At 60.6% G+C, this 109,685-nt stretch carries 113 protein-coding genes and 2 tRNA genes (2 of these 115 cut by a window edge); 57 read left to right on the forward strand and 58 right to left on the reverse strand.

Going from position 1 to position 109,685, the window contains the following annotated elements:
* The 3 genes from V6S97_RS11830 to V6S97_RS11840 form a co-directional block, all read left to right on the forward strand.
* Positions 1–802: the 3' portion of a hybrid-cluster NAD(P)-dependent oxidoreductase gene (locus V6S97_RS11830; protein WP_035212538.1), read on the forward strand. Its footprint begins 281 nt before the window's first position; the window shows 802 of its 1,083 coding nt (coding positions 282–1,083); its start codon lies off the left edge, out of view; its stop codon occupies positions 800–802.
* Between the two features lie 183 nt (positions 803–985).
* Positions 986–1,453, forward strand: a complete 468-nt coding sequence (locus V6S97_RS11835; protein ID WP_003503095.1) for a BA14K family protein — start codon at positions 986–988, stop codon at positions 1,451–1,453.
* A gap of 225 nt (positions 1,454–1,678) precedes the next feature.
* Positions 1,679–2,197, forward strand: coding sequence for a BA14K family protein (locus V6S97_RS11840; protein WP_003503093.1), 519 nt, complete (start codon positions 1,679–1,681; stop codon positions 2,195–2,197).
* A 58-nt stretch (positions 2,198–2,255) separates the two neighbouring features.
* Here V6S97_RS11840 and V6S97_RS11845 read toward each other — a convergent pair whose 3' ends face one another.
* Entirely contained in the window at positions 2,256–3,251 is a 996-nt protein-coding gene (locus V6S97_RS11845; RefSeq protein ID WP_035212536.1) for a transporter, read from the reverse strand.
* A 222-nt stretch (positions 3,252–3,473) separates the two neighbouring features.
* Between V6S97_RS11845 and V6S97_RS11850 the strand changes: the two genes are divergently transcribed.
* The 3 genes from V6S97_RS11850 to V6S97_RS11860 all read left to right on the forward strand — a co-directional run bounded on the left by V6S97_RS11850 (position 3,474) and on the right by V6S97_RS11860 (position 6,434).
* On the forward strand, positions 3,474–5,258 hold the full coding sequence (locus tag V6S97_RS11850; RefSeq protein WP_003503089.1) for an acyl-CoA dehydrogenase: 1,785 nt from the start codon (positions 3,474–3,476) through the stop codon (positions 5,256–5,258).
* Between the two features lie 10 nt (positions 5,259–5,268).
* The gene (locus V6S97_RS11855; protein ID WP_003503088.1) at positions 5,269–6,027 is read left to right on the forward strand and encodes a crotonase/enoyl-CoA hydratase family protein; all 759 of its coding nucleotides are present in this window, start codon (positions 5,269–5,271) and stop codon (positions 6,025–6,027) included.
* An 89-nt stretch (positions 6,028–6,116) separates the two neighbouring features.
* On the forward strand, positions 6,117–6,434 hold the full coding sequence (locus tag V6S97_RS11860; RefSeq protein ID WP_003503086.1) for a hypothetical protein: 318 nt from the start codon (positions 6,117–6,119) through the stop codon (positions 6,432–6,434).
* Positions 6,435–6,554: 120 nt separating this feature from the next.
* Here V6S97_RS11860 and V6S97_RS11865 read toward each other — a convergent pair whose 3' ends face one another.
* Together V6S97_RS11865 and V6S97_RS11870 are read right to left on the reverse strand one after the other, a co-directional pair.
* Positions 6,555–7,805, reverse strand: a complete 1,251-nt coding sequence (locus tag V6S97_RS11865) for a class I SAM-dependent RNA methyltransferase (protein WP_003503079.1) — start codon at positions 7,803–7,805, stop codon at positions 6,555–6,557.
* Positions 7,802–8,554, reverse strand: a complete 753-nt coding sequence (locus V6S97_RS11870; RefSeq protein WP_003503077.1) for a TlyA family RNA methyltransferase — start codon at positions 8,552–8,554, stop codon at positions 7,802–7,804. Before V6S97_RS11870 ends, V6S97_RS11865 begins: the two co-directional genes overlap by 4 nt.
* A gap of 273 nt (positions 8,555–8,827) precedes the next feature.
* Here V6S97_RS11870 and V6S97_RS11875 point away from each other — a divergent pair, with 273 nt between their 5' ends.
* Positions 8,828–10,849: a methyl-accepting chemotaxis protein gene (locus V6S97_RS11875; RefSeq protein WP_003503074.1), complete on the forward strand. Its 2,022-nt coding sequence runs from the start codon at positions 8,828–8,830 to the stop codon at positions 10,847–10,849.
* 82 nt (positions 10,850–10,931) lie between these two features.
* Here V6S97_RS11875 and V6S97_RS11880 read toward each other — a convergent pair whose 3' ends face one another.
* Positions 10,932–11,894: a nucleoside recognition domain-containing protein gene (locus tag V6S97_RS11880; RefSeq protein ID WP_003503073.1), complete on the reverse strand. Its 963-nt coding sequence runs from the start codon at positions 11,892–11,894 to the stop codon at positions 10,932–10,934.
* A 120-nt stretch (positions 11,895–12,014) separates the two neighbouring features.
* Here V6S97_RS11880 and V6S97_RS11885 point away from each other — a divergent pair, with 120 nt between their 5' ends.
* Both V6S97_RS11885 and V6S97_RS11890 read left to right on the forward strand, forming a co-directional pair.
* Positions 12,015–12,467, forward strand: coding sequence for an Lrp/AsnC family transcriptional regulator (locus V6S97_RS11885; protein ID WP_003503071.1), 453 nt, complete (start codon positions 12,015–12,017; stop codon positions 12,465–12,467).
* 90 nt (positions 12,468–12,557) lie between these two features.
* The gene (locus V6S97_RS11890; RefSeq protein ID WP_003503069.1) at positions 12,558–12,941 is read left to right on the forward strand and encodes an ACT domain-containing protein; all 384 of its coding nucleotides are present in this window, start codon (positions 12,558–12,560) and stop codon (positions 12,939–12,941) included.
* On the opposite strand, the gene V6S97_RS11895 is transcribed toward V6S97_RS11890, so the two are convergent.
* Both V6S97_RS11895 and V6S97_RS11900 read right to left on the reverse strand, forming a co-directional pair.
* Positions 12,938–13,252 carry a putative quinol monooxygenase gene (locus V6S97_RS11895; protein WP_003503068.1) on the reverse strand — a complete coding sequence of 105 codons (315 nt, stop codon included), beginning with the start codon at positions 13,250–13,252 and terminating at the stop codon, positions 12,938–12,940. The two genes, V6S97_RS11890 and V6S97_RS11895, sit on opposite strands and share 4 nt — an antisense overlap.
* A 3-nt stretch (positions 13,253–13,255) precedes the next feature.
* Positions 13,256–14,047 carry a helix-turn-helix domain-containing protein gene (locus tag V6S97_RS11900; RefSeq protein WP_003503066.1) on the reverse strand — a complete coding sequence of 264 codons (792 nt, stop codon included), beginning with the start codon at positions 14,045–14,047 and terminating at the stop codon, positions 13,256–13,258.
* Positions 14,048–14,154: 107 nt separating this feature from the next.
* On the opposite strand from V6S97_RS11900, the gene V6S97_RS11905 reads away from it, so the two are divergent.
* Positions 14,155–14,517 (forward strand): nuclear transport factor 2 family protein, encoded by a 363-nt coding sequence (locus V6S97_RS11905; RefSeq protein WP_003503064.1) that lies wholly within the window; start codon positions 14,155–14,157, stop codon positions 14,515–14,517.
* A 42-nt stretch (positions 14,518–14,559) separates the two neighbouring features.
* Here V6S97_RS11905 and dxs read toward each other — a convergent pair whose 3' ends face one another.
* From dxs to V6S97_RS11940, 7 genes are all read right to left on the reverse strand, one after another.
* Entirely contained in the window at positions 14,560–16,479 is a 1,920-nt protein-coding gene (dxs, locus tag V6S97_RS11910; RefSeq protein ID WP_003503063.1) for a 1-deoxy-D-xylulose-5-phosphate synthase, read from the reverse strand.
* Between the two features lie 99 nt (positions 16,480–16,578).
* A complete protein-coding gene (locus tag V6S97_RS11915) occupies positions 16,579–17,502 on the reverse strand; it encodes a pirin family protein (RefSeq protein WP_003503061.1) in 924 nt (307 codons plus the stop codon).
* A 101-nt stretch (positions 17,503–17,603) separates the two neighbouring features.
* The gene (locus V6S97_RS11920; protein WP_003503059.1) at positions 17,604–17,858 is read right to left on the reverse strand and encodes an exodeoxyribonuclease VII small subunit; all 255 of its coding nucleotides are present in this window, start codon (positions 17,856–17,858) and stop codon (positions 17,604–17,606) included.
* A gap of 2 nt (positions 17,859–17,860) precedes the next feature.
* A complete protein-coding gene (locus V6S97_RS11925) occupies positions 17,861–18,796 on the reverse strand; it encodes a histone deacetylase family protein (protein ID WP_080865922.1) in 936 nt (311 codons plus the stop codon).
* A 25-nt stretch (positions 18,797–18,821) separates the two neighbouring features.
* Entirely contained in the window at positions 18,822–19,385 is a 564-nt protein-coding gene (locus tag V6S97_RS11930) for a biotin transporter BioY (protein ID WP_003503057.1), read from the reverse strand.
* A gap of 5 nt (positions 19,386–19,390) precedes the next feature.
* Positions 19,391–20,023, reverse strand: coding sequence for an energy-coupling factor transporter transmembrane component T family protein (locus V6S97_RS11935; RefSeq protein WP_099085604.1), 633 nt, complete (start codon positions 20,021–20,023; stop codon positions 19,391–19,393).
* Positions 20,020–20,700: an energy-coupling factor ABC transporter ATP-binding protein gene (locus V6S97_RS11940; protein ID WP_080865927.1), complete on the reverse strand. Its 681-nt coding sequence runs from the start codon at positions 20,698–20,700 to the stop codon at positions 20,020–20,022. Before V6S97_RS11940 ends, V6S97_RS11935 begins: the two co-directional genes overlap by 4 nt.
* 113 nt (positions 20,701–20,813) lie before the next feature.
* On the opposite strand from V6S97_RS11940, the gene V6S97_RS11945 reads away from it, so the two are divergent.
* Positions 20,814–22,010 carry a winged helix-turn-helix domain-containing protein gene (locus tag V6S97_RS11945; RefSeq protein ID WP_060722987.1) on the forward strand — a complete coding sequence of 399 codons (1,197 nt, stop codon included), beginning with the start codon at positions 20,814–20,816 and terminating at the stop codon, positions 22,008–22,010.
* A gap of 246 nt (positions 22,011–22,256) precedes the next feature.
* Here the strand turns inward: V6S97_RS11945 and ribB are convergent, their stop codons facing one another.
* Genes ribB through V6S97_RS11960 form a run of 3 tightly spaced genes read right to left on the reverse strand, consistent with a single transcriptional unit; the run spans position 22,257 to position 24,831 of the window.
* Entirely contained in the window at positions 22,257–23,357 is a 1,101-nt protein-coding gene (ribB, locus tag V6S97_RS11950) for a 3,4-dihydroxy-2-butanone-4-phosphate synthase (protein ID WP_065694894.1), read from the reverse strand.
* Positions 23,358–23,368: 11 nt separating this feature from the next.
* Positions 23,369–24,466: a chorismate synthase gene (gene aroC / locus V6S97_RS11955; RefSeq protein ID WP_003509173.1), complete on the reverse strand. Its 1,098-nt coding sequence runs from the start codon at positions 24,464–24,466 to the stop codon at positions 23,369–23,371.
* A gap of 5 nt (positions 24,467–24,471) precedes the next feature.
* Complete coding sequence (locus V6S97_RS11960; RefSeq protein ID WP_162266764.1) at positions 24,472–24,831, reverse strand: hypothetical protein; 360 nt, start codon at positions 24,829–24,831, stop codon at positions 24,472–24,474.
* Between the two features lie 83 nt (positions 24,832–24,914).
* Here V6S97_RS11960 and V6S97_RS11965 point away from each other — a divergent pair, with 83 nt between their 5' ends.
* Complete coding sequence (locus V6S97_RS11965; protein ID WP_003509170.1) at positions 24,915–25,175, forward strand: DUF1344 domain-containing protein; 261 nt, start codon at positions 24,915–24,917, stop codon at positions 25,173–25,175.
* 206 nt (positions 25,176–25,381) lie between these two features.
* Here the strand turns inward: V6S97_RS11965 and V6S97_RS11970 are convergent, their stop codons facing one another.
* The 4 genes from V6S97_RS11970 to V6S97_RS11985 all read right to left on the reverse strand — a co-directional run bounded on the left by V6S97_RS11970 (position 25,382) and on the right by V6S97_RS11985 (position 28,730).
* Positions 25,382–25,975, reverse strand: coding sequence for a histidine phosphatase family protein (locus V6S97_RS11970; RefSeq protein WP_003509169.1), 594 nt, complete (start codon positions 25,973–25,975; stop codon positions 25,382–25,384).
* A gap of 30 nt (positions 25,976–26,005) precedes the next feature.
* Positions 26,006–26,824: an enoyl-ACP reductase FabI gene (gene fabI, locus V6S97_RS11975; protein WP_003509163.1), complete on the reverse strand. Its 819-nt coding sequence runs from the start codon at positions 26,822–26,824 to the stop codon at positions 26,006–26,008.
* A 131-nt stretch (positions 26,825–26,955) separates the two neighbouring features.
* Entirely contained in the window at positions 26,956–28,068 is a 1,113-nt protein-coding gene (locus tag V6S97_RS11980; RefSeq protein ID WP_003509161.1) for a DnaJ C-terminal domain-containing protein, read from the reverse strand.
* Positions 28,069–28,280: 212 nt separating this feature from the next.
* Positions 28,281–28,730, reverse strand: coding sequence for an RT0821/Lpp0805 family surface protein (locus V6S97_RS11985; RefSeq protein WP_035213424.1), 450 nt, complete (start codon positions 28,728–28,730; stop codon positions 28,281–28,283).
* A 56-nt stretch (positions 28,731–28,786) separates the two neighbouring features.
* Between V6S97_RS11985 and pdxH the strand changes: the two genes are divergently transcribed.
* On the forward strand, positions 28,787–29,407 hold the full coding sequence (pdxH, locus tag V6S97_RS11990; protein WP_003509156.1) for a pyridoxamine 5'-phosphate oxidase: 621 nt from the start codon (positions 28,787–28,789) through the stop codon (positions 29,405–29,407).
* Between the two features lie 30 nt (positions 29,408–29,437).
* Here pdxH and V6S97_RS11995 read toward each other — a convergent pair whose 3' ends face one another.
* On the reverse strand, positions 29,438–30,217 hold the full coding sequence (locus V6S97_RS11995) for a sulfite exporter TauE/SafE family protein (RefSeq protein ID WP_003509154.1): 780 nt from the start codon (positions 30,215–30,217) through the stop codon (positions 29,438–29,440).
* Between the two features lie 154 nt (positions 30,218–30,371).
* Here V6S97_RS11995 and V6S97_RS12000 point away from each other — a divergent pair, with 154 nt between their 5' ends.
* Positions 30,372–30,677, forward strand: coding sequence for a MazG nucleotide pyrophosphohydrolase domain-containing protein (locus V6S97_RS12000; protein ID WP_060722994.1), 306 nt, complete (start codon positions 30,372–30,374; stop codon positions 30,675–30,677).
* Positions 30,678–30,733: 56 nt separating this feature from the next.
* Here V6S97_RS12000 and V6S97_RS12005 read toward each other — a convergent pair whose 3' ends face one another.
* The 5 genes from V6S97_RS12005 to V6S97_RS12025 all read right to left on the reverse strand — a co-directional run bounded on the left by V6S97_RS12005 (position 30,734) and on the right by V6S97_RS12025 (position 34,740).
* Positions 30,734–31,111 carry a hypothetical protein gene (locus V6S97_RS12005; protein WP_060722995.1) on the reverse strand — a complete coding sequence of 126 codons (378 nt, stop codon included), beginning with the start codon at positions 31,109–31,111 and terminating at the stop codon, positions 30,734–30,736.
* Between the two features lie 136 nt (positions 31,112–31,247).
* The gene (locus tag V6S97_RS12010; RefSeq protein WP_099085601.1) at positions 31,248–31,913 is read right to left on the reverse strand and encodes an HAD family hydrolase; all 666 of its coding nucleotides are present in this window, start codon (positions 31,911–31,913) and stop codon (positions 31,248–31,250) included.
* A 3-nt stretch (positions 31,914–31,916) separates the two neighbouring features.
* Positions 31,917–32,354, reverse strand: coding sequence for a bleomycin resistance protein (locus V6S97_RS12015; RefSeq protein ID WP_060726084.1), 438 nt, complete (start codon positions 32,352–32,354; stop codon positions 31,917–31,919).
* Between the two features lie 364 nt (positions 32,355–32,718).
* On the reverse strand, positions 32,719–34,134 hold the full coding sequence (tldD, locus tag V6S97_RS12020; protein WP_080865930.1) for a metalloprotease TldD: 1,416 nt from the start codon (positions 34,132–34,134) through the stop codon (positions 32,719–32,721).
* An 81-nt stretch (positions 34,135–34,215) separates the two neighbouring features.
* Positions 34,216–34,740: an invasion associated locus B family protein gene (locus V6S97_RS12025; protein ID WP_003521101.1), complete on the reverse strand. Its 525-nt coding sequence runs from the start codon at positions 34,738–34,740 to the stop codon at positions 34,216–34,218.
* Positions 34,741–35,172: 432 nt separating this feature from the next.
* On the opposite strand from V6S97_RS12025, the gene coxB reads away from it, so the two are divergent.
* The 12 genes from coxB to V6S97_RS12085 all read left to right on the forward strand — a co-directional run bounded on the left by coxB (position 35,173) and on the right by V6S97_RS12085 (position 45,261).
* Positions 35,173–36,036 (forward strand): cytochrome c oxidase subunit II, encoded by an 864-nt coding sequence (coxB, locus tag V6S97_RS12030; RefSeq protein ID WP_003509143.1) that lies wholly within the window; start codon positions 35,173–35,175, stop codon positions 36,034–36,036.
* 17 nt (positions 36,037–36,053) lie between these two features.
* Positions 36,054–37,754 (forward strand): cytochrome c oxidase subunit I, encoded by a 1,701-nt coding sequence (gene ctaD / locus V6S97_RS12035; protein WP_060726085.1) that lies wholly within the window; start codon positions 36,054–36,056, stop codon positions 37,752–37,754.
* Positions 37,755–38,147: 393 nt separating this feature from the next.
* Complete coding sequence (locus V6S97_RS12040) at positions 38,148–39,101, forward strand: heme o synthase (protein WP_223567157.1); 954 nt, start codon at positions 38,148–38,150, stop codon at positions 39,099–39,101.
* Entirely contained in the window at positions 39,101–39,232 is a 132-nt protein-coding gene (locus tag V6S97_RS12045) for a hypothetical protein (RefSeq protein ID WP_003509137.1), read from the forward strand. The genes V6S97_RS12040 and V6S97_RS12045 overlap by 1 nt, the downstream gene beginning before the upstream one ends.
* 29 nt (positions 39,233–39,261) lie before the next feature.
* A complete protein-coding gene (locus tag V6S97_RS12050) occupies positions 39,262–39,879 on the forward strand; it encodes a cytochrome c oxidase assembly protein (protein WP_003509133.1) in 618 nt (205 codons plus the stop codon).
* A gap of 61 nt (positions 39,880–39,940) precedes the next feature.
* A complete protein-coding gene (locus V6S97_RS12055; protein WP_003509131.1) occupies positions 39,941–40,816 on the forward strand; it encodes a cytochrome c oxidase subunit 3 in 876 nt (291 codons plus the stop codon).
* Between the two features lie 242 nt (positions 40,817–41,058).
* On the forward strand, positions 41,059–41,445 hold the full coding sequence (locus V6S97_RS12060) for a DUF983 domain-containing protein (protein ID WP_060726087.1): 387 nt from the start codon (positions 41,059–41,061) through the stop codon (positions 41,443–41,445).
* A gap of 10 nt (positions 41,446–41,455) precedes the next feature.
* Positions 41,456–42,190, forward strand: coding sequence for an SURF1 family protein (locus V6S97_RS12065; RefSeq protein ID WP_080866537.1), 735 nt, complete (start codon positions 41,456–41,458; stop codon positions 42,188–42,190).
* Positions 42,191–42,265: 75 nt separating this feature from the next.
* Positions 42,266–43,312, forward strand: coding sequence for a 4-hydroxy-3-methylbut-2-enyl diphosphate reductase (gene ispH / locus V6S97_RS12070; protein ID WP_003509126.1), 1,047 nt, complete (start codon positions 42,266–42,268; stop codon positions 43,310–43,312).
* Between the two features lie 89 nt (positions 43,313–43,401).
* Positions 43,402–44,370, forward strand: a complete 969-nt coding sequence (locus V6S97_RS12075) for a homoserine kinase (RefSeq protein ID WP_334426873.1) — start codon at positions 43,402–43,404, stop codon at positions 44,368–44,370.
* Positions 44,367–44,807: a ribonuclease HI gene (rnhA, locus tag V6S97_RS12080; protein WP_060723001.1), complete on the forward strand. Its 441-nt coding sequence runs from the start codon at positions 44,367–44,369 to the stop codon at positions 44,805–44,807. The genes V6S97_RS12075 and rnhA overlap by 4 nt, the downstream gene beginning before the upstream one ends.
* 145 nt (positions 44,808–44,952) lie before the next feature.
* Entirely contained in the window at positions 44,953–45,261 is a 309-nt protein-coding gene (locus tag V6S97_RS12085; RefSeq protein WP_003494265.1) for a Dabb family protein, read from the forward strand.
* Positions 45,262–45,488: 227 nt separating this feature from the next.
* Here the strand turns inward: V6S97_RS12085 and V6S97_RS12090 are convergent, their stop codons facing one another.
* A complete protein-coding gene (locus V6S97_RS12090) occupies positions 45,489–45,974 on the reverse strand; it encodes a peroxiredoxin (RefSeq protein WP_003509120.1) in 486 nt (161 codons plus the stop codon).
* Between the two features lie 99 nt (positions 45,975–46,073).
* Positions 46,074–46,922 carry a protein-disulfide reductase DsbD domain-containing protein gene (locus V6S97_RS12095; RefSeq protein ID WP_003509118.1) on the reverse strand — a complete coding sequence of 283 codons (849 nt, stop codon included), beginning with the start codon at positions 46,920–46,922 and terminating at the stop codon, positions 46,074–46,076.
* Between the two features lie 161 nt (positions 46,923–47,083).
* Here V6S97_RS12095 and V6S97_RS12100 point away from each other — a divergent pair, with 161 nt between their 5' ends.
* From V6S97_RS12100 to V6S97_RS12110, 3 genes are all read left to right on the forward strand, one after another.
* Positions 47,084–47,689: a YqgE/AlgH family protein gene (locus tag V6S97_RS12100; RefSeq protein ID WP_003521117.1), complete on the forward strand. Its 606-nt coding sequence runs from the start codon at positions 47,084–47,086 to the stop codon at positions 47,687–47,689.
* Positions 47,690–47,795: 106 nt separating this feature from the next.
* A complete protein-coding gene (locus V6S97_RS12105) occupies positions 47,796–47,987 on the forward strand; it encodes a CsbD family protein (protein WP_003509115.1) in 192 nt (63 codons plus the stop codon).
* 168 nt (positions 47,988–48,155) lie between these two features.
* On the forward strand, positions 48,156–49,250 hold the full coding sequence (locus V6S97_RS12110) for a zinc-binding metallopeptidase family protein (protein ID WP_003509112.1): 1,095 nt from the start codon (positions 48,156–48,158) through the stop codon (positions 49,248–49,250).
* A gap of 196 nt (positions 49,251–49,446) precedes the next feature.
* On the opposite strand, the gene V6S97_RS12115 is transcribed toward V6S97_RS12110, so the two are convergent.
* From V6S97_RS12115 to thrC, 4 genes are all read right to left on the reverse strand, one after another.
* On the reverse strand, positions 49,447–52,362 hold the full coding sequence (locus V6S97_RS12115; RefSeq protein WP_003509110.1) for an EAL domain-containing protein: 2,916 nt from the start codon (positions 52,360–52,362) through the stop codon (positions 49,447–49,449).
* Positions 52,359–52,958, reverse strand: a complete 600-nt coding sequence (locus V6S97_RS12120; protein ID WP_334426880.1) for a GNAT family N-acetyltransferase — start codon at positions 52,956–52,958, stop codon at positions 52,359–52,361. Before V6S97_RS12120 ends, V6S97_RS12115 begins: the two co-directional genes overlap by 4 nt.
* A gap of 93 nt (positions 52,959–53,051) precedes the next feature.
* Entirely contained in the window at positions 53,052–54,350 is a 1,299-nt protein-coding gene (locus V6S97_RS12125; protein ID WP_334426943.1) for a M16 family metallopeptidase, read from the reverse strand.
* Between the two features lie 21 nt (positions 54,351–54,371).
* Positions 54,372–55,769, reverse strand: coding sequence for a threonine synthase (gene thrC, locus V6S97_RS12130; protein ID WP_334426882.1), 1,398 nt, complete (start codon positions 55,767–55,769; stop codon positions 54,372–54,374).
* Between the two features lie 263 nt (positions 55,770–56,032).
* On the opposite strand from thrC, the gene V6S97_RS12135 reads away from it, so the two are divergent.
* Positions 56,033–56,572, forward strand: coding sequence for a hypothetical protein (locus V6S97_RS12135; protein WP_003509103.1), 540 nt, complete (start codon positions 56,033–56,035; stop codon positions 56,570–56,572).
* 70 nt (positions 56,573–56,642) lie between these two features.
* On the opposite strand, the gene V6S97_RS12140 is transcribed toward V6S97_RS12135, so the two are convergent.
* The 3 genes from V6S97_RS12140 to V6S97_RS12150 all read right to left on the reverse strand — a co-directional run bounded on the left by V6S97_RS12140 (position 56,643) and on the right by V6S97_RS12150 (position 57,975).
* On the reverse strand, positions 56,643–56,957 hold the full coding sequence (locus V6S97_RS12140) for a BrnA antitoxin family protein (protein WP_334426884.1): 315 nt from the start codon (positions 56,955–56,957) through the stop codon (positions 56,643–56,645).
* Complete coding sequence (locus tag V6S97_RS12145; RefSeq protein ID WP_003509100.1) at positions 56,936–57,214, reverse strand: BrnT family toxin; 279 nt, start codon at positions 57,212–57,214, stop codon at positions 56,936–56,938. The genes V6S97_RS12140 and V6S97_RS12145 overlap by 22 nt, the downstream gene beginning before the upstream one ends.
* A 71-nt stretch (positions 57,215–57,285) precedes the next feature.
* Entirely contained in the window at positions 57,286–57,975 is a 690-nt protein-coding gene (locus V6S97_RS12150; protein ID WP_003509098.1) for an HAD family hydrolase, read from the reverse strand.
* Between the two features lie 218 nt (positions 57,976–58,193).
* On the opposite strand from V6S97_RS12150, the gene V6S97_RS12155 reads away from it, so the two are divergent.
* The gene (locus tag V6S97_RS12155; protein WP_003509096.1) at positions 58,194–58,874 is read left to right on the forward strand and encodes a GntR family transcriptional regulator; all 681 of its coding nucleotides are present in this window, start codon (positions 58,194–58,196) and stop codon (positions 58,872–58,874) included.
* A 45-nt stretch (positions 58,875–58,919) separates the two neighbouring features.
* Positions 58,920–59,396 carry a DUF1284 domain-containing protein gene (locus V6S97_RS12160; RefSeq protein WP_035213437.1) on the forward strand — a complete coding sequence of 159 codons (477 nt, stop codon included), beginning with the start codon at positions 58,920–58,922 and terminating at the stop codon, positions 59,394–59,396.
* Positions 59,397–59,571: 175 nt separating this feature from the next.
* On the opposite strand, the gene V6S97_RS12165 is transcribed toward V6S97_RS12160, so the two are convergent.
* The gene (locus tag V6S97_RS12165) at positions 59,572–60,672 is read right to left on the reverse strand and encodes a hypothetical protein (protein ID WP_334426886.1); all 1,101 of its coding nucleotides are present in this window, start codon (positions 60,670–60,672) and stop codon (positions 59,572–59,574) included.
* On the opposite strand from V6S97_RS12165, the gene V6S97_RS12170 reads away from it, so the two are divergent.
* The 4 genes from V6S97_RS12170 (at position 60,638) to V6S97_RS12185 (ending at position 62,977) form a co-directional block, all read left to right on the forward strand.
* Complete coding sequence (locus tag V6S97_RS12170) at positions 60,638–60,850, forward strand: hypothetical protein (protein WP_080865936.1); 213 nt, start codon at positions 60,638–60,640, stop codon at positions 60,848–60,850. The genes V6S97_RS12165 and V6S97_RS12170 overlap by 35 nt on opposite strands.
* Before the next feature lie 58 nt (positions 60,851–60,908).
* Positions 60,909–62,054 carry a site-specific DNA-methyltransferase gene (locus V6S97_RS12175; RefSeq protein ID WP_003509086.1) on the forward strand — a complete coding sequence of 382 codons (1,146 nt, stop codon included), beginning with the start codon at positions 60,909–60,911 and terminating at the stop codon, positions 62,052–62,054.
* A 378-nt stretch (positions 62,055–62,432) separates the two neighbouring features.
* On the forward strand, positions 62,433–62,684 hold the full coding sequence (locus tag V6S97_RS12180; RefSeq protein WP_003509084.1) for a type II toxin-antitoxin system ParD family antitoxin: 252 nt from the start codon (positions 62,433–62,435) through the stop codon (positions 62,682–62,684).
* A 2-nt stretch (positions 62,685–62,686) separates the two neighbouring features.
* Positions 62,687–62,977, forward strand: coding sequence for a type II toxin-antitoxin system RelE/ParE family toxin (locus tag V6S97_RS12185; protein WP_026363704.1), 291 nt, complete (start codon positions 62,687–62,689; stop codon positions 62,975–62,977).
* Positions 62,978–63,018: 41 nt separating this feature from the next.
* On the opposite strand, the gene V6S97_RS12190 is transcribed toward V6S97_RS12185, so the two are convergent.
* Together V6S97_RS12190 and mutY are read right to left on the reverse strand one after the other, a co-directional pair.
* On the reverse strand, positions 63,019–63,630 hold the full coding sequence (locus V6S97_RS12190) for an HAD family hydrolase (RefSeq protein WP_003509082.1): 612 nt from the start codon (positions 63,628–63,630) through the stop codon (positions 63,019–63,021).
* Positions 63,627–64,739 (reverse strand): A/G-specific adenine glycosylase, encoded by a 1,113-nt coding sequence (gene mutY / locus V6S97_RS12195; RefSeq protein ID WP_020812857.1) that lies wholly within the window; start codon positions 64,737–64,739, stop codon positions 63,627–63,629. The genes V6S97_RS12190 and mutY overlap by 4 nt, the downstream gene beginning before the upstream one ends.
* 127 nt (positions 64,740–64,866) lie before the next feature.
* On the opposite strand from mutY, the gene V6S97_RS12200 reads away from it, so the two are divergent.
* From V6S97_RS12200 to V6S97_RS12215, 4 genes are all read left to right on the forward strand, one after another.
* Entirely contained in the window at positions 64,867–65,331 is a 465-nt protein-coding gene (locus tag V6S97_RS12200; RefSeq protein ID WP_334426889.1) for a hypothetical protein, read from the forward strand.
* A gap of 27 nt (positions 65,332–65,358) precedes the next feature.
* Positions 65,359–65,880 (forward strand): DUF721 domain-containing protein, encoded by a 522-nt coding sequence (locus V6S97_RS12205; protein ID WP_003509079.1) that lies wholly within the window; start codon positions 65,359–65,361, stop codon positions 65,878–65,880.
* Positions 65,881–66,008: 128 nt separating this feature from the next.
* Positions 66,009–66,689: a DsbA family protein gene (locus V6S97_RS12210; protein ID WP_003509078.1), complete on the forward strand. Its 681-nt coding sequence runs from the start codon at positions 66,009–66,011 to the stop codon at positions 66,687–66,689.
* 84 nt (positions 66,690–66,773) lie between these two features.
* The gene (locus tag V6S97_RS12215; protein ID WP_334426890.1) at positions 66,774–70,241 is read left to right on the forward strand and encodes a chromosome segregation SMC family protein; all 3,468 of its coding nucleotides are present in this window, start codon (positions 66,774–66,776) and stop codon (positions 70,239–70,241) included.
* 488 nt (positions 70,242–70,729) lie between these two features.
* On the opposite strand, the gene V6S97_RS12220 is transcribed toward V6S97_RS12215, so the two are convergent.
* Entirely contained in the window at positions 70,730–71,707 is a 978-nt protein-coding gene (locus V6S97_RS12220; protein ID WP_334426892.1) for a VOC family protein, read from the reverse strand.
* A 228-nt stretch (positions 71,708–71,935) separates the two neighbouring features.
* On the opposite strand from V6S97_RS12220, the gene ppdK reads away from it, so the two are divergent.
* A complete protein-coding gene (ppdK, locus tag V6S97_RS12225) occupies positions 71,936–74,662 on the forward strand; it encodes a pyruvate, phosphate dikinase (protein WP_020812861.1) in 2,727 nt (908 codons plus the stop codon).
* Here the strand turns inward: ppdK and V6S97_RS12230 are convergent.
* From V6S97_RS12230 to V6S97_RS12240, 3 genes are all read right to left on the reverse strand, one after another.
* Positions 74,640–74,912, reverse strand: a complete 273-nt coding sequence (locus V6S97_RS12230; protein WP_087743512.1) for a hypothetical protein — start codon at positions 74,910–74,912, stop codon at positions 74,640–74,642. The two genes, ppdK and V6S97_RS12230, sit on opposite strands and share 23 nt — an antisense overlap.
* A 184-nt stretch (positions 74,913–75,096) precedes the next feature.
* The gene (locus tag V6S97_RS12235; protein WP_003509073.1) at positions 75,097–75,495 is read right to left on the reverse strand and encodes a hypothetical protein; all 399 of its coding nucleotides are present in this window, start codon (positions 75,493–75,495) and stop codon (positions 75,097–75,099) included.
* A gap of 151 nt (positions 75,496–75,646) precedes the next feature.
* The gene (locus V6S97_RS12240; protein ID WP_003509070.1) at positions 75,647–77,011 is read right to left on the reverse strand and encodes a dicarboxylate/amino acid:cation symporter; all 1,365 of its coding nucleotides are present in this window, start codon (positions 77,009–77,011) and stop codon (positions 75,647–75,649) included.
* A 357-nt stretch (positions 77,012–77,368) separates the two neighbouring features.
* Between V6S97_RS12240 and V6S97_RS12245 the strand changes: the two genes are divergently transcribed.
* Positions 77,369–78,289, forward strand: coding sequence for a DUF1499 domain-containing protein (locus V6S97_RS12245; RefSeq protein ID WP_080865937.1), 921 nt, complete (start codon positions 77,369–77,371; stop codon positions 78,287–78,289).
* Between the two features lie 92 nt (positions 78,290–78,381).
* On the opposite strand, the gene V6S97_RS12250 is transcribed toward V6S97_RS12245, so the two are convergent.
* Positions 78,382–79,290 (reverse strand): MBL fold metallo-hydrolase, encoded by a 909-nt coding sequence (locus tag V6S97_RS12250; protein WP_020812866.1) that lies wholly within the window; start codon positions 79,288–79,290, stop codon positions 78,382–78,384.
* Between the two features lie 202 nt (positions 79,291–79,492).
* On the opposite strand from V6S97_RS12250, the gene V6S97_RS12255 reads away from it, so the two are divergent.
* A tRNA-Gln gene (locus V6S97_RS12255) sits at positions 79,493–79,567 on the forward strand.
* Between the two features lie 11 nt (positions 79,568–79,578).
* Here the strand turns inward: V6S97_RS12255 and V6S97_RS12260 are convergent.
* The 4 genes from V6S97_RS12260 to V6S97_RS12275 form a co-directional block, all read right to left on the reverse strand.
* Complete coding sequence (locus V6S97_RS12260; protein WP_111784577.1) at positions 79,579–79,890, reverse strand: type II toxin-antitoxin system RelE/ParE family toxin; 312 nt, start codon at positions 79,888–79,890, stop codon at positions 79,579–79,581.
* Positions 79,880–80,161: a ribbon-helix-helix domain-containing protein gene (locus V6S97_RS12265; protein ID WP_334426895.1), complete on the reverse strand. Its 282-nt coding sequence runs from the start codon at positions 80,159–80,161 to the stop codon at positions 79,880–79,882. Before V6S97_RS12265 ends, V6S97_RS12260 begins: the two co-directional genes overlap by 11 nt.
* A 293-nt stretch (positions 80,162–80,454) precedes the next feature.
* Positions 80,455–82,170: a malate dehydrogenase (quinone) gene (gene mqo, locus V6S97_RS12270; protein ID WP_003509024.1), complete on the reverse strand. Its 1,716-nt coding sequence runs from the start codon at positions 82,168–82,170 to the stop codon at positions 80,455–80,457.
* A gap of 389 nt (positions 82,171–82,559) precedes the next feature.
* The gene (locus tag V6S97_RS12275; protein WP_003509022.1) at positions 82,560–82,982 is read right to left on the reverse strand and encodes a hypothetical protein; all 423 of its coding nucleotides are present in this window, start codon (positions 82,980–82,982) and stop codon (positions 82,560–82,562) included.
* Positions 82,983–83,246: 264 nt separating this feature from the next.
* Here V6S97_RS12275 and V6S97_RS12280 point away from each other — a divergent pair.
* Positions 83,247–83,323 (forward strand) — tRNA-Pro (locus tag V6S97_RS12280).
* 821 nt (positions 83,324–84,144) lie between these two features.
* On the opposite strand, the gene cysN is transcribed toward V6S97_RS12280, so the two are convergent.
* From cysN to V6S97_RS12295, 3 genes are read right to left on the reverse strand one after another with little or no spacing between them, the layout of a single operon-like run.
* Positions 84,145–85,629 carry a sulfate adenylyltransferase subunit CysN gene (gene cysN / locus V6S97_RS12285; RefSeq protein WP_020812869.1) on the reverse strand — a complete coding sequence of 495 codons (1,485 nt, stop codon included), beginning with the start codon at positions 85,627–85,629 and terminating at the stop codon, positions 84,145–84,147.
* A complete protein-coding gene (cysD, locus tag V6S97_RS12290; protein ID WP_045018182.1) occupies positions 85,629–86,582 on the reverse strand; it encodes a sulfate adenylyltransferase subunit CysD in 954 nt (317 codons plus the stop codon). The genes cysN and cysD overlap by 1 nt, the downstream gene beginning before the upstream one ends.
* Before the next feature lie 28 nt (positions 86,583–86,610).
* Positions 86,611–87,393, reverse strand: coding sequence for a phosphoadenylyl-sulfate reductase (locus V6S97_RS12295; RefSeq protein WP_162692550.1), 783 nt, complete (start codon positions 87,391–87,393; stop codon positions 86,611–86,613).
* 204 nt (positions 87,394–87,597) lie between these two features.
* Here V6S97_RS12295 and V6S97_RS12300 point away from each other — a divergent pair, with 204 nt between their 5' ends.
* From V6S97_RS12300 to V6S97_RS12320, 5 genes are all read left to right on the forward strand, one after another.
* Entirely contained in the window at positions 87,598–88,038 is a 441-nt protein-coding gene (locus V6S97_RS12300) for an RrF2 family transcriptional regulator (RefSeq protein WP_003509013.1), read from the forward strand.
* Positions 88,039–88,533: 495 nt separating this feature from the next.
* Positions 88,534–89,559 (forward strand): sulfate ABC transporter substrate-binding protein, encoded by a 1,026-nt coding sequence (locus V6S97_RS12305; protein WP_003509002.1) that lies wholly within the window; start codon positions 88,534–88,536, stop codon positions 89,557–89,559.
* 198 nt (positions 89,560–89,757) lie between these two features.
* Complete coding sequence (cysT, locus tag V6S97_RS12310; protein WP_003509001.1) at positions 89,758–90,615, forward strand: sulfate ABC transporter permease subunit CysT; 858 nt, start codon at positions 89,758–89,760, stop codon at positions 90,613–90,615.
* Positions 90,608–91,480 carry a sulfate ABC transporter permease subunit CysW gene (cysW, locus tag V6S97_RS12315; RefSeq protein WP_334426899.1) on the forward strand — a complete coding sequence of 291 codons (873 nt, stop codon included), beginning with the start codon at positions 90,608–90,610 and terminating at the stop codon, positions 91,478–91,480. The genes cysT and cysW overlap by 8 nt, the downstream gene beginning before the upstream one ends.
* A gap of 11 nt (positions 91,481–91,491) precedes the next feature.
* The gene (locus V6S97_RS12320; protein WP_099085584.1) at positions 91,492–92,532 is read left to right on the forward strand and encodes a sulfate/molybdate ABC transporter ATP-binding protein; all 1,041 of its coding nucleotides are present in this window, start codon (positions 91,492–91,494) and stop codon (positions 92,530–92,532) included.
* A 517-nt stretch (positions 92,533–93,049) separates the two neighbouring features.
* Here the strand turns inward: V6S97_RS12320 and V6S97_RS12325 are convergent.
* The 3 genes from V6S97_RS12325 to V6S97_RS12335 all read right to left on the reverse strand — a co-directional run bounded on the left by V6S97_RS12325 (position 93,050) and on the right by V6S97_RS12335 (position 96,374).
* Positions 93,050–94,063, reverse strand: coding sequence for an NAD(P)H-quinone oxidoreductase (locus V6S97_RS12325; RefSeq protein ID WP_162691848.1), 1,014 nt, complete (start codon positions 94,061–94,063; stop codon positions 93,050–93,052).
* 88 nt (positions 94,064–94,151) lie between these two features.
* Positions 94,152–95,954, reverse strand: a complete 1,803-nt coding sequence (locus V6S97_RS12330) for a GGDEF domain-containing protein (RefSeq protein WP_003508995.1) — start codon at positions 95,952–95,954, stop codon at positions 94,152–94,154.
* Positions 95,955–96,137: 183 nt separating this feature from the next.
* Positions 96,138–96,374 (reverse strand): ribbon-helix-helix domain-containing protein, encoded by a 237-nt coding sequence (locus tag V6S97_RS12335; RefSeq protein ID WP_060723896.1) that lies wholly within the window; start codon positions 96,372–96,374, stop codon positions 96,138–96,140.
* Positions 96,375–96,743: 369 nt separating this feature from the next.
* On the opposite strand from V6S97_RS12335, the gene betI reads away from it, so the two are divergent.
* The 3 genes from betI to betA all read left to right on the forward strand — a co-directional run bounded on the left by betI (position 96,744) and on the right by betA (position 100,726).
* Positions 96,744–97,379: a transcriptional regulator BetI gene (gene betI, locus V6S97_RS12340; RefSeq protein WP_003508993.1), complete on the forward strand. Its 636-nt coding sequence runs from the start codon at positions 96,744–96,746 to the stop codon at positions 97,377–97,379.
* Positions 97,376–98,857, forward strand: a complete 1,482-nt coding sequence (gene betB, locus V6S97_RS12345; RefSeq protein WP_099085583.1) for a betaine-aldehyde dehydrogenase — start codon at positions 97,376–97,378, stop codon at positions 98,855–98,857. The genes betI and betB overlap by 4 nt, the downstream gene beginning before the upstream one ends.
* A 219-nt stretch (positions 98,858–99,076) precedes the next feature.
* Positions 99,077–100,726 carry a choline dehydrogenase gene (gene betA / locus V6S97_RS12350; protein ID WP_003508989.1) on the forward strand — a complete coding sequence of 550 codons (1,650 nt, stop codon included), beginning with the start codon at positions 99,077–99,079 and terminating at the stop codon, positions 100,724–100,726.
* Between the two features lie 3 nt (positions 100,727–100,729).
* Here the strand turns inward: betA and V6S97_RS12355 are convergent, their stop codons facing one another.
* The 3 genes from V6S97_RS12355 to V6S97_RS12365 form a co-directional block, all read right to left on the reverse strand.
* Positions 100,730–101,029, reverse strand: a complete 300-nt coding sequence (locus tag V6S97_RS12355; protein WP_003508988.1) for a type II toxin-antitoxin system RelE/ParE family toxin — start codon at positions 101,027–101,029, stop codon at positions 100,730–100,732.
* Positions 101,026–101,298, reverse strand: a complete 273-nt coding sequence (locus V6S97_RS12360) for a YlcI/YnfO family protein (protein ID WP_003508986.1) — start codon at positions 101,296–101,298, stop codon at positions 101,026–101,028. The genes V6S97_RS12355 and V6S97_RS12360 overlap by 4 nt, the downstream gene beginning before the upstream one ends.
* A gap of 100 nt (positions 101,299–101,398) precedes the next feature.
* Positions 101,399–102,151: a DUF3750 domain-containing protein gene (locus V6S97_RS12365; protein ID WP_174066915.1), complete on the reverse strand. Its 753-nt coding sequence runs from the start codon at positions 102,149–102,151 to the stop codon at positions 101,399–101,401.
* A gap of 73 nt (positions 102,152–102,224) precedes the next feature.
* Here V6S97_RS12365 and V6S97_RS12370 point away from each other — a divergent pair, with 73 nt between their 5' ends.
* Both V6S97_RS12370 and V6S97_RS12375 read left to right on the forward strand, forming a co-directional pair.
* Positions 102,225–103,223, forward strand: a complete 999-nt coding sequence (locus V6S97_RS12370; RefSeq protein ID WP_060723902.1) for an asparaginase — start codon at positions 102,225–102,227, stop codon at positions 103,221–103,223.
* 134 nt (positions 103,224–103,357) lie between these two features.
* The gene (locus V6S97_RS12375; RefSeq protein WP_078051121.1) at positions 103,358–103,978 is read left to right on the forward strand and encodes a glutathione S-transferase family protein; all 621 of its coding nucleotides are present in this window, start codon (positions 103,358–103,360) and stop codon (positions 103,976–103,978) included.
* A gap of 93 nt (positions 103,979–104,071) precedes the next feature.
* Here V6S97_RS12375 and V6S97_RS12380 read toward each other — a convergent pair whose 3' ends face one another.
* Positions 104,072–104,731, reverse strand: a complete 660-nt coding sequence (locus V6S97_RS12380) for a glutathione S-transferase family protein (protein WP_003508979.1) — start codon at positions 104,729–104,731, stop codon at positions 104,072–104,074.
* A gap of 82 nt (positions 104,732–104,813) precedes the next feature.
* The gene (locus tag V6S97_RS12385) at positions 104,814–105,329 is read right to left on the reverse strand and encodes a MarR family winged helix-turn-helix transcriptional regulator (RefSeq protein WP_112293084.1); all 516 of its coding nucleotides are present in this window, start codon (positions 105,327–105,329) and stop codon (positions 104,814–104,816) included.
* Between the two features lie 141 nt (positions 105,330–105,470).
* On the opposite strand from V6S97_RS12385, the gene V6S97_RS12390 reads away from it, so the two are divergent.
* From V6S97_RS12390 to V6S97_RS12400, 3 genes are all read left to right on the forward strand, one after another.
* Entirely contained in the window at positions 105,471–107,000 is a 1,530-nt protein-coding gene (locus V6S97_RS12390; protein ID WP_334426902.1) for an MDR family MFS transporter, read from the forward strand.
* 257 nt (positions 107,001–107,257) lie between these two features.
* The gene (locus tag V6S97_RS12395) at positions 107,258–108,274 is read left to right on the forward strand and encodes a ligase-associated DNA damage response exonuclease (RefSeq protein ID WP_035213402.1); all 1,017 of its coding nucleotides are present in this window, start codon (positions 107,258–107,260) and stop codon (positions 108,272–108,274) included.
* Between the two features lies 1 nt (position 108,275).
* Positions 108,276–109,685: the 5' portion of a cisplatin damage response ATP-dependent DNA ligase gene (locus V6S97_RS12400; protein WP_003508971.1), read on the forward strand. Its footprint extends 216 nt past the window's final position; only the first 1,410 of its 1,626 coding nucleotides appear in the window; the start codon lies at positions 108,276–108,278; its stop codon lies beyond the right edge, outside the window.

The raw sequence follows: 109,685 nt of genomic DNA on the forward strand, positions 1-109,685 counted from the left end.
CGGCACGCGCTGGATGTTCGACAATCTGAAGCCCGGCATGAAAATCCGGGCGCTGGGGCCGCTCGGCGACTTTTCCTACGTCAAGCATCCCGGCGACAAATATCTCTTCATTTCGGCAGGCTCCGGCGTCACGCCGATGATGTCGATGGTGCGCGACATGAGTGACCGCGCGCCGCAGAGCGACATTGCCTTCGTCAATTGTTCGCGCACACCCGGCGATATCGTCTTCCGTCACGAACTGGAATATCTCGCCCGTTTCATGCCGAACCTGTCGCTCGGCTTCATTGTCGAGAAATGCGGTCGCACCGACCTGTGGTCTGGCCTGAAAGGCATGGTCGACAAGGCCAAGATCGCGCTTCTGGCGCCAGATTTCATGGAGCGCACCGTCTTCTGTTGCGGGCCGGAGCCGTTCATGGCCGCCGTCCGCTCGATGCTCGACGCATCCGGCTTCGATATGAGTCGCTACCATCAGGAAAGCTTCGCGCCGGCTGCCCCGGTCACCGTTGGTGAAAACGTCCTCACCGGTGCGGATGGCGAGGCACTGTCGATGGTGGGTTTCACCCTTTCCGGCAAGGAAATGCCCTGCCAGCCCGGCCAGACGGTTCTGATGACGGCGCGTGCCGCCGGCGTCCGTATCGGCGCTGCCTGCGAATCCGGCATCTGCGGCACCTGCCGGGTGCTGAAGCTTTCGGGTGAGGTGGAGATGAACCACAATGGCGGCATTCTCGATGAGGAAATCGAGGAAGGCTATATTCTTGCCTGCTGCTCGCGGCCTCTGACTGACGTGAAGGTGGAAGCCTGACACGAGCAGGCGTTTCATCTCATTCGTCTTTCACCGGATAGTTGTCTGGAACCAAATTTCTCTAAACTCGTTTGCACGTCATCGAATTCTTTTCGGGCATAAAGGGGGCTGTCCCATATCTCCGACAAGAGCGACTGTGTGAAAAGGCGCGGTTCAACGCGTCTAAGCAAACGGAGGAAGATCATGATGAATTTCCGGACAACGAGTGTCGCCACGGCGATAGTCGTGTTCCTCACCAGCTTTACGCCATCGCAGGCGTTCCAGGCGCCCGTGCCGATGCCGAAGCCGGCGATCACGGCCGACAATAATGTTGTGCCGGTGCAGTACCGCGAATGGGACCGCAGAGGCGACCGCAGGTACGGCGACCGCATGTATCGCCCGCGCCCGCCGCGTGATGGATATTACAATGGTCACCGCGGTTATCGCGATCGCCGTCCGGGCTACCGTTATCACAACGGTTACTGGTTCCCGCTTGCAGCCTTTGCCGCAGGCGCGATCATCGGCGGCGCCATGTCGCAGCCGCGCCCGGCCTATGGCGGCAGCCATGTCGAATGGTGCCAGAACCGCTGGCGCTCGTATCGCGCTTACGACAACAGCTACCAGCCAAATAGCGGTCCGCGCCGCATATGCGTATCGCCTTACAGCCGCTGATAGTGGTTTTCGAAAGCCCGGATTTTGATCCGGGCTTTTGCTTTCAGGCGGCCGGGCCGGGTAACCGAAGCGTGAATGGATCGTTAATGCTGGGTTCAGGCGAAAACGCCTAGCCTGCAACCGGTAATGTTCCGGCCAGAACCGACAAACTGGCTGAGTAAGAAGAAAAAGGTGTTATTATTCACGTCCAACGGCCTGTCGACCGTCGTGAATGGAGGAAGTCAGATGAGAGACTATATGAAGAATATCTTGGCTGTCGGTCTTTCTGCGATCGTGGTAGCAGGAGCGATTGTTCCGGCAGAAGCAGCGATGCCACTACCAATGGCGCCGAAGAGTGTCGAGACGGTGGGCAACGACGCCAGCAAGAATATCGTGAATGTGCAGTACTGGCGCGACCGTCGCGACTGGGATGGCGGACGTCGAGGCTGGTATGGCGGCCATCGCGGCTATCGTGATTACCGCCCGGGTTATCGTCATCATGACGGTTACTGGTTCCCGCTCGCAGCCTTTGCGACGGGTGCGATCATCGGCGGCGCGCTGTCGCAGCCGCGTGAAGTCTACCGTCCGGTTCCCGAATATCGTCCGCGTCCGGTCTATCGCGAATATCGTCCGGTCCGCCGTGGCGGTATGAGCCAGGCGCATGTGAACTGGTGCTATGGCCGCTATCGTTCCTACGATGCCTATAGCAACACGTTCCAGCCTTACCATGGCCCGCGTCAGCCCTGCTATTCGCCTTACAGCTGATAGAATGTCAGGCTGAAATTGACAGAGCCGTCCGGTTACGACCGGGCGGCTTTTTACGTTACAGGATTCGTGCGCGCTTCAGCACGAACCAGGCGAGTGCAACCGAAATCACGATGAAGATGCTGGCCGACAGCGTGCCGCCGGTGCCGACGGTAAACGGCAGTTCATCCGTATTCATGCCGAAGAAACCGGTCACCAGCGATGGCGGCAGCAGGAATGCCGTCATCAGCGACAGGATATAAAGGTGCCGGTTGGTTTCGGACGAGAGTTTGGAATCGATTTCTTCGTGCAGCAGCCTTGCACGCTCCTGCAGGGCATAGACGTCATGATCGACAGCCTCAAGGCGGCCCATCAGGCGTGAGGCGACATCCTCGAAACCGTCAGGCATTTCGTCATCATCGGCGGCCGAAGCCCGCCGCATCAGCGTCAGCACGGTGCGCAGATGCCGGTGCAGGCGAACCACCGTGCGGCGCAGCGGGGCGAGCCGCCGCCGTTCGTCGCGTGTCTCGCTGTCATAGACCAGATCCTCGATGGCGTTCAGTTCCTCCGTCGTCTCCATCACCAGATTGATGAGCGAGCGCTGGAATTCGGCGACGAGGCCTTCGAACACATGTGACGGTGTGAGATAGCGGTTGGAATTCTTGTCGACCGCCGCCTTCAGCCGGTCCACCGAATGCAGCGGCTGCAGGCGGGTGGTGATGATGAAGCGGTCGCTTACCGCAAAATGCAACCAGCCGAAATCGCGCGTTTCCTTGTCGAATTCCCGCTGGAAATCGACCAGCGTGCCATAGAGCGATTTTTCATCGACCACGATGGACGGATGTGTCTCATGGGTGGTGAGGCTTGCGCGCGCTGCCGGATCGAGACCGTCGATGGTCTCGAGAAAACCCGCCACGCGCTGATCGGCAAGATTGAGATGCAGCCAGAAGAAGCCTTCGCACTCGGCCATTTCGTGAAAGCCAGCATCGGGTGCAAGCCGGCGGCACGGGGCTGTGCCGGGGTGGAATTGATAGGCCCAGACAAGGCCTGGAATAACTGGCGTTATGAGATCCATCGTGGCAGTCCTGACCGGCTGGATGGGAGGAGGGAGGCGCCCGTCGTTCCGGTGTGGGAGCAGCGGCGTCGTCGGGCGACTTTCAGCGCATGCTGAGCAAATTCATATGACAGTTTTATAACAATCCCGTCGAAATGACGGGAATTTTCAAATTGACGTTTACGTAAAAATCATTTAGCCCGAAGCCAGTAGCAAGATGCCAGAGCTTCGGGAGGAGGCAGCATGTATAGCGCGCCGGTGGATGATATCGCCTTTACACTCAAACATGTAGCGGGTCTTGGAGACGCGCTTTCAAAGGGTGTGCTTGGCGATCTCGGTGAAGACCTCGTGGATGCCATCCTGCAGGAAGCTGGCCGTTTCGCCACGGAACAGGTCGCACCGCTCGCCGATATTGGCGACCGTCAGGGCGCGAAGCTCGCCGACGGCAAGGTGACGACGCCTGACGGTTGGGCCGATCTTTACCGCCGCTGGGCGGAAGCGGGCTGGAACAGCCTGACCGCGCCGGAAGAGTTCGGCGGCCAGAACCTGCCGCATATGCTGAATGTCGCTGCACTCGAAATGTGGAATTCCGGCTCCATGGCCTTCGCGCTGGCGCCGACGCTGACCATGGGCGCGGTGGAAGCCATCGTCGCCCACGGCAGCAATGATCTCAAGCGCATCTATCTTCCGAAACTCGTTTCCGGCGAATGGACCGGCACCATGAACCTGACCGAGCCGCATGCGGGTTCGGATCTCGGGGTTCTGAAGACCCGGGCGGAGCGCAATGGTGACGGCACCTACCGCATCTTCGGCCAGAAGATTTTCATCACCTGGGGCGAACACGACGCGGCTGACAACATCATCCACCTCGTTCTCGCCCGCCTTCCGGATGCACCGGCCGGCACGCGCGGCATCTCGCTGTTCCTCGTTCCGAAATTCCTGCCTGATGAAAACGGTGCGCCGGGTGGCCGCAATGACCTTTTCTGCCATTCGCTGGAGCACAAGCTCGGCATTCATGGTTCGCCCACCTGCACGATGATCTTCGGCGATGGCAAATTCGGAGATGAAAAGGGCGCTCTCGGCTGGCTGGTCGGCGAAGAGAACAAGGGTCTCGCCTGCATGTTCACCATGATGAACAACGCCCGCCTTGCCGTCGGCATGCAGGGTGTTGCGATCTGCGAAGCGGCGACCCAGAAGGCGATCGAATACGCCAGGGAGCGCACGCAGGGCAAGGCGCCCGGCTGGCAGGGCTCCGGCATGAGCCCGATTATCGAACATCCTGATATCGCCAGAACGCTTCTGACGATGAAGGCGCTGACTCAAGGGTCGCGGGCGATTTCCTTCAGCTGCGCGCATGCCATCGATATGGCGCATGCGAGCGAAGACGCCCGGCAGCGCGCTCACTGGCAGGAGCGCGCTGCCCTTCTGACCCCGATCGCCAAATCCTTCTCCACCGATGCCGGTGTGGATGTCGCCTCCATGGGCATTCAGGTGCATGGCGGCATGGGCTTCATCGAGGAAACCGGCGCGGCGCGTTATCTGCGTGATGCCCGCATCGCGCCGATCTACGAAGGCACAAACGGCATTCAGGCCATCGATCTGGTGCTGCGCAAACTGCCGCTCTCCGAGGGCGCGCAGGTGCGCGGTTTCATCGCAGAACTGCGCGAGATCGCCGCCCGGACAGCCGCATCGAACCGCGATGATCTCGGTGAGACGGCCCCTTATCTTGAAGCCAGCCTCAACGATCTGGAAACGGCGACCGACTGGCTGCTGGACCGCATCAAGGCGGGCGAAACCGAAACGGCACTCGCCGGCGCGACACCCTATCAGCGCCTCTTCGGTCTGGCGCTGACAGGCGGCTATCTCGCCAAGGGCGCATTGGTCTCTGTCGATGATGGCAGGGGTGGGCATCGCGCCGCACTTTGCCGCTTCGCAGCGGAAAACCTGCTGGCGGAAACGGCGGCGCTGAAGGATCGCGTTATATCAGGCGCGGCAAGCCTTGCCGCCGCCCGCACCGTACTGGCTTGAGGAGGCTCAGATGTCGAACGATCATATTCTCGTCGAGCGGGTGGGTCATGCGCCGGAGGTTCTGACCATCCGCTTCAACCGGCCGGACAAGAAAAACGCCATCACCGATGCCATGTATCTGCGCATGGCCGAGGCCCTGCATGCCGCCAATGCGGATCCGGACATCCGCGTCGTTGCGTTTCTCGGTACGGAAGGCTGCTTTTCCGCCGGTAACGACATGGCCGATTTTCTCGCCTTCGCCATGTCGGGCGGTAAGGGCAAACTCGCCGCATTGGAACTTCTGAAAGCGCTCGTCGCCTTCGACAAGCCAATGGTATCAGGCGTGGACGGGCTCGCCATCGGCATCGGCACGACGCTGAACCTGCATTGTGACCTGACGGTCGCTTCCAGCCGTAGCCTGTTCAAGACGCCCTTCGTGGATCTGGCGCTGGTGCCGGAAGCGGCCTCCAGCCTGCTTGTGCCGAAGCTCATGGGCCACCAGCGCGCCTTTGCGCTGCTTGCCATGGGCGAGGGTTTTTCCGCCGAGCAGGCATTGCAGGCCGGGATGATCTGGAAAGTCGTCGCCCCCGAACATGTCGAAACCGAAACGCTGGCGCTTGCCACCCGCCTTGCCGCCAAACCTCAGCAGGCGCTGAAGATCGCCCGCGATCTGGTTCGCGGCAACCCGGCCGATATTCTCGCCCGCATCGAAGAGGAAGGCCGCCATTTCATCGCGCAGCTGCAAAGTGCGGAAGCGCGAGCCGCCTTCGAGGCATTCATGCGTCGTTAAGTGTGCGGGCAGGAATTCCTTGCGGTTAAGCAACCGGGCAATATGGCTTGGGTTAGATAACGCAACGTCATTGTCCGAAGGCCACCCACATGCGTCACTTCGTTTTCGCCCTGACTGTCTTCCTATCCGCCGCGACGATTGCCGAAGCGGCGGCGATAACACGCGCTCCAGCGGCTTCCACCAACGACGTCATTCTGGCGCAGTCCACGGACGACGATAGCCCGAACTTCTATTCCGGCAATAACCGCGACCGCCAGCGCCGCGCGCGTTTCGTCTGCGTCATCACCCCGCCGGACAGCGCCAACCGCCGCCGGCCCTATATCTGCCCGCTGGAACGGGGCCGTGTGGGCGGTGCCTGCCGCTGCTCGGGCGTGGTCGGCAACGGCACGGTCGATACGGCCTGGTAAGACTCCCAGGCTTCCTCTCCATCCTCATTCCTGTGACAAGCACAGGAATGAGGGCCGTTGGGATTGCGGGCATATGAATCGTTGCGTCAGCTTCGCTGAGTGGCTCTGCGCCCGGATTGCTTATTTCTCCAGCGTCGCCACCGCTTCCACATGCGGTGACCACAGGAACTGGTCAACCGGCGTGACGCGGGTGATGCGATAGCCGCCCTCGGTCAAGATGGCGAGATCGCGCGCAAGCGTCAGCGGGTTGCAGCTCACGGCAACGATCTTCTTCACCGTGCTGCGGGCCAGTTCCTTGCACTGGAATTCCGCACCGGCGCGCGGTGGATCGAATACGACAGCATCGTAATTCTTCAATTCGCTTGTCATCAGCGGCCGGCGGAAGAGATCGCGTTTCTCGACGCTGACCGGCTTCAGGCCCTGCGTGTTGCGGGCGGCGAAATCCAGTGCCTTCAACGGCTTGTCTTCCGCTTCCACCGCATGAACTCTGCCGACGCGCGCAAGCCGCAGCGCAAAGGTGCCGGAACCGCAGAACAGATCGGCAATGCGTTTGGATTTGCCGATATGGGCAAGCACCAGCTCGGCCATGGCGTCTTCCGCCTGCTTCGTCGCCTGCGTGAAACCGCCGGCCGGCGGCGAAACGGGAACACCGCCGAATTCGATGATCGGCTTCTGCGGTTCGATCAGGATTTCGCCGGCAAGCGAGACGCGGGCAATGCCGCGCATGGCCAGCACTGTTTCCGTGAGCGTGCGCCGCTGCTTGTCATTGACCGACTTGATGCCCTCGACGGAAATATCGAGACCGGAGAGCGTTTCGAGAACGGTGATGCGGAACGGCTCGGCGTTCGCCACCATGGAAAGGCCGATGGCGCGGATGGCGTCCAGCCGCGAGACGATGCCCGGCGAGGTGACGGGACATTCCTCGATGGCGACGATGTGATGGCTGTTTGCCTGGCTGAAGCCGAGCAGCAGGCCCTTTTCCGTCTTGCGGGCGGCGAACACCGCGCGGCGGCGTTCGCCGGGGCGACAGATGACAAGATCGTCCACATCAGGCGTCAGGCCCTTCGATTTCAGCGCCGAAACCACCAGCTCCCGCTTGTAGGCATGGTAAGGCTGATCGGAAAGATGCTGCAGCGAACAGCCGCCGCAGGTGCCGTTCTTGCCATCGGGACCGAAGTGGCGGCAGGCGGGTTCACGGCGCTGCGCCGAGGCTTCCGTTATCGACATGACGGTGCCGTGATCCTTGACCTTGGCGATGGCGACCGTTTCACCGGGCAGCGCGAAGGGCACATAGACCGGGCCGTCGGGACAGTGCGCGATGCCGTCGCCCTGCGCGCCGAGGCTCTTGATGGTGACGGTCTGTGTACTCATGGCTTTTCGCCTCCGAGAAGAAATTCGATATTGCCGTCACCGCCGGAAATCGGCGAGGGAATGAGGCCAAGGCTTTTCCAGCCCATGTCCTCCGTCAGCCAGCGTTCCAGTTCGGCGGCCACGGCAGGCGCGGTTTCCGGCTCCTTCAAAAGCCCGGCCTTGCTGATGGCGTCGCGGCCCGCCTCGAATTGCGGCTTCACCAGCAGGACAGCCAGAGCGCCCGATCCAGCAAGCTCAAGTGCCGGGGCAAGTGCGAGCTTCAGCGAAATGAAGGACACGTCGGAGACGATGAAACCGATGGCCCGGTCATCGATATCCTCTGCCGTCAGGTAGCGCGCATTCAGCCCTTCCAGATTGGTCACACGCGGATCGTTCTCGATCCTTGGATGCATCTGCCCGTGCCCGACATCGATGGCGGTGACGTGTTTAGCACCACGATGAAGCAGCACCTCGGTAAAACCACCAGTCGAAGCGCCGACATCAAGACAGTCATGGCCCTTCGGGTCGAGCCGGAAATGATCGAGCGCGGCTGTCAGCTTGAGGGCGGCGCGGGAGACGTAAGCCTGCGCGGGATCGCTGATGGCGATCTCGGCATTGCCGGCGACGGTCTGGCTCGGTTTGGTGACGGTCTTGCCGTTGACGCTCACGGTGCCGCGCGCAATCGCGTCGCGTGCACGCGAGCGGCTGGCAAAGTGGCCGAGCGACACAAGAAGCTGGTCAAGCCGTTCATTTTCAGATGTTTTGGACATGGTTCCGTGTCAATGACCGCCAAACTCCGCCGATGCAAGCGATTTATCGCCGGGACGGGCCGGCAATGCCCGCTGCCGGCCATAATGGCGATGTTGCACCGCAAAGTCAGAATGTTCGATTAATCCAATATAAAGGCTTGTATAGCACTTTGTGCGCAAGGCCCGTGCGGCCACCGGAACCTGCCATGACGGCGTCTCCTCCCATCCACAAAATTGCGACCGTTGCAGCGCAGACGCTTGCTTCGAGGCATCAGGTCGCCGAGAGAGTTTGCGATGTCGCTGAAAAATCTCCCCATTAACCTGAAGCTCATAGCCACCTTCTGCGCCCTGATGAGTGTGTGTCTGCTCGCGTCTGCGGTCGTATTCTGGCAGACGCTGGGGAGCGAGCGTGTCACGATCGAAAACAACCGCACCAAGGATATCATCCAGGCAGTGGATGGCGCGACGGCCGCCATGCTGGAACAGGCCGTCAACCAGCGCGGCTTCCTGCTGTTCCGCAGCGACAGCACCTATAATGATGTGTTCGCCCAGCGCGACCTGATGCTGAAGAAGCTCGATGAAGCCCGCACGCTGGCCGTCGGCCGCCCGGACATCCTGAAATCCATCGACGACATGCAGAAATCCGCCACCGTGTTCTTCAAGGAACTGGCGGAACCGCAGATCGCTGCGCGAAAGACGACGGAAGCGCCGATTTCCGAAATCATCGAGATCGGCCGCAATCAGGCGAAGGGCCAGCTCGATGGCTTCCGCACCTCCGCCGCCAAGATCAAGGAACAGCTGAACGGCCTGTCCACCGCTTACGCGGCGGAACAGCAGGCAGCGGCATTGAACCTTAAATATGCGCTTCTGGGTGGCGGCGCGGTTGCCGGTCTTCTGGCCGTTGCCCTCATCTGGGCTCTGTCGCGCTCCATTGTCACGCCGATCGTTGGCATGACAGCGGCCATGAGCCGTCTCGCCGATGGCGATCTGGCGACGGAAGTGCCTGCCACGGATCGTGGCGACGAAGTCGGCAAGATGGCGAAGGCCGTTCTCGTCTTCAAGGAAGCCGGGCTGGAAAAATCCCGCCTTGCCGGCGAGACCGAGCGCATGCGCTCCGCCACCGAGACCGAACGTCGCCGCAACGAGGAGGAAAAGGCGCGGGACGAAGCCGCCAGCGCCTTCGCCAGCGCCGAGCTTGGCAAGGGCCTTGCCGCTCTTGCGGATGGCGATCTTTCCTATCGCATTGAAACGCCTTTTGTGCCTGCCATCGATCCGGTGCGCCTCAATTTCAACAGCGCTGTCGACAAGCTGCAGCAGGCGCTCAAAACCGTTGGCGAGAACGCTGCCGCCATCAATTCCGGCGCTTCGGAAATGCTCTCCGCTGCCGACGATCTGTCGCGCCGCACCGAGCAGCAGGCTGCCTCCATCGAGGAAACCGCTGCAGCCCTGGAAGAAGTCACCACCACCGTGCGCGATAGCGCCCGCGGTGCGGAAGATGCCGGTAATCTGGTCCAGCGCGCCCGCGCCGGTGCGGAAAAGTCCGGCGTCGTGGTCCGCAGGGCGGTTGCCGCCATGCGCGAAATCGAGAAGTCCTCAGGCGAAATCGGCAACATCATCGGTGTCATCGACGATATCGCCTTCCAGACCAACCTGCTGGCGTTGAACGCCGGCGTGGAAGCCGCCCGCGCCGGTGATGCCGGCAAGGGTTTTGCGGTGGTTGCGCAGGAAGTCCGCGAACTCGCCCAGCGTTCCGCCAATGCCGCCAAGGAAATCAAGACGCTTATCGGCGCTTCCAGCCAGCAGGTGGAAAACGGCGTCAATCTTGTCGATGAAACCGGCAAGGCGCTGGAACTCATCGTGGCGGAAGTCGAAGAGATCAATGCTCATGTCAGCGCCATCGTCGTTGCTTCCCGCGAACAGGCAACCGGCCTGCAGGAAATCAACACGGCCGTGAACACCATGGATCAGGGCACGCAGCAGAATGCCGCCATGGTGGAACAGCAGACCGCCGCCAGCCATTCGCTGGCCCGCGAAGCGGAAGCGCTGAACAGCCTGCTCGGCCAGTTCAGGATGGGTGGCGCGCGCGCTGCCGTTGCGAGCGCCGGCGGCTATTCCGCGCCGCGCCAGTCTTCGGCAAAGCCTGCCTTCCAGTCAGCACCGGCCGCGCCGGTTCGCAAGGCTCCGGTAAAATCGGCCTCCACAACCGCAAGGCCCGTCGCTTCGCCGGCCCGTGCGCTCGGCCAGAGCCTCGCCCGCGCCTTCGGTGGCGCTGCCGAAGCACCGGCCGCGAAGGATCAGGACTGGACGGAGTTCTGAGCCTGGCTTTCAGAGTGAACCTATGAATTGGGGGCCGAAAGGCCCCCTTTTTGCATCGGCGTTTTCAGGCGGGTAACGCCGCTTATGTGCCCTGTAGCCGGAACATCCGCGTAAAGAACAGCTCATCCGACAGGCGGTGAAGCAGGGCGGCAATGACGGCGGTTGCGGCAACAGCGAAAACGAGGCGTCCGGCCAGAACGCCATAGACATCGGCGCCCAGCGACATCACCACGAGCGTGTCTTCAATCACGCTATGGGCAAAACCCATGAACACACAGGACAGAAACACCTGACGCGGTGATATCGTCCCCGATTGCGCCTCGCGGATCAGGAAGCCGGCGCCGTAGGAAATTCCCAGGAACAATCCGATGGCGGTGAGATGTTCGGCCTCGCCGCGAATGCCCGCAAGACGCAGCAGGGGCGAAAGCGCTTTCATCATCAGCGCCAGGAGGCCGGTGAGCCTGAGGATTTCAAGGCAAAAGGAAAGGGCAAGCAGGATGACGAGCATCCAGACCATGGTTTCACCGAGACCGAGGAAATAGGCGGTCCATTCAGGCGTGGCGCCCATCGCAATCCAGGCAGGGTTTGCCGGGCCTGACAACCATCCCGTCGCTTCCAGAAGCTGGTGCAGGAGAAAGGCATAGAGCAATCCGCCGCCGACGCGCAGCGCCGTGGTGACAATCATGCCCGGTCCCGCCTTTTCAATGATCTTCTGTTCGATGGGCAGGCCATGGGCGAACAGGATGAGCGCCGAAAAAACGGTGATATCAGCAACGGTGAGCGACGACGCGGGTACAAGTGTGAAGATGAGCGGCACCGCACCCCATATGCCGACCAGCATTGCGGTCAGCCAGGCAAGACCGAGTTCCGGCGGCAGTCCGATGAGGTTCATGATCGGCGCAAAGGCAGGCGCCACCGCCTCGATCGCGCCCATCCTCGATAACAGCTCGGTTAGAATGGCGATCGGAACCGTGATCCGCACAAGCACCCAGTAGATTGCAAGCGTTTCCCGCATTTTTTGCCAGACGGGCAGGAAAAGTGACATGTGAAGGCTCCCTGAAGATTGTTCCCATTCACTAATCCCGGCCCGTTCGCATTTGCGGTCAAAGATTGCAGTTTTGTGCAATTTTATTGCAAATATAGTGGTGGGCGATATGCTGCCGGCATGGATCGGATCGACCGGAAACTTCTGAACCTTTTGCAGAACGATGCATCGCGCACCAACGTGGATATGGCCGATGAGGTCGGGCTGTCTCCGTCCAGTTGCCTGCGCCGCCTGCAGCGGCTGCGCAAGTCGGGCGTGATCGATCGCATTGTGGCGATCCTTAATCCCGCAAAGGCGGGGCGGGTGATCAAGGCTCTGGTGACGGTGGAGCTGAAATTGCACGGCGAGCAGCATATGCGGCGCTTTCTGGATATTGCGAGCGCCGAAGAGGCCGTGTCGCAGGCCTATGCCGTCACCGGCGCATCCGATGTCGTGCTGATGCTGCGCCTGCGGGATATGGAAGAGTTCGATGCCCTGTGCGACCGGTTGTTCCGCGACCAGCACAATGTGGCGCGCTTTTTCACCATGGTCGTCATCAAGACGGCGAAAGAAGAAACGGCCATCAGGCTTTGAAACTGATGGCATTGCATCAGGGGCAAGCGTTTAATCATCCCCTTCAACCCAAAGAAAGCAGCGTCTGGCTTTCGGGAAGGCAGTTTTCAGATGGCGCCTCGCGTCAAGTTAAGACTTCTGGATGGCGCCTATGGGGTGGCCCGGCTCCATGCCGATGCATCCATTCCAGCCTGGGCCGATGGCGCAGGTTTTCTCAGCATCAGCCGGACCGATGACGAGCTTTCCGTTGTCTGCCGCCAGGAGCGAATCCCTGATGATGTTCAGTCCGATATCGGTTGGAACTGTCTCAAACTTCAGGGTCCGTTCGCCTTTGATGAGACGGGCATCGTCCTTTCGGTGATCGAACCGCTATCGACCAACGACATAGGGATATTCGTGGTTTCGACTTTCGATGGCGATCACCTGCTGGTGAAATCGAAGGATCTGGAGAAAGCGCGCGAGCTGCTGGCAAATGCAGGACATTCACTCGTCTAGGATTTGTGAGCATGATCCGCGCGCATGGGGTGCCAGACGGAAATATCGCGCGGCGCATCCAGAAGATCGGGCAGGGCGTCGTGCCATGCCTGCCGATAGGGCCGGTGGATCTGAACGTCGATGACGTCCTGATGGTCGCTCCAGGTCTCATGTAGCAGGAAGCGGTTCTCGTTCTCGCCATCCCGGTGCAGGGTTGCGTTCACGAAGGTCTTTTCGTGCCGCATGGCATCAAGCAGCGCATTCAGCAATTCGAGAAAGCGGTCGCGCTGGCCAGGACGGACCTGGAAGCCGATGAGATAGGTGGTGTGCATGGTCTACTCCTTGGCGCCTTGCATCAGTGCTTCGCGGGTTGCCGCGTCGGCGGGGTAAAAACATTCCAGCACGAGTTCGGACAGCGTGACATCAGTCGCCGTTCCGAAAACCGTGGTGGTTGAAATGAAGCTCAGTATGGTGCCCGAAGAGGGATCACGGAGCTGGAGCGGTATGGCCAGAGGATCGGCTCCGGCATGGGGCGAGGCCTTCGGCGCGGGATAGGCCGCGAGCTCCGCATGCAGCCGGGAAAGCACCTCGTCTCCCGTTTCCTCGACCTGACGGCGCAGGCGTTCCAGCAGGTGATGACGCCACTCGGCGAGATTGACGATGCGCGAACTCAAACCCTGCGGATGCAGGCTCAGCCTCAAGGCGTTAAGCGGCGGGCGAAGCAGTTCCTCGGAAACACCGGCCAGAAGCGATGTGATCGCCCCATTGGCGAGAACGACGTTCCAGTGCCGGTCGACGGCAAGGGCGGGGAAGGGCATATGCCCATGCACCACGGTTTCGACGGCCTGCCGGGCCGCCGTCATATCAGGCGCATCCATCGGCCGTTCGGAATGGATAGGCGCATAACCCGCTGCCAGCATCAGCCGGTTGGCGGCGCGGGCGGGCATCGAAAGCTGCTCCGCCAGTTTCGCGAGCATGTCGCGGCTGGGGGATGATCGCCCGCTTTCCACAAAGCTCAGATGGCGCGCCGATATTTCCGCCTCAATCGCCAGATCGAGCTGGCTCAACCTGCGGCGAGCACGCCATTCCTTCAGCACCTGGCCGACATGTTCTCGATGATGTGTCATGCCCCGCAGCCTAGCAGAAGATATCGGCAATGCGATTACCTCCGAGGTAATTGTTCCGCTTCCCGGCACCCGGCATGTTTGGGCCGTCAACTAAAAGGAGCGCAATCATGACGCAGCATCTCGCAATCGCCGAAACCTATCTCGCGGTCTGGAACGAGGAGGACAATGAACGCCGCAGGCATCTCGTCGGTCAGGCGTGGTCGGAAAATACGCGTTACGTCGATCCGCTGATGCAGGGCGAGGGGCAGCAGGGAATTGCCGCGATGATCGAGGCGGCGCGGCAGAAATTTCCGGGATATCGTTTCGTTCTTGCCGGCACCCCGGATGGCCACGGCGACTTCACCCGTTTCTCATGGCGTCTCATTTCGCCTGACGGGGACGATGTGGCCGGTGGTACCGATGTCGTCAGCCGTGATGCCGAGGGGAGGATCGAAAACGTCGTCGGTTTTCTCGATGGCGCGGCATCCTGAGGCAGAGGCGGGATAGTCCCGCCTCCCGTCCCGGCAATCTTGTCAGCCGGCGAAACCGACGCCGGCCTGACGCTGGCCGAGCGCATTGAACACGGTGGACACGATGCCGGCCCGGTCGAGGCCGGCATTGGCATACATGGTCTCGGGCTTGGCCTGCTCCACCCACTGGTCGGGCAGGGTCAGCGTCCGGACTTTGGGGCCGTGGTCGAGCAATCCGGCGCTTGCCATGAAATGCAGCACATGCGCGCCAAAACCGCCGACTGAGCCTTCCTCGATCGTCACCAGCACTTCGTGATGGGCCGCAAGCTGGCGGATGAGATCGAGATCGAGCGGCTTGGCAAAGCGCGCATCGGCAACGGTCGTCGAGAGTCCGGCTGCATCAAGATCTTCGGCAGCCGCAAGGCATTCCGCAAGCCGGGTGCCGAAGGAGAGCAGCGCGACCTTGGTGCCTTCCTTGATGATGCGGCCCTTGCCGATCTCAAGGATTTCACCGCGTGCGGGCATCTCGACGCCCACACCTTCGCCGCGCGGGTAACGGAAGGAAATTGGGCCTTCGTCATAGGCTGCCGCCGTGCGTACCATATGTTTCAGTTCGGCCTCGTCGGCCGCCGCCATCACCACCATGCCGGGCAGGGTGGCGAGGAAAGTGGTGTCGAAGGAGCCGGCATGGGTCGGTCCATCCGCGCCGACGAACCCGGCGCGGTCGATCGGGAAACGTACGGGCAGGCTCTGGATCGCCACGTCATGCACCAGCTGGTCGTAACCACGCTGCAGGAAGGTGGAATAAAGCGCGCAGAACGGCTTGTAGCCGTCAGCCGCAAGCCCCGCCGCGAAGGTGACAGCGTGCTGTTCGGCAATTCCGACATCGAAGGTGCGGGACGGGAAAAGCTCGGCCATCTTGTCGAGGCCGGTACCATTCGGCATGGCGGCGGTGACGCCGATGATCTTGTCGTCGAGGGTCGCTTCCTGGATCAGCGCTTCGGCAAAGACGCTGGTATAGCTCGGCGCATTCGGTTTGGCTTTCGCCTGTGCGCCGGTGATGACGTCGAACTTGTTGACGCCGTGATATTTGTCCGCAGCCGCTTCCGCCGGCGCATAACCCTTGCCTTTCTGCGTCACCACATGGATGAGGACAGGGCCTTTCTGGTTGTCGCGCACATTGCGCAGCACCGGTAGCAGGTGGTCGAAGGAATGGCCGTCGATCGGGCCGATGTGATAGAAACCGAGCTCCTCGAACAGCGTACCGCCGGTCACATAACCACGCGCATGGGTCACGGCGCGGGTAATGGCGCGGTCGATGGTCTTGCCGAGATAGGCTGTGAGCTTCTTGCCGAAATCACGGAAGCCCATATAGGTGCGGCCGGAGGCAAGGCGGGCGAGATAAGCGCTCATCGCGCCCGTCGGCGGTGCAATCGACATGTCGTTGTCGTTGAGGATGACGATCAGCCGCGCGTCGAGCGCGCCTGCATTGTTGAGCGCCTCGAACGCCATGCCGGCAGACATGGAACCGTCGCCGATGACGGCGATCACCTTGCGGTCGCTTTCGTCGAGACCCGCTGCCACCGCCATGCCGAGACCGGCGGAAATGGAGGTGGAGGAATGGCCGGCGCCGAAATCGTCATATTCGCTTTCGGCCCGCCGGGTGAAACCGGAAAGGCCGCCTTCCTGGCGCAGCGTGCGGATGCGCTCGCGACGGCCGGTCAGGATTTTGTGCGGGTAACATTGGTGGCCGACATCGAAGATCAGCCGGTCCTCGGGCGTGTTGAAGACCTTGTGGATGGCAATCGTCAATTCCACCACGCCAAGGCCGGCACCCAGATGGCCACCGGTCTTCGACACGGCGTCAATCATCTCGTCGCGCAGTTCCCGTGCCAGTTCCGGCAGGTCGCGATCGTCGATCTCCTTGAGATCGGAGGGAAAATTCACCCGGTCGAGCAATGGGGTCTGGGGCATTCCGGTCAATCGTTCGGCCTTTTCTCGTGGTCAGCGGGGGGCGCCAGAGCGTCTTTCATAGGGAAAGCCGACGGTCCATTCCTGCATGTCGTACACTTCTATAGAATTTCAACCTTCCGGCAAAGGGACAAACTCTTCTTCGTCGCCGGGAACGATATCGAAGCGTCCGGTTCTCCACTCCTGTTTGGCCTGTTCTATGCGTTCTTTTGATGACGAAACGAAGTTCCACCAGATGTAGCGGCGCTGATTGAGCGCCGCCCCGCCAAAGATCATGATGTGACAGCCATTGCTGCCGGCCTGAAGCGTGATGTCGTCACCCGGCCGGAAGACGAGCAACTGGTCGGCGGCGAAGATATCGCCTGCCACATCGAGCGAACCGGAGAGAATATAGATCGCCCGTTCCTCATGATCGGCGGAAAAGGGAAATTTCACTCCCGGCTCCAGCGTCAGATCGACATAAAGTGTATCGGTAAAGGCCGAAACGGGGGAGGTAAGGCCCTCGAATTCGCCGATCACCACCCTACCGGAAGCGCCCTTGATATCGATCAGCGGCATGTCTTCCTTGGCGGTATGGGCAAAGGCCGGGGCGATTTCTTCCATATGGTCGGGCAGGGCAAGCCAGGTCTGCAGGCCGGACATGGAAAGCGGATGGCCGCGCAGGTTTTCCGGCGTGCGTTCCGAATGCACGATGCCGCGCCCGGCGGTCATCAGGTTGATGTCTCCGGGGCGAATGACGAGTTCGGTGCCGAGACTGTCGCGATGCTTGATTTCGCCGTCGAACAGATAGGTGACGGTGGAAAGCCCGATATGCGGATGCGGCTTGACGTCCAGCGCCTCACCAGCCTTCAGGATCGCCGGTCCCATGCGGTCAAAAAAGATAAAGGGGCCGACGAGACGACGCTGTCGGGTCGGCAAGGCGCGGCGAACCGCAAAGCCGCCAATATCGCTGGTGCGCGGAATGATGAGGTTCTCGATGGCGTCGCAGGCAAAGGCATCACCCGCGACGGGATCGTTACCGGGAAAAAAGGACATCGCAAGCTCCTCGTATCGTTACACGAAAGCTTAGCACGAACGGAACGGGGTGGGAGCGCCGTAATGGTGAACGCAGCGTCACACCGTTCAACAGGACGTGTTTACTCGCCGTCGAGAGGCTCGACGCCCTGCGGTTTTCCGGCGCGATCGAGACGGATTTTCTCGATTCGCTTTTCCGCAGCGTTCAACAGCGTTTCGCAGTGCTTCTTCAGGGCTTCGCCACGCTCGTAGATGGCGATGGATTCGTCCAGCGCCACGTCTCCGCGCTCCAGGCGTGCGACAATGCTTTCCAGCTCGGCGACGGCTTTTTCGAAGGAATAACCGCTGACATCGGCTGTGTTGGCATTTTCCGTCATGTTCAACCCTTCATCATTCTCAATATGTGCATGGCTGCCGATTCCGCCAGCCCTTCCAGATCATAACCGCCTTCAAGCAGGCTGACGACCCGGTTCGATGCGTATTTATCGGCCATTTCCAGAAGCCGGCCCGTCGCCCAGTCGAAATCCTCGCCCACCAGATTGATCTGCGCCAGAGGATCGCGGTGATGCGCGTCGAAACCGGCGGAGATGAGGATGAGGTCAGGCGAAAAATCGGCAATGGCCGGCAGGACGCGGGATTTGAACGCCTCGCGAAAATATTCGCTGCCGGTATTGGGCGAAAGCGGGGCGTTGACGACGTTGTTCTTCACGCCGGTTTCGTTTTTGTCGCCGCTCCACGGATAAAGCGGCATCTGGTGGGTGGAACAGAACAGCACTGATGTGTCGTTCCAGAAAATATCCTGCGTACCGTTGCCGTGATGCACGTCCCAGTCGATGATGGCGACGCGCTCTGCCCCGTGCGCCTTCTGCGCATGGCGGGCGGCAATTGCCACATTGTTGAAAAGACAGAAACCCATGGCCTTGGCTGTTTCGGCGTGGTGGCCGGGCGGGCGGGCCGCGACGAAGACATTGTCGGCAGCGCCGGTAAACACGTCGTCCACCGCCGCCATCGCCGCACCGATGCCGGTCAGCGCCGCCTGCAGGCTTTTGCGTGATACATAAGTGTCGGCCTCGACGCGGTTGATCTCGCCATCCTCTTCAGGGATCTGCCGCATGACGGCAAGCAGGTGCTCCTCCGGATGCGCCAGCAACACCGCGTCTTCATTGGCCTGAGGCGCTTCTCTGCGGATCAGGCGCTCGAAATTCGGATGTTCGAGCGCGATGTTCAGAGATCGCAGGCGATCCGGCCGCTCGGGGTGGCCTTCGGGCGTGATATGCTCCAGGAAGATCGGATGTTCGTATAAACGCGTCGCCATTCTTTTCCTCCCGAAGAAAGTGTGTTCAGGCGCGCTGCGGCAGAAGCGGATAACCCGCCATCACGGCGCGGCCGGCCAGCGCTGCAAGCACAGCCTTCAGCGCATCGCCCGGAATGAAGGCGAGCGAACCCATGAAGGCCTTTTCGAAACCAAGACCGACGACCAGCGCCAGATAGGTGATGCCGAAAGCATAAAGCACGATCACGCCGCCGATCAGGCTGGCGATGAAAAAGCCGATGCCCTGTGTAAGGGCAGACTGGCTGCGATTGACGAGTTTTTCCGAGAGCGTGCCGGTGACGAAAACCGCCGCGATCCAGCCGATCAGGAAGCCCGTCGTCGGCGTGGTGAAGATGGAAAGGCCGCCGCGTCCGCCCGAAAGCACCGGCAGGCCGATGGCGGCAATCAGGATTGTCAGGAGAACCGCGAGCGTACCGCGCTTTGCGCCGAGGACGACGCCTGCCAGCATGACGCCGAGCGACTGCGCGGTGATCGGCACCGGAATGAAACCGAGCGTGATCGGCGGCAGAAGCCCGAGTGCGATGATGATGGCGGAAAACAGCGAAATCAGCACAAGGTCGCGGGTCGTCATGACGCTCAAAACTCCGGATGGTTATCTGGCCGCAAGCTTTGGCCTCTGAAACCGCGCGCGTCAATGGCGTCGGCGATGGCATCGGCATCCTTCAACGTCATAATGACGAGCGGCACGATGGTGGTGGCCATGCGCACCGGCAGGCCGCGCGCCCGGTGCGCATCGCGCACCGCATGGTAGCGGTTGACGATCTCAGGCACGAACCGCACCACCAGACCGACGGCAAGTCCGATATCGGCGGCCTTGACCAGCCCCAGCCGTTCCAGGGGGGCCGCGGCACGCGTAATCTCGTCCATGAATTGCGAAATGCTGACGGTGATGGTGACGGCGGTGGCAAGCAGCGCGAGCGCCGTCAGCCGCAGAAGATTGACACTCGCATCATGGGCTGGAAGCAGGAGATAGCTGAAACCGGCGACGAGGAAGATGGTCAGCATCACCGGCCGCAGCCGCAGGCCGATCTCGTGGAAGGGCAGGCGTGTCTCGCGCAGGATGGCGGCGGCGAGAACCACGGCGCATCCCAGAAGCGGCAGATCGCGGGTGAGGAACAGCGCGATGCTGAAGCCCATAAGCGTCAGGAGCTTGACGGGCGGCGAGACGCGGTAGAGCCAGCCGGTGCCTTCGACATGCAGCGATTTCATCGCGATGCCACCTCCAGATAATGCGCAACCGCCTCTTCGGGGCCGGCATCGGCAACCAGCGCGCCTTCATGGAAAACCAGCACGCGGTCGAAGCCTGCAACCAGCGACAGGTCATGGGTGATGACAACAAGCGCCTGCGACAGCGCCGCCATGGTTTTTTCAACGATAGTACGGTTTTTCAGATCAAGCTGGTTGGTCGGTTCATCGAGAATTAGGATTTGCGGATCGGTGACCAGAAGGGCGGCAAGCGCTGCAAGCTGCAGTTCTCCGCCGGAAAGCTCATGCGCGCGCCGCTCTTCCAGATGGGGAATGCCGAGCCGCGCAAGAACGGCCTTCACCCGGTTTTCGGTTTCCGCCCTGCCGATGCCGAGCCGCTTGAGGCCGAAGGCGACATCGTCGCGCACGATCGGCAGGATGATCTGGTTCTGCGGATTCTGGAAGATGAAGCCGACCGTCTGCAATACCGCTTTGGCGTCGCTCACGGTGTCGAGACCGTTTACCGAAACCTTGCCCGCACTCGGCTTGTTCAGCCCGTTGATCAGCCGGGCAAAGGTGGTCTTGCCGGAACCATTGAGGCCGATCACGCCGATGCGCCGTTCCGTCAATGTCACAGACAGCGGCTGCAGGGCCTGCCGGCCCTCGAAAGCGACACCGGCGGCATCGAAACGGATTTCCAAGCTTACATCCTCGCGCTCGTTTTCCGGTTCTATACCCCGTCATCAACAGAAGTGAAACAAGGAACAAAAAAAGAACATTGCAATCCTGAAAAAGCCGTCATACCTTTTGCGCCATGACGATCAAGGTTTCGAACGAAGCGGCAAGGCGGATTTTTCTGGCGCGGCAGGGGCTTTGCTCCCCGCCCGGCAAGGCGCTTTCCAAGGATGGCCTGCTGCAGCTCATCACCGATATCGGTTTTGTGCAGGTGGACAGCATCGGCACCGTGGAGCGCGCCCACCACCAGATTATCTTCTCACGCAACCAGACCTACAGGCGTGACCATCTGACCACGCTGCTGGAAAAGGACCGCGCGCTTTTCGAGCACTGGACGCATGACGCTTCCATCGTACCGACGGAGTTTTACCCCTATTGGAAACACCGCTTCCGCCGCCGCGAGCCGATCATTCAGGAGCGCTGGCGCAAATGGCATGGAGAGGGCTTCGATGCCGCTTTCGGCGAAACGCTGGAGCGCATCGCCGCCACCGGCCCGGTTCTGGCGCGGGAGCTGAAGGAGGAGGGGCATCAGTCCGGCGGCTGGTGGAACTGGCATCCCTCCAAGACGGCGCTCGAATATTTATGGCACACCGGCAAGCTCGCCATATCCGGCCGCGTGAATTTCCAGAAGGTCTATGATCTCGCCGAGCGTGTCATTCCCGGCGAGCACCACGAAACCGAGGTGGAGCACGCCGAATTTGTCGACTGGGCCTGCCGCGAAGCGCTGAAGCGGCTGGGTTTCGCCACCCATGGCGAAATCGCCGCCTTTTTCGATCTCGTCACCCCGCAGGAGGCGAGGGACTGGGTCAAGAGCCATCGCGATGAACTCTGCGAGGTTTCGCTTCTCTCCAGCGACGGAGACACCGCCCGCCCGTCTTTTGCCTTTGCCGATTTCACCGCCGACCTGACGGATGTACCGGAACCCTCCGCCCGCGTCCGTGTCCTCAGCCCCTTCGATCCGCTGTTGCGCGACCGAAACCGCACGGAACGGCTGTTCGGCTTTTATTACCGCATCGAGGTCTTCGTGCCCGAGCCGAAACGGCAATATGGCTATTATGTCTTCCCGCTTCTGGAGGGCGACCGGATGATCGGCCGCATCGACATGAAGGCGGATCGCAAGCGCGGCACGCTGGATGTGCGCCGCCTGTGGCTGGAGCCTGGCGTGCGCGCCTCAGCAGGACGGCTTGAAAAGCTCGACGCGGAACTATCGCGGCTTGCGAAGTTTACCGGGGTTGAGAGCGTGAATTATCTGGAGGGCTGGCGGGAGGACAAATGAAGGTGTCTTTTCGCGGTGCCTGAATGTAGTGGCGAGCGCCGCCACACTCGACGTCATCCTCGCCCTTGAGGCGAGGATCCACAAGCCGCGGAGACAATGGCTTCCGGGATCATGACTTCACGTGTCCGGAACATCTCAAGCGTGTCACGTCGGGAACTGCGGGATGGATCCTCGGCACAAGGCCGAGGATGACGCCGAACGGGCGAAGAGCGCGCCAAGCCGAAACGCTCTCGCGAAGCCCCTAAATCACCCGATATCCGTCGCCGAAATTTTGATGCCAAAGCCTTCCAGGCCGACATAATGACGCTCGCGTGTCGTCATCAGCTTGATCGAGCTGATGCCGAGGTCTTTGAGGATCTGCGCACCGAGACCGATTTCCAGCCATTCGTTTTCACGTGAGCGGGCCTGCGCATGCGCCTCGTCGGGATCACGCGCCTTGCGACGGCCGGCCACCTGGCCGACGCCGACGGAGCCCTCACGCAGATAGACGATGACGCCGCGGCCTTCCTCGGCAATCTTCTGCATATAGTGCTGCACCGGCTGGCGGTCGCCGAACACGTCGTCGGCGACATTTTCCGGGTGCAGGCGAACGGGAATGTCGACACCGTCTCTGATATCGCCGAAAATCACCGCCATATGCTGCATCCGGTCCCAGGGCAGAGAATAGGTTTGCGCCTTGGCCGGTCCGAACGGCGTTTCGATGGTGAAGGAGGATTCCATCTCCACCAGCGTTTCCTTGCGCTGGCGATAGGCGATGAGGTCGGCGACGGAAACCTGCTTCAGCTTGTGTTTTTCCGCAAAGGCGGTGACCTGCGGTCCGCGCGTCACGGTGCCGTCATCATTGACGAGTTCGCAGATGACACCGATGGGCGGCAGGCCCGCAAGCTTGCAGAGATCGACCGCCGCTTCGGTATGGCCGGAGCGCATCAGGACGCCACCTTCACGGGCAATCAGCGGGAAGATGTGGCCCGGCCGGGTAAAATCGGCAGCCCCGACATTGGGATTGGCGAGATTGCGCACGGTTAGCGTCCGGTCATCGGCGGAAATGCCCGTCGTGGTGCCGTGCTTGAAATCGACGCTGACGGTGAAGGCCGTCGTGTGCGCGCTATCATTTTCCGCCACCATGGCGTTGAGGTTCAGCCGCTTGGCTTCTTCGCGCGGCATGGGCGCGCAGACGATGCCGGAGGTGTGGCGCACGATGAAAGCCATCTTTTCCGCCGTGCAATGCACCGCCGAAATGATCAGATCGCCTTCATTCTCTCGGTCGTCATCATCGGTCACGACGACGATTTCGCCTGCTTCGAAAGCGCGAATGGCGTCGACAACGCGTTTCTGGTCATAGGCCATGGCGGTCCCCCTTATTTCAGCCGGCCGGTCTGGCCGCGGTCTCGCAGATAATGGTCGGCAACGGTGCAGGCGATCATCGCTTCGCCGATCGGCACGGCGCGGATGCCGACGCAGGGGTCATGGCGCCCCTTGGTGCGCACATCGACATTATTGCCGTCGGTATCGATGGACAGGCGCTCCGTCAGAATGGAGGAGGTGGGCTTGATGGCAAAGCGCGCGATGACAGGTTCACCGGTCGCGATGCCGCCCAGAATGCCGCCGGCGTGGTTGGAGAGGAAGATCGGCTTGCCGTCATTGCCCATGCGCATCTCATCGGCATTTTCCTCGCCGGAAAGCTCGGCGGAGGCGAAACCTTCGCCGATCTCTACACCCTTGACGGCGTTGATCGACATCAGGTTTGAGGCGATATCCTGGTCGAGCTTGGCATAAATGGGGGCGCCAATACCGGCCGGAACGCCCTCCGCCACCACTTCGACAACGGCCCCGATGGAGGAGCCGGCCTTGCGGATGCCGTCGAGATAGTCTTCCCACACCGGCACCATGGCTGCATCCGGGCAGAAGAACGGGTTCTGATCGACCTGATCCCAATCCCAGTTGTCGCGGTTGATCCTGTGCTTGCCGATCTGCACCAGCGCGCCGCGCACATTGAGGCTCGGCACCACCTTGCGGGCGATTGCGCCGGCGGCGACACGCGCCGCCGTTTCGCGGGCGGAGGAGCGTCCACCGCCGCGATAATCGCGAATGCCGTATTTCAGGTCATAGGTGAAGTCGGCATGGCCGGGACGGAAACGCTTGGCGATCTCGCCGTAATCCTTGGAACGCTGGTCGGTATTCTCGATCAGCATCGAAATCGGCGTGCCTGTTGTTATCATCGTCTCGCCGTCCTCATCCAGCATCACGCCGGAGAGAACCTTGACGATGTCATCTTCGCGCCGCTGGGTCACGAAGCGGCTCTGGCCGGGTTTGCGCTTGTCCATCCAGTGCTGCACCTCGGCAAGGGTGAAGCGGATGCCGGGCGGGCAGCCATCCACCACGCAGCCAAGTGCCGGCCCATGGCTTTCTCCCCAGGTGGTAACACGGAAAAGATGACCGAAACTGTTATGCGACATAGTTCTCAAAACCGGAAAACAGGGCGCCTGTGGACAGCGCCGTTTGAAACAAGCGGATTTGTCTTAGTGGAAAATCCGGGCAAGGCAAAAGCCTTTCTTTCACGGCAAGCCCGATAAGGAGGTGACGCACCGTCCACAGCGGCGCGGCCGGGGCCGGAACGGCGTGTTTCATCAATAAATGGATCGTATCGCCTGATTGATTCGCGGGAAGACGAGGTTTTTCCGGGATGACGAAAATGTAAAAGCGCCGTCGTTTTCCACGCTAATCCCGAGTTTTCCAATATTGCCGGGAAATGCGGTGTAAAAATCACTAACGGCTTGAACGCGATCCCAAATCCGTTCATCAATTGGGCCGAAAATGTCATGGTTGCGGGCAATTTCCGCCACATTCGAAAGGCAATTCTTCATGCATGTAAGGTTTTCACGCAAATCCACGAAAGCTAGATCGATGCGTATGATGATTGCCGCCCTTCTGGCCGCCACCAACCTTTTGATGCCCATCAACAGCTTCGCGCAGAGCGTCGATGTGGAAGGCACGATCAGCAAGATCGATGCGAATGGGCTGAGCATTACGCTCAACGACGGCAAGACCTATCGCGTACCGGAAGAGTTCAATTTCGAAGGTCTGAAAGCGGGCGTGAAGGTCGTGGTTTTCTACACGGAAGTGGATGGCAAACGCGTGGTCGACGATCTTCAGGTCGTTGAGTAAGGCTGCGGTTGCGGCTTTGCCTGTGACGGGGCGAACCTCTGTAAACTTGTTCGGGAAGCACCAACATTTCCGTCATGCCGGACTTGATCCGGCATCCAACCGACGCGTGTCTGCGCGGCGGGATGAATCTTTTCAGCCCAAGGACTTGGGCTGGCTGGATTCCGGCTCAGGGCCGGAATGACGGGAGAGAGGGTGACCCATGCCCCTCACGAAATCCACTCCGCGCTGTTCCTGTTGATCTCGACCTTCAAAATCTGGTCCTGCGGAATCTGCGTTCGCGACGCCTCATCCTTGTCCATGCCTGATACCAGCCGGAAGATCGAGCGGATCACGCCGCCATGGCAGACGCAGATCGTTGGAACCTCAACGGAGGAAAGCCATGCGCCGATGCGCCAGGAGAGGATTTCATAACTTTCGGCATCCTGGCCGGGGGGAATGAAATCCCACTTGTTGGCCTTGCGCGCCTTCACCCGGTCCGGGAATTCTTTTTTCAGCTCCGGCAGGGTCTGGCCCTCCCAGTCGCCGAAGGAAACTTCGATCAGGCGATCGTCGGTGCGATAGGCGAGCGGATCGAGGCCCATCGCGGCGCGCATCAGTTCCATGGTTTCGCGTGTGCGCCCGAGCGGGCTTGCCACATAATCGAAGTCCGTGGCCTGTTCTCCCAGCAGATGCGCAAGGAGTTTGCCGTTACCGACCGCCTGCTGGCGGCCGAAATCGTTGAGCGGAATGTCTTTCTGGCCCTGAAGCCGGCGTATCGCATTCCAGTCCGTTTGTCCGTGCCGGATCACATAGACGAGCAAGGCGATACCCCGTTTTCAAACTTCGCAGGCTTAGTCCTTCACCACCGAAATGTCAGGCGCATCCACGGCCTTCATGCCGATGGTGTGGTAACCGGAATCGACATGGTGGATTTCGCCGGTCACGCCGGTGGAAAGGTCGGACAACAGGTAAAGCGCCGACTTGCCGACTTCCTCGATGGAAACGGTGCGCTTCAGCGGCGCATTATATTCGTTCCACTTCAGAATATAACGGAAGTCGCCGATGCCGGAAGCCGCAAGCGTCTTGATCGGGCCGGCGGAAACGGCGTTGACGCGGATGCCGCGGTTGCCGAGGTCGACGGCGAGATAACGCACGCTGGCCTCGAGAGCAGCCTTGGCCACGCCCATCACGTTGTAATTCGGCATGACCTTCTCGGCGCCGTAATAGGTCAGCGTGATGATCGAGCCGCCGTCATTCATGATCGGTTCCGCGCGCTTGGCCACAGCCGCCAGCGAGAAGACGGAAATGTCCATGGTGCGGTTGAAGTTGTCGCGGCTGGTGTCGAGGTAACGGCCGGTCAGCTCATCCTTGTCGGAAAAGGCGATGGCGTGCACGACGAAGTCGATCTTGCCCCAGTGCTTTTCCAGCCCGGCAAAAACCGCATCGATCGTCTCGAGATCGGTCACGTCACAGTGCCCGGCCATGAAGGCGCCAAGTTCCTGCGCCAGCGGCTCGACGCGCTTCTTCAATGCGTCGCCCTGCCAGGTGAGTGCGATTTCCGCGCCTGCGTCTGCGCAAGCCTTGGCAATGCCCCAAGCGATGGAACGATTATTGGCGACACCCATGATGAGGCCGCGTTTGCCAGCCATAAGACCGGATGCCTGAGCCATTTTGTGCTCCCTAATACTTTTGATCGGTCCTGCCTATGGCATAGGCTGCAATCCTGTTCAAGATTGCCAAAGATCATCAACTGTTAGGGAGCGTAACAAAGGGTGCGTTGTCCCGGCTATTCGCAAAACTTTCACAAATAAAGGCCTTCGCGCATGTGCCGCATCAGGTCGGTCACTTTCTCATCCGGCTTTTCGAGCAGGACGATGCGCAATTCGATGACGAGATCGCCCTGTCCACCCTTGCCGTCGGCAAGGCCCTTGCCGGCGAGGCGCAGCACGCGGTCCGAACCGGACCAGGCAGGAATGGTGATGTTTTCCTCGCCGAGCGGTGTCGCGACGTTCGTTTCACAACCCAGAACCGCGTCGCTGAGCGATATCGGCAGCGTTGTGTGAATATCGAAACCACGAAGGGAAAACGCGTCCTCGCGTGCGGTCAGCAATGTCACGGCAAGATCGCCGCGGGCCATGTTGGGAAGCTTCAGCCCCTGTCCCTTCAGCCGCACCACATGCCCGTCCGTCATGCCGGCTTCGAGCTGGAAGCGAACGTCGCGTTCGTCGGCAAGCGGCACGGTAATCCACTTGTGCTCCAGCAGATCGGCGACCGTGACGGTGGCTTCCGCGGTAATATCAGGCGCCTTTTCGGGGGCCGGCTGCGGGGTGCGGAACCGGCGCACGAGAGCATTGAAGAGATTGACGGCAAGTGAGGCGGGCGCGGTCCGGTCATCGCCAGCGCCGGGCGTGGTCTCGCCGGCCGCAGGCATATCGCCTTTTGCGGCGCTCGCGGCAGCCTTTGCCGCTTCCGCAGCCTGCTGCACCTTGGGATCGTTCTGCGCCTCGGCGCCAAAAATCCGCTCGACGATGTCTTCGGCGGTTTCCGCTTTGCCGTCGGTTTTCTGGCCGGTCTGCGCCCGGTTGCGGGCATCGGCGCGGGCCAGTTCCTCCATCAGCTTTTCGGCCGCCTTGGCGCGCTCCGCGGCCTCGCGCGCGGCTTCCCGCTGCTGCATGATGGTTTCGCCGCGCTGCTTCTTCTCGGCCGCCCTGCGGGCCTGATCGTAGAGATCGCGCTTTTTGGGGTCTTTGAGAAGATCATAGGCCTGGCCGATCTCGGCGAATCGCGCCGAGGCATCGGGATCGTCGCGATTGGCGTCCGGATGGACGATTTTCGCCTTCGTGCGCCAGGCGGCCTTGATTTCCTCGTGGCGGGCGTCACGTTTTACGCCGAGGATCGAATACGGATCGCGCATGCGAAACACCAGTTTACGTTGGCTCAGGCGCTGCCGCCCTTCATGGCGCAATCCTGAAACTAACCCCTCCGAAAAGGGCTGCCCGCGATCATTCGCCTGCACGCCCTCGGTTTAATCAACGTCGACTGTTGCAATAAGTTGCTAATCACTCCTTTACGGAGAAAGCGCGCCGCACCGAGGCCGGCTCTATTCCCTGCGGAAGGGTAAACAGATTATTTCTGTTCGAAGCGGGTCAGCAGCCATTCGCCGGTTTCCGACAGGCAGGCCTGTCCGGCATAGCTCGCAACACCCTCGAAGGAGTGACGCGTCGTTTTGAAAGCGCGGCAGACGAAACCGCTCGATTTGTCTTCGTGAATGGCGGTGACGACACCGGCGCTGCCGGTGGCCGCATTGGCCCAGGGCAGCGGCTGGTCGGCGAGCTTGGCGAGATCGGCCGAGGTTACCGCATTGCGGATCGTCGCATCGTCCGTCTGGGGCGCATTGTTCGGCTGGTTGGGAACGGAGGCCGTGGAAAGCGAGCGGTCGACCTTGTCGCCGCCGAACAGATCGAGGCTGACGCAGCCGCTCAGCACCACGAGCATTGACACGACAGCGGAAACTTCCGCTACCGACGAAAGGAGGCCCTTTGTTCGACTGTTCGACTTTGCTATGACGGTCACCATCTTTCACCAGAGATCATCTCTGGGGTCCAAATCAGCTCGGGAGCATTTTAGTCAATATGTCGGAAACGGGGTTAACATCCAGTGACTTCACGGAAGAAAATGAACCGTTCACGCTTTTTGCCGAATGGCTGAAGGACGCAACGGCTTCCGAAATCAACGATCCGAACGCGGTTGCGCTTGCCACCGTGGACGAAAATGGCCTGCCGAATGTGCGCATGGTGCTGCTGAAAGGCGTCGACGATCGCGGCTTTGTTTTCTACACGAATTTTGAAAGCCAGAAGGGACAGGAGATCCTTGGCCAGAAAAAAGCGGCCATGTGTTTCCACTGGAAAAGTCTCCGCCGACAGGTGCGCCTGCGCGGCGAGGTGGAGATCGTCAGCGACGAGGAGGCGGATGTCTATTACGCCTCGCGCCCGCGCGGCAGCCGCATCGGCGCCTGGGCTTCCAAACAGTCTCGGCCGCTGGAGGGCCGTTTCGCGCTGGAGAAGGCGGTCGCCGAATATACCGCCAGATATGCCATCGGCGAGATTCCGCGCCCGTCCCATTGGTCCGGTTTCCGCATCCGCCCGCTCAGCATCGAATTCTGGCACGACCGCAAGTTCCGCCTGCACGACCGCATCGAATTCCGTCGCGAGACGCCTGACGGTGCATGGTCCAAGGTCCGCATGTATCCGTAATCGCCTTCGGGGCAGGCCATCGCGGCCTGCCTATTTCAGCAGCGAATCAAACAGCGGCAGGCCGATGATCGCGGAAATGGCGATCAGCCCATAGCAGATGCGCCGGAACGACGCTTCGTCCGCAAGCCCGTGCAGTCGCGCGCCGGCATAAAGACCCGCGCCGTAAAAAGGCAATGCCAGCAGGAAAAACACGAAGACATCGACGGTAAACAGGCCACTGACGAAATAGCTGGCGATGGAAAACACCGTCGAAACCGCGAAATAAAGAATGACATTGGCGCGCACGAAAGCGCCTTTCAGCGCTCCGCCCAGCCAATAGGCGACGACGGGCGGACCGCCCAGTTGCGCAGCGCCCGAAAACAGCCCGGCCAGAAGCCCGGTGAAGAGGGTGAGCGGCGTTTTCGGCCGGCCGCTGTAACGCCAGCCGGACACCAGAAATAAGAGCAGCACCACGACCACGCCGGAGATGAGCCAGCGCAGGGTCAATGGATCACCCTTGGAAAGCAGCAGGGTGCCGACCGGTATGCCGACAAAGGCGCCGGCCGCCATGATGAAAACCTCGCGCCGGTCCGCCATGCGAAAGGCGGGCGGTATCATGCCGAGCGTCAGGACGCCGTCCACCACCAGCAGTACCGCCGAGGCGACGCGCGGCCCGACGATGGCGCTGGCAAGCGGGATGAAAATCAGCGCTGCGCCGAAGCCGGAAAAGCCGCGGGCGAGACCGGCGAGAAACGCCGCACCCGCAAACATCGCCAGCAGCGTCGGACTATGGGCGGTGATGAGGGATGAGAAAAAATCGAGGTGGGACATGGGCGATGGCACGGTTGTTCGAATATCTTTTTTCTATCTCGCTTGCACGCACAGGTCGCGGAAATTTCCGTTCATGGCTGCATGACGCCCTGACGGGTCGACGCCGTCAAAGAATCGTGATTAGAGTTATAGCGCATGAACAAAGGATGAACAAATGTTTGCTGACATGATGCCTCGGTTTGAAGAGGCCTCGCAAAAATATGCCGCTGAAAACGGAATATTCCGCGACCCGGACTGGTACATGCTGAAGCTTCAGGAAGAGGTTGGCGAGGTCACACAGGCCTGGAACCGGCTGACAGGACGGGGGCGCATTAAGGGCAGGAGCAAAGAGGAGATGAAGCGGGATCTGGCCGACGAAACCGCCGATCTCCTCGGCCATGTGCTGTTGCTGGCCCATTATAACGGTCTCGATATTGAAGGAGCGATCGAGCGTAAGTGGCGTTTCAGGCCAGGGGCCTGACGAACCACCGAACGGCGGCTTGATCCTTGCGGTATCGCGCCTCTAGTGGGGTGCGACTAGGAGAAGGCGATGATAAAGAACAGGATCGCAAGAGCGGCAGCCACAGGCGTCATCACCAGCCGCTCAGGGCGGCTTTTCGACATTGCGTTCAATCCAACGCTCACCGCGAGATAACAGGCGATGATCCAGATGCCGGGTTCGATCCAGCCGGATGGCAAGACGTCCACATAGCCCGTCTTTTGCAGCGGAAAGGACGCGAAAAAGGCATAAATGAGCGGCGAAGCCGCGCTGGCAATTCTTTGTCGGACAGGCAATATCCGGTGCGTGCCGCCCCAGGCAAGGCGTCCGAAAGGCGCGCCGGCTGCAAGCGCAATCTGGAATAAGGACAGAATCAGCAGGATCAGCGTCGCGAGCGACAGGGCAACAGGCGGCATGATCACCCCGGTTATGGATGCGCCGACAAAGGCGCTCGGCCAATAGCGGCGTTTGAGCCTGCATGCGCCTCATCATGACGCCAAATGGCTAAGGACATGTGACGGCTCCGCGCTTTCAGCCCGCTCTTCATCTCGCTCAGGCCTTTGCCTTTTGCAGAAGGCTTGCCACGGCGTGAAGGTCGCTTGCAACGGCAACGCACTTTTCCCGCATTTCCTCGGTCGGCGGCGCGACATCGGGCACCATGATCGTCAACATGCCCGCGGATGTGGCCGAGCGTACGCCTGAATAGGAATCCTCCAGCGCAAGGCAACGGCCCGGATCAAGGGAAAGCCGTCGGGCTGCGGTCAGATAGGGCATGGGCGCGGGTTTGGGTTCGGTATAGTCGCCGCGTGCGACGATGGTATCGAAACGTCTGAGAAGATCGTGGGGGCCGAGATGGCGCGTCACCGAATCGTGCCGCGACGAGGTGGCGATGGCGCGGCGGATATCGAGCCGGTCGAGAAGATCGAGAATGTCGATGACGCCCGGTTTCAGCGCCACGCCATCAGCCATCATCACACCAAGGTGCCGGAGCCAGGCGTCGCGGAAGCTGTCGATCGGAAAATCCGCGCCATAATCGGCAAAGATGGTGCCGGTAATGACATCCCACGGGCTGCCGCACACCTTCTGGTAGGTTTCGACCTTCATGCCATGGCCGCCTTCATCCGAGGCCGCCAGAAATGAATCGCGATAAAGCCTCTCGCTCTCGATCAGCAATCCGTCCATGTCGAACACCACGGCCTGCGGAAGAAAGGGCAACATGGCTTAACCGAACCGGAAAGGGCGTTCGCCGAGGCTCTCGAAAGGGCGGATCAGGTAACCATCGGGATCGGCGACGATGAATTGCCGGTTGCCCACTTCGACCGTGCCGCGCCTGTACCATTTTTCCTCCAGCGGCATCACGAGGTCGATCGAGGATCGCTCCAGCCGGAAAAGAATGGGTTGCAGGGAGGGAACGGCGAGCTGCAGGTTCATGCCGCGGCCGAGCGGAAATTCAAGCGCGGCATTATCCGTCACGAATGTCCGGGTTGCGCCGATCTGGTCGATCATCAGCTGGGCATCTCCCAGCGCCAGATAGGTAAAGCCCTCTTCGGGGCGCTCATAGACCACATGAAAACCGATCAGATCGCAATAAAAGGCGCGGCTTTTCTGCCAGTCGCTGACGGCAATTTCAGGAACGAGGGCATTTCGTATGATGGTCATGGTCTCCTTTGCCGCGCAGGCCCGGGATGGGAGATGGCCTGCGGCAGGGGCTGATCTTACCGTCTTCCCGGCTACACGCCAGAGGAAACGTCATCATGGCAGCCATGTGTGAGGCTGCGGGCTGAGATTGTCGCGGCAGGTTCAGCCTCTGGTGTCCCGCAATTTTCCTCCCGTCATTCCTGTGCCTGTCACAGGAATCCTTGCAGCCCAAATCCTTGGGCTGAAAGGACCCTCTCGCCGCGCGGATGCGCGTCGGCTGGATTCCGGCTCAAGGCCGGAATGACGGATGTGGGGATGCACCGCTACATCACTTTGTCTGCGCTACAGATACGCATTGGCCGTCGTTACCGGCAGGTCGTGAGATTTACGCTTTCGTACCGCCGACGGTGATCTGATCCATGCGCAGATGCGGCTGACCGACGCCGACAGGCACCCATTGACCGGCCTTGCCGCAATTGCCGATGCCGGTATCGAGTTTGGAATCATTGCCGATCATCGAGACGCGCTTCATGGCGTCCGGCCCATTGCCGATCAGCATCGCGCCCTTGAGCGGCGCGCCGATCCTGCCGTTCTCGATGAGATAGGCCTCGGTGCAGCCGAACACGAATTTGCCTGAGGTAATATCCACCTGGCCGCCGCCGAAGGAAACGGCATAGATGCCCTTCTTGACGGAGGCGATGATTTCTTCCGGCGTTTTGTCGCCTGACAGCATGTAGGTATTGGTCATGCGCGGCATCGGCACATAGGCATAACCCTGCCGGCGGCCGTTGCCGGTGGGCGTCGCGCCCATCAGCCGGGCGTTCTGCCGGTCCTGCATGTAGCCGACCAGCCTGCCGTTCTCGATCAGCACATTATATCCCGATGGCGTGCCTTCGTCGTCGATCGTCAACGAGCCGCGGCGGCTGTCGATGGTGCCGTCATCCACCACGGTCACGCCGGGCGCGGCGACCATTTCTCCCATCAGGCCGGCAAAGGCCGAGGTCTTCTTGCGGTTGAAGTCGCCTTCGAGGCCATGGCCCACCGCCTCGTGCAGCATCACGCCCGGCCAGCCGGAGCCAAGCACCACATCCATGGTGCCGGCCGGCGCATCGATGGCGGTGAGATTGACGAGCGCCTGACGCAGTGCCTCATCCGCGCCGCGCTGCCAGTTTTCCGTGGTGATGAAATCGCCAAAGCCGACGCGGCCGCCAATGCCGTAGGAGCCGCTTTCCTGCCGGTCGCCTTCACCCGCAACGACGGAGATGTTGATGCGCGTCATCGGCCTGATATCGCTGACGCGATGACCATCGGCGCGCAGGATGTCCACCACCTGCCAGCTCGCGGAAATGGTCGCCGTCACCTGCCGGACATTCGGGTCCTTGTCGCGCAGATAAGCGTCGATATCGGTGAGAAGTTTCACCTTCTCCTCGAAACTCGGGCTGCCGATCGGGTTCTCGTCGCCATAGAGCTTCTTGTTGGTGCGCTGCGGTGCTGCGGCGTAGGAGCCGGAATACCCTCTGGTAACCGCACCCACCGCATCCGAAGCGCGTTTCAGTGCGCTTTGCGAAAGCTCGCCCGCATGGGCATAGCCCACCGTTTCACCGGCAACGGCGCGCAGGCCAAAACCCTGATCGGTGTTGAAGGAGCCGCCCTTCAGCCGGCCATTGTCGAAGGTCAGCGATTCGGCCTGGGCATGTTCGATGAAGAGTTCGCCATCGTCAGCGCCGGCGAGCGCCTCGCCGACGAGCTTGCGCAATTGCGTTTCGTCGCAATCGAAGAGTTTTACAAGATCGTCGGTCATGGGAGGCTCCAGTCATTATCGTTCATGACCGATTTAGGCACTGGAGCCGGCGGACGCAAGGCTGTCCCGTAGTGGCAGGCGTCAGGGAAGCGCGTCGTAGCCCTCGGCAAAGCCGGAAAGCTCGATCGGAATACCCACGCGATCCTGATCAACGGCTTCGCGCAGCGCAAAAACCGCATTCTTGCCGGCGCGCAGAACCTTCAAGAGCTCGTCGTCAATATCCACTTCCACGTAGCAGCCTTCGGAGAAGCAGCGGGTGAAATAGGCGCGGCCGATATTATTATTGTCAATATAGAGCTCCATGCCGTCCTTCAAAAGCACGCCAAGCGGCGCGAGGATGCGCAGGATTCGCGACTTGCGGTCGGCGGTTTTCAGCACCACCACCGAAAGGCCGACTTCCGGGCGGTCATCGGCAATCACGTTCTGCATGAGGGCGCATTGTTCTTCGGATGCACCCGCCGGCTTGTCGCAGATGACAGACCATGCGCCATGCGTCGACTTCGGCGTGCCGGGCGGCTGCTGTTGCGCCAGCGCTGCGGCAGCGGGGGCGATGATGGCAAGACCGGCGGCGGCAAGAAAAGTGCGCGCGAGCGGGGAAAGACGCATGGATACCTCTGGGATTCGAATCAGTGCGGCTATTTTGACGCCATAATCCGGAAAAAAAAGCCTCAGGGCTTCAATTCCAGCGGAGTTGGGCGGAAATAGGACCTGACCGCCTGTATGGGCGTCTGATTTGCCCGGCACGTCATTCGTTATCCGGCGGTGGAACCGACTGGAAGTCGGGGCTTTGTCGCATTTGGGCTGTTCGAAATCGCGTTCGGCGGGGCAGCTCAGACACAGGGTGCGGGAAAGTCGCCCGTGGATTGACCAATGGCAAAATTGGGGCATATCCGTGTCCCGACGCATATTGCGGCAGAGGACAAACTGTGGTTTGAAGTTAGTACCATTAGCATGGATTCTGCGTCTGTGATTGATCTAGATCAGACGCGTGAGGGAGAGGGTACCGTGAGGAATAGGATTTACGCAGCACTGGCGGGGATGACCTGTCTGCTCACGGCTGTCGGCGCCCACGCCGATCAGCCGGTGCATTGGCAAATGGGCATGCAGGAGGCCGCCACGCCGATCATGCACGAAATACGCTGGTTTGAACAATATACACTGTGGTTCATTGTTCCGGTTACGCTTTTCGTTCTTGCGCTGCTCATCATCGTTGCCTTGAAATTCCGCGCCGCGAAAAATCCGGTGGCTTCCAAGACCAGCCATAACACGGCGATCGAGGTTGTCTGGACGCTGGCGCCGGTTCTCATTCTCCTGTTCCTCGCTTTCCCCTCGTTCAATCTTCTGAACGCGCAGCTGACGCAGCCGGAAAACCCGGACCTGACGCTGAAGGCGACCGCCACGCAATGGCTGTGGAGCTATGAATATGCCGCCGCCGAGGGCGCCGAGCCGCTCTCCTTCGACAGCTATCTGCTGAAAGAGCAGGATCGCGCTGCTGCGGGCAAGGAGGACAAGGCCCGCTATCCGCGTCTTCTTGCGGTAGACAATGAAATGGTCGTTCCTGTCGGCAAGACCGTTCGCCTTCTGGTGACGGCGGCTCCGACGGATGTCATCCACGCCTTCGCCATGCCCGCTTTCGGCGTCAAGATCGACGCCGTTCCGGGCCGCCTCAACGAAACATGGTTCAAGCCGGAGAAGGAAGGCCTCTATTATGGCCAATGTTCCGAGCTTTGCGGCAAGGACCACGCCTTCATGCCGATCGCCATTCGGGTGGTTTCCGAACAGCAGTACAACGCCTGGCACGCCGCCGCCGCTTCAGACCTGAACGGCGCGAACCGGGCGCTGATGGCCTCCGTCGACGGCGCTCCGCGCACCGTTGACGTTGCCGCCAACGAAGCCAACTGAGACCTGGAGTGACGACAATGGCTGGACCTTCCGCACACGACGATCATCACTCGCATGGTCAATCCGCAAATGACGATCATTCGCATGATGCGCATCATTCCCATACGCCGGGCTTTTTCGCCCGCTGGTTCCTGTCCACCAACCATAAGGACATCGGCACGCTCTACCTGATCTTCGCCATCATGGCGGGCATCATCGGCGGCGGTCTGTCGGTCGTCATGCGCATGGAGCTGCAGGAGCCTGGCATTCAGATCTTCCACGGTCTGGCTTCCATGGTTTACGGCTTCGAGGGCGACGCCGCCATCGACGGCGGCAAGCACATGTTCAACGTGTTTACGACAGCGCACGCGCTCATCATGATCTTCTTCATGGTCATGCCGGCGATGATCGGCGGTTTCGCCAACTGGATGATCCCGATCATGATCGGCGCTCCTGACATGGCTTTCCCGCGCCTCAACAATATTTCCTTCTGGCTGATCGTCCCGGCCTTCATCCTGCTGCTCCTGTCGCTCTTCGTCGAAGGCCCGGCGGGCGCTTATGGTGTCGGCGGCGGCTGGACCATGTATCCGCCGCTATCGACCAGCGGCATGCCCGGGCCGGCGGTGGATCTTGCGATCTTCTCGCTGCACGTTGCCGGCGCATCCTCGATCCTCGGCGCGATCAACTTCATCACCACCATCCTGAACATGCGCGCTCCGGGCATGACGCTGCACAAGATGCCGCTGTTTGCCTGGTCGGTTCTGGTCACCGCATTCCTGCTGCTGCTTTCGCTGCCGGTTCTGGCGGGTGGCATCACCATGCTTCTGACCGATCGCAACTTCGGCACGGCATTCTTCTCGCCGGAAGGCGGCGGTGATCCGATCCTCTACCAGCACCTGTTCTGGTTCTTCGGTCACCCGGAAGTGTACATCCTGATCCTGCCCGGCTTCGGCATCATCAGCCACATCGTGTCCACCTTCTCCAAGAAGCCAGTCTTCGGTTACCTCGGCATGGCTTACGCCATGGTCGCCATCGGCGCCGTCGGCTTCATCGTCTGGGCCCACCACATGTATACGGTCGGCCTGTCGCTCGAAGCGCAGCGTTATTTCGTCTTCGCCACCATGGTCATCGCGGTGCCGACGGGTATCAAGATCTTCTCGTGGATCGCGACCATGTGGGGCGGTTCGCTGACCTTCTCGACCCCGATGGTCTGGGCGATCGGCTTCATCTTCCTGTTCACCGTCGGTGGCGTCACCGGCGTGCAGCTCGCCAATGCCGGTCTCGACCGTTCGCTGCACGACACCTATTACGTCGTCGCCCACTTCCACTACGTGCTGTCGCTCGGTGCGGTCTTCGCGATTTTCGCCGGCTGGTATTACTGGTTCCCGAAGATCACCGGCTACATGTACAGCGAGTTCATCGGCAAGCTGCATTTCTGGGTCATGTTCGTCGGCGTGAACCTGATCTTCTTCCCGCAGCACTTCCTTGGTCTCGCCGGCATGCCGCGCCGCTACATCGATTATCCCGATGCCTATGCCGGCTGGAACCTGGTGTCTTCTTACGGTTCGTATATCTCGGCCGTTGCCGTGGGTATCTTCCTCTTCGGCGTCTGGGAAGCCTTCGCCAAGAAGCGGATCGCCGGCAACAATCCCTGGGGTGAGGGTGCGACCACGCTCGAATGGCAGCTGTCTTCGCCGCCGCCTTACCACCAGTGGGAACAGCTGCCGCGCATTCGCTGATGCGCGGCCCCGGAAGGCGCGGGCAGGACTCGCAAATTCCGGACGCTCAAAAACAAGGGACGGTACGGCCTTGGTCAGCGCCGTTTCCTTGAGGCGGGAATGCCCGTTGCCGCGTGACATTTTGTCCAAGCGAAGCATATCGTCCGACATGATACATGCCCCGGACGTGATAAATGCCAAGTCTGGCCTTTATGAATGAGCAGCGCAGACGAATGGCGGGATGGGCGCGGTCACAGGGCCGGGCAAATGGTATCGGTTCTTCCGGATGCCGCCCATGCCGGAACGTTCGGACCAATGAATTGACGCATCGCGCATGCCGGAAATCACATTCGTTTTCGGGCAGGTGCAGGGGATGTCGCGACAGGCGGCGCCTGAAGGAAAACAGGACAGGAAATGAGCATTATCGACAATCGCGACATGCTGGGCGTGAAGGGCTCCGAACTTTCGGAAGCCGGCGCGCGCGATTATTTCGAGTTGCTGAAGCCGCGCGTCATGTCGCTCGTCGTCTTCACGGCCTTTGCGGGCCTGGTGCTGGCGCCGGGCGAAATAAACCCGGTGCTCGGCATCATCGCCATTCTCTGCATCGCCGTCGGCGCCGGCGCGTCCGGCGCGCTCAACATGTGGTACGATGCCGATATCGACGCCGTGATGAGCCGCACCGCAAAGCGGCCGATCCCGTCGGGCCGTATCGCGCCGCGCGAGGCCTTGGCCTTCGGTTTGACGCTGTCGGCCTTTTCGGTGGTCATTCTCGGTCTTGCGGTCAACTGGTTCTCGGCCGGACTGCTTGCCTTCACCATCTTCTTTTACGCCGTCGTCTATACGATGTGGCTGAAGCGCTCGACGCCGCAGAACATCGTCATCGGCGGTGCCGCTGGCGCTTTCCCGCCCATGCTCGGCTGGGCCTGCGTCACCGGCGGCGTTTCGCTTGACAGCATCATCCTGTTCCTCATCATCTTCCTGTGGACACCGGCGCATTTCTGGGCTCTGGCGCTCTTCAAGATGCGCGATTACGGCGCCGTCGGCATTCCGATGATGCCGAATGTGGCGGGCGAACGCTCCACCAAGAACCAGATGATCGTTTATGCGGTGCTGACCGCGGCTGCGGCTGTTGCGCCTTATTTCACGGGTCTGGCGAGCGCCGGTTACGGCATTTTCGCAGCCGTGCTGAGCGCAATCTTCGTCTACTGTTCGCTCGATGTCCGGCGCATGCCTGAGGGCGACGAGAAAATGCTGCCGGCCAAGAAGATGTTCGCCTATTCGGTGCTTTATCTCTTCGCCATCTTCTCCGGCCTTCTGGCCGATCATTTCGCGTCGGCCCTCAAGGCCGTCATGTCGGGAGTCCTGTGATGGAAACGGTGGAACTGAGCGCGGCTCAGAAAAAATCGAGACGCGGGCGCAACATTGCGCTCGGCGTTTTGCTCGCCGGCCTGGTGGTGCTGTTCTACGTCATCACCATCATCAAGATCGGCTCGCACTGACGGGCTGATTGAGGGGAGAGGAGGAGGAGATGGCAAATATGGAAACGCAGACGGCAGCGACCGGCAGGCAGAAGGTGAGCAATCGCTCCATTCTCGTGCTCTGTCTGGTGTTTTTCTGCGCCATGATCGGCATGGCCTATGCCGCCGTACCGCTCTACACCCTGTTCTGCCGCGTCACCGGCTATAACGGCACGACCCAGCGCGTCGAGCAATATTCCGACGTCATTCTCGACAAGACCATCAACGTCACCTTCGACGCGAATACGTCGAACGGCCTCAACTGGGATTTCCAGCCGGTCGACAGGAAGGTCACGCCGAAGATCGGCGAAACGGTGCAGGTGACTTTCAAGGCGACGAACCGTTCACCCGTGGCGACCACGGGCACGGCGGTCTTCAACGTCACGCCGATGGAAGCAGGGGCCTATTTCAACAAGGTGGAATGTTTCTGCTTCACCGAAACGACGCTGCAGCCGGGTGAAACGCTGGAAATGCCGGTGGTATTTTTTGTCGATCCTGACATCGCCACGGCGCGCGAGACCAAGAGCATTCATACTTTAACGCTGTCCTATACGTTTTATCCGGCCAAAACCGAAAAACCGGTTGCGTCCTTGCCGGTAAAGAATGAGTCTGGCGAAAGCAAATTGTGAGAGGAGATCTGGCCTTTTGCTTAAGGCCGGATCAGGGAAGAGATACCAGGGGATTGTCGCAATGGCAGATACGCATCAGAAGAACCACGATTACCACATCATCGATCCAAGCCCCTGGCCGCTTCTGGCCTCAATCGGCGCCTTCATCCTGACATTTGGCGGCGTCTGCTACATGCGTTACCTGTCGGGCGGCTCCTTCAAGCTGTTCGGTGCGGAACTGGCCAATCCCTGGCTGTTCTATATCGGTCTCGTTATCGTGCTCTACACCATGTATGCGTGGTGGGCGGATACGATCAAGGAAGCCAATGAGGGCAGCCACACCCGCGTCGTTTCGCTGCACCTGCGTTACGGCATGATCATGTTCATCGCCTCAGAAGTGATGTTCTTCGTCGCGTGGTTCTGGGCCTATTTCGATGCCAGCCTCTTCCCGCACGAGGCCATTCAGGCGTCCCGCCTCGAATATACCGGCGGGCAATGGCCGCCAAAGGGCATCGAGGTCATCGATCCCTGGCATCTGCCGCTCTACAACACCGTCATCCTGCTTCTGTCGGGCACCTGCGTCACCTGGGCCCACCATTCCCTGCTGCACAATGACCGCAAGGGCCTGATCACCGGTCTGGTGCTCACCGTCGCGCTCGGCATCCTGTTCTCCACCGTGCAGGTTTACGAATACATGCACGCGCCGTTCGACTTCAAGAATTCGATCTATGGCGCGACCTTCTTCATGGCCACCGGATTCCACGGTTTCCACGTCTTCGTCGGCACGGTCTTCCTGCTTGTCTGCCTGTTCCGCGCCATTGCCGGCGGTTTCACGCCCAAGCAGCATTTCGGTTTCGAAGCCGCCGCCTGGTACTGGCATTTCGTTGACGTCGTCTGGCTGTTCCTGTTCTTCGCCATCTATATCTGGGGTGGCTGGGGCGCGCCGGTGCACGGCTGATCGCACCGATAGTGGAGGGGCGGCAAATCGCCGCCCTGATGTCCAGGGCGAGCTTCCCGCACGCCCGGCGCGATTCTCGGGTTCGACCCGAGAATCCAGATCGGTGGTGTGCAAATCCTCGGGTCACGTCCGGGGATGACGGAGGAGGGAGCCTCCGTCGACACTTCACGGGCAGCGGTTGCTGCCCTCGTGCCTGAGCCCCTCTCCAGAGGGGTGGTTTGCAGGCGGAAGCGGGAGGTCATATGTCAGAACCCGGAAACGGCAATTTCGCGCCGGTAGATCCCATCAAGGTCGGGCTCAAAGGCTGCTGCCCGCGTTGCGGCAACGGCAGGCTGTTTGATGGTTTTCTGACCATAAAGCCCACCTGCAGCGCCTGCGGGCTGGATTACGGTTTCGCCGATGCGGGCGATGGCCCGGCCGTCTTTGTCATGCTGATCGTCGGTTTTCTGGTCGTCGGGCTGGCGCTCTGGGTCGATCAGCGTTTTGCGCCGCCCGTCTGGGTGCATGTCATGCTGTGGTTGCCGTTTACGGTAATTGTCTCCCTGGTGCTGCTGCGCAAGCTGAAGGGGATCATGATTGCGCTGCAATACAAGAACAATGCAAGCGAAGGCAGGCTTGATCGTGAATGACGTTTCCCACATGAAGGCCGCGGAAAGGCGCGTCTGGTTCGCCGCGCCGCTGGTGCTGCTGGCGCTTGCCATCCTTCTCGGGCTTGGAACCTGGCAGGTGAAGCGGCTCTACTGGAAAGAGGCGTTGATGGCCGATATCGAGGAGCGGCGCAGTGCAAATCCGGTGACGCTTGCCGATATCGAGGCGATCGCAAAAAGCGGCGGCGATATCGAATATCGCAGGGTCAGCCTTTCCGGCACCTTCGATCATGCCCACGAGCGGCATTTCTTCGCCACCCATCAGGGCCGGACCGGTTATTACATCTATACGCCGCTGACGCTTGCGGACGGCCGCATTCTCTTCGTCAATCGCGGCTTCGTGCCTTTCGAGATGAAAGAGCCCGCCAAACGGCCCGACGGGCAGGTAACCGGCGAAGTGACAATAACGGGGTTGGCGCGCGCGCCGCTCGTGGCAAAGCCATCATCGCTGCTGCCTGACAATGATATCGCCAAGAATATCTTCTACTGGAAAGATCTGGCGGCCATGGCTTCCAGCGCCGAAATTCCGTCCGAGCGGTTGGTCAATCTCTTCGTGGATGCCGATGCCACGCCCAATCCGGGTGGCTGGCCTGAAGGCGGCGTGACGCTGATAGATTTGCCCAACAATCACCTGCAATATGCGATAACGTGGTATGGCTTGGCGGCGGCCCTTGTCATTGTCGCCGGTTTTGCCTATTTCCGGAACGGCAAGGCGCAGGGTGAATAAAGCGCGCCGCGTCCGGTAGGGCAGTTGATCGGGCAAGACCACGGTGCTGGCCAAGGAGCTGGCCAAGGAGCTGGAATGAACATCGCCGTTTCCAAACCCCCTTTGACGATAAGGCTGTGCGGACCGCGCGGCTTTTGCGCGGGCGTGGACCGGGCGATCCAGATCGTCGTGCTGGCGCTGAAAGCCTATGGCGCGCCTGTCTATGTCCGCCACGAAATCGTGCATAACCGCTATGTGGTGGAGGGGCTGGAAGCCAAGGGTGCGGTCTTCGTCGAGGAGCTGCACGAAATCCCCACCGAGCATCGCGAGCAGCCGGTGGTTTTCTCCGCCCATGGCGTGCCGAAATCAGTGCCTGAGGACGCACAGGCTCGTAACCTGTTTTATCTCGATGCCACTTGCCCGCTGGTCTCCAAGGTCCACAAGCAGGCCATGCGCCACCAGCGGCTTGGCCGCCATGTGGTGCTGATCGGCCATGCCGGCCACCCCGAGGTCATCGGCACCATGGGCCAGCTTCCCGAAGGCACTGTCTCGCTGATCGAGACGGTGGAGGATGCCGGCCGTTATGAACCGCTGGACCGTGAAAATCTCGGCTTCGTCACTCAGACGACATTGTCGGTTGATGACACCGCAGGCGTTATCGCCAGGCTGCAGGAACGTTTCCCGGCCATTCAGGCGCCCGCCGCCGACAGCATCTGTTACGCAACCACCAACCGTCAGGATGCGGTGAAGCAGGCAGCCCCCGGCTGTGACCTGTTCATCGTTGTCGGTGCGCCCAATTCCTCCAATTCCAAGCGGCTGGTGGAAGTGGCGCTGCGCGCCGGGGCCAAGCGCTCCGTGCTGGTGCAGCGGGCCTCGGAAATCGACTGGGATGAAATCGGCGATATCAGCACCGTCGGCCTCTCGGCCGGTGCTTCCGCACCTGAGGTTATCGTTGACGAGATCATCGAGGCCTTCAAGGCGCGTTTCGACACCACGCTCGATCTTGCCGTAACGGTTGAGGAAACGGAGCATTTCCTCGTCAATCGCGAGCTGCGCAGCATTGAGCTGACGACCGATGACATGGCCTTCGTCAACGGCAATGCCAGCAATGCGCTGCCGCCGAAAACCGCCGCCGGCATTTAAAGCTGGACGATGCTGACTGTGGGCGGTTTCCGTCCCACAGGCGTCATTCATCGAGATTTCCACTCCATCCTTCATCAAGAGATTTGAAATTGGCAGTTTATACTGATATCACCGAAGATGATCTGAGGAATTTCCTCATGCAGTACGACGTCGGCAGCCTCACCTCTTACAAGGGCATTGCCGAGGGCGTCGAAAACTCCAATTTCCTGCTGCATACCACCAAGGACCCGCTGATCCTGACGCTTTATGAAAAGCGCGTGGAGAAAAACGATCTGCCCTTCTTCCTCGGCCTCATGCAGCATCTGGCAGCCAAGGGCCTGTCCTGCCCCTTGCCGCTGGCGCGCAAGGATGGCGAATTGCTGGGAGAATTGTCGGGCCGGCCGGCGGCGCTGATTTCCTTTCTTGAAGGCATGTGGCTGAGAAAGCCGGAGGCGAAACATTGCCGGGAAGTCGGCAAGGCGCTCGCCGCCATGCATCTGGCCGGTGAAGGCTTCGAGATCAAGCGGCCGAATGCGCTCTCCGTCGAAGGCTGGAAGGTGCTTTGGGACAAGTCCGAAGCGCGCGCCGACGAGGTGGAGAAGGGCCTGAAAGACGAGATTCGCCCTGAGATCGATTATCTCGCCGCCCATTGGCCGAAAGATTTGCCGGCCGGCGTCATCCATGCCGATCTGTTTCAGGACAATGTGTTTTTCCTCGGCGACGAACTTTCCGGCCTGATCGACTTTTATTTCGCCTGCAACGACCTGCTCGCTTATGACGTCTCGATCTGCCTCAATGCCTGGTGCTTCGAAAAGGACGGCGCCTATAACGTCACCAAGGGCAAGGCGCTGCTGGAAGGCTACCAGTCGGTGCGTCCGCTGAGCGAAGCGGAGCTGGAAGCGCTGCCGCTTCTGGCGCGCGGTTCGGCGCTGCGTTTCTTCCTGACGCGCCTTTACGACTGGCTGACGACGCCCGAGGGCGCACTGGTGGTGAAGAAGGACCCGCTGGAATATCTGCGCAAGCTGCGGTTCCACCGCGCGATCGCCAATGTCGCCGAATATGGGTTGGCTGGCGAATGAAACATGTCGATATTTTCACCGATGGCGCCTGCTCCGGCAATCCCGGTCCGGGCGGTTGGGGCGCGGTGCTGCGCTATGGCGAGGTGGAGAAGGAACTCTCCGGCGGCGAGGCTGAGACCACCAATAACCGCATGGAATTGATGGCGGCGATTTCGGCGCTCAATGCGCTGAAGAGCCCCTGCGAGGTCGATCTTTATACCGACAGCGCCTATGTCAAGGACGGCATCACCAAGTGGATTTTCGGCTGGAAAAAGAAGGGCTGGAAGACGGCCGATAACAAGCCGGTCAAGAATGTCGAGCTGTGGCAGGCGCTGGAAGCGGCACAGGAACGCCACAAGGTCACCCTGCACTGGGTCAAGGGCCATGCCGGTCATCCTGAAAACGAGCGCGCCGACGAACTGGCGCGAAAGGGCATGGAGCCCTTCAAACGGCGGTAATGGAAGCCTGCTCTATCTTGGGTCGGCGAAAATAGAGCCGACTTGATCTCGGACCCCATTATCCGGGGTTGTGAAAACCGAAACCCGACCTATCTTGTCGTCAAGGGGGTGCTCCAGTGGCGCCCAACGGAGGAGAGAAATCCGGATGATCCTGCATTGTGTATTTTTACGCTTCAAGGCCGCAACGGCGTCTTCTGAAAAACAGGCAATATTCGAGGCGATCGCTGCCCTGAAAGATGTCATCCCCGGCATCATTGATGTGAAATACGGCCAGAATGTTTCGCCTGAGGGGCTGAATGGCGGTTTTGTCGACGGTTTCATCGTGACGCTGGAAAGCCCCGAAGCCCGCGACGACTATCTCGCCCATCCGCAGCACATGGAAGTGGGGGAGCGTCTCGTGTCGCTCACCGATGGCGGTCTCGCCGGGCTTCTGGTGTTCGATATGAATGTTTGAGAGGGCGGCGGAGCCGCCCTTTATTCTTCAATGCGAATGCCTGTCGTGAGATCGTATCACTAAGTGTGCCGTCACCCCGGACTTGATCCGGGGTCCAGTGCGATCAAGTCCTTGATCGCAAAAGACTCCTCTCACGGCGCAGACGCGCCGTGGCCGGATGCCGGATCAAGTCCGGCATGACGGAAAGTTGGAGCCTTTACATTTACAAGGAGAGACCAAGCTCGCCCTCAAAGCTGCTCGATCATCGCCGCAGCGGCAGAGACCGTTGCCTGACCGGGGTTCTCTTCAACGTTGAGCGACTTCACCACGCCGTCTTCCACCAGCATCGAATAACGCTTGGAGCGCACGCCAAGGCCGCCGCCGGACAGATCGGCATCGAGGCCGAGCGCCTTGGTGAAGGACGCATCCCAGTCGGCGAGGAAATGAATCTTGCCCTGACCACCAGACGATTGCGCCCATGCGCCCATGACGTGCCAGTCATTGACGGCGACGACGGCGATATCGTCCACGCCCTTGGAAAGAATGGCGTCACGGTTTTCGAGATAACCCGGCAGGTGGTTCAGCGAGCAGGTGGGGGTGAAAGCGCCGGGAACGGCAAAGAGAACCACCTTCTTGCCGCCGAAAAGTGCGTCCGTGGTGGTTTCCACCGGGCCGTCGGCCGTCTTTTCCTTGAAGGTTGCGGAAGGCAGTTTTTCGCCGATCTTGATGGTCATGTCCGTGCTCCTGTAGCCGTTCGGTTCGCGCGACTATAGAGCACGGAAATGAAAGCTGTCATGCGGTTTTCGAGATAATTTCCCCCGCAGAAACACCGCTCACGGCTTCGGGAAATTCAGCATGGTCTCCATGGCCCGGTCGCCTGACTTGACCAGAATGGGCCAGCTGTTGCCCTGCACCTGATAGGTTTTCGGCAGGCCCTTGATGTTCATGTAGAAGGAGAGCTTGCGCTTGTCGCGCACCAGGTTCTGCGGCTCGTAATAGGCAAAACCGGAGGGACCCGCGATGAATATTTCGGTCTCCTTGGGTGCGTTTTCCGGAAGCTGCAGCTGCACGCCGAGCATGGTCTTGTCGGGCGTGATGTGGAAATCGATCACCTTGAAATCGTCGGACGCCGCCTCGGGCAACGTTTCGCGCGCCTCTTCGAGAAGGCGGCGTTCCTCGCTGTCATCATCACCCGCATTGCCGCGGTCTATGGAGAACTTCGCCTCGAAGGGAATGCAGATATTCTGGCACACGCCGATGAAGGCGGTGAGGTCTATCTTCCCGCTCGCTGCCGGGTCGGCGGCTTTCAGCTGAAAGGGAAGGCTGACGGCGTGGTCATAGCCGATATCGGTGATGTCACCGTTTTCGATCAGCTTCGGAACCGGATAGGCCATGGTGGTAAGCGCCACGCCGCTTGCCGGATCGGGCGTTATCTGCGGCGGTATGCCTGCTTCGCCCGGTTCGCGCCAATAGGTGATCCAGCCGTCCTTCGGCTCGATCTGCAGCACGCCGCGCACCACGCCGTCCGCATCCATGGCAAGGCTTGCCACGCGCATCAGGCCGCCCTCGCTTCTGGCCCAGTCGGTAATTTCGGCCTGGGCGGCTTGCATGCCGCCGAGGAGGGCGGCAAATGCGGCCGCGAGACGAAGATGTGAAAATCGAAAGAATATCCTGACGCTCATGCTTCCCGTCTAACCCAACATCGCCCGACGGACCAGTTACGAATTCGTGCGGTTCATCATTTTCGGTTGATTGATCGGGCGCGATGCCGCATCCTGTCCTTTGTCGAAGTGCGAACGCCGTTTTCCGTTGAGCGACGGAATTCGGTCTGCTGGAGGCGCCGGTGAGCTTTTCAACCCTGATGGACAAACGCGAACGTGGCTTTCTCGATGGCCAGTTCCTCATCGCGATGCCGGGGCTGGACGACGGCAATTTTGCCCGTTCGGTGATCTATATCTGCGCCCATTCGGACGCCGGGGCCATGGGCTTCATCATCAACCGGCCGCAGCAGATCACGTTTACGGATATTCTGCTGCATCTGAAGCTGGTGGATAGCAACGACGCCATCATGCTGCCTAACCGCACCCGCGAATTTCCGATCCAGTGCGGCGGCCCGGTGGAATCCGGCCGGGGGTTTGTGCTGCATTCGGATGATTACCTCAGCGAATCAAGCATTCCGGTCAGCGATGACATTTCGCTCACCGCAACGCTTGATATCGTCCGCGCCATTTCCAACGGCCGCGGCCCGCAAAGGGCGACCATGATGCTCGGTTATGCCGGCTGGGGTCCGGGCCAGCTGGAAAACGAGATCGCCAATAATGGCTGGCTGAATTGCCCCGCTGCGGAAGAGCTGATCTTCGACCGTGGGCTGGACAATAAATACGAGCGGGCGCTGGCCCTGATGGGCGTCGATGCGCGCATGCTCTCCACGGATGCCGGGCACGCCTGATCTCAACACAATTCCTGCCCCTTTCGGCTGGAACCAAATCCTGACCCCTGACGTTACCCACCCGGAAAGCCGGACAGACAGTACGGCTCAACTAGGGAGCAGTAATATGGGTAGCACATCTGACAAGATCGCCGGTAAAGCCAATGAAGTTGCTGGCAAGGTGAAGAAGAGCGTCGGCGAAGCGACGGGCAATAATGAATTGCGTGCTAAGGGTGCCGCCCAGGAAACCAAGGGCAAGGTTCAGAGCTCCGTCGGCAAGGCGAAGGACGCCGTCAAGGGCGCCGTCGACCGCATGTAATTCTGCATGAAACATTGCGCCTCTCCCACGATGCGGCGCATGGAGCGCATGTGTTATCGCACATGCGCTCTTGTCATGTGAGGGCCATGACGACCGGGCCGTTACGCCTCCGCCTTCACATTTTATCTCTGCTTTTCTTTCACCCGTCCCATCGCAAGGGTTTCATCCATGAAGCTTTTTTCCTGCGCATCCTGCGGCCAGCCTGTCCATTTCGACAATCGCTTCTGCGTCTCCTGCGGCCATCGCCTGGCTTTCGTGCCGGAACGGCTTTCCATGGAAGCGCTGGCGCCTGCGGGTGAACCGAACTGGCAGATCGTGGCCGAGCCGGAAAAGCAGGTGCGGTTTTGCGCCAATGAGGTGAATGATATCTGCAACTGGTCTGTGCCGGCGGAAAGCGCCAATGCCTTTTGCCCGGCCTGCAGCCACAATCGCCTGGTGCCTGATATGGCCACAGAGCAGGGGATTGAACAATGGCACCGCATCAGCCAGGCGCAGCGGCACCTGTTTTATTCGATCCTGCGGCTTGGCCTGCCGCATCCCAATCGTGATGCTGACCCCGCAGGCGGCCTCGTCTTCGACTTTCTGGTGGATGAGGTGGCGCTCGATGGTTCCGTCATTCCCGCCATGACCGGCCACGACGAAGGCCTGATCGCCATCCGCGCGGCCGAGGCCGATGACGCGACGCGCGAACAGGTGCGCGCCAACATGAACGAGCCATACCGCACCATGCTTGGCCACTTCCGCCACGAGGTCGGGCACTTCATCTGGAACAAGCTGGTGCGGGACGAAAACCGGCTGGAGGCCTGCCGCGCCGTCTTTGGTGACGAGCGCGAGGATTATGGCGCCGCCCTGCAACGCAATTATGATGGCGGGCCGCGCCGCGACTGGCAGGAGAATTTCATCAGTTCCTATGCCTCGGTCCACCCCTGGGAGGATTTCGCCGAATGTTTCGCCCATTATCTGCATATCGTCGATACGCTCGAAACCGCGCGCGCCTTCGGTGTGGCGATCGATCCTGACGGGCACGAGGAAATGGCGGCGGAAGTGACGTTCGATCCCTATAAGGCCCGCAGCGCCGCGCAGCTGGTGAAAGCCTGGATCCCGCTCAGCGTCGCCATCAATTCCATCCAGCGCAGCATGGGGGAGGCGGACCTTTATCCCTTCGTGCTGACGCCGCCGGTGGTGGCGAAGATGGAGTTCATCCACGACCTGTTACATGGGAGCGTGGCGGCGGATGCGCAGCCGGTGATGATGGTTCAGTAAATATTCGGCGTGCAGGTTGAAAATCCGAGACGTTCCGGGGAGCATTAGCCCTCTCCGTCGTCATCCTCGGGCTTGTCCCGAGGATCTGCCGTCGGTAGTTTTAGCATGCGTGATTAGATCCTCGGGACAAGCCCGAGGATGACGTGGAATTTGAGGAGGAGACTGCGCCCCCTCGCTTCCATGTACGCAATATCCCTTACGAAGCCCGCTTCGTCGGCTGGAACCGCTCCCGTAGAAGCTTCAGCGCCGCATCGCCGGAGACCGGCGTGCCGAACAGGAAGCTCTGGCCGAAATGGCAGTTCATGCGGGCCAGTTCGGCCGCATCTTCAGGCGTTTCGATGCCTTCCGCCACCACCTGCATGTCGAGTGCGCGCGCCATGGCGATGACGGAGCGCAGCAGAACGTTGCGCTTGTCGCTGGTATTGGCCACCAGCGCCTTGTCGAGCTTGATCGTGTCGAAGGGGAAGCGGGTGAGGTAGGCGAGTGACGAATAGCCGGTGCCGAAATCATCCATGGCGAGGCTGAGGCCGGTTTCCTTGAGCTTGGAAAGCACCAGCCGCGCCTGTTCCGGGTTTTCCATGACAACCGATTCCGTCAGCTCCAGCTTCAGCTGCTGCGGATTGCAGCGCGTGCGGGTCAGCATGCCGCGCACGTCGTTGTACAATTCGTTGTTCAGCAATTGCGCGCTGGAAATATTGACGGAGATGAAGATCGGCATCTTTTCGATGGCGTGCTGCCAGTCCATCAGATCGGTGGCAGCCCGTTCCAGGGCGAACATGCCGAGAGGCTCGATCAGGCCGGAGGCCTCCGCAATCGGAATGAATTCGCTCGGAGGGATATTGCCGCGCTTGGGGTGCTCCCATCGCATCAGCGCCTCAAAACCGGCCAGCTCGCCATCGTCAAGCTTGACGATGGGCTGGTAGGCCAGCGACAGCTCCTTGCGCTCGATGGCGCGGCGAAGATCGCTTTCCATCTGCAGGCGGTCGGTGCCCGAGGTGCGGAAGGCGGGGCGGAACGGCTCGACGCGGTTGCCGCCAGCCCGTTTGGCGCGATACATGGCGAGTTCCGCATCGCTGAGCAGTCCGGCCGCACTTTCCTGCTGGTCGATCCATGAGACGAGGCCGATGGAGGCGGTGAGGATGATTTCGCGATTGGCGAAATTGATCGGCACCATGATCGCCTTGTTCACCGCATCGGCGAAATCGGCCACACGCTGCGGATCGCGCTCGGAGGTGAGGATAAGGCCGAACTCATCACCACCGAGACGCGCCAGGGTATCCTGCGGTTTCAGCAGGCGGCGCAGACGCCGTGTCAGCGCGATAAGGATATTATCACCCGCGGCAATGCCGAGCGTATCGTTGACCAGCTTGTAACGGTCGATATCGATCGCCATCACGGTCGGGCGCACGCCTTCGCTGTCGGGCGACAGGTTGAGGATCGATTGCAGGCGGTCGAGGAACACCTGCCGGTTCGGAAGCCCGGTCAGATTGTCGTTCATCGCATCCTGCAGCAACCGTTCCACCGAGTTCTTCTGCTCGGTAATATCGGTGATGGTGCCGACGCAGCGGATGATTTCGCCGTTGGAGCCGAGAACCGGACGGGCGCGGATTTGCAGCCAGTGGAAATGCCCGTCTTCGGCGCGAATGCGGAATTCGTGGTTGAGGCGGCCCTTGCGATGGTCGAGCAGCACGTCGAGCGTCGCCTTGAACCGGTCGCGATCGTCAGGATGCAGGCGCGGCAGCCAGTTGCGCGCAGCGCCGTGCATGGCGCCGGGTTCCAGCCCCAGCCGGTTGGAAATATCGGGCGTGGTGACGATGCGGTCGCGCGTCACGTCCCAGTCCCACACGGTATCGCCGCTGCCCGTCAGCGCCAGAGATTGCCGTTCGAGGTCGGAGAACAGGCCCTGCTGATAGGCGCTGCCGGCGAAGGCGTGCTGGATGACGGTAAAGCCGATCAGAAGCACGATCAGCACCAGCCCGCCGCCGAGTGCGGGCTGCACGATGTCGTTGTCCAGCTGCCCCGTCACCGTCAGCCAGCTGCCGAACAGCCAGACGAGGATGAGCGCCCAGGAGGGAACGAGCAGGATCGCCCGGTCGTAACGGTTGAAACCGAGATAGATGATGAGTGCGATGCCGGCCGTTGCGGTGAGCGCGAAGGACACGCGCGCGATGCCTGACGCGACCGACGGATCATAGATCGCCACGCCGAACAGCAGCGCCAGACCCACCACCCAGGCAAAGGTCGCATAACCCAGATGCGCGTGCCAGCGATTGAGATTGAGATAGGTGAAGAGGAAGACCACGAAGCTGGAGGCGAGCGCCACTTCCGCGCCCGCCCTCCATATTCGCTGATCGCTTGAGGTGACGGTTATGAGCTTTTCAAGGAAGCCGAAATCGACGCAGATATAGGCAAGCACCGCCCAGGCGAGTGCGGCCGAGGCCGGCAGGACGGAGGTTCCCTTGACCACGAAGAGAATGGTCAGAAGCACGGCCAGCAGGCCGGCAATGCCGAGCACGATGCCGCGATAGAGCGTAAACGCGTTGATCGTGTCCTTGTAGGCCTCCGGCTCCCACAGATAAAGCTGCGGTAGCTGCGGCGTGGAAAGCTCGGCGACGAAGGTGATGACGGAGCCGGGGTTGAGCGTGATGCGGAAGACGTCGGCATCCGGGCTCGGCTGCCGGTCAAGCGCAAAGCCTTCACTCGGCGTAATCGCCATGATGCGCTGCGAGCCGAGATCGGGCCAGAACAGCTTGGAATTGACGAGGCGGAAATGCGGCGCGACGATCACGCGCTCCAGCTGTTCTTCGGAGACGTTGGCGAGCGCAAAGACCGCCCAGTCGCCCTGGTGATCGTTGGAACTGGCGCGCACCTCGATACGGCGGCGGATGCCATCAGGGCCCGGCGCGGTCGAGACCTGAAAGGCTTCGCCCTGATTGGCGTAGATATCGGTGGTGGCCGTCAGGTCGAGCGCCGTGTCGTCACGGGAAATCTTTACCGGCTCAAAAGCAAAGGAATGGGAAGCAAAAAGCAGGAACAGCAGGAAAAACGGCGCAGCCAGCGCGATTGCCGCCAGACGTTTCGCAAGGCACGGCGCAGAGTGATTGTAGGTCATGTATCGTACTTCGTTCCGCCGGAGCTTTGCTTGTCGGCAAGAAGGGAAAACATCATATGATCCCGCCATTGGCCATTGATTTTCAGATATTCCCGCAAGAGACCTTCCCGCTGGAACCCGGCGTTTTCGAGAAGCCGGATGCTTTTGAAGTTTTCCGGAATACAGGCTGCCTCGATACGGTGCAACTGAAGTCCGTTAAAGATGTATGGTATTACCAATTTTAATGCGGCAGACATATGGCCTTGCGCGGCGTGGCGCTCGCCGATCCAGTATCCGATCATGCAGCTTTGCGCCGCACCCCGGCGGATGTATCCGATGGTGATACCGCCCACCAGGAGCGTCTCTTTTTCAAACAGCAGGAAGGAGACGGCGGTGCCGGAGGAAAACTCCTGGCCATTGCGCATCACGCGCATGCGGAAGGCGCCCTCCGTCAGTTCGTCCGGGCGCCAGGTCGGCTCCCAGGGCTGAAGAAACTGTCGGCTTTCCGAACGCAGCACATGCCATTGCTTGAAATCGCCGTAGCGCGGCAGTCTGAGAAGGTGATTGGCGCTGCGCAGTTCGGGCGTGTCGCTATGTCGGGAAAGAAAACGCAGCATTCACGATCCCTGTGCGGCAGACATCGCCATCCGCAAGCGGGATGGCGAAAAAGGTGAGCGGACTTCGCCTTTAAATCCCGCCCTCATATCGGTTTATCCGTTCGCCTTTATCCTTGCGGGCTGCTGCGCGGAAAGCGCGGCAGTGATGTCGGAAAGAGGCGGCAGATGTTCGAGCGGGCCAATTGCAGACAATGTCGGAACTGTATCGAAAAACAGCCGTCCTGCAAGATCGGTCAGGCGCGCGCGGGTGATGTCGCCCAGCCGCTCCATCATTTCCTCATTGGGGATGGGCCGGCCGTAAAGCATCATCTGCCGGGCGATCTGTCCGGCGCGGGCGGCCGGGCTTTCCTGGCCCATCAGCAGTTGGGCGCGGATCTGCGCGCGAGCACGGTCGATTTCCTCCTGATGGATGGCCTGCGAGGACTTGCGCAGCTCCTCGACAATGACCGGCACCAGTTCCGGCAGGTCGTTGCCGCCAGTGGCCGCATGCACGCCGAAGATGCCGGTATCGGAAAAACCCCAATGAAAGGCGTAGACCGAATAGCACAGGCCGCGATATTCGCGCACTTCCTGGAACAGGCGGGAAGACATGCCGCCGCCCAGGATATTGGCGAGGATCTGCGAGCAATAGAAGTCGCGGGCGTGATAGGCCTTGCCCTCGAAGCCGAGAAGCACCTGCGCGTCCATGAGGTCGCGGGTCTCGCGGATTTCGCCGCCGGTATAGATTGCCTTTTCCATAACCGGTGTTGCCACCGGCAGCTGCGGCAGTGAGGCGAAACGTTCTTCCACCTGCTTCACGAAGCTTTCGTGGTCGACAGCACCGGCCGCCACGACGAAAATGCGGTCCGTCGTGTAGTTGCGGGCGAGATAATGCCTGATCTGGCCTGTCGTGAAGGATTGAACGGTTTCCGGCGTGCCGAGGATCGGGCGGCCGATGGTCTGGTCGCGATAGGCGACACCGGAGAAATTGTCGAAGATCACGTCGTCGGGCGTATCTGTGGCTGCACCGATCTCCTGCAGGATGACGTTTTTCTCCCGCTCCAGCTCTTCTTCGTCGAACAGCGATTCCGTCAGGATGTCGGCAAGGATATCGACGGCGAGGGGGACGTGGTCTTTCAGGACGCGGGCGTAGTAGGAGGTTGTTTCCGTCGATGTCGCGGCGTTGACTTCACCGCCGACATTTTCGATCTCTTCGGCGATCTGGCGGGCGGTGCGGCGCGCCGTACCCTTGAAAGCCATATGTTCGAGAAGATGGGCGATGCCGTGTTCGGCAGTCGTCTCGTTGCGGGATCCGGATTTGATCCACACCCCAAGAGCAACGCTTTCGAGATGCGGCATTTTTTCCGTGACAACGGTCAACCCGGACGAAAGCCGGGTCACATTAACTCTCATACTCAACGTCTTTCCGCGTCTCTATTTGCCGGCGCGTGCATGGCTGCCGATGAAGGTTTCCACGGCTTCCAGCTCTGCATCCAGAATGTCGAAACGCTCCTCCCGGTTCATAATGTCAGCTAACCATACTGGAAGCGCAGGCTCGATTGCGCAAGCGGATTTTACAGCGGCCGGGAATTTAGCCGGGTGAGCGGTCGACAGGACAACCATCGGGCTTCCCGCTTTTTCGTGCTTTTCCGCCACGAAAACACCGGTCGCCGTATGCGGATCGATGAGGTAGCCGGTTTTCTCAAGCGTGTCGCGGATCGTTGCCGCCACCTGCTTTTCGGTGGCGCGGCCGGCGCGGAAATCCTTCTTGATGAATTTCAGGGCATGGGGCGGAATTTCAAATGCGCCGGACTGCTTCAACCCGTCCATCGATGCCTTCACCGCGGCGGAATCACGGCCATAGGCTTCAAACAGCAGCCGCTCGAAATTCGAGGAAATCTGGATGTCCATCGAAGGCGAGGTGGTGGGCTTGACGCCGCGCATCTCGTAACGGCCGGTCTTCAGCGTGCGCGCCAGAATGTCGTTGTCATTGGTGGCGATGACGAGCTTGTCGATCGGCAGGCCCATCTTCTTGGCGACGTAACCCGCGAAAATATCACCGAAATTGCCTGTTGGGACGGTGAAGGAAACCTTCCTGTCGGGACCGCCGAGCGAAAGCGATGCGGTGAAGTAATAAACCACCTGCGCCATGATGCGCGCCCAGTTGATGGAATTGACGCCGGAAAGCTTCACGCCGTCACGGAACTTCACGTCGTTGAACATTTCTTTGACCAGCGTCTGGCAATCGTCGAAATTGCCATTGATCGCCAGCGCATGCACGTTGGAGGCGGTGGAGGTCGTCATCTGGCGCTGCTGCACCGGGGAGACCTTGCCGTTCGGGAAAAGGATGAAAATGTCGGTGCGCTCACGCCCGGCAAAGGCGTCGATTGCCGCACCGCCCGTGTCGCCGGATGTGGCGCCGACAATGGTGGCGCGCTCGCCGCGTTCGGAAAGCGTGTAATCCATCAGGCGGGCGAGAAGCTGCATCGCCACATCCTTGAAGGCGAGCGTGGTGCCGTGGAAAAGCTCCAGCACGAAGGTGTTCGGGCCGGTCTGCGTCAGCGGCACGACGGCCGGATGGCGGAAGGTCGCATAGGCGTCGTCGATCATCGCCTTGAACTTGTCGGCCGGAATTTCGCCGCCGGTGAAACGGTAGAGAACCTCGAAGGCAACATCCTGATAGGACTTGCCGCGCAGGTTGCGGATTTCCTTCTTCGACATGGAAGGCCATTTGCGCGGAACATAAAGCCCGCCGTCACGGCCAAGGCCCGCCAGAAGCGCGTCGCAAAAACCAAGCGAAGGGGCCGCACCCCTGGTCGATACATATTCCACGAGATAGTCCCTTATCCGTTACCGATTGATCGGCATCTTTTCCGCAGCGTCTTACCGGAATGAGGCGGTTGGGCAGCTAATGAAGGGCTTTTTTGAAAATTCAAGCAAAACCGAACATGCCAATCGATTTTTTCCGGCGTCGCTGCTATAGACCATCGCCAACCTGCGTGAAAGGTCAATAAACAGCGTCTCCGGTTCTGTTCCGGGACAATGGAGAGGGAATTAGAAGAGTGTCAGGGAATTTCTTGCGTTTGTCCGCCGCGATGTCGCTTCTGGCCGTCGTTGCAGGATGCAATTCCTCCAACCCGTCGGACTCGCTTGCCGTCAACCCGCCGGCCGCGCAGGCCAATGCGGTCACCCCGGTGGTGCAGGCCAACTGCCCGACGGTCACGGTTCTAGACGCCAACGCCGTGCACCGCGTCTATGCCGGCGGCGCCAAGGATGATCCGCAGAAACTCGCCTATCAGGTCTCGCTGTCAGACACGACGCGCTCCTGCACCGCCAATGAGTCGACGCTGACGGTGAACGTGCTGGCCCAGGGCCGCCTGGTTCCCGGCCCGATGGCCAAGCCCGGTCGCGTCACCGTGCCGATCCGCGTGACGGTGAAGGACGGCGACGGCGAGATTTTCGGCGAAACGACCAACTTCGCCATCGATCTGCCCGCAGGCGGGGCCGGCACCCAGTTCATCTTCAACAACGACCATGTCGCCATCCCCAACGGACCGGGCGGCGCGCCGCGGTCTGTCAGCGTTTACATCGGCTTTGCCGAGCAGGGCGCGAAGGCCAAGACCAAGCGCCGGTGATTTCGCCCGGTTGAATGTAAAGCCGGAGGCTGCTCTGCGGTCTCCGGTTTCTTGTTGCATGGCAACGAGTTCAAATGCCTGCGGCCTTCCGCAAAGCATCATTGATGCGGCTCTGCCACCCTTTGCCACCCTCGCGGAAACGTTCCACGACATCCTCATCAAGGCGCAACGTTACCTGTTTCTTAGGCTTATCTACCGGTGGGCGGCCACGCGTCTTTCTGTATTCATTAATCGCTTCGAAAAAAGCAGGTGGCAAAACGTCTCGGGCGGGGCGCGCATTTTCGAGTTCTTGATCCGTCATTTCCGGGAAATCAACGGCGTTCCAGTCCGCTTCGGTGTAGCCGCGTCCGGGTTTGAATTTTTTTAGTTTTGCAGCTTTGGCCATGGCAACCTCCTTCTTTCCTTGGAACTCGCCCTTCGGAAACTGATAATGGATATCGCTTCTGTTCCGACAGTCGCAAAAACGATAGCCATCGTTCCGTCCCGAAAATATCCGATCGCTTTGAAGCGCGAATTTCCCGGTCCGGTCAGGCTTTTCTCGATGATGGCGTTCTCCCAGTCGAAGCCATCAATATCCGCGAAGTCGAAGCCGTGCTTCTCGATATTGGCGAGCCGCTTGGGCTCGTCCCATATGATTTTCATGAATTAATGTAGCTACATTTATTAAAATATCAATGCTGCCACTCAGATCACGAAAGAAGTCCCATCACAACTTAAAAAGCGCCTTCCCACTCCGCCATTGCCGCAATCACGGCCGGCAGGTCCTGCATGCGCGAAATCACCGTTTCGGCACCCGCATCCGTCAGCCGGTCGGCGTGGCTCGGATAGGTGTGGGATGCGCCGGTGAAGCCCACGACCCGCATGCCGGCCGCTCTTGCGCCATGGATGCCGTGCACGGAATCCTCGACCACGACCACGCGGTCAGGGGAAACGCCGAACTGGGCCGCGCCATGCAGGAAGATATCCGGTTTCGGCTTCACGCGGTCGGCCCCGAGGTCCTTGGCGGAATAGATATGCGGCGCGAAATAGGGCTTGAGGCCCACCTTCGTCAGCATCATGTCGAGGCGGTGGCTGGAGGAGTTCGAGCAGATGCAGCGGGGCGTGGTCAGGCGGGACAGCGCGAATTTCACGCCCTCGATGATCTTCACGTCGCGTTCCAGACGCATGTCGAGCAGCTTTTCGGACTTGTCGAGCAGCGAGGCGGAGAGCGGAATGCTGGCTTCGCTTTCCACCTGCAAAAGAATGTTCTTCCAGGTCATGCCGGCGAAACGCTCGCCCATTTCCTCGACGGAGATCGGATAACCGGCCTCGGTCAAGAGGCGGGATTCCACCTGCGCCGCGATGATTTCGGAATCGACCAGAACGCCGTCGCAGTCGAAAATAATGAGGTCGAAGCCGCTCATGGGCGCTCCCTGTATCAGATTTGCTGGAAGAAAATGATGCCGGGCTTTTAGACCATGTCTGCGCCAAGCTCAACCGGTTCACCCGCAAGGGTCGGTCCCATCAGGCTCATGGCTGGCAGGGATGCGGCAAGTGAGCGGGTTTCGAATATTCGGCGTTGCGCCATGTGATGGCGCAAAAACCGCTACACACGGCCGCGCCATATGCGTTATGGGATGTTATGCCCAAGACAGTGAAAAACGCCCCCGAAGACACCATTGCAGCACGCATCAGCCGCACGCTTGCCGACCGTATCGTTCGCGGGGAGCTGTCGCCGGGCGAACGTCTGAGGCAGGATCACATCGCAGCCGAATTCGGCGCGTCGCATGTGCCGGTGCGCGAGGCATTCCGCCGGCTGGAGGCGCAGGGGCTGGCGGCCAGCATCCCGCGCCGGGGTGTCCGGGTGGCGGATTTCGGCCTTGACGATGTGCGCGAAGTGGCGGAAATGCGCGCCGCCCTTGAAGTTCTGGCGCTGCGCCACGCCATTCCAAACATGACGCCTGCCATTCTCGATCAGGCGGAGGCCGCAACGCTCGAAGGCGATAGCGCCGTCGATGTGCAGCATTGGGAGGAGGCCAATCGCCGCTTCCATCGCCTCATCACCGCGCCCTGCAACATGCCGCGCCTGATGGAGGCGATCGACGGCCTGCATGCGGCGAGCGCCCGCTTCCTGTTTTCCGCCTGGCGGGCCGGCTGGGAGCGCCGCACCGATACCGACCACCGGGCGATCATCGATGCGCTGCGCGGCGGCCGCGCCGAGGAGGCGGTGCGTATTCTGGACGGACATGTGCAATGGATCGGCCGCAAGGCGATCCGCACCTCGTCCGGCTCGGTGCGCGACGCCTTCGCCATCGTCGGATAGGGTGGGCCCTTGACCGTCCGTCTCCGGCCCCACCACCTTCTCTGCATGCTCACCTATGTGGGCAAGGGTTATACATCAGGCTTCGTTGAAAATTACGACCGCGTCGCCACCCGGCTGAATGCCGGCGAGGAAGATATCGAGCTGGTGGATGGCCCGGACGATATTTGCGAGGGCCTGCTCTGTGAAAGCCATGCCCACTGTTTCAACGAAGGCGTGGTGCAGCGGGATGAGATGGCCCGCCTTTCGGTCTCGGCGCTTTTGGGTGAGACGCTGACCGCCGGCAAGCGGCTGCAGGCGACACCGGACTTTCTTGTAAAGATGCGTGTGGCTTTCGCTGCCGGCGAGATCAGGCAGGCCTGTCGCGGCTGCCAGTGGATAAGGCTGTGCGACCGCATCGCGGCGTCAGGCTTTGCGGGTGTGAAAATCGGCGAGCCGTTACCAACCGTGGCGAAGGATGCGGCGCGTTTTTCGAAGCATCCGATGCTCAGGCCCAAATATGGGTCGTCTGGCCGGAAACACTGATGACGTTTTCTCCATCCTCATTCCTGTGCTTGTCACAGGAATCCAGCCAGCCCAAGTCTTTGGGCTGAAAGAACTCTTCCCGTCGTGCAGACGCACGTCGGCTGGATCCCTGTGACAAGCACAGGGATGAGGGAGGGAGGCAGGCGGAATGAGGAGAGGGGCCGCGCCGTGCCGATTACTCTGGCACACTCGTCTCGGTTCTCTCGGCGGCCTTGACCGTCGCCTTGATCTCCTTTGGCTCGCGGCCGGATTTCTTGTCGTAGCTCACCTTCACCGAATAGTCGCCGGGATGCAGGGTTTCCTGATGCTGCGTGCCGTAACGGCCGGAAATCTCCTTCTGCGTGCCCTGAAGATCCCTGGTCGTTTCGACGATATCGATCCGTTCGGCACCGGGGGCCTTGATTGCGAGAACACCCGCATCGAGATCGATTGTAATTTCGGTTCGTTTTCCGGCCGTCACGGTGAATGGCTGTTCCACCGTCACTTTGCCGAGACGGGCGCGCATGACGAAATCACCGGCGGGCATTTCCATCATCTTGCCGGCGCCGTAAATGCCGTTGATGGTCTCACGCGTGCCATCCAGCGTTTCCTTGGCTGACATCGCTTCGAAACGGATATCATCCGTTTCCACCGCCCTGCTGCCTTCCGCATAAACGGCCTTGGCGATCACCACGCCGCTCGGAATGACAAGCTCGTGGCTGATCTTCTCGCCTGCCTTGATGGCCAGTTTCTCCTCAGCCCGCGCCGGGCCGATGCGGCCGGTGAGGAGGACTTCGCCCGCGGGCACGAAGACAGTGTTCTGGCCGTAGACGCTATCCTTGAAATCATCCCTGGTGATTTCGGTTTTCGCCTGTGTTTCCACATCGCCGCCGGGGCTGCGTTTCGGTACGATCGTCAATTCCGCCGCATCGAAATTCACCTTCGGCCTCGCAACGTTTCCATCCCTCACCTCGAAGGGCACTTCGCGGGTCACATTGCCCAGCGCCGCCACGCCGACATATTTGCCCGCCGGCAGCTTCGCCTCGAAGGTGGCGTCATAGGAGCCGCCGGCATTGTCGTCGGTGCGCCCGCCGGCGCGGTCGGCCTTGTAGAAATCCCACCGCACCCGGTCGCTGTTGCCGAGCGAGGGGCCGCCATCGAACAAAACCGCGTCGGTGATGACGTTATATTGCGGGGCCGGTTGCTGCGCCTGCGACGGCGCCGGCAGCGCCGTTGCGAAAAGCGCGGCGCAAACGACATTCATGGAAAAAGAAGCCATTTTCATCACGGACCCCATTGCGGATTACCCCCTGCCAGAATGGCTCTTCCTGCCGCGCCGATATGCGGCGACAGGAGAACCCGTTGTGCACAACGTTTTTGCCGGACTTCGGGTTCCCCGCCGGCCGCCGCAAATCGCTCCTGCGCGCCGCAACAGCCATTTATTTCGCATTTTCCGTGACTTGTTCAGGCTTTGATAACCATCTTCGGTAACCATAAGCCTCAGTAGAGAGTAAGCGTATGGAGCGAGTACCAATGGCAGCAGTTTTTCCGCTGGCCGATTTTCGGCGTGCCGGTTTTGATCGTGCGGGCGAGAGTGACGCCTGGAAAGACAGCATCATCAAAGGTGATTGTGTCGCTGCCTTGGATGCCCTCCCGAGCCAGTCGGTGGATGCGATTTTCGCTGACCCGCCCTATAACCTCCAGCTTGGCGGCACGCTGCATCGTCCCGATCAGTCGCTGGTCGATGCCGTCGATGACGAGTGGGACCAGTTCGCCTCCTTCGAGGCCTATGACGCCTTCACCCGCGCCTGGCTGCTCGCCTGCCGCCGCGTGCTGAAACCGAACGGCACCATCTGGGTCATCGGCTCCTACCACAACATCTTCCGCGTTGGCTCCATGCTCCAGAACCTCGATTTCTGGATCCTCAACGATATCGTCTGGCGCAAGACCAACCCCATGCCCAATTTCAAGGGCCGCCGGTTCCAGAACGCCCATGAGACCATGATCTGGGCCAGCCGCGATCCGAAAGCCAAGAACTACACCTTCAACTACGATGCGCTGAAGGCCTCCAATGACGACGTGCAGATGCGCTCCGACTGGCTGTTCCCGATCTGCAGCGGCCATGAGCGCCTGAAGGGCGACGACGGCAAGAAGGTGCATCCGACCCAGAAGCCGGAAGCTCTGCTGGCCCGCATCATCATGGCCTCCACCAAGCCGGGCGATATCGTGCTCGACCCGTTCTTCGGCTCCGGCACTACGGGTGCAGTTGCAAAACGCCTCGGCCGTCACTTCGTCGGCATTGAGCGCGAACAGGATTACATCGACGCGGCATCGGCCCGCATCGCCGCCGTTGAGCCGCTCGGCAAGGCGGAACTGACCGTCATGACCGGCAAGAAGGCCGAGCCGCGCGTTGCCTTCAACACGCTGGTGGAAAGCGGTCTCGTCCGTCCCGGCCAGGTGCTGACCGATGCAAAGCGCCGTTATAGCGCCATTATTCGTGCCGATGGTACGATTGCATCCGGCGGGACGGCCGGCTCCATTCACCGCCTCGGCGCGAAGGTGCAAGGTCTCGACGCATGCAACGGATGGACGTTCTGGCATTTCGAGGACGGCGACGCGCTGAAGCCGATCGACGATCTCCGGACGATCATCCGCAGTGAAATGGCAAAGGCCGAATAGTCGAAAGCCCAAAAAGCCGAAGACGGACGATCCACCGCCCGCCCTTGTCAGAATACGTCTCTGTCCGGTTTAGTACCTTCAGTCCCGGATGGAGAACGACCAACGCCCGGCACTTCGGTGTCGGGCGTTGGTATTTTCGAGTATCTTATTTTAGCCAGACAAGTTTCGCGCAAGAGACGAGCAATACTGTCTCAAATCAGAGCAGTGGTTGTGAAAATCCAGTCAGGACAAATCACAAAAAACATTGCGTCCGATGCCGCTTGCGGCAGGACTGGCGCAGGCCGGAGACCGCCATTTCCGCCTGCGCCAATTTCTTTTCCCGATATGTTTTGACAAACTTTGCCAAATTCTTCACTCTCCCATCAAAGGGAGATGAATATGGCGACCATGAACATATCGCTGCCTGCACCCATGAAAGAATGGGTTGAGGCCCAATCCAGGACAGGCCGTTATTCGAATGCGAGCGACTACGTGCGAGACCTGATCCGCAAGGATCAGGAGCGAGGCGAAAAAATCGCGGCGATGCAGCATTTTGTGGATGAGGGATTGCAGAGCGGTGCCGGGCATCGCTCGCAACAGGCCTTGTTCGCCGAGGCTGAAGCTCGTTCCATGAAACGCAAGATCGGTTGATCGTGGGCTTTCGCCTGTCTCTGCTCGCGGAAGAAGACGTCATTCGCATAGCCGAAGAAGGCATCGCGATATTCGGGCTGGCGCAGGCGCAAAAATATCACCGGGAACTCTATGAGATATTTGAGCTGATATCTCTCAACCCACGCATGGCACGCGAGCGGCACGAGTTGTTACCGCCGCTGCGTATCCATCGGTTCAGGGCACACCTGGTTGTTTATGGCGTGGGAGCGGACGATGATGTCTTGATCGTCCGCGTCCGTCACGCACATGAGGACTGGGTCAACGAGTCGTAGCAGGCGGGGCACGCACGTCACCATTTTGCACGGCAGCTCGCTTACGCTTCCACCCCATAGGCCCGCAAATCCTGCTTCAGCTTTTCCGCACCGGTGAAGTGCACGGCCTGCCAGCCGGCTGCTTTCGCGCCTTCGACATTGGCGAGTGTATCGTCGATGAAGATGCTTGCGGCGGGGTTGAGGCCGAATTCTTTGGCGTGCAGATCGTAGATTGCCACATCAGGCTTCAACAGCTTCACATCACCGGAAACGGTGACGCCGCGCGGCAAAGTGAGGAAGGGGAACATTTTCTGCGCCTCGCGGAAGGTGTCGGAGGCGAAGTTGGTCAGCATCGTCACGTCGTGGCCGCCGTCGATCAGGGCAACCATGATCGCGACGCTGTCATCGTAGGAATGCGAGACCATTTCGTGCCAGAACTTACGGAAGGCGCGAATGTGTTCTTCCCGCTCGGGGAAGCGTTCCACCAGCAGCGCCTCGGCATCCTCCCAGCGGCGGCCGCGATCCTGTTCGAGGTTCCAGTCATGGGTGCAGACATTCTCGAAGAACCATTGGCGCTCGTCGGCATCGGGAATGAGACGGCTATAGGGAATATGCGGATCGTAATGGATCAGCACCTTGCCGATGTCGAATACGATATGCTCAATCTTGGTCATCGAAATTTCCTGCGTTCATCGAATGCGGATGGAATAGCTTGGGCGATGACTTTTTTCATCACCGTTGGCAGCGCCTGCGCGTCAAGATTTGTAACCGGCTCCCACCATCCGTCATCCGGGCGGGTTTGAAGGCCGTCCGGCGCCTGCGCGCGATAGACGGTGAGCCGCAGTTCGAAATGGGTGAAGACATGCACGATGACGCCCGCCGCCTGCCAGCCGGCGGCAAAGGGCGCATGGCTCGCCTCCGTGCCGCCATCCATGCGCGCGGTCCATGCGGTGGTCGGCACCTCGGTCATGCCGCCGAGAAGCCCGCTTTCGATGCGCCGCCGGAGCAGGATTTCGCCGCTCGCATTCACCGCGACGAAGGCGGCCCCGAGCCGCACCGGCTTTGCCTTCTTTGCGGCCTTGACCGGAAACCGTTCCGGCTCGTCATGGGCAAGCGCAAGACAGTGGCCGTTGAACGGACAGAGCGCGCAGGCCGGCCGTTTCGGCGTGCAGATCGTCGCGCCAAGGTCCATCATCGCCTGGGCAAAATCGCCGGGCCGATCAGGGGGCGTAAGCTCGGCCACCTTCGCTTTCATCGCCGGTTTGGAGCCGGGCAGGGGAGCATCGATGGCGAAAAGGCGGGAGATGACGCGCTCGACATTGCCGTCCATGACAGCCGCCTGCCGGTTAAACGCGATGGCAGCAACAGCCGCGGAGGTATAATCGCCGATGCCGGGAAGCTTCTTCAGGCCTTCTTCCGTATCCGGAAAGACGCCCCCATGTTCATTCGCCACGGCTTCCGCGCATTTTTTAAGGTTGCGGGCGCGGGCATAATAACCGAGCCCGGCCCAGGCCGCCATGACATCCTCGACCGGTGCCGCCGCCAGATCGCTGACGCTTGGCCAGGCGGAGAGGAATTTCAGGAAATAGGGTTTTACCGCCTGCACCGTCGTCTGCTGCAGCATGACCTCGGACAGCCAGACATGATAGGGATCGGCGCGGTTTCCTTGTCTCGCCTTGGCGGGAGACGTGCGCCAGGGGAGCTCGCGATGGTGCCGGTCATACCATGCGAGAAGTTGTTCCGCTGTCGGACGTGATATTTGTTGCCGCGTATGTGTGTTCATCGCCGCTGAACATAGACACGGTACGGCAATCTGCAACAGGAGACCCGTTGCTGTGACGTGGAAAACCGTGTCCGGTGACGAACGCCCGACATCGAAACCCATGATCCGATTTTGGAGGAACAGCCCCATGCCGAATGCGCTGCTGGATAATATACCCCAACCGCTGCTTTATGTTATCGGCGTTCTGTTGGCCCTGTGCCTGATTGGAAGCCTGCTGAATCATATTGGCCGGCTGTGTTTCGGGCGGCAGAACAGCGTGGCGTTTGTGGTTTCCCGCCTCATCGGCGAAGTCCGTGAACTGGAGAAGATGAGAGGCAAGCCCTCGCGCCGCTTTCGAATTATCGAATCCGGTTTCTGGGCAATTTTCTGCCATGGCCTGTGGATATACCTCTCCGTCGTCCTGACCTGCATGTTGGTGATTGCCGTTATCTCGGATAAGCCGGGAGTACCACATCTGAAGTTTTTGGCTGGGGCTTATTTCCTCTTTGGACGTTTGGTGGCGGGAGTGATACGCTTGGGCGCCTGCCGGGACTGGCGACGATTCCGCGCATTGTTGCGCGGAGAAGAAGATGACGATGGCGCGACCGCTTGAGGTCGCTTGGCCTCTGTCGAGGAGAGTATGAAGAAACCCGCAGATTCATTCCGCAAAGGCGTCGTGCAGATCGCCGAAGTCGCCAATGGCATCATGGACCCCGTGTTATCGAAACGGGCGGGTATCAACACCGCGCTGCTCGGTTCCTGGGACGAGATCGCCGGTGAGGATTTTGCCGATTGCACGCGGCCGGAAAAGATCACCTGGCCGCGCCGCGACGAGGGCCCGGATCGCGGCGGTTATCAGCCGGGCGTGCTGACCATCGCCTGCGAAGGCGCGCGCGCTTTGTTCCTCACCCATGCGCAGGGCGAACTTATTGCCCGCATCAACGGCTTTTTCGGCTTTCCGGCGGTGCGCCAGATCAGGATCGTACAGAAACCGGTCTCCCAAACCATTCACCGTCGGGGCAAACCGCAGCCCCTGCGCGGCGATGCGGCAAAACGTCTCGACGACATGATGGAGGGTATCGAGAGTGAGGCGCTGCGCAAGGCGGTGGAGAGGCTCGGCACGGCGGTCTTGCAGAAGAAGCCGAGGGGCCGGGCGATTTGATCGGTCCGGTTGTCCTTGACTGGTCACAATTCTTTGACAAGAAGAGTCCAAAACCCCGCTTGTGATGAACGGGCCGTCGCTATATCGGAATCAACGGACAATAGAGTCTATTACCAACAGGTGCTTTCATGCATTTTCCCGAACTGACCATTTCCCGTCGCAGCCTTCTCGGCGGCGTTGCGCTTGCTGCCGTTGCCACGGCCCTGCCGTTTGCCTTCATGCCCGGTATCGCCGAGGCGCAGGAATTGCCTGAATCCACCGGTGACGTGGATATGGCTGCGGTGATGAAGCCCGGCCCGCTGCCGGAAGCCGCACTCGGCGATGCCAACGCACCCGTCAAGATCGTCGAATATATGTCGATGACCTGCCCGCACTGCGCCAACTTCCACAACAAGACCTTCGAAGAGATCAAGAAGAAGTACATCGATACCGGCAAGGTTTATTTCGTGCTGCGCGAATTCCCGTTCGATCCGCGCGCCGCTGCCGCCTTCATGCTGGCGCGCTGCGCACCGGAAGGACAGTATTTCCCCTTCGTTTCCATGCTGTTCAAGCAGCAGCAGAGCTGGGCTGTCGCACAGGATGCACGCGCCGCCCTGCTGCAAATGTCGAAAATGGCCGGTTTCTCACAGGAGTCTTTCGAGGCCTGCTTGACGAACCAGAAACTTCTGGATGATGTGAACGCAACGATGCAACGCGGTGCGACGGAATTCGGCGTCAACTCCACGCCGACTTTCATCATCAACGGCAAGAAATACGCAGGAGACATGTCGGTTGAATCCATGTCGGCTGTCATCGACAAGCTGCTCTGATCGCCGAAGCCTTAAAGGAACGGGCGGCGGATATTTCCGTTCGCCCGTTTTTTATTGCCGTTTTTCTGTCTGGAGCATGGCGGCATGAAGTTTAACAAGCTCCGCGTCGTCGGTTTCAAGTCCTTCGTCGAACCCTCCGAATTCATCATCGAGCCGGGCCTGACCGGCGTTGTCGGTCCCAACGGCTGCGGCAAGTCCAATCTGGTGGAGGCGCTTCGTTGGGTGATGGGCGAAAACTCCTACAAAAACATGCGCGCATCCGGCATGGATGATGTCATTTTCTCCGGTTCCGGCAACCGCCCGGCCCGCAACACCGCCGAAGTCGGCCTCTATCTCGACAATTCCGACCGTACCGCGCCTGCCGCCTTCAACGATGCCGATGAAATTCAGGTGACGCGCCGCATCGAGCGCGAAAACGGCTCGGTCTACCGCATCAATGGCAAGGAGGCGCGCGCCAAGGACGTGCAGCTTTTGTTTGCTGATGCCTCCACCGGCGCGCGCTCGCCCTCCATGGTGGGGCAGGGGCGTATCGGCGAACTCATCAACGCCAAACCGCAGGCCCGCCGCCAGCTTCTGGAAGAGGCGGCCGGCATTTCCGGCCTGCATTCGCGCCGCCACGAGGCCGAGCTCCGCCTGCGCGCCGCCGAGACCAATCTGGAGCGGCTGGAGGATGTGACCGCCCAGCTGGAAAGCCAGATCGAAAGCCTGAAACGGCAGGCGCGGCAGGCCAACCGCTTCAAGATGCTGTCAGCGGATATCCGCGCCCGCGAAGCGACCCTGTTGCATATTCGCTGGGTAGAGGCGAAGGAAGCCGAGGGCGAGGCGGAAAGCGCGCTTAATCAGGCGACCAACATCGTCGCCGAAAAGGCTCAAGGCCAGATGGAAGCGGCCAAGCAGCAAGGCATCGCCAGCCTGAAGCTGCCGGAACTGCGCGAAGATGAAGCGCGGGTGGCCGCCGCCCTGCAACGCCTGCAGATTGCTCGCACCCAGCTGGATGATGAGGCAAACCGCCTGCTGCGCCGCCGCGACGAGCTGGCGCGCCGTCTCTCGCAGCTTGGCGAGGATATCGTCCGCGAGGAACGTCTTGTTTCGGATAATGCGCAAATCCTTGCACGGCTCGATGAGGAAGAGGCCGAACTCCTCGAAATCCTCTCCGATTCCGGCCGCCATGCCGAGGAGATGCGCGAAGCTTTCGAAACCGCCGCTATCAAACTGGCCGAAAGCGAAGCCGTCTTTACTGCAATCACCGCCGAGCGGGCCGAAGCGTCCGCCGCCCGTCAGCAATTGGAGCGGACGATCCGCGATCTTTCCGATCGTAAGCTGAGGCTGGAACGGCAGTCGCAGGAGGCCTCCGCCGAGATCGAGGCCATCCATGAAAAACTCTCCGGCCTTCCCGATCCTTCGGAACGGCGGGAAGCTGTCGAGGCGGCGGAGATTGCGGTCGAGGATGCCCTGATCGTCGCTGACGAAGCCGAGGCCGCTGTCGCCGAGGCGCGTTCCGCCGAAGCGCTGGCGCGCGGGCCTCTGGAAACGGCGAAAAACCGGCTGAACGCGCTCGATACGGAAGCACGCACCATCACCAAAATCCTTGCCTCCAGCGCCGCCGCCAATGGCAGCTTCACGCCGGTGGCGGAAGAAATGACGGTGGAGCGTGGCTTTGAAGCGGCGTTGGGTGCCGCCCTCGGCGACGATCTCGAAAGCCCGCTTGACGCCGCCGCCCCCGCCTATTGGGCCGGCAATGGCGACGGGGCGGGTGATCCCGCCTTGCCGCAGGGCGTGACGCCGCTGCTCGATTACGCCCAGGCGCCAGCGGCTCTCCGGCGCGCGCTTGCACAGATCGGCGTCGTCTCCGGCACGGCGGAAGCCCAGAGACTACTGCCATCACTCAAGGTCGGCCAGCGGCTGGTGACGCGCGAAGGCGCGCTGTTCCGCTGGGACGGCCATATCGCCAGCGCCGATGCGCCGGGTGCTGCAGCACTTCGCCTGTCGCAGAAGAACCGTCTCGCGGAAATCGAAGCCGAACTGGATGAGGCCCGCTCCATTCTGGAAGAGGCCGAAGACCAGCTTGCCGCCAGAACCGAGGACATAAGAAGCAGCGAGTTGCGGCTTTCGGAAGTGCGTGACAGAAGCCGGCTTGCGACCCGCCAGCTTGCCGAGGCGCGCGAGGCGCTGACATCAGCCGAAAGGGCTTCCGGCGATCTTCTGCGCCGCCGGGATATCGTCTCGGAAGCGCTGAACCAGATCGGCGCGCAGATCGACGAGATCGCCGTTCAGGAAGAAAACGCCCGCATCGAAATGGAGGACGCGCCTGATCTTTCCGTGCTCGATCTCCGCCTGCGCGAAAGCCAGCTGGAAGTCGCGACCGACCGCGGCCTTCTGGCGGAAGCCCGTGCCCGCCACGAAGGCGTGAGCCGCGAGGCGGAAAGCCGTCAGCGCAGAATTCAGGCGATAGGGCAGGAGCGTTCCACCTGGCAGTCGCGTGCGGCAAGCGCCGCCGACCATATCGCCACGCTGCGCGAGCGCGAGGAAGAGGCGCGCGAGGAAATCGCCGAGCTGGACATAGCGCCCGAGGAATTCGACGAGAAACGCCGCAACCTCCTCAACGAATTGCAGAAGACCGAAGACGCCCGCCGGGAAGCCGCCGACCGGCTGGCCGAGGCGGAAAACCTGCAGCGCGCCGCCGACCGGGTGGCTGCAACGGCGCTTTCGGAACTGGCCGAAGCCCGCGAAAAGCGTGGCCGTGCCGAGGAGCGGCTGGTCTCCGCCCGCGAGAAGCGGCAGGAAACCGAACACCGCATCCGTGAAACGCTGAATACCGAGCCGCATATGGCGTTTCGCCTGACGGGCCTTGGTCCTGACCAGCCGAAGCCTGACATTCGTGATGTCGAACGCGATCTCGACCGGCTAAAGATCGAACGCGAGCGGCTGGGCGCCGTCAACCTGCGCGCCGAGGAAGAGCAGGCCGAGCTCTCGGCCAAGCTTGCGGCGCTCATCAAGGAACGAGACGACATCATCGATGCCGTTCGCAAGCTGCGCGCCGGCATCCAGAACCTCAACCGAGAAGGCCGCGAACGGCTGATTGCCGCCTTCGATGTGGTCAATTCGCAGTTCCAGCGGCTGTTCACCCATCTTTTCGGCGGCGGCACGGCGGAATTGCAGCTGATCGAATCCGATGATCCGCTGGAAGCGGGGCTGGAAATCCTCGCCCGTCCGCCCGGCAAGAAACCGCAGACCATGACGCTATTGTCAGGCGGCGAACAGGCGCTGACGGCGATGGCGCTGATCTTCGCGGTTTTCCTCACCAATCCCGCGCCGATCTGCGTGCTGGACGAAGTGGATGCGCCGCTCGACGACCACAATGTCGAGCGTTACTGCAACCTGATGGACGAGATGGTGGCTTCCACGGAAACCCGCTTCGTCATCATCACCCACAATCCCATCACCATGGCGCGCATGAACCGCCTCTTCGGCGTCACCATGGCCGAACAGGGCGTGTCCCAACTGGTGTCTGTTGATTTGCAGACTGCCGAACAGCTGCGCGAAGCCGTCTGAGGCGGCTTTTCCGGGAGCCAGCCCCGACTTTTGCTCAATGTGAATTTATCTTGCCGTATCACCCATTCGGGTGAGCGACATCACGCGGCATTTTGATATGTTTTCCCCAAGAGCCAAAGGGTTCTCTCCAGACCCCACCATCCGGTTTCCTGTACCGGATGGAATGCCTTGCGAGGCCGCTGCCGTGGCCTCGCAAGGCTTTCTTTTCCGGGTTCACAGAGTGAGGTGGCTGTATGGCTGGTAGTCGTTTCCGGGATGCAAACCTCCTCCGTCATACCGGCCTTGAGCCGGTATCCAGCCAGCCCAAGTCCTTGGGCTGAAAAGACTCTTCCCGTCGCGCAGACGCGCGTCGGCTGGATTCCGGCTCAGGGCCGGAATGACGGAAGGAGGAGACGCAGCGAATCCATGTAAACACTTGGCCTGCTGCAACTGCCAATGGCGCAGTTTGCGAATTTCTCCACGCATGATGCATGGAGGCCTACCATCACTCACCCCGGCACCAGCCGCAGCCGCGTGCCCCAGGGGTCGATCGCTTCCACGACATTGTTCTCCATCTCCACCAGCACGTAACCGGCCGCCCGCAGCCGCGTTTTCTGCGCCTCGAGATCGGCGGGATTGCGAATGGTGAGAGAAAACCAGTCGAGGCCGGTTTCCATGGCGTTGCGTTCCTTCGCGCCGCGGCTGTTCCATGTATTCACCGCCAGATGATGGTGATAGCCGCCGGAAGAGAGGAAAGACGCGTCCGAGCGCGCATCCTGCGTCGGTCGCAGGCCGATGGCCTCTTCGTAGAAGGCGCGGGCGGTGGCGATTTCGCCGACCCGCAGGTGAACGTGCCCGATGCGCATCCCCGCCGGGGCTGTCTCATAATCGCTTCTTTTGGTGTCGGTCAGCTTCACGAGATCATCAATATCGAGTTGTTCGGTGCCCATTTTCACCACGCTGCCGCTCCAGACCCAGGTGTCCTTCGGCCGGTCGCTGTAAACCTCGATGCCGTTGCCTTCGGGATCGTTGAGATAGATCGCCTCACTGACATTGTGATCGGCAAAACCTGACAGCGGCACCTGCTTCAGCGCCGCATGCACCAGCCAGCGCGCCAGATCCTTGCGGGAGGGCATCAGATAGGCGATGTGGAACAGGCCGGCGGAGGTGGGGCTTTCGAAATCCGCGGCCGGCTTGTGGACGAGATCGAGCAGCGGAACAGTGCCAACGCCGAGCGTCACGCCTCTGGCCGTGCGTTCCACCTCGTTCATCCCGAGAACTGAACGGTAATAATCGATCATCGGATCGAGTTCGCGCACCCGAATTGCGGCCTGGCCGATATGCATCGGCGTCGTCAGCGCAAAGGGAAGGGCAGAGGCGGCCCCTGCGACGGATACTGCGCCTTCGGCTCTGAGCGCCCCGGCAAACGCGCTGGCGGCGCAGGAAATTCCGGCAAATTTAAGCGTATGGCGGCGGGTAAATTGCATGAATAATCTCTTTGTCGGCGATTTGAATGGCTTAGGCAACACTCCGTTTCAGCGCACTACACGAATGCGTCAATCATGGCGTTATTCGGCCTTTACGGCAATTCTGGCGCGCAATTTGCCGCAATTATGCTGCACTGCGATGTAAACTGCACGTTGCGGCGTTCCCAACATGCCGGCAATGCTGTAGATGATAGAAAAATGACAACGCTTCTGGGTGGAGAGCGTGGAATGAAAAAATGGGTTTATACCTTCGGCAACGGTGCTGCCGAAGGCAGGGCAGGTGACGTTGCGATATTGGGCGGCAAGGGCGCGAACCTTGCCGAAATGGCAAGTCTCGGCCTTCCCGTCCCCCCCGGCCTCACCATCATAACCGATGCCTGCGCCCTTTATCACAAGAATGGCCACGATCTTCCCGAGGACCTGAAGCTGCAGGTCATGGCCGGCCTGCACGGCATGGAAACCGTGACCGGCAAGACCTTCGGCGGCAGCCAGTCGCCGCTGCTCATCTCCGTCCGTTCCGGCGCGCGCGCTTCCATGCCCGGCATGATGGATACGGTTCTCAATCTCGGTCTCAACGACCGCACCGTCGAGGCGCTGGGCCACGATGCGGGCGACGCCCGTTTTGCCTGGGATAGCTACCGCCGCTTCATCCAGATGTATGGCGATGTCGTCATGGGCCTCGACCATGAAATGTTCGAGGAAATTCTCGAAGACGAAAAAGGCCGCCTCGGCCATGAATATGATACCGACATGTCGGCGGTCGAATGGCAGCACGTCGTTTCGCTCTACAAAAAGCTGATCGAGGATGAGCTGGGCGAAGCCTTCCCGCAGGACTGTCACGTCCAGCTATGGGGCGCGATCGGCGCGGTTTTCGCCAGCTGGACCAACCACCGCGCCGTGACCTACCGGCACCTGCACAATATTCCGGGCGACTGGGGCACGGCCGTCAACGTTCAGGCCATGGTCTTCGGCAATCTCGGCTCGTCCTCGGCAACGGGCGTCGCCTTCACCCGCAACCCTTCGACGGGCGAGGCGGAGCTTTACGGCGAGTTCCTCGTCAATGCTCAAGGGGAGGACGTGGTGGCGGGCATCCGCACGCCGCAATCCATCACCGAAGCCGCACGTCTTGCCTCCGGCTCCGACAAGCCTTCGATGGAAAAGCTGATGCCGGAGGCTTTCGGCGAATTCCTGGCGATCTGCAAGCGGCTGGAAAACCACTATCGCGACATGCAGGATCTGGAATTCACCATCGAGCGCGGCAAGCTCTGGATGCTGCAGACCCGTTCCGGCAAGCGTACCACCCGTGCCGCCATGAAGATCGCCGTCGATATGGTCGAAGAAGGGTCGATCTCGCAGGAGGAAGCCGTCTGCCGCATCGAGCCCTCATCGCTCGACCAGCTGCTTCACCCCACCATCGATCCCGGCACGTCCCGCCCCATCATTGGCTCCGGCCTGCCGGCCTCGCCGGGGGCGGCGACGGGTGAGATCGTCTTCACCGCGGAAGAGGCGGTTGCAGCGGAGGCGGAAGGTCGCCGCGTCATTCTGGTGCGCATCGAAACCAGCCCGGAAGATATTCACGGCATGCACGCCGCCGAAGGCATTCTGACGACGCGCGGCGGCATGACCAGCCACGCCGCCGTGGTGGCGCGCGGCATGGGCATTCCCTGCGTCACCGGCGCGGGCTCCATGCGCGTCGACATGCGCAACAAGGTGCTGATCGGCGTCGGCTGCATGCTGAAACGCGGCGATGTCATCACCATCGACGGTTCCTCTGGCCGGGTGCTGAAGGGCGAGGTGCCGATGACGCAGCCGGAACTCTCAGGTGATTTCGGCAAGCTGATGCAATGGGCCGATGGTCTGCGCCGCATGACCGTGCGCACCAATGCCGATACGCCGGCTGACGCCCGCGCCGCCCGCGCCTTTGGCGCTGAGGGTATTGGGCTGTGCCGCACCGAACATATGTTCTTCGAGGGCGACCGCATCCATGTGATGCGTGAGATGATCCTTGCGGAAAGTGAAAAGGGCAGGCGGGCAGCGCTCGACCAGCTCTTGCCGATGCAGCGTTCGGATTTCACCGAACTGTTCCAGATCATGCACGGCCTGCCGGTGACGATCCGCCTGCTCGATCCGCCGCTGCACGAATTCCTGCCGAAGACCGATGGCGAGATCGTCGAGGTGGCCGCCGCCATGGGCATGCCGCAGACGGTGTTCCGCCAGCGGCTGGATGCGCTGCACGAATTCAACCCCATGCTCGGCCATCGCGGCTGCCGGTTGGCGATTTCTTATCCCGAAATCGCTGAAATGCAGGCGCGCGCCATTTTCGAGGCCGCCGTTGCGGCGGCGCGCATCACCGGGGCTCCTGTTGTGCCAGAGATCATGGTGCCGCTGGTCGGCCTCCGGTCAGAGCTTGATTACGTCAAGGCCGTCATCGACACGGTGGCGGCCGAGGTGGCGGAAGAGACCGGCATGACGCTGGAATATCTGACCGGCACGATGATCGAGCTGCCGCGTGCGGCTCTGCGCGCCCATGTCATTGCGGAAGCCGCGGAGTTCTTCTCTTTCGGCACCAACGACCTGACGCAGACGACCTTCGGCATTTCCCGCGATGATGCGGCGCGCTTCATCAATACCTATCAGCGCAAGGGCATCATCGAACGAGACCCGTTCATCTCGCTCGATTTCGACGGTGTGGGCGAACTGATCCGCATTGCCGCCGAACGCGGCCGCCAGACGCGGCCGGAGCTGAAGCTCGGCATTTGCGGTGAACATGGCGGCGACCCGGCCTCGATCCATTTCTGCGAGGATGCGGATCTTGACTACGTCTCCTGCTCGCCTTTCCGTGTGCCCATCGCGCGCCTTGCGGCGGCGCAGGCGACGCTGGCCGCAAGGTCGAAGCAGGGGGAAACGCCAAGCAATGTCGCCTTCATCCCCGTCAGGGGGTCTGTTGGACGATGATGCGCCGCTCCACCACCACGGGGCGGTAGAACATGTCGCGGTTCATCTGCGCCTGCCAGGCGCGGTTGTCGGCGCGGCGGTCCATTTCCAGATCGAGAAGGCAGCCCGCCATCGGGTCCGTGCCGGGGCGGAACCCATACCCCCGGCATGTCGCCTCATCCCGCGCCCGGCGCTCTTCCGGCGTCAGCGTCTGGCAAGCGGTGAGCACCAGCATAGTGGCAAGCGCACCGAAGACGATGGAAACGCGCATTTTGTTTCTCCCTTAACATGACAGCCGTACGGCACTTTTATTGCCGCGATTGATACGCCTGTTTTGATATGGGGAAAAGCCGCGTTGGGGTGGAAAGTTGCATCAATCCGCCATGGGGAAAGGCCCCGCAAGCGGCGATAGCCGGATCGGCTCAGACAGGGCAGCGCGACGTTGCAAAACCTGTTCAGGAAACGCGCAAGAAAGACGGCGGGAACAAACCCTGTTGAATAAGCCAGTCACCGAGCAGAGCCGTGAGGATGGCGATGAGGACAATGCCACCGATAAATGCGAAGAGGCCGAGCGTGGCGTGCGTCCACCGGCGGGTTTGATAGAGATAGATCGCAAGCCCGATGGGTGCGAGCAGAATGGTCGCGAGTTTGGCGGCAGAACTGCGCCGAAGGTCCCGCTTTTCGGCATCCTCTATCTGCCACCAGGCAAACAGCGTGATGATGCCGACCATCTGCACCAGATCATTTGCGGTAAAGGAACTTGGAGGTCCGGCAGGCCAGACGGCCGCGTCGATGAGAAGCCCGAGGGATATGAAGGCGAGCAGGCCGACATAGATCCAGTTACGTTTCACCATGCACAGGTTCCGCCGAAAGATGCGTTGTTGTCTGTGCCGTTATCGCTATCGATCGAACCATCTCCGTCAACCCCAAACTCTCATGGAGCAACGGACATGGCCCTCGTTGGGGCGTCTCCGTTTTACCGGAAACGCCCCATGATGATCGCGGTCAGGCCGCCACGACTTCCCGGTCATCGAGTGCATCGATGTCCTTGGCGTTGTTATAGACGGCCTCGTTGAGGATGCCCTCGCGCTTGGCGACGATGGTGGGCACCAGCGCCTGACCGGCGACGTTGACCGCCGTGCGGCCCATGTCGAGGATAGGGTCGATGGCGAGCAGCAGCCCCACACCTTCCAGCGGCAGGCCGAGGGTGGAGAGCGTCAGCGTCAGCATCACCACAGCACCTGTCAGACCCGCCGTTGCGGCAGAGCCGAGCACCGAGACGAAGACGATCAGCACATATTCCTGGATACCGAGCGGCACCTGGAAGAACTGCGCAATGAAGATCGCCGAAATCGCCGGATAGATCGCGGCGCAGCCGTCCATCTTGGTGGTGGCGCCGAGCGGCACGGAGAAGGCGGCATATTCGCGCGGCACGCCGAGGCTCTTTTCCGTCACGGTTTCGGTGACGGGCAGGGTGCCGATGGAGGAGCGCGAAACGAAGGCGAGCTGGATGGCCGGCCATGCGCCAGCAAAGAAGCGAGACGGCTTCAGGCCATGGGCGATCAGCAGGGCCGGATAGACCACGAACAGCACCAGCGCCAGACCGATATAGACGGCCGCCGCATACCAGCCGAGCTGCGACAGCGTCGTCCAGCCATATTGGTCAACCGCACGGCCAAGCAGGCCGATGGTGCCGATGGGGGTGAGGCGGATGACCCACCACAGGATTTTGCGCACGATGGCAAGCAGCGACTGGTTGAAGGCGAGGAACGGCTCCGCCGCCTTGCCCGCTTTCAGCGCGGCAACGCCGAAGGCGATCGACACCACGAGAAGCTGCAGCACGTTGAAGTTCAGCGAGGTGCTGCCGGCGCCGTTGTTGATTTTGGTCGAGGCTTCGAGGCCGAAGACGTTGGCCGGGACGAGGCCCTTCAGGAAGTCGAGCCAGGAGCCGGTGGAGGAGGGTGCCGCCGCTGCCGTGTTGGCAATGGCCGTATTGACGCCTGGCTGGATGACGAGGCCGAGCACGATGCCGATGACCACGGCAATCAGCGCGGTGATGGCAAACCACAAAAGCGTCTGCCAGACGAGCTTTGCCGCGTTGGAGAGGTTCTTGAGATTGGCGATGGAGGCGACGATGGCCGTGAAGATCAGCGGCGGAACCAGAGCGCGCAAAAGCTGTACGAAAATGCTGCCGATGGTCTGCAGCGTCACCGAAAGCCAGTTCGGACTGCCGGCGGCATCGGGACCGATGTTGCGCGCGACGAGCCCGAGCAGCAGGCCGATGACCATGGCGATCAGAACCTGAAAGCCGAAATTGCGATAAAAGGGTTTAGGCCCGGAGGGGCCGGCGGACGTCGTTGCCTGTGACATGACATGTCTCTTTATTGTGCAAGAAAACGAGAATGTTGCACTTTTTACACGCATTCTCGAGGGAGGTCGCCGAGGATACGCCGATTTCCTCAGCAATTAAGGGATGAACGTGCGTATTTGTTGCGTTGTCGGGGAATTATTCTCGCAAATGGCGAATTCTCAGAAAAATGTTTCGCCCCATCGCGCTTCCGTTCCCGGCCCCTGACGTGAGGTTTTCGCATTTTGGCTTGCGGATCAAACCCGTCCTTTGTTTTCCTCGCCGTAAATCCGGTCTATGACATCATATGCAGGTGATTCCCTGCCAGAATTCGGGTGCAACGCTTTTTAGCCAATGCGATCTAACGGATATCCGCTTTCATGACTGTGCGTTTCGTCCGGCCTTTTTCGGTTGCAGCCTATCTTTCCCGGTATCTGGGTCTTGCGGCGCTTGTGCTGTTTCTCATCGCCGCCGGCATCCATCGTTTCGGGCCGCTGACGACGCCTGACCTCGTCGGTCTGCTCGTCGTTGCCGCCGGCATCGCTCTTGCGGCCGTACTTCTGGCGCTGATCGGCCTAGAGCGGCTGTGGACCAAGGGTGCGCGCGGCGGCCTTTCGGCGCTGGCGGCGTTGCTTCTTTCGGCGCTGCCGCTCGGCGTGGTCGGTTATGGCTCCTATCTTTATTGGCAGCAGCCGAAGATTTACGACATTTCCACCGACCTGAGCGATGTGCCGGAATGGCTGGTGACGCCCACGGCCAATCAGCAATGGCTGGTGCGGCCCGCTGTCATCACCAAGGCCGACCGCGATGCGCAGATGGAGGCCTATGCCAGCCTCGCCGGCCGCCGTTATGAAGGCGCGATCGACCGCATCTATGCCGCCGCGAAGAAAATGGCCGCCGCCCAGACTATCCGCATCACCCACACAAAGGGGGTGATCGGGGCGGAAGACGCGCCCTCTGCCGGCATTCCCGAGCAGGACAGGACACAGCCCGCGGAAGAGGGGCCGGTGGAGGACCTGCCCTCCATCGTGCCGGTGCCCATGGCCCGCCCGACTGACGCGCCATTGCCCACCTTTTTCAATGGCAGCGGTGTTGTGCTGATGCAGGGTGAAACCCGTACCCGCATCTGGGGCCTGCGTTTCGATATCCTCATTCGCCTGAAAGAAGAGGCGGAAACCACCATCGTCGATGTCCGCGTCGCTTCCCGCTACGGCCCACACGATCTCGGCATGGGGGCGGCGATTGCGGAAGCCTATCTCGATGCGCTGGATGCGGAGATGCAGGGGCTGAACGACAACTGAGGCTATTTGTCTTGTTGTGGCACCCGCTCGTTCCCCGTCGAACGGGCGGCGAGCGACGAAAGCATCGTGAGAATTCGCGCGTCAAAACCTCATCACGCCGGAAAATATTCGCCCAGCAGCGAAGGCGCACCATCTGTCCGCACTTCGCCCTTTTCGATCAGGTCCTCTATATGCGCCAGCACGGAAAGGGCGGCCGCGCCGTGCAGGCGCTTGTCGGTGCTGGCATAGATCACCTTCACCATATCGGCGATCAGCCGGTCGCCTTCGCGGATGCGCTTCAGAACCGCCTTTTCCCGCATACGTCGATGAGCGCGTAGCCCGCGCATGAAGGCCGAGGGATCGGTGACCGGGCCGCCGTGGCCGGGCAGGAACAGCCGGTCGTCGCGGGTGAGCAGCCTCTCCAGCGAGGCCATGTAATCGCTCATCGCCCCGTCAGGAGGTGCGACGATGGTGGTAGCCCAGGCCATCACATGATCGGCGGAAAAGACGATGCCACTGCCATCAAGCGCGAAGGCGGCGTGGTTGGCCGTGTGCCCCGGCGTATGCAGCGCGGTCAGCGTCCAGCCGTCGCCGGAAAGGCTCTGCCCATCGCCAAGCGCGATATCGGGCACAAAAGCCGTATCGGAACTTTCGGCAAAGGGATTGGTCTCGCCCACATGCAGCGGCCGGGCGGCGCGATGCGGACCTTCCGCCACCGTCAGCGCGCCGGTCGCCGCCTTCAGCCGCCGGGCGAGCGGCGAGTGATCGCGATGGGTGTGGCTGACGAAGATATGGGTGACCTCGCGGCCATCAAGCGCCGCCAACAGCGCCTGAAAATGTGCCTCATCCTCCGGGCCGGGATCGATGACGGCAACAGAGCGGTCGCCGACGATGTAGCTGTTGGTGCCGTGAAAGGTGAAGGCGGAAGGATTGTTAACGGTGATGCGCTGGATGAGCGGGGCGACAGGAACCGCCTCGCCGTAGGCCGGCCTGAAATCGAGATCGAATGCCGGGTCCGCCATCGAGACCTCCTGAAAAATGCCATGCCAGCTTGAGCCACGGCCTCAACCGCGCCACCGCCCAAGCCCTAACATGCGAACTTCGCCACGGCACCCAAAAAGCTTGGGTTTTGTGAAAAAATCGGTCGCCGGGTCATTGCCGGGCCGGGCAGGCTTTGATAATCAGGCCCGGTTCGGGCAGCGGCGTTTCGCTTCACTGCCCTGTTGGGGCGTCGCCAAGCGGTAAGGCACCGGTTTTTGGTACCGGCATTCCCAGGTTCGAATCCTGGCGCCCCAGCCATCTATTCCAAGTCAGAACAACGTTCTCAAGTCCCTGCGGCCATCGATCACGCGAACGATTTCGACGGAACGTATTTCGTCGCCATTGGTATCCGGCACGGTTTCGTAGAGAATGACGTAAGGTGCCTCGATGAGCATGCGGGCAGATGGAAAAATTTCCGGGTGGCGTTCGCCCAGATGAGGATGGTCAATCAGACTCTCCGCTTTAGCGCGGAATCGAGCAAAATATCGCTCCGCGGCCAAGGGCTGCGACTTGCCGATATCGACATATATTTTCTTCACATCGCTGCGTGCGCGGGGCGTCCAGACAAGCTTAATGGTCACGATTTTTCAATGAAGCCAGTTCTGCACGCGCTTCATTGAGCATCTCGTCAAAATCCATTTCGGTTGAACCGCCACTGGCTTTGCCCTCGCTCCACAACGCGCGCAGCTTGGCGATGTCGTCGCGTCGTTGAACCCATTTTGCCGACCAGTCTCGCATCGCTTCACGGATAACTTCGCTGCTGCTGGCATAAGCACCGCTTTCCACGGCGTCGCGCAATATTTCGGCGTGCTGGGACGTCACCGAAACGCTGATCTTTTCAACGTTGGCCATGTCATTTCTCCATGGATATTTGGTAGGAATTATTACTACCAAATGGTTTTTGACGCGAGATGTTTTTCGACGCCTTCAATGGCAATGGATTGGTGTGCACCGGATGCCGGGAGGCCGGAAAACCTCTCCTTCGTCATGCTCGGGCTTGTGCCGAGCATCTGCGAGGGATTGATTTTATTGAGCGTGGCAGATTCTCGGCACAAGGCCGAGGATGAGGGGGCGGGCGGAGTAGAACAAAAACGCCGCATATCCGGAGATACGCGGCGTTCTAATTCGAAAATCGCAGCTAAGCCTTAAAGCGCGATATCCGGCACCTTCTTCACCGGCGCACCCGCAGGTGCTGCACCGGCGCCCTTCAGCGCCTCAAGATCGATCTGCGGCGGGGTCGGCAGCTGCAGGTGTTCGGCGGTGTAGGCCCATTCCTGCTGCACCTTTTCCGGGTCGTCATTGAGCTTGGTGCCGTAGCTCGGCACGATCTGGCGAAGCTTCGTCTGCCATTCCGGCGTTGCCACCTTGTCCTTGAAGACCTTTTCGAGAACGCTGAGCATGATCGGTGCTGCGGTGGAAGCGCCCGGCGAAGCGCCGAGCAGGCCGGCGATGCTGCCATCCCCTGCGGCGACGACTTCGGTGCCGAGCCTCAGCACGCCGCCCTTTTCTTCGTCGCGCTTGATGATCTGCACGCGCTGGCCGGCCTGCCACAGGCGCCATTCGCCCTGCTTGGCATTCGGGAAATATTCCTTCAGCGCGGCAAAACGGTCGTCATCCGACATCATCAGCTGGCCGGCGAGATACTCCACCAGCGGATATTCGTCGATGCCCACCCGCACCATCGGCCAGGCATTGCTTGTGGTGACCGAGGAGACGAGGTCGAAATAGGAGCCTTCCTTCAGGAACTTGGTGGAGAAGGTGGCGAAGGGTCCGAACAGGATGACGCGCTTGCCACCCAGCACACGGGTATCGAGATGCGGCACCGACATGGGCGGCGAGCCGACCGAAGCCTTGCCATAGGCCTTGGCCAGATGCTGCATCGTCACGTCAGGGTTTTCGTTGATGAGGAACGAGCCGCCCACCGGGAAACCGGCATAATCGTCCGCTTCGGGAATGCCGGACATCTGCAACAGATGCAACGCACCGCCGCCGGCGCCGATGAATACGAATTTCGCGTCCACCACCTGTTCGGCATCGGTCTTGGTGTTGGTGTAGGTCACGCGCCAGCTGCCATCGGCATTGCGCTGAATGTCGGAAACCTCGCTATTGACCTGAAGGTCGAAATTCTGGTCGCTCTGCAGATGCGATACGAACTGGCGGGTGATTTCGCCGAATTCCATGTCGGTGCCGAGCGGCGACCAGGTCGCGCCGATCTTCTGGGAAGGATCGCGGCCTTCCATCATCAGCGGCACCCACTTCTTGATCTGCTCGGGATCGGTGGAGAATTCCATACCGGCGAAAAGCGGGCTGGCTTTGAGAGCCTGATAGCGCTTTTCCAGATAGGCGACGTTCTCGTCACCCCAGACAAAGCTCATATGCGGCGTGTGGTTGATGAAGGAGCGCGGGTTCTTCAAGACGCCGTTGCGCACCTGCCAGGCCCAGAACTGCCGGGAAATCTGGAAGGATTCGTTGATGTTGACGGCCTGGGTGATCTTGATGTTGCCGTTGTCGTCTTCCGGCGTGTAGTTGAGCTCGGCAAGCGCGGAGTGGCCGGTGCCGGCATTGTTCCAGCCGTTCGAGCTTTCAAGCGCCACGCCGTCCAGCCGTTCCAGCATCTGCATCGACCAGGTGGGCTCCAGTTCGCGCAGCCAAACACCGAGCGTCGCGCTCATGATGCCGCCGCCGATCAAAAGCACATCGACCTTCTTGGCGGCCGTATTGGCGAGAAGCGGAGAAGAGGGCAGCGCCGCTGCGGCAATTCCGGCGAGCGCACCGCCCAGAACCTGTCGGCGGTTCAGCGGAAATGCATTGGAGAGATCAGTGAGCTGGGATTTGTCTTGATCGATGGGAGTCACGGCCATACCTGATTCTTGTTTTGTGTTAAAAACATTCCTCCCGATCGCCCCGTTACAGCAAAGCGCAAATCGGCACAACCCGGACTCATTCACTCCAGTTCAAGCGTTTTTGCAGGGATCTGGCCGGGACATATGGTCGCGCCGGCGAATTTTGCACATTTGCGGATCGTCATTTTTAGGGCGGTGAAGATTAGGCGATGCTTTCAAACGGTTGAAAGGGTTCTCTGCGCCCGATATCGCAAAAAGCCCGCCCGGCTGCACCTTGCCGGCCATCACGGCTGGCGCAATGCCGCTGCGGGCCGAATTTTTTTTCAGAAAAATGACAGAAATCCCGAAAAAGTGAAAAGGCCCGCCGGTTCGGGCGGGCCTTGGTGCGTTCGGTTTATGACCGAAGATCAGTTTGCGGCGAGGAATTCCGCGCAATAGCTTGGGCCGTTGACGCCGGGGCGGTCGGAGACGGTGCGCACGGCGGTGATCTTGTAGTCGCTGGAAACGACGAGCTGCACGGTGCAGGAGAGCGACGCGGTGCGGGCCGGCGAGATCTGACGACCCTTCTTGCCATCCTTGCCCTCTTCGAACCTGGCCGGAATGGTGGCCTTCTTGTAGCCGCCGCGCCAGTTATAGACCGTGGAGCTGCCGGTTTCCGTGTCGCTCAGCGGTGGGCCGAATTTTGCGAAGAAAATACCTGCGGACTGGCCGACCCAGCGGGTCTCAACGGGGCTCTTCTGGGTGAAGGAGGGAGTGGAGCCGCCCGTGGAGGTGGTGCAGGCCGAGAGCGCAATGGCAAACGCTGCGAGCGTTACGCTGCGAGATAGCATGGTGAAATGTCCTTTGTGCCGTGTCCGGCTTCCCGCCGGTCATTCCGTTCCCCTAGCAGATTTGGCGACGGGGGGCAGGGGAGGTGGGCGGCTTGACGAAAATTTCCTGCCACAATTGCTTTTTTGTAACGTTTTGAGGCCTTCCAGCCGGTGCCGCAGGCGCTTGGCAGGGCTGTTTCAACGGATGGGAAAAACTTGTCATAAAAAATGCAATAAGCCGCTTGTCGAATGCCGGAGGCTGGTCTATAGAAGCGCCGCTGGTCACGGAGTGTAGCGCAGTCTGGTAGCGCACGTCGTTCGGGACGACGGGGTCGGAGGTTCGAATCCTCTCACTCCGACCAGCTTGAAGCCCAATAGATACAGCGGCTTGCAACTCATCCCGATACTTCCTGAAAATCTCAAGGTCAAAGCCTTGCACCGAAACCGTCGCTGTTAAATCAGAACCGGTTGGAATGCATCCGTCGCTCTTGCCTGAAAATCAGGGCACAGATGCGGATAGGCGCCTTCAAACTCCCGTTCTTCAATTGGTGTCTGCTTAGGGGCGGAGAGCGTTTCCTGCTCGCAGATGTGAAACCGCACCGTCGCCTCAGCCGCGCGCCCGAACAAAAGAGGCCCGTCGCTCCGCCAAGCGCCAGGCCTCAATGTCGCGGCCTTGTTTCAGGGGACGCGCGACACGGACCGTCTTAGAAGCGTCAATTCTCGTCCACAATCCAAGAAGTTATCCATGACAGTCACGAGCCCTGAATTTCGGGGCCATCGACATGATCAACTTATCGCGATCAAAAAAGAGGCCCGCTGTTTTTTCAAACAACGAGCCTCTGTTGGGCCGCTTGGCGGAGCGACCGCATGCAAATTCGCCTTTTGCGCATGAACGTCGAATGAACAAACGGCTTTCTGCGTGGCCGAGAAACAACCCGTAAAAATCAGGATAGCAACATGGATCGGAAAGCCGCCTCAGCCGTTATCTAACCATACAACAATGGAGGATAACATGCTGAAGGGTATTGCACTGTGGGCTATGGGCGTTCCGGTCGTGGTGATTATTCTGCTTTATATGTTCGTGTTTTAAACTGATCCCAAGTCTTTTACACGGAAGAACCTCTCAAACTAAAAAGGCGACCGTTCTGACGGTCGCCTTTTTGTTTGTCCATGCCCGTGCCTGTCAGCTGAGGTCGCCGATCAGCCGCGAGGCTGTGGCAGCGTCCGTGCGGCGGATGTCGATTTCGTCGCGGTGTCTTGCCAGGAGTTCGCTCGCCAGCAGCTTTTCCGCGAGATCGGCGGGCAGCGAGAGAATCACGCGGTCACCCTGTTCTTCCGTCGCGCCGACGCTCCGCTTGCCGGCAATCATGCCGCCCGCCACCGTGTTGTTGGTGTCGGGGTCGATCAGGATGAACGAGCCGGTTGAGCGGTTCTGTTCGTAGGCATCGAAGATCGCCGTCTCGTCGAAGGAAAGCCGCACCTTGCCGATGGCGTTCATCGGCAGCGAGGTCTCATGCGCCTGCCATTCGCCTTCCTTGAGGTTGAGCTGGCTGACGGGCTGGACGCTGACACGCTGGCGGCGGCTGCCGCTTTTCAGCCAGTAGCGCTTGCCCGCTTCGATGCCGCCCGGCTGCAACGCGACGATCTGCGCGTCGAAGGCAAGACCCGTCTGCGGCTGCGCCTCGATGGAGACGATCATGTCGCCGCGCGACACGTCCACCTGACGGTCGAGCACGAGCGTGACGGCGTCACCGGCGACGGCCGCATTGCGCACCAGATCGAAAGTCACGATCTGCTTGACGTTCGCGACCATGCCTGACGGCAGGATGACGACGCTGTCGCCCGGCTTCACCGAGCCGCCGGCAACCGTGCCCTGATAACCGCGGAAGCTCTCGCCGGGGCGCGACACGCGCTGTACGGGCAGACGGAAGCCGCCCGACTGCGCGGAGCGAACGGTTGCAAGTTCCAGCGTTTCCACCAGCGTCGGGCCTTCATACCAGGGCATGGCGGCCTTGCCTGACAGAACGACATTTTCGCCCTTCAGCGCTGACATCGGTATTGCCGTGATCTGCTTGATGCCGAGGTTGGAAGCGAACTCGCGGAATTCGTGGGCGATCAGCTCGAAACCGGCCTTGTCGTAATGTGTCAGGTCGATCTTGTTGACGGCCAGCACGAACTGCCGGATGCCCATCAGCGCCGCAATGGTGGCGTGGCGGCGTGTCTGTTCCAGAATGCCGGTGCGCGCATCGACCAGCAGCACGGCGAGATCGGCCGTGGAAGCGCCGGTTGCCATGTTGCGGGTATATTGCTCGTGGCCGGGCGTGTCGGCCACGATGAAGGCGCGCCGGTCGGTGGCGAAATAACGATAGGCGACATCGATGGTGATGCCCTGTTCGCGCTCCGCCTGAAGACCGTCCAGCAGCAGCGCGAAATCGGGCAGGCCGAGATCGTTCTGCTTGCCGCTGTCGCGGTGCAGGGTGGCGGCCTGATCTTCCTTGACGGCCTTGGTGTCCCAGAGAAGACGGCCGATCAGGGTCGACTTGCCGTCATCCACGCTGCCGCAGGTGATGAGCCGCAGCGGGCGCGTATCGCGCGCCGCCTTCGAATGTTCTGCAAAGGGCAGGATGGTAGCGGAAGAGGAGGGGGTGTTGGCGGCTGCGGCGCTCATCAGAAATACCCCTCGCGCTTCTTTTTCTCCATGGAACCGGACTGGTCGCGGTCGATCGCGCGGCCCTGCCGTTCGGAAACCGTGGCGATTTCCAGCTCGGCGATAACCTCCTGAAGCGTTGCGGCTTCGGAACGGATCGCGCCGGTCAGCGGGAAGCAGCCGAGCGTGCGGAAGCGGATCGAGCCGTGCTGAACCTCTTCGCCGGGCAGCAGTTCAAGGCGCTCGTCTTCGGCGAGGATCATCATGCCGTCGCGCTCGATGTAAGGACGCTCGGCAGCGTAATAGAGCGGCACCAGCGGAATGTTTTCCGCTTCGATGTAACGCCAGATATCGACCTCGGTCCAGTTGGAGAGCGGGAAGGCGCGAACGCTCTCGCCCTTGCGGACCATGCCGTTATAGATGTTCCACAGTTCCGGGCGCTGGTTGCGCGGGTCCCATTTGTGGTCGGGCGTGCGGAAGGAATAGATGCGCTCCTTGGCGCGGCTTGCTTCCTCGTCGCGGCGTGCGCCACCGAAGGCCGCGTCGAACTGGCCGGCATCGAGTGCCTGACGCAGCGCTTCGGTCTTCATGATGTCGGTGTAGAGCGCCGATCCGTGGGAGAAGGGCGTCACGTTTTCCGTCTCGCCGCGCGGATTGGTGTAGGAGATCAGGTCGAGATCATATTCCTTGACGATCTTGTCGCGGAATTCGATCATTTCCTTGAACTTCCAGCCCGTATTGACGTGCAGCAGCGGGAAGGGCACGCGGCCGGGGAAGAAGGCCTTGCGCGCCAAGTGCAGCAGCACGGAACTATCCTTGCCGATGGAATACAGCATCACGGGATTGTCGAATTCGGCGGCAACTTCGCGGAAGATGTGAATGGCTTCGTTTTCAAGCGCCTTCAGATGGGGATCGAGCGGCGGCTTGGATGCGACAGTATTCTTGCTGTCCGTCTCGTGGACTGCGTTGGACATTGTGAACTCCGGAAAATGTACTGAATGATTATCGTTGCGGGATGGCGGAAACGGCGGGTGTCTGTTCCGCACCGGCGACGTGAAGACCGCATTCGCGCTTCTCGTCGTTTTCCCACCACCATCGTCCGGCGCGCTCAGGCTCGCCGGGCTTGATAGCGCGTGTACACGGCTCGCAGCCGATGGAGGGGTAACCACGCGCATGCAACGGATTGACGGGAATGTTTTCAGAAGCGACATAGGCTTTGATCTGGTCGATGTCCCAGTCCGCCAAGGCATTGACCTTGATCAGATTACGCTCAGCGTCGAATTCGGCAAAAGGTGTGGTCGCACGATTGCCCGACTGGCCGCGGCGGAGCCCGGTGATCCAGAAGGTGGCACCTTCCAGCGCCTTACCAAGCGGAATCAGCTTTCTGACATGACAGCAGGCGTGACGGGCCTCGATGCTTTCGTAAAAACCGTTGAGGCCGTATTTTTCGGCATAGGCGTCGATATCGTCCTGTTCGGGCCGAAAGCGACGGATGTCGATGCCGAAGCGCTCCTCGGTTTCCTCGATGAGATCGACGGTTTCCTTGAAGAGCCGGCCGGTTTCCAGCGTCACGACGTCGATCGGCAACCGGTGGGTGCCGATGGCCGACGTGATGACCTGGTCCTCGATGCCGAGGCTGGTGGTGAAGACCGCACGGCCGCCAAGACCGGCGATAAAGGAAAGTCGTCCCGCAAGATCGAGCCCGGCAAGCGTGGCGTCTAGGGATGCGGTATCGGCAGAGGCATTTGCTGAATTGATCGTCATTGTCACGTCCGGGATTTCCATGGCCGATTATTGTTGAAATCCGGCCTCCGGAACAGAAATGACAGTCTTTGTGCGCTGCACTTGAGAGCAAAAATGCCTCACGTGCACGGAGTATGAGCAAAAGATGCCCGTTCACCTTCTTTGCAGCTTGGATTTGAATTGTGACAACTTCTGCGCTAAGCCGGAATTGCCGGGTTCCCGGGCTTGTGGTCTACTGGTTTTAAGATGATTTCGCAGAAGGCAAAATATGCGCTGAGGGCGCTCCTTTCGCTGGCCAAGGCCGACGGCGGCTGTCCTGTGCAGATTTCCGATATTGCTCGTGAACAGGCCATTCCGAAAAAGTTTCTGGAACAGATCCTTCTCGAAATGAAGAAGGAACGCATTGTCGAAAGCAGGCGTGGCAAGCAGGGCGGTTATCTCCTTGCGCGCCCGGCCTCGGACATCACCTTCGGCGAGGTGCTGCGCCTGATCGACGGGCCGCTTGCCCCCTTGCCCTGCCTCTCGCAGACCGCCTATCGCCGCTGCGAGGATTGCGATGGCGAGAAGCAGTGCGAGATACGCCACGTCTTCGCCCGTGTGGCCGATGCCACCCGCAACATCCTGTTCAACACCACTGTCGCCGATGCCGTGGCCGGTGTTGAAGTGCCCGAGCTTTTGACGGCTTAGCCATCGGCGCAATAGGTGTGCAGTACGGTCCCTCCACCCTCATTCCTGTGCTTGTCACAGGAAACCAGTCGATGCGCGTCTGCGCGGCGAAAAGACTCTTCTCAGCCCAAGGACTTGGGCTGGCTGGATTCCTGTGACAAGCACAGGAATGAGGGTGGGAGGGGTGCGTCGCGACCGCCGGGAGCTTGAGCCTGCCATGCCGATGGACTGGTGGACGCCGCATGTCCCCCCTCCCCTCATACCGCTCAGACGAAAAAATCGTCTAAAACCCCATAATATTTTTCGCTATCGCGGCAAAAAATCGTCAAAAATGTGAAATGCTTTTGCATTCAGAAAAGTTTTACACGACGCTTGTTGCGCCTTTCGCTTATGCTGCGCTGTATTTGTTGCCCGGGAAAACGCTCTCGGGAAACACTTTTTCGATCGTATTCGGCCTCATTGACCAACTCTACTCAACCGGTAGAGTTAAGCCATCGCAATCAGGAGGGAATACCGATGTCCAAGCTTCTGTCCGGTTTGAGCGTTGTTGCGCTTAGCCTTTCACTGGCACTTGGCGGCGCTGGCTCGGCCGCCGCGCAGACCAAGCTGCTCAACGTGTCCTACGATCCGACCCGTGAACTCTACAAGGATTTCAACGAAGCCTTCGCCAAGAAGTGGAAGGCCGATACGGGTGAGGACGTCACCATCCAGCAGTCGCATGGTGGTTCCGGCAAGCAGGCGCGCTCGGTTATCGACGGCCTTGAGGCCGACGTGGTGACGCTGGCGCTGCAGAGCGATATCGACGCCATCGTCCAGAACTCCGGCAAGATCAACAAGGACTGGCGCACCCGCCTGCCGCATAATTCCTCGCCTTATACCTCGACCATCGTGTTCCTGGTGCGCAAGGGTAACCCCAAAGGCATTCATAACTGGGGCGATCTGGTGAAGGGCGACATCCAGATCGTCACGCCGAACCCGAAGACCTCGGGCGGCGCCCGCTGGAACTATCTCGCAGCCTGGGCCTGGGCCAATGAGGAATTCAAGGGCGACAAGGACAAGATAAAGGCCTATGTCGGCGAGCTCTACAAGCGCGCTCCCGTTCTCGATACCGGCGCCCGCGGCTCCACGGTGACCTTCGCACAGCGCCAGATCGGTGACGTGCTGCTGGCCTGGGAAAACGAAGCCTATCTCGCCGGCCAGGAATTCGGTGCTGACGCCTTCGATATCGTCGTGCCGCCGATCTCGATCCTTGCCGAACCGCCGGTCGCCGTGGTTGACGCCAATGTCGACGCCAAGGGAACACGCAAGGCAGCGGAAGCCTATCTGCAATATCTCTATTCCGACGAGGGCCAGAATATTGCGGCGAAACACTTCTACCGTCCGTCCAACCCCGCCGTGGTCTCCAAGGATCTGCTGAAGCAGCTGCCCGACATCAAGCTCGTCACCATTGACGACCCGCAGTTTGGCGGTTGGGCCAAGGCGCAGCCGGAACATTTCGGTGATGGCGGCATCTTCGACCAGATTTACAAGCCCGCAAAGTAAGCGGATGATGGGCTGACGAGAAACAGCCCGCCCGCAAGGGACGTTGAAAAACAGCAGCTGGATCGACCGGACACCGTGCCGGTCGATCCTTTATAATAAACGCCGGGGAACACCGGCTCCCAGAGAGCATTTCCAGGAAAAGTGGACCCCGGTTTTCTCTCCGGAAATGCGCCAAAACAAAGATTATCCGGAGCCTTGATGAGCAATAATACATCCGGAAACAGGTGGAAATGGCGGCAGTCGAGCGTCATACCGGGCTTCGGCCTGACGCTTGGTTACACAGTGACCTATCTGTTTCTCATCATTCTTATTCCGCTGGGCGGCCTTATCTGGTCCACGGCGAAACTGGGTTTTTCAGATTTCATTGCGATTGCCACCGATAGCCGCACGCTGAATGCACTGCGCGTCAGCTTCGGTACGGCGTTTCTGGCGGCACTGGTCAACGCGGTTTTCGGCGTCATCGTCGCCTGGGTTCTGACCCGTTACCGTTTTCCCGGCCGCCGATTTGTCGATGCCATCGTCGATCTGCCCTTTGCCCTGCCGACGGCAGTGGCCGGTATCGCGCTCACCACGCTTTATGCCAATCGCGGCTGGGTCGGTTCGCTGTTCGAACCCTTCGGCATCAAGATCGCCTTTACGCCGACCGGCATCGTCATTGCGCTGATCTTCATCGGCCTGCCTTTTGTGGTCCGCACCGTGCAGCCGGTCATGGAAGAGATCGACCGTCAGGTGGAGGAAGTGGCGGCCACGCTTGGCGCCAACCGTTTCCAGACCATTACCCGCGTTCTGCTGCCGAGCCTCACGCCGGCGATCCTTACGGGTTTTGCGCTCGCCTTCGCGCGCGGTGTCGGGGAATATGGTTCGGTCATCTTCATCGCCGGCAATATTCCTTACGTCTCGGAAATCGCGCCGCTCCTCATCGTCATCCGGCTGGAGGAGTTCAATTATGCGGCCGCGACCGGCATCGCCACCATCATGCTGATCATCTCGTTTGCCATGCTGTTCCTCATCAATCTCATTCAGGCCTGGAGCCGCAAGAGGTACGGTTATGTCTGAGACCGCTCCCCGCACGTCCCCCCGGCCGTTCCGCGACCCCGCCAGTGAGAGTTTTCCCGCCCGGCTGGCATTGCTCGCGATAGCCTTTGTGTTCCTCGCTGCATTTCTGGTCCTGCCGCTGATATCGGTATTCTTCGAAGCCTTCCGCAAGGGCGCGGAAAGCTTCTGGGAGGCGATCGTCGAACCGGATGCGCTCTCCGCCATCCGCCTGACACTGCTCGTCGCCGCCATTTCGGTGCCGCTCAACCTGATCTTCGGGGTTGCCGCCGCCTGGGCGATTGCGAAATTCGAATTCAAGGGCAAGGCGTTCCTGATCACGCTCATCGACCTGCCGTTTTCGATCTCGCCGGTCATATCGGGCCTTGTCTATGTCATCCTGTTTTCCTCGCACAGCGTGCTGGGGCCATGGCTGAAGAGTTTCGGCATCGAGATCCTCTTTGCGGTGCCGGGCATCGTGCTGGCCACCATCTTCGTCACCTTTCCTTTCGTTGCGCGCGAATTGATCCCGCTGATGCAGGAGCAGGGCAATGGCGACGAGGAGGCGGCGATTTCGCTCGGCGCAACCGGCTGGCAGACCTTCTGGTATGTCACGCTGCCGAACATGAAATGGGGCCTGCTCTACGGGGTGCTGCTCTGCAACGCCCGCGCCATGGGCGAGTTCGGCGCCGTCTCGGTGGTATCGGGCCATATTCGCGGCGAGACCAACACCATGCCGCTGCATGTCGAGATACTCTATAATGAGTACAATATGGGTGCGGCCTTTGCGGTGGCGACGCTGCTGGCTGGTCTGGCGCTCGTGACGCTCGTTCTCAAAACCATTCTCGAAATACGCTTTGGCGCGGGCAACGCAGCCGGCAAGCATTGAAAGGCATATTCATGGAAGTGAAAGTTTCCGGCATCACCAAGCAGTTCGATCGCTTTCCCGCACTGAACGACGTGTCGCTCGATATTCGTTCCGGCGAGCTGATCGCTCTGCTCGGTCCCTCCGGTTCCGGCAAGACGACGCTGCTGCGTCTCATCGCCGGCCTGGAGCAGCCGACCAAAGGCCACATCTTCTTCGGTGACGAGGACGCCTCGCACCGCACGGTGCAGGAGCGTAATGTCGGTTTCGTCTTTCAGCATTACGCGCTGTTCCGCCATATGACGGTGGCGGAGAACATCGCCTTCGGCCTGAAGGTGCGTCCCTCCACCAAGCGCCCGCCGAAAGCGGAAATCCGCAGGCGCGTGTCCGAGCTTCTCGATATGGTGCATCTCTCCGGTCTCGAAAAACGTTACCCCACACAGCTTTCCGGCGGTCAGCGCCAGCGCGTGGCGCTTGCCCGCGCCGTCGCCATCGAGCCGAAGGTCCTGCTTCTCGATGAACCTTTCGGCGCGCTCGATGCCAAGGTTCGCAAGGAGCTGCGCCGCTGGCTGCGTGAATTCCACGACCGCACCGGCCACACCACCGTTTTCGTGACCCACGATCAGGAAGAGGCGCTGGAACTGGCCGACCGCGTCGTCGTCATGAGCCAGGGCAAGATCGAACAGGTGGGCACGGCGGACGATGTTTATGACACGCCCAATTCCCCCTTCGTCTTCTCCTTTATCGGCGAATCTTCCAGCCTGCCGATAACGATCCGCGACGGCCATGTACTGTTTCAGGGAGAGAGCATCGGCATCGATGAGAGCGGCACGGGCGAGGGTGAGCTTTTCTTCCGTCCGGAAGATGTGGTGCTGACGCAGGAGAAGGACGCGCTTTACGGCAAGGTCACCACCTGTCGCCGCCTCGCCGGCACCCGCATCGCCGAAATCGACATCGCCAATAACGGCCACGAGCCCTATCACCTCGAAATCGAGGTGCCACTCAACGCCGCCGTGGCCGTGGGCGCGGAACTGCGCTTCCGTCCGACGCGGTGGAAGGTGTTCGGGAAGAAGTAGGGGAGGTATCGCGGAGGCAGTTGACGGTTTGTTGCGACCTGCAGTTCCTCCGTCATACCGGCCTTGAGCCGGTATCCAGCCAGCCCAAGTCCTTGGGCTGAAATGACTCTTCCCCGCCGCGCAGACGCGCGTCGACTGGATTCCGGCTCAAGGCCGGAATGACGGGGAGAGTGAGGCTACCGCGAACGCCATCAAATGCCGCTTTTGCCGCGTTAGTTCACGCCCGGATTTCCACGCTGACCCGTCTCAATCCAGAAACGGAAAAGGGCCGCCGAAGCGACCCTTCCATGAGCTTGGTCCTGTTTACAGACCCGGGACTGTTTCTCAACGTTCCGAAGGCAAGATGTTTTACGCCGAGGGCTGCCCCGTCGAAAACACACCCTTTCCATTGCCTGCACCAGAGACCGAAATCTCATTAGACATTGGATCACCTCCTTCCGATACGTTGAACATAACTAGAAGGTAGTACGATTCGTCAGTAATGCAAGAGGGGTTACTTATAACGGGCGCCCGGGCATTACGACACCCGCATCACGATCTTGCCGATATGATTGCTGCTCTCCATCAGCCGGTGCGCTTCCACAACCTCGTCCAGCGTGAAGACCCGGTTGATAACAGGCGCGACCTGACCGCTTTCGATGAGCGGCCAGACCTCTCCGATAAGGTCGTCGCGGATGGCGCGTTTTTCGTCCGCCGTGCGGGGGCGCATGGTGGAGCCGGTGACGGTGAGGCGTTTGACCATGATCGGGGTGAGATTGACCTTATCGGCCGTCGCACCACCCAGAAAGGCGATGATCGACAGGCAGCCATCCTTGGCGAGTGCCGCAAGGTTCTTTTCGAAATAGGCGGCGCCGATCATGTCGAGAACGACATCGACGCCCTTGCCGCCGGTTTCGGATTTAACGATCTCGGCGAAATCCTCCTCGCGGTAATTGATCCCGCGCTTGGCGCCGAGCTTCACGCAGGCCTCGCATTTTTCCGCCGAGCCCGCCGTGGCATAGACTTCGGCGCCAAAGGCTTTCGCAAGCTGGATGGCAGTCGTGCCGATACCGCTGGTGCCGCCGTGGATGAGCACGCTTTCCCCTTCGGTAAGGCCTGCCATCTGGAAGAGATTGGCCCAGACAGTGAAGAAGGTTTCCGGCAATGCGGCCGCTTTGACGGCGTCGTAACCTTTGGGGAAGGGCAGGGCCTGCCCGGCGGGGACGGTGCAATATTCGGCATAAGCGCCGCCATTGGCGAGCGCGCAGACCTTGTCGCCCAGCGCGAATTCATCGACGCCTTCACCGAGAGCGACCACCTCGCCGGCGATTTCGAGGCCGAGGATCGGGCTTGCATCCTTCGGCGGCGGATAGGTGCCCTGGCGCTGCGCGACATCGGGGCGGTTGACGCCCGCCGCCTCGACCTTCACCAGAATTTCGCCTTTTGCGGGATTCGGCAAAGGCGCTTGCGAAAGGCGCATCACCTCCGGGCCGCCATGGGAGGGAAGGTCGATGAAGCGCATTTTTTCGGGCAGGGTCATAGTGTCGGGCATGGCCAGGGGCAACTCCTCACTTGTCGGCGTCACCTGAAGATGTAGGTCAGATGCGCCGTCGAGGGAAGGTGGCCCTTTGCCGCTGATGTCAATTTGTCTCGCCGAACACCCGGACGACGAAGCCGCTTTCATTTTCCTTCGCAGCGGCCTTCACACCCGCGATCTCGCTGCCGATACGCTCGGGATTGGCGATGATCAGCCCCTTCGGCAAGGTTAGGACGCCGATCGAGCAGCGCAGCAGCGCGAAGTCACGCTCGTTGCCGTGGCGGTCCTGGCCTTTCATGCAGCCGGCGGCGCGGTCTTCGTCCGAATAGAGTTCGGCGACATCGTCGTGAAAATCGCTGAGCAGCCGCTCTAGGATTTCCGTCAGTTCTCCTACCGACCAGTCACGCACGCCGATGAAGAAGTCGTCGCCGCCGATATGGCCGAGGAAACAATCACCGGCAAAAAAGTAGCGGCGCATCAGAGCCGAAAACAGGGTGATGGCGTGGTCACCGGCGTTGAAGCCGTATTTGTCGTTGAAGGGTTTGAAATTATCGAAGTCGCAATAGCAGAAGAAACGCGACTCGTCGCCGTCGCTGCAGCGGTCGGCAATGAAGCCGCCAATCGCGCGGTTGCCGGGCAGCGCCGTCAGCGGGTTCTGGTCCTGCGCCATCTTCAGCTGTTTTTCGTTGATGACCTTGATGAGCGAGGCCGCGGAAACAATGCCGGCGTAACGCATGTTTTCGGTGAGGATGATGCAGGCGCTGCCGCCCATGCTGGCGAACATGTTCATCAGCTGGTCGGCATCCGCATCGAGGCCGACGATCGGCGCGGGATCGACGAAATGGGAAATGGTGCGCTCATAGATCTTGTTCTTGAGCAGGTCGCGGCCGAAGGGTCGGTAGATATATTCCTTGAGGTGATATTCGTTGATGACGCCGCGCGGTTCGCCATTGGCGTTGAGAACCGGGAAGAAGGCCTGCTGCGGATTTCTGCGGAACAGTTCGAAGACGCTGTCGACGCTGTCATGCTCGAAGACGGTGGGAAGGCGCTCTATTTCCCGGCGGATGAGAATTTCATCCAGCGTCTGGCTGCTGCGTCGCGCCACGCCGATGCGGTTGATGTGGGGAAAACTTTCAGGCAATTCGCTGGTGAAGACCGTTGGCCTGGCGATCAGCCAGCCCTGCACCAGATCGACGCCGAATTCGCGGCAGGTCAGAAATTCCGCTTCGGTCTCGATGCCTTCCGCAATGACCCTGACGCCGAGAACATGGGCGATGTTGACGATGTTGCGCACAAGGTGCTGCTTGCGCGGCAATTGGTCGACGCCGGTGATGAAATGCCGGTCGATCTTCAGGTAATCCAGCGGGAAGTCGCAGAGCAGCTTCATCTCGCCGTGACCGGCGCCGAAATCGTCGATTGCCAGCTTGAAGCCTTCCTTGCGCATGCGGGCGATCAGCGCCGTGAACTCCGGCACGCTGGTATTGTCGAAGCGTTCGGAAAGTTCAAAGCAGATGGAGGAGGCCGGAATGCCCGCCCGCGCCAGATGGCCGACGAGCTTGTCCAGAATGGCGTCGCCATGCGGGATCAGCCGTACATCGAGATTGAGGAACAGGGTGGCGGAGGAAAAATCGGGCAGGGTGGAGAATTTTGCGAGCGCCCGGCTTGCCAGCATCTGCTCGAAGGCCTTCAGCTCGCCATCTGCAGCAGCCTGGTCGAGAAGCGCCAGCGGATTGGAAAAACCGAGCCGATCATGGCCGCGCATCAGCGATTCATAACCGAAGATCGTGCCCGTCGTCGCCTCGACAATCGGCTGGAACGCCGTTTCGAGCACCAGCTTGGCCATGGGAAACATGTGCCCGGAGGCAAAACGCCTGATGACATCGTTCTCCAGCGTGACGGCCTGCATTTTATTCTCCGCTGTTGCCGGTCCCCATGTGGCTAACGTAAGGGGAGCCTGTCTCTTTTGCGGCGAACAATCGCAGATTACAGGTCAACAAAAGCTTTCACGACTGTGAAGCTTTGATGAACGTTTTGTTACAACCCCATAAGCATGTAGGCCTATGAGCATGTGGGGTTGTTGCGCCGGGCCTCATGCGCTGCGGACGTGCCCGGTGTGAGCGGCGTAGAGATCCGCGACGTTCATGCGCTCCCGGTCTGCCTCGACAGACTCTGCGGACTCGGTGCCGACGCCATGTTCAGCGGAGGCCGCCCATAGTCTCAGCGCTGCCCTGACGACCTCGCTGCCGGATGCGTAAGCGCCGCAATTCACGGCCTCGCGCATTCTTGCTGCCTGTTCCGGGGAAATCGATACTGTTACCATTGGCATGATATCACTCCCTTCTTTAAACGCTGCGATCGGTCCTTCGATGTCCGGTTTGCGGATCGGGCGCCGTCGTGGTCTAGGCGGGCGTTTTTATCGTCTTTCGTCTGGCGCCGCTTCCAGCGAAATTTGTATCATCAGCGATATTAGCACGAAACGCGTTCCATTCCCAATTCGCAGTATATCACGGTTTAGTTTTTCCCCCGTGAACCGGGCGGCAGCATGGGGTTCGCCACACCGGCCGATGCCTGCGAAACTATCACTGTCCGGCGGCGGAAAATATGATCCATCGCAAATCAGCGACATAAAATGGCGCGTTTTTTATTGATTGATTGATCAATCAAGAATAATTTGCCATCCGTCAAGGAGACCCCTATGCCCAAGATCGGAATGGAGCCTTTGCGCCGCAAGGCGCTTGTGGATGCGGCGCTTCGCACCATAGGCCACCATGGTTCGCTGAATGTGACAATGTCTGATATCGCCCGGGAAGCGGGCGTGTCGGCCGCGCTCGCGCATCATTATTTCGGCAGCAAGCAGCAGCTTCTTCTGGAAACCATCCGCAGTCTGCTGCGTGACTTGAGGCGCGATGCCGTGGCGGCGCTGACCCGCGCTTCCGGCCCGCGTGAAAGGCTGAGCGCCATCGTGCATGTCTCCTTCCAGAGCGACCAGTTCACGCCCGAAACGGTGGCGGCATGGCTCGCCTTTTATGTCGAGGCGCAGCGTTCGGAGGAAACCCGCCGCCTGCTGGTGCTTTATTCCCGTCGCCTGCGCTCCAATCTCATGGCCAGCCTCAACCGGCTTTGTCCGCCCGACGATGCCGCGCGCATCGCGGAAGGGGCGGCGGCCCTGATCGACGGGCTTTATATCAGGCACAGCCTGCGTTCCGCCCCGCTTGGCCTCGCCTCCGCGCCGGCGCTGGTCGAGGATTATTTCGACATGCAGCTTAAATCTTTTCCCGATGGACAGCGCCCGAAGCCGTCCATCCGCGTTCTCAAGGAGACTTCGACATGACCATCGCCACGCCGCTCAAGGCGCAGCCGAAAGCCTCGCATTTCATCGACGGGGACTATGTCGAGGATAATACCGGCACACCGTTCGAGAGCATCTTCCCGGCCACCGGCGAAGTGATCGCAAGGCTGCATGCGGCGACACCTGCCATCGTCGAGCGCGCCATCGCCTCGGCCAAACGCGCGCAGAAGGAATGGGCGGCGATGAGCCCGATGGCGCGCGGCCGCATCCTCAAACGCGCCGCCGATATCATGCGCGAACGCAACGATGCGCTTTCCACGCTGGAAACGCTGGATACGGGCAAGCCCATTCAGGAAACCATCGTCGCCGACCCAACCTCCGGCGCCGATGCTTTCGAATTCTTCGGCGGCATCGCGCCGTCCGCCCTGAATGGCGATTATATCCCGCTCGGCGGTGATTTCGCCTATACCAAGCGTGTGCCGCTCGGCGTCTGCGTCGGCATCGGCGCCTGGAACTATCCGCAGCAGATCGCCTGCTGGAAGGCCGCGCCCGCGCTGGTCGCCGGCAATGCCATGGTCTTCAAGCCCTCGGAAAACACGCCGCTCGGCGCGTTGAAGATTGCCGAAATCCTCATCGAAGCCGGCTTGCCAAAGGGCCTGTTCAACGTCATCCAGGGCGACCGCGACACCGGCCCGCTTCTGGTCAACCACCCCGAAGTGGCCAAGGTCTCGCTCACCGGCTCCGTGCCGACCGGCCGCAAGGTGGCCGCCGCCGCCGCCGGGCATCTGAAGCATGTGACCATGGAACTCGGCGGCAAGTCGCCGATGATTGTCTTCGACGATGCCGATATCGAAAGCGCCGTCGGCGGCGCGATGCTCGGCAACTTCTATTCCTCCGGCCAGGTCTGCTCGAACGGCACGCGCGTTTTCGTGCAGAAAAAGGCGAAGGAGCGTTTCCTCGACAACCTGAAAAGCCGCACCGAGGCGATGATCCTCGGCGATCCCCTCGATTACGCCACCCATCTCGGCCCGCTGGTCTCCAAGGCCCAGCAGGAGAAGGTTCTTTCCTATATCGAAAAGGGTAAGGCGGAAGGAGCGACGCTCATCACCGGCGGCGGCATTCCCAACAATGTCTCGGGCGAGGGCGCTTATGTGCAACCGACCGTGTTCGCCGATGTGACCGACGATATGACCATCGCCCGCGAGGAAATCTTCGGGCCGGTCATGTGCGTGCTGGATTTCGACGATGAGGACGAGGTTATCGCCCGCGCCAACGCAACCGAATTCGGGCTGGCCGGCGGCGTCTTCACCGCCGATCTCGCCCGCGCCCACCGTGTGGTGGATCAGCTGGAGGCGGGCACGCTGTGGATCAATACCTATAATCTCTGCCCGGTGGAAATACCCTTCGGCGGCTCCAAGCAGTCCGGGTTCGGGCGGGAGAATTCGGCGGCGGCGCTGGAGCATTATAGCGAGCTGAAGACGGTTTATGTGAGCACGGGGAAGGTGGACGCGCCTTATTAAGGCAGCGTTGCGGATTGGGGCTTACCCCCCTCTGTCCTGCCGGACATCTCCCCCTCAAGGGGGGAGATCGGCAAGACGAGCCGTATCACTTCACCCTCGAAATTTGAGAAGGGCGAAACCTGGCCTCAGATCGATCTCCCCCGTTGAGGGGGAGATGTCCGGCAGGACAGAGGGGGGTAACCCCACCCGCACATGAGCCATTGAGAGAGAGCACAAATCATGCAGGCAGATTACGTCATCGTCGGTTCGGGCTCCGCAGGCTCCGCCATCGCCTATCGCCTGTCGGAAGACGGCCGTTATTCTGTCATCGTCATCGAGGCAGGCGGTTCCGATTTCGGCCCCTTTATCCAGATGCCCGCCGCACTCGCGTGGCCGATGAGCATGAAGCGCTACAATTGGGGTTATCTCTCCGAGCCCGAACCCAATCTCGACAACCGCCGCATCACCGCCCCGCGCGGCAAGGTCATCGGCGGCTCGTCCTCCATCAACGGCCTCGTTTACGTGCGCGGCCACGCGGAGGATTTCAACCGCTGGGAAGAGCTTGGCGCGCATGGCTGGGCCTATGCGGATGTGCTGCCTTACTTCAAGCGCATGGAGCACAGCCATGGCGGCGAGGAAGGCTGGCGCGGCACGGATGGGCCGCTGCATGTGCAGCGTGGTCCCGTCAGCAATCCGCTGTTCCACGCCTTCATTCAGGCGGGCGCGCAGGCGGGCTTTGAACTGACGGACGATTATAACGGCTCCAAGCAGGAGGGTTTCGGCCTGATGGAGCAGACCATCCACAATGGCCGCCGCTGGTCCGCCGCCAATGCCTATCTGAAGCCGGCGCTGAAGCGCGGCAACGTCACGCTGGTCAATGGTTTCGCCCGCAAGATCGTCATCGAGAACGGCCGCGCCGTGGGTGTCGAGATCGAACGCAAGGGCGTGGTGGAAACCATCACGGCCAATCGCGAGGTCATCCTTTCTGCCTCCTCCTTCAACTCGCCGAAACTGCTGATGCTTTCGGGTATCGGCCCTGCTGCCCATCTGAAAGACATGGGCATCGAAGTGAAGGCGGATCGTCCGGGCGTCGGCGCAAATCTTCAGGACCATATGGAGTTTTATTTCCAGCAGGTCTCCACCAAGCCGGTCTCGCTTTACTCCTGGCTTCCATGGTTTTGGCAGGGCGTGGCGGGCGCGCAATGGCTGCTGTCGAAAGGCGGGCTTGGCGCCTCCAACCAGTTCGAGGCCTGCGCCTTCCTGCGCTCCGCGCCCGGTCTGAAACAGCCCGATATCCAGTATCATTTCCTGCCCGTGGCCATTTCCTATGACGGCAAGGCGGCCGCAAAAAGCCATGGTTTTCAGGTGCATGTGGGCTACAACCTGTCGAAATCGCGCGGCAACGTCACCCTGCGCTCCGCCGATCCGCATGACGACCCGGTCATTCGCTTCAACTATATGAGCCATCAGGAAGACTGGGAAAAATTCCGCCATTGCGTGCGCCTGACGCGCGAAATCTTCAGCCAGAAAGCCTTTGACGATTTTCGCGGGCCCGAAATCCAGCCGGGCGAAAATGTCGGGACGGATGAGGAAATTGACGCCTTTTTGCGGGAGCATCTGGAAAGCGCCTATCACCCCTGCGGCACCTGCCGGATGGGTGACAAGGACGACCCGATGGCCGTCGTCGATCCCGAATGCCGGGTCATCGGAGTGGAGGGCCTGAGGGTTGCCGACAGCTCCATCTTCCCGCATGTGACCTATGGTAACCTGAACGGCCCGTCGATCATGACCGGCGAAAAGGCGGCGGACCACATTCTCGGCAAGACCCCGCTGCCGCGTTCCAATCAGGAACCATGGGTGAACCCGCGCGCGGCCGTCAGCGACCGGTGAGGATCAATGGTAGTCGTCCTCGCGCTGGTGGCGAACGGCGGCGATGGTGACGGTTTCCGGGCCGTCGATACGGAACAACACGATATAGCCGGACGAGCCGAAAGGGACGAGTAATTCACGCATCAGGCCATTTTCTTGAGATGCTTTGCGGCAGCTGAAAGGAAAATCGGTCAGAAGCTGCAAGCCCGTTCTGATCGCGTGGATCGCCTTTTCTGCCACATCGATGTCATAGGCGATCAGAAAGTCGTAGATTCGGTCGAAATCACCGAACGCTTCTTCGGTGTAGCGAAGCGAATATGTCATTTTCGCTTCGCTGCTTTCGCGGCATCCAGCTTTCTTTGCATCATCGAAAGAACGTCATCGGTGGTGTAATAAACCCCCGTACGTTCCGCCTCTTCGAGTGATGCTAACCCGCGCGCAATGAATTCCGCCTGCGACTTGCGGATTTCAACCTGCCTGCGCACAGAGTCTTCAATAAAGGACGAAAGTGTCTCGCCGTCCTTTAGCACGCTTTCGGCTGCTTCGCGGAAATCCGCCGTCACCCGCAGCGAAGGGATCGTTGCCGTTTTCATGGGTTGCCTCCTTTGCGTTGCAATTGCGATGCGCAGATTGAGTTAATTACTAGATGGAGTCAAATTTAAAATGGGTGGAAACGTCGGGAGGGCAGCCATGTCATACATCCGGACCGGCCACCCCGAAATAACCAAGCCCCGGTATCTTCACACCGGGCCGGCCAAAATCGATGCCGGCGACCAGGCCGAGAAAATTGACCTCAAAACCGCTGCGGGCACCTGCCGAAATACCGAACAACCCGCCCAGCGAAACGCTCGCATCCTTCCAGTCGTCGGCGATGTGGTAAAACGCACCGTCCGGCAGGTAGTCACGCCCCACCGCGTCCGGCGGCAGCACGACGCCCAGTTCCGGCACGCTGCGCAGCACATGGGCGACGAAGGTGTTGGAGTTGGGGCCGGGATAGATGCGATAGCCGCCCGGCCGACCATAGGGGTAATCGGCAATCGCCTTTTCGATTTTCGGGATCAGCTTTTCCGCTTCCGCGCCGTGAATGGCCACCACCTGACGCGGCATGTTTGAATACCAGTAGGCGTCCGCCGCATAACCATTGTGGCGGATCGGCGTACCCCAGCCCACCTTGTCGTAACGGTCATAGCTCGCAGCACCGGGCTTTTTCAGAACGACCCAGGCATGGCTGGCGACGGAGCCCTTGAAACCGCCGGTCATGGCGGAAAAGACGTAGACCGCGGCTTCTCCATCGCTCGACGCCACCGGCAGCATGCCGGAGGACGACCATCTTGCGGCGTTCCAGCCGCGCGGATGGTCCTTCATGGCCCATAACCCCGCCGATGCCAGTGCCGGCAGCAGATAGATAATGGCAATCGCCAGCAGCAGACGTTTTGCAAATTTCACTGACAGCCCCGTGCATCGAAAAATTAATTGCGGTATCAACGACATAAAATCAGAATTTTTTGAGGCTGAGAGAATGAACAATTCCGTTACCGTCGAAGTCACCAGGGGCAATCTCGTCGAAAGCCGCCATCAGGGTCTTGTCGTGGTGGTGGATGGCGATGGCGGCGTGCTGTTTTCGTCTGGTGATATCGAGCGCGGCATCTTCCCGCGTTCCGCCTGCAAGGCCATGCAGGCGCTGCCGCTGGTGGAAAGTGGTGCTGCGGATGCCTATGGTTTCGGTAACCGCGAACTCGCATTCGCCTGTTCGTCCCATTCCGGCGAGGACGCGCATGTGGAACTCGCCGCTTCGATGCTTGCGAAGGCGGGCAGGGATGTGGATACGCTGGAATGTGGCGCACACTGGTCTTCGGACCAGAAAACCATCATCCATCAGGCTCGCACACTGGAAAAGCCGACAGCGCTGCATAATAATTGCTCCGGCAAACATTCCGGTTTCATCTGCGCCTGTTGCCACACCGGCACCGATCCCAGGGGCTATGTCGGTTACGATCACCCGCTGCAGCGGGAAATCCGCGCCACGATGGAAAGCCTGACGGGTGCTGCTCTCGGCCAGGACAATTGCGGCGTGGATGGCTGCTCCATCCCCACCTATGCCGTACCGCTCAAAGGGCTGGCGCATGGTTTTGCGAAGATGGCGACGGGCAGGGGGCTGGAAGCGGGTCGTGCGACAGCGTCGCGCCGTCTCATCGAGGCCTGCATGGCGGAACCCTTTTATGTGGCGGGCACCGGCCGCGCCTGCACGAGGCTGATGCAGATCGCGCCCGGCAAGATCTTTGCCAAGACCGGCGCTGAAGGCGTTTTCGTCGCCGCCCTGCCGGAAAAGGGTATCGCCATGGCGGTGAAATGCGAAGACGGTACGACACGCGCGGCCGAAGCCGTGGTATCCGCACTGCTCGCCCGCTATTTCGATGAAGGCAGCGCCGAGCAGCAGGCGCTGAGCAGCATGGCGAACCGGCAGATGCGCAACTGGAACGGCATCCACGTCGGCGATGTCAGAGTCGTCGGGCTCTAAATAACCTTTGACGCGGCCGGTTGCCGGCACGATGATGACGTGCCCTGTATGTGACGGCCATCCCACGGCCGCCGCGGGCCGGCGTCCGCATGAGGAAGAAACGGGCGCTTCATTGCTTTGGAGGTCGCATATCCATGTTCACACTGTTCTTCTCCCCCGGTTCCTGTTCTCGCGCCAGCCATATCGTGCTTGAGGAATCCGGCCTGCCTTACAAGGCCCATCGCGTCAATTTCGCGGAGGGCGAGCAACGCTCCGAGGCATTTTTAAAGATCAATCCCAAGGGCCGCGTGCCGGCGCTGGCCACCGCAAGCGGCGTGCTGACGGAGACGCCCGCCATTCTCGCCTTTATCGCCCAGATGGCGCCTGAAAAGAAGCTCGCGCCGCTCGATGATCCCTTCGAATTCGCGTTGATGCAGTCCTTCAACGCCTTCATTTCTTCGACCGTGCATGTCGCCCATGCGCATGGCCGGCGCGGCAGCCGCTGGGCGAATGAGGATAGCTCGCTGGCCGATATGAAGGCGAAAGTGCCGCAGACCATGGGCGAGTGCTTCGAACTGATCGAGCACGGCATGCTGCACGGCCCATGGGTTCTTGGTACGGCCTATTCGGTTGCCGATCCCTATCTTTTCGTCATGTCCGGCTGGCTGGAAAGCGATGGCGTGGATATTGCCCGTTTCCCGAAGGTGCATGACCACTTCCGCCGCATGAACGACCGCCCGGCGGTGCAGCGGGCGCTTGCGGGGGAGAGGGGCTGAGAGGCCCCAGCTCGGTCTTGTGGTTGCTCCCTCATTTCTGTGACAAGCACAGGAATGAGGGCAGAGAGACACGCTGGCGGAGTGTTCTCCCGCTCAGGCCGCCTCGGCCGCGCGGGTATCCCACATCGTCTTGAACGCCGTGCGGGTCTGGCAGCGGTCCAGCCAGGCTTTCAGCGCCGGATGGGCATCGAACAGCGGCTTGTGGCCCTGTGCGTAACGAACGATTTCCGCGGCGTTGAGATCGGCCACGGTGAAACGGTCGCCCACCAGGTATTCGTGGCTGGAAAGGTGCTGCTCCAGCACCCGGAAGGGACGCTTCAGCAGGCGGGCGGCAACATCGATCACCGCCTTGCCGCTATCGCTTTCCGACAGGCCTTCGGCGATCGCGGAGGAAATCTTCAGCGAATTGGTTTCGATTTCGGTGGCGGCAAAGAAGGACCATTGCAGCATCGCCGCATCTTCCTTCAAATCGACCGGCGCAAGCGGTCCGCCATATTTGCGGGCGAGATAGAGGTTGATGGCCATGGATTCGTAAAGCACCATGCCGTCATCCTCGATGCAGGGAATGGTGCCCATCGGGTTGACGGCCAGAAAATCCGGGGACAGCGTGTTGAGCGGCGCATCCGCAGCCAGCGGATCGGCAAGACGGCGGGCCTGTATGACCGGCACATGTTTGAATTCTATGCCAAGTTCCCCTGCCAGCCACAACGTGCGCGTGGCGCGGGAACGGTAGACACCGTAAATCGTCAACATCGAAATTACCCCTTCAACCTGTCAGATGGCGGCACGTTACGGTCTAGCCCTTTTAAAGTGAAGCTGCGGATCGCAGGGTCAACTATGATTTTTTCTGATCCGTCAGGAGGTCCGTGTCCGGCGACAGCCGGCATTCGAAACGGTCGATGAACCGCTCGAACAGGCGGGCGAAAGTCTCCACATCCTCCGCCGGCCAGCCATCCATTACATCCTCGATGACGCTCATCTTGGTCCGGCGCATTTCCTGCAAAAGACTGGTGCCGATCGGCGTGATCTCGACGATGCTGCGGCGGCCGTCTTCCTGGGAAACGCCGCGTTTCAGCAGGCCGCGCCCGACCATATCCGCCACCACACGGCTGCCCCGCGAGGGATCGATGCGCATGCCCTCGGCAATCGCACCCACGGTAACGTCGCCTTCCGCCCGGCGCAGAATGTCGAGCACGTCGATATGGGAAAGTTCCAGACCCGGAGCGAGCTTGGCAAGCGCCATGCGGCCGATGATGCGGCGGCCGATCATGATGCGCATGCGCGTCATCGTATTGCCGATCCGCTTGATGTCCTCGGGCAGATCCTCGTTCCAGTTTTCCTCAGTCGTCACGCTTCATCGTCCCTTTCGATGCAATTTCCCGATCACATTTAGCGGCATTAGCATAGATGTCAAAAACTTGACATTGACATATATATGCTGATAGCACACAAATTGTCGCAGTAAAACCGCCGTAAGCCAACGAGATTTTTCATGGATATGTCCACCGCCCCCGTGGCGCCGCTTGTGTCGGATCATCGGCGCAGGCTCATCGTCTTTCTGTTTCTGATGCTGGCCATGTTCATGGCGACCCTCGACAACCAGATCGTATCGACAGCACTGCCCACCATCGTCGGTGAATTCGGCGCGCTGGAGCGTTTCGGCTGGATCGGCTCGGCCTATCTTCTGGCGACCAGCGCGGTCATGCCGGTTTATGGCAAGCTCGGTGATCTGTTCGGTCGCAAATATGTGATGATCGCAGCGGTCGTCATCTTCACGCTTGGCTCACTCGCCTGCGGGCTGGCCTGGTCGATGGATTCGCTGATTGCGGCCCGCGTGCTGCAGGGGCTTGGCGGCGGCGGCATCATGGTATCGATCTTTTCCGTCAATGCGGATCTGTTCGAACCGCGCGAGCGCGCCCGTTACCAGAGCTATTCCAGCCTCACCATCATGGCGTCTGGCAGTGTCGGCCCGATCCTCGGCGGCACGATGAGCGACCTGTTCGGCTGGAGGTCGATCTTCCTCATCAACCTGCCGCTCGGCATTATCGTCATTGCAGGTCTGGCGCTGATGCTGCCCTATCGCCGTCCGGCCCGCCAGCCGAAGATCGATTATCTCGGCGCGGTCCTCTTGGCGGCCACCATTGCCAGCGTGGTCTTCTGGGCAGACAGCAGCGAATTGTTCGGCTCGCTGATCGCAGGCCCCAGTCTCGGCATCATCGCTTTCGCCGTCATCGCCGCTTTCCTCTGGGTGCAGGTGGAACGCCGCGCGCCGGAACCCGTCGTGCCGCTCAGGCTCTTCAAGGACAGCACCTTTCCGCTCTTGATGATCGTTTCGCTGACCAGCGGCGGCATCGGTATCGGCATGGTCAATTATTACGCCCTGTTCCTGCAGACCACGACCGGCCTTTCGCCTTCCCATGCCGGCCTGTTCTTCATCGCCGTCACCGGCGGCATCGTCATGGGTTCGCTTTCAGCCGGGCGGCTGATTTCGATCACCGGCGTCTACAAGCCCTTCTCGGTGGCGGGTCTCACCATCAACCTCATCGCCATGCTGCTGTTCACGCAGATGCATGCAGGAACGCCGCTTCCCCTGATCGCCGCGTTGATGCTGGTGCAGGGTTTCGCCGTTGGCCTCGGCCAGCAGGCGCCGATCATCGGCGTGCAGAATTCCGCGCCCAAGGCGGATATAGGTGCGGCGAGCGGCGCGGTGACGCTGACCCGCATGGGCGGCGCGGCCATCGCCATCTCGGTCTATGGCGCCATCGTATCATCGAGCCTCAGGGGCGTGGCCGTCGATATTCCCGGTGTCGGCAAGATCGAGGAGCTGACGCCGAAAATCCTCTCCGAACTTCCCGCCGCCTCACAGGCCGCAGTCGCCTCGCTTTATTCGGATGCCTTCACTCCACTCTTTTTCGCAGCGGCCGCGACCGCTGCCATCGGCCTTGCGGCGGCGCTGATGCTGAAGCCGGTGCGGTTGCCAGCAGCGGTGCAGGCAAAGCCGGCGGAAGAGGCGGGGGAGTAGGCAGGTAGGCAGTTGTGAACGCTGGTTTTGTGCTGAAACCTCTCCTCCGTCATACCGGCCTTGTGCCGGTATCCAGTCAGCCCAAGTCCTTGGGCTGAGAGCTCTTCCCGCCGCGCAGACGCGCGGCTGCTAGATTTCGGCTCAAGGCCGGAATGACGGGAGATGCTTGCTAAACAAAAACACCGCCACTGGAAATTTAACGCCCGTTCCGCGTTATTCTCGCAGCACTTTACATTCGCGCGGGCGGCCCTATCTCAATGAATATGAAGCCGGAACAGCTGTTGAACTCCACGCCCAAGGGTCTTTATTGCCCGGCGGGCGATTTTTATGTCGATCCCGTCCGCCCGGTGGCGCGGGCGCTCATCACCCATGGCCATTCCGATCACGCCCGCGCCGGCCATGGCGCGGTGCTGGCCACGCGCCAGACGCTCGATATCATGCGCATCCGCTACGGCGAGGATTTCTGCGGCAGCGAGCAGGCGGTCGATTTCGGTGAGAGGGTGAATGTCAATGGCGTGACGGTGGGTTTCCATCCGGCGGGCCATGTTCTCGGCTCCGCACAGATCTCCGTGGAAATGAACGGCCTGCGCATCGTCGCCTCGGGCGATTACAAGCGCGGCGTCGACCCTACCTGCGCGCCCTTCGAGACGGTGCCATGCGATGTCTTCATCACAGAGGCCACCTTCGGCCTGCCGGTGTTCCATCATCCGCTGCCGCGGGTGGAAATCGGCAAGCTGCTCACCTCCATCAAACAGTTTCCCGAACGCACCCATCTGGTCGGGGCCTATTCACTGGGCAAGGCGCAGCGCGTCATCCGGCTTTTGCGGGATAATGGCTACGCCGATCCCATCTATATTCACGGCGCGCTGGCGCGGCTTTGCGATTATTATGTCTCTGAGGGTATCGATCTCGGCGATCTGCGCCCCGCGACGCTCGAAAAAAGCGATCCATCCGCCTTCAAGGGCGCGATTGTCGTCGGTCCGCCCTCGGCGTTTCAGGAACGCTGGGCGCGCCGTTTCAACGAGCCGCTGATTGCATTTGCGTCCGGCTGGATGATGGTGCGGCAGAGGGCAAAGCAGGGCGGTGTGGAGCTGCCGCTGGTCATATCAGACCATTGCGACTGGCCGGAACTTCTGGAGACGATCAAGGAAATTTCTCCGCAGGCCATCTGGGTCACCCATGGCCGTGAGGAGGCGCTGGTGCGCTGGTGCGAATTGCAGGGCATTGCCGCCAAGCCGCTGCATCTTGTCGGTTACGAGGATGAGGGGGATTGAGATGAAAGCCTTCGCCACGCTTCTCGATCGCCTCGTTCTCACCCCCTCGCGCAACGGCAAGCTGAAGCTGCTGACCGATTATTTCCGCGATACGCCCGATCCCGACCGGGGTTACGGGCTGGCGGCGATTGCCGGCACGCTGGACCTCAAAAGCGTCAAGCCGGCCCTGCTGCGCGAGCTGGTGCTGGAGCGGATGGATGAAGTGCTGTTCCGCTATTCCTATGATTATGTGGGCGATCTGGCCGAGACCATATCGCTGGTCTGGGGCAATATCGGCGGCGCTGATGACGCCGAGGCTCAGGACCCGCGTCTCGGCGAAGTCGTCACACTGATGAATTCACTCGGCCGCACGGAGGTGCGCGGCGCGGTGCGCGATCTGCTCGACCGGCTCGATACGTCCTCGCGTTTCGCTTTCCTCAAACTTGCAACCGGCAGCCTGCGCATCGGCGTTTCGGCGCGGCTGGCGCGTCAGGCGCTGGCGGATTTTGCGGGGAAAGACATCACCGAGATCGAGACCCTCTGGCACGGTCTGACGCCGCCCTATACGTCGCTTTTTGCGTGGCTTGAGGGCAAGTCGGACCGGCCGGTGCTGGCGACACCAGCCATCTTCCACTCGGTGATGCTGGCGACGCCGGTGGCCGATGGCGACCTCGATGCGCTGGACCCTGCCGACTATGCCGCGGAATGGAAATGGGACGGCATTCGCGTGCAGCTGTCCCGCGCCGGTGGGACACGAAAACTCTATTCCCGTTCCGGCGACGATATTTCCGGGGCCTTTCCCGATGTTCTGGAGGCGATCGATTTCGAAGGCGTGATGGATGGCGAGTTGCTGATCGGCGGCACGGCGCGGTCCAACAATCTCACCCGCACCTTTTCCGACCTGCAGCAGCGGCTGAACCGCAAGACGGTGACGGCAAAGATGCTGGACGACTATCCCGCCTTCATCCGCGCCTATGATCTGCTGTTTGATGGCGAGAGTGATATCCGCGCGCAGACCTATCTGGAGCGCCGCGGCAGGCTGTCCGATATCGTCGAGCATGCCCCGCATGACCGTTTCGACCTTTCGCCGCTGATCGGCTTTTCCAGCTGGACGGAGCTCGACACACTGCGTGCCGCGCCGCCCGATCCTGTCATCGAGGGTGTGATGATCAAGCGCCGCGACAGCACCTATCAGGCTGGCCGCGCCAAGGGGCCGTGGTTCAAGTGGAAACGCGATCCCTATAATATCGACGCTGTCATGATGTATGCCCAGCGCGGCCACGGCAAAAGGTCGAGCTATTATTCCGATTTCACCTTCGGTGTCTGGGCGGAAGGCGAGGATGGCGAACAGCTCGTGCCCGTCGGAAAGGCCTATTTCGGCTTCACCGATGCGGAGCTGGAGGTGCTGGACAAGTTCGTCCGTGACAACACC

Origin of the sequence: Agrobacterium sp. CCNWLW155 (assembly GCF_036888815.1) — a bacterium.
GTDB lineage: Bacteria > Pseudomonadota > Alphaproteobacteria > Rhizobiales > Rhizobiaceae > Agrobacterium > Agrobacterium radiobacter.

What these genes read in the sequence shown, in the direction of transcription:
- V6S97_RS12150 (WP_003509098.1), bottom strand. Translation starts at nt 57,975, where the DNA reads ATGAGCGGCTTCGACCTCATTATTTTCGACTGCGACGGCGTTCTGGTC.
- V6S97_RS11880 (WP_003503073.1), bottom strand. Translation starts at nt 11,894, where the DNA reads ATGTCACTTTTCCTGCCCGTCTGGCAAAAAATGCGGGAAACGCTTGCA.
- V6S97_RS12095 (WP_003509118.1), bottom strand. Translation starts at nt 46,922, where the DNA reads ATGAGCGTCAGGATATTCTTTCGATTTTCACATCTTCGTCTCGCGGCC.
- V6S97_RS12230 (WP_087743512.1), bottom strand. Translation starts at nt 74,912, where the DNA reads ATGCGCGTTTCCATCGTCTTCGGTGCGCTTGCCACTATGCTGGTGCTC.
- V6S97_RS12275 (WP_003509022.1), bottom strand. Translation starts at nt 82,982, where the DNA reads ATGCTATCTCGCAGCGTAACGCTCGCAGCGTTTGCCATTGCGCTCTCG.
- V6S97_RS12360 (WP_003508986.1), bottom strand. Translation starts at nt 101,298, where the DNA reads ATGAAAACGGCAACGATCCCTTCGCTGCGGGTGACGGCGGATTTCCGC.
- V6S97_RS11905 (WP_003503064.1), top strand. Translation starts at nt 14,155, where the DNA reads ATGACGCAGCATCTCGCAATCGCCGAAACCTATCTCGCGGTCTGGAAC.
- V6S97_RS12145 (WP_003509100.1), bottom strand. Translation starts at nt 57,214, where the DNA reads ATGAAAATCATATGGGACGAGCCCAAGCGGCTCGCCAATATCGAGAAG.
- V6S97_RS11835 (WP_003503095.1), top strand. Translation starts at nt 986, where the DNA reads ATGATGAATTTCCGGACAACGAGTGTCGCCACGGCGATAGTCGTGTTC.
- cysT (WP_003509001.1), top strand. Translation starts at nt 89,758, where the DNA reads ATGAGCAATAATACATCCGGAAACAGGTGGAAATGGCGGCAGTCGAGC.
- cysN (WP_020812869.1), bottom strand. Translation starts at nt 85,629, where the DNA reads ATGAGCGCCGCAGCCGCCAACACCCCCTCCTCTTCCGCTACCATCCTG.
- V6S97_RS11920 (WP_003503059.1), bottom strand. Translation starts at nt 17,858, where the DNA reads ATGACGGAAAATGCCAACACAGCCGATGTCAGCGGTTATTCCTTCGAA.
- V6S97_RS12200 (WP_334426889.1), top strand. Translation starts at nt 64,867, where the DNA reads ATGCCGAATGCGCTGCTGGATAATATACCCCAACCGCTGCTTTATGTT.
- betB (WP_099085583.1), top strand. Translation starts at nt 97,376, where the DNA reads ATGACCATCGCCACGCCGCTCAAGGCGCAGCCGAAAGCCTCGCATTTC.
- V6S97_RS11850 (WP_003503089.1), top strand. Translation starts at nt 3,474, where the DNA reads ATGTATAGCGCGCCGGTGGATGATATCGCCTTTACACTCAAACATGTA.
- V6S97_RS12380 (WP_003508979.1), bottom strand. Translation starts at nt 104,731, where the DNA reads ATGTTGACGATTTACGGTGTCTACCGTTCCCGCGCCACGCGCACGTTG.
- ppdK (WP_020812861.1), top strand. Translation starts at nt 71,936, where the DNA reads ATGAAAAAATGGGTTTATACCTTCGGCAACGGTGCTGCCGAAGGCAGG.
- V6S97_RS12205 (WP_003509079.1), top strand. Translation starts at nt 65,359, where the DNA reads ATGAAGAAACCCGCAGATTCATTCCGCAAAGGCGTCGTGCAGATCGCC.
- V6S97_RS11980 (WP_003509161.1), bottom strand. Translation starts at nt 28,068, where the DNA reads ATGCGCGATCCGTATTCGATCCTCGGCGTAAAACGTGACGCCCGCCAC.
- V6S97_RS12000 (WP_060722994.1), top strand. Translation starts at nt 30,372, where the DNA reads ATGTTTGCTGACATGATGCCTCGGTTTGAAGAGGCCTCGCAAAAATAT.
- V6S97_RS12110 (WP_003509112.1), top strand. Translation starts at nt 48,156, where the DNA reads ATGAAGCTTTTTTCCTGCGCATCCTGCGGCCAGCCTGTCCATTTCGAC.
- V6S97_RS11995 (WP_003509154.1), bottom strand. Translation starts at nt 30,217, where the DNA reads ATGTCCCACCTCGATTTTTTCTCATCCCTCATCACCGCCCATAGTCCG.
- V6S97_RS11915 (WP_003503061.1), bottom strand. Translation starts at nt 17,502, where the DNA reads ATGTCCTTTTTTCCCGGTAACGATCCCGTCGCGGGTGATGCCTTTGCC.
- V6S97_RS12240 (WP_003509070.1), bottom strand. Translation starts at nt 77,011, where the DNA reads ATGTCACAGGCAACGACGTCCGCCGGCCCCTCCGGGCCTAAACCCTTT.
- aroC (WP_003509173.1), bottom strand. Translation starts at nt 24,466, where the DNA reads ATGTCGCATAACAGTTTCGGTCATCTTTTCCGTGTTACCACCTGGGGA.
- V6S97_RS12025 (WP_003521101.1), bottom strand. Translation starts at nt 34,740, where the DNA reads ATGCGTCTTTCCCCGCTCGCGCGCACTTTTCTTGCCGCCGCCGGTCTT.
- V6S97_RS11930 (WP_003503057.1), bottom strand. Translation starts at nt 19,385, where the DNA reads ATGACGACCCGCGACCTTGTGCTGATTTCGCTGTTTTCCGCCATCATC.
- V6S97_RS12160 (WP_035213437.1), top strand. Translation starts at nt 58,920, where the DNA reads ATGCTCACCTATGTGGGCAAGGGTTATACATCAGGCTTCGTTGAAAAT.
- ctaD (WP_060726085.1), top strand. Translation starts at nt 36,054, where the DNA reads ATGGCTGGACCTTCCGCACACGACGATCATCACTCGCATGGTCAATCC.
- V6S97_RS11925 (WP_080865922.1), bottom strand. Translation starts at nt 18,796, where the DNA reads ATGGCGACGCGTTTATACGAACATCCGATCTTCCTGGAGCATATCACG.
- V6S97_RS12335 (WP_060723896.1), bottom strand. Translation starts at nt 96,374, where the DNA reads ATGCCAATGGTAACAGTATCGATTTCCCCGGAACAGGCAGCAAGAATG.
- V6S97_RS11945 (WP_060722987.1), top strand. Translation starts at nt 20,814, where the DNA reads ATGACGATCAAGGTTTCGAACGAAGCGGCAAGGCGGATTTTTCTGGCG.
- V6S97_RS12045 (WP_003509137.1), top strand. Translation starts at nt 39,101, where the DNA reads ATGGAAACGGTGGAACTGAGCGCGGCTCAGAAAAAATCGAGACGCGGG.
- V6S97_RS12325 (WP_162691848.1), bottom strand. Translation starts at nt 94,063, where the DNA reads ATGCCCGACACTATGACCCTGCCCGAAAAAATGCGCTTCATCGACCTT.
- rnhA (WP_060723001.1), top strand. Translation starts at nt 44,367, where the DNA reads ATGAAACATGTCGATATTTTCACCGATGGCGCCTGCTCCGGCAATCCC.
- V6S97_RS11870 (WP_003503077.1), bottom strand. Translation starts at nt 8,554, where the DNA reads ATGTCCAAAACATCTGAAAATGAACGGCTTGACCAGCTTCTTGTGTCG.
- V6S97_RS12370 (WP_060723902.1), top strand. Translation starts at nt 102,225, where the DNA reads ATGAACAATTCCGTTACCGTCGAAGTCACCAGGGGCAATCTCGTCGAA.
- mqo (WP_003509024.1), bottom strand. Translation starts at nt 82,170, where the DNA reads ATGGCCGTGACTCCCATCGATCAAGACAAATCCCAGCTCACTGATCTC.
- V6S97_RS12165 (WP_334426886.1), bottom strand. Translation starts at nt 60,672, where the DNA reads ATGGGGTCCGTGATGAAAATGGCTTCTTTTTCCATGAATGTCGTTTGC.
- pdxH (WP_003509156.1), top strand. Translation starts at nt 28,787, where the DNA reads ATGTCGGAAACGGGGTTAACATCCAGTGACTTCACGGAAGAAAATGAA.
- tldD (WP_080865930.1), bottom strand. Translation starts at nt 34,134, where the DNA reads ATGACCGACGATCTTGTAAAACTCTTCGATTGCGACGAAACGCAATTG.
- V6S97_RS12055 (WP_003509131.1), top strand. Translation starts at nt 39,941, where the DNA reads ATGGCAGATACGCATCAGAAGAACCACGATTACCACATCATCGATCCA.
- V6S97_RS11890 (WP_003503069.1), top strand. Translation starts at nt 12,558, where the DNA reads ATGGCGCCTCGCGTCAAGTTAAGACTTCTGGATGGCGCCTATGGGGTG.
- V6S97_RS12105 (WP_003509115.1), top strand. Translation starts at nt 47,796, where the DNA reads ATGGGTAGCACATCTGACAAGATCGCCGGTAAAGCCAATGAAGTTGCT.
- V6S97_RS12235 (WP_003509073.1), bottom strand. Translation starts at nt 75,495, where the DNA reads ATGGTGAAACGTAACTGGATCTATGTCGGCCTGCTCGCCTTCATATCC.
- V6S97_RS12355 (WP_003508988.1), bottom strand. Translation starts at nt 101,029, where the DNA reads ATGACATATTCGCTTCGCTACACCGAAGAAGCGTTCGGTGATTTCGAC.
- V6S97_RS11965 (WP_003509170.1), top strand. Translation starts at nt 24,915, where the DNA reads ATGCGTATGATGATTGCCGCCCTTCTGGCCGCCACCAACCTTTTGATG.
- V6S97_RS11900 (WP_003503066.1), bottom strand. Translation starts at nt 14,047, where the DNA reads ATGACACATCATCGAGAACATGTCGGCCAGGTGCTGAAGGAATGGCGT.
- V6S97_RS12050 (WP_003509133.1), top strand. Translation starts at nt 39,262, where the DNA reads ATGGCAAATATGGAAACGCAGACGGCAGCGACCGGCAGGCAGAAGGTG.
- V6S97_RS12220 (WP_334426892.1), bottom strand. Translation starts at nt 71,707, where the DNA reads ATGCAATTTACCCGCCGCCATACGCTTAAATTTGCCGGAATTTCCTGC.
- V6S97_RS11875 (WP_003503074.1), top strand. Translation starts at nt 8,828, where the DNA reads ATGTCGCTGAAAAATCTCCCCATTAACCTGAAGCTCATAGCCACCTTC.
- V6S97_RS12140 (WP_334426884.1), bottom strand. Translation starts at nt 56,957, where the DNA reads ATGGCCAAAGCTGCAAAACTAAAAAAATTCAAACCCGGACGCGGCTAC.
- V6S97_RS12300 (WP_003509013.1), top strand. Translation starts at nt 87,598, where the DNA reads ATGATTTCGCAGAAGGCAAAATATGCGCTGAGGGCGCTCCTTTCGCTG.
- V6S97_RS12180 (WP_003509084.1), top strand. Translation starts at nt 62,433, where the DNA reads ATGGCGACCATGAACATATCGCTGCCTGCACCCATGAAAGAATGGGTT.
- V6S97_RS12090 (WP_003509120.1), bottom strand. Translation starts at nt 45,974, where the DNA reads ATGACCATCAAGATCGGCGAAAAACTGCCTTCCGCAACCTTCAAGGAA.
- V6S97_RS12010 (WP_099085601.1), bottom strand. Translation starts at nt 31,913, where the DNA reads ATGTTGCCCTTTCTTCCGCAGGCCGTGGTGTTCGACATGGACGGATTG.
- V6S97_RS12250 (WP_020812866.1), bottom strand. Translation starts at nt 79,290, where the DNA reads ATGGCGGACCCGGCATTCGATCTCGATTTCAGGCCGGCCTACGGCGAG.
- V6S97_RS12005 (WP_060722995.1), bottom strand. Translation starts at nt 31,111, where the DNA reads ATGCCGCCTGTTGCCCTGTCGCTCGCGACGCTGATCCTGCTGATTCTG.
- cysW (WP_334426899.1), top strand. Translation starts at nt 90,608, where the DNA reads ATGTCTGAGACCGCTCCCCGCACGTCCCCCCGGCCGTTCCGCGACCCC.
- V6S97_RS11840 (WP_003503093.1), top strand. Translation starts at nt 1,679, where the DNA reads ATGAGAGACTATATGAAGAATATCTTGGCTGTCGGTCTTTCTGCGATC.
- V6S97_RS11985 (WP_035213424.1), bottom strand. Translation starts at nt 28,730, where the DNA reads ATGGTGACCGTCATAGCAAAGTCGAACAGTCGAACAAAGGGCCTCCTT.
- V6S97_RS12060 (WP_060726087.1), top strand. Translation starts at nt 41,059, where the DNA reads ATGTCAGAACCCGGAAACGGCAATTTCGCGCCGGTAGATCCCATCAAG.
- ispH (WP_003509126.1), top strand. Translation starts at nt 42,266, where the DNA reads ATGAACATCGCCGTTTCCAAACCCCCTTTGACGATAAGGCTGTGCGGA.
- V6S97_RS12395 (WP_035213402.1), top strand. Translation starts at nt 107,258, where the DNA reads ATGAATATGAAGCCGGAACAGCTGTTGAACTCCACGCCCAAGGGTCTT.
- V6S97_RS12170 (WP_080865936.1), top strand. Translation starts at nt 60,638, where the DNA reads ATGGAAAAAGAAGCCATTTTCATCACGGACCCCATTGCGGATTACCCC.
- V6S97_RS12135 (WP_003509103.1), top strand. Translation starts at nt 56,033, where the DNA reads ATGTCGCTTCTGGCCGTCGTTGCAGGATGCAATTCCTCCAACCCGTCG.
- V6S97_RS12390 (WP_334426902.1), top strand. Translation starts at nt 105,471, where the DNA reads ATGGATATGTCCACCGCCCCCGTGGCGCCGCTTGTGTCGGATCATCGG.
- V6S97_RS12125 (WP_334426943.1), bottom strand. Translation starts at nt 54,350, where the DNA reads ATGAGAGTTAATGTGACCCGGCTTTCGTCCGGGTTGACCGTTGTCACG.
- V6S97_RS11845 (WP_035212536.1), bottom strand. Translation starts at nt 3,251, where the DNA reads ATGGATCTCATAACGCCAGTTATTCCAGGCCTTGTCTGGGCCTATCAA.
- V6S97_RS12375 (WP_078051121.1), top strand. Translation starts at nt 103,358, where the DNA reads ATGTTCACACTGTTCTTCTCCCCCGGTTCCTGTTCTCGCGCCAGCCAT.
- V6S97_RS12295 (WP_162692550.1), bottom strand. Translation starts at nt 87,393, where the DNA reads ATGGAAATCCCGGACGTGACAATGACGATCAATTCAGCAAATGCCTCT.
- V6S97_RS11865 (WP_003503079.1), bottom strand. Translation starts at nt 7,805, where the DNA reads ATGAGTACACAGACCGTCACCATCAAGAGCCTCGGCGCGCAGGGCGAC.
- betI (WP_003508993.1), top strand. Translation starts at nt 96,744, where the DNA reads ATGCCCAAGATCGGAATGGAGCCTTTGCGCCGCAAGGCGCTTGTGGAT.
- V6S97_RS11885 (WP_003503071.1), top strand. Translation starts at nt 12,015, where the DNA reads ATGGATCGGATCGACCGGAAACTTCTGAACCTTTTGCAGAACGATGCA.
- V6S97_RS12155 (WP_003509096.1), top strand. Translation starts at nt 58,194, where the DNA reads ATGCCCAAGACAGTGAAAAACGCCCCCGAAGACACCATTGCAGCACGC.
- V6S97_RS12175 (WP_003509086.1), top strand. Translation starts at nt 60,909, where the DNA reads ATGGCAGCAGTTTTTCCGCTGGCCGATTTTCGGCGTGCCGGTTTTGAT.
- V6S97_RS12265 (WP_334426895.1), bottom strand. Translation starts at nt 80,161, where the DNA reads ATGGCCAACGTTGAAAAGATCAGCGTTTCGGTGACGTCCCAGCACGCC.
- V6S97_RS12120 (WP_334426880.1), bottom strand. Translation starts at nt 52,958, where the DNA reads ATGCTGCGTTTTCTTTCCCGACATAGCGACACGCCCGAACTGCGCAGC.
- V6S97_RS12115 (WP_003509110.1), bottom strand. Translation starts at nt 52,362, where the DNA reads ATGACCTACAATCACTCTGCGCCGTGCCTTGCGAAACGTCTGGCGGCA.
- V6S97_RS11855 (WP_003503088.1), top strand. Translation starts at nt 5,269, where the DNA reads ATGTCGAACGATCATATTCTCGTCGAGCGGGTGGGTCATGCGCCGGAG.
- cysD (WP_045018182.1), bottom strand. Translation starts at nt 86,582, where the DNA reads ATGTCCAACGCAGTCCACGAGACGGACAGCAAGAATACTGTCGCATCC.
- V6S97_RS12245 (WP_080865937.1), top strand. Translation starts at nt 77,369, where the DNA reads ATGACTGTGCGTTTCGTCCGGCCTTTTTCGGTTGCAGCCTATCTTTCC.
- V6S97_RS11960 (WP_162266764.1), bottom strand. Translation starts at nt 24,831, where the DNA reads ATGACATTTTCGGCCCAATTGATGAACGGATTTGGGATCGCGTTCAAG.
- betA (WP_003508989.1), top strand. Translation starts at nt 99,077, where the DNA reads ATGCAGGCAGATTACGTCATCGTCGGTTCGGGCTCCGCAGGCTCCGCC.
- V6S97_RS12190 (WP_003509082.1), bottom strand. Translation starts at nt 63,630, where the DNA reads ATGACCAAGATTGAGCATATCGTATTCGACATCGGCAAGGTGCTGATC.
- coxB (WP_003509143.1), top strand. Translation starts at nt 35,173, where the DNA reads ATGACCTGTCTGCTCACGGCTGTCGGCGCCCACGCCGATCAGCCGGTG.
- V6S97_RS12210 (WP_003509078.1), top strand. Translation starts at nt 66,009, where the DNA reads ATGCATTTTCCCGAACTGACCATTTCCCGTCGCAGCCTTCTCGGCGGC.
- V6S97_RS11935 (WP_099085604.1), bottom strand. Translation starts at nt 20,023, where the DNA reads ATGAAATCGCTGCATGTCGAAGGCACCGGCTGGCTCTACCGCGTCTCG.
- V6S97_RS12305 (WP_003509002.1), top strand. Translation starts at nt 88,534, where the DNA reads ATGTCCAAGCTTCTGTCCGGTTTGAGCGTTGTTGCGCTTAGCCTTTCA.
- V6S97_RS11895 (WP_003503068.1), bottom strand. Translation starts at nt 13,252, where the DNA reads ATGCACACCACCTATCTCATCGGCTTCCAGGTCCGTCCTGGCCAGCGC.
- V6S97_RS12320 (WP_099085584.1), top strand. Translation starts at nt 91,492, where the DNA reads ATGGAAGTGAAAGTTTCCGGCATCACCAAGCAGTTCGATCGCTTTCCC.
- V6S97_RS12085 (WP_003494265.1), top strand. Translation starts at nt 44,953, where the DNA reads ATGATCCTGCATTGTGTATTTTTACGCTTCAAGGCCGCAACGGCGTCT.
- ribB (WP_065694894.1), bottom strand. Translation starts at nt 23,357, where the DNA reads ATGGCCTATGACCAGAAACGCGTTGTCGACGCCATTCGCGCTTTCGAA.
- V6S97_RS11860 (WP_003503086.1), top strand. Translation starts at nt 6,117, where the DNA reads ATGCGTCACTTCGTTTTCGCCCTGACTGTCTTCCTATCCGCCGCGACG.
- V6S97_RS12330 (WP_003508995.1), bottom strand. Translation starts at nt 95,954, where the DNA reads ATGCAGGCCGTCACGCTGGAGAACGATGTCATCAGGCGTTTTGCCTCC.
- fabI (WP_003509163.1), bottom strand. Translation starts at nt 26,824, where the DNA reads ATGGCTCAGGCATCCGGTCTTATGGCTGGCAAACGCGGCCTCATCATG.
- V6S97_RS12040 (WP_223567157.1), top strand. Translation starts at nt 38,148, where the DNA reads ATGAGCATTATCGACAATCGCGACATGCTGGGCGTGAAGGGCTCCGAA.
- V6S97_RS12065 (WP_080866537.1), top strand. Translation starts at nt 41,456, where the DNA reads ATGAAGGCCGCGGAAAGGCGCGTCTGGTTCGCCGCGCCGCTGGTGCTG.
- mutY (WP_020812857.1), bottom strand. Translation starts at nt 64,739, where the DNA reads ATGAACACACATACGCGGCAACAAATATCACGTCCGACAGCGGAACAA.
- V6S97_RS12015 (WP_060726084.1), bottom strand. Translation starts at nt 32,354, where the DNA reads ATGACCATCATACGAAATGCCCTCGTTCCTGAAATTGCCGTCAGCGAC.
- V6S97_RS12215 (WP_334426890.1), top strand. Translation starts at nt 66,774, where the DNA reads ATGAAGTTTAACAAGCTCCGCGTCGTCGGTTTCAAGTCCTTCGTCGAA.